Annotated in this window: 115 protein-coding genes, 2 pseudogenes and 1 riboswitch (1 of these 118 running past the window's edge); of the genes and pseudogenes, 56 read left to right on the forward strand and 61 right to left on the reverse strand. The window is 69.1% G+C overall.

What is annotated here, in order from left to right; all coding sequences use genetic code 11:
• Positions 1-3: 3 nt before the first annotated feature.
• The 8 genes from ACFWY5_RS23680 to ACFWY5_RS23715 form a co-directional block, all read right to left on the reverse strand.
• A complete protein-coding gene (locus ACFWY5_RS23680; protein ID WP_379634323.1) occupies positions 4-387 on the reverse strand; it encodes a recombinase family protein in 384 nt (127 codons plus the stop codon).
• A gap of 16 nt (positions 388-403) precedes the next feature.
• Positions 404-2,923 (reverse strand): excinuclease ABC subunit UvrA, encoded by a 2,520-nt coding sequence (locus ACFWY5_RS23685; protein ID WP_379634325.1) that lies wholly within the window; start codon positions 2,921-2,923, stop codon positions 404-406.
• Between the two features lie 125 nt (positions 2,924-3,048).
• Positions 3,049-3,573, reverse strand: a complete 525-nt coding sequence (locus tag ACFWY5_RS23690) for a pyridoxamine 5'-phosphate oxidase family protein (protein ID WP_379634327.1) — start codon at positions 3,571-3,573, stop codon at positions 3,049-3,051.
• Between the two features lie 356 nt (positions 3,574-3,929).
• Entirely contained in the window at positions 3,930-5,654 is a 1,725-nt protein-coding gene (locus tag ACFWY5_RS23695) for an ABC transporter ATP-binding protein (RefSeq protein WP_379634329.1), read from the reverse strand.
• Complete coding sequence (locus tag ACFWY5_RS23700; protein WP_379634331.1) at positions 5,651-6,958, reverse strand: lanthionine synthetase LanC family protein; 1,308 nt, start codon at positions 6,956-6,958, stop codon at positions 5,651-5,653. Before ACFWY5_RS23700 ends, ACFWY5_RS23695 begins: the two co-directional genes overlap by 4 nt.
• Complete coding sequence (locus ACFWY5_RS23705; RefSeq protein ID WP_379616175.1) at positions 6,955-7,929, reverse strand: T3SS effector HopA1 family protein; 975 nt, start codon at positions 7,927-7,929, stop codon at positions 6,955-6,957. Before ACFWY5_RS23705 ends, ACFWY5_RS23700 begins: the two co-directional genes overlap by 4 nt.
• Positions 7,922-9,067 carry a phosphotransferase family protein gene (locus ACFWY5_RS23710; RefSeq protein ID WP_379634333.1) on the reverse strand — a complete coding sequence of 382 codons (1,146 nt, stop codon included), beginning with the start codon at positions 9,065-9,067 and terminating at the stop codon, positions 7,922-7,924. Before ACFWY5_RS23710 ends, ACFWY5_RS23705 begins: the two co-directional genes overlap by 8 nt.
• A 3-nt stretch (positions 9,068-9,070) precedes the next feature.
• Positions 9,071-9,358 (reverse strand): hypothetical protein, encoded by a 288-nt coding sequence (locus ACFWY5_RS23715; RefSeq protein WP_379634335.1) that lies wholly within the window; start codon positions 9,356-9,358, stop codon positions 9,071-9,073.
• An 838-nt stretch (positions 9,359-10,196) separates the two neighbouring features.
• On the opposite strand from ACFWY5_RS23715, the gene ACFWY5_RS23720 reads away from it, so the two are divergent.
• From ACFWY5_RS23720 to ACFWY5_RS23730, 3 genes are read left to right on the forward strand one after another with little or no spacing between them, the layout of a single operon-like run.
• Positions 10,197-10,925 (forward strand): hypothetical protein, encoded by a 729-nt coding sequence (locus ACFWY5_RS23720; RefSeq protein WP_379634337.1) that lies wholly within the window; start codon positions 10,197-10,199, stop codon positions 10,923-10,925.
• Between the two features lie 16 nt (positions 10,926-10,941).
• Positions 10,942-11,895 (forward strand): hypothetical protein, encoded by a 954-nt coding sequence (locus ACFWY5_RS23725; protein WP_379634339.1) that lies wholly within the window; start codon positions 10,942-10,944, stop codon positions 11,893-11,895.
• The gene (locus ACFWY5_RS23730) at positions 11,892-12,416 is read left to right on the forward strand and encodes a hypothetical protein (protein ID WP_379634341.1); all 525 of its coding nucleotides are present in this window, start codon (positions 11,892-11,894) and stop codon (positions 12,414-12,416) included. Before ACFWY5_RS23725 ends, ACFWY5_RS23730 begins: the two co-directional genes overlap by 4 nt.
• Positions 12,417-12,598: 182 nt before the next feature.
• On the opposite strand, the gene ACFWY5_RS23735 is transcribed toward ACFWY5_RS23730, so the two are convergent.
• Positions 12,599-13,468 carry a LysR family transcriptional regulator gene (locus ACFWY5_RS23735; RefSeq protein ID WP_379634343.1) on the reverse strand — a complete coding sequence of 290 codons (870 nt, stop codon included), beginning with the start codon at positions 13,466-13,468 and terminating at the stop codon, positions 12,599-12,601.
• A gap of 69 nt (positions 13,469-13,537) precedes the next feature.
• Here ACFWY5_RS23735 and ACFWY5_RS23740 point away from each other — a divergent pair, with 69 nt between their 5' ends.
• From ACFWY5_RS23740 to ACFWY5_RS23765, 6 genes are all read left to right on the forward strand, one after another.
• Complete coding sequence (locus ACFWY5_RS23740) at positions 13,538-14,347, forward strand: SDR family NAD(P)-dependent oxidoreductase (RefSeq protein WP_379634345.1); 810 nt, start codon at positions 13,538-13,540, stop codon at positions 14,345-14,347.
• Between the two features lie 137 nt (positions 14,348-14,484).
• Positions 14,485-14,808 carry an ArsR/SmtB family transcription factor gene (locus ACFWY5_RS23745; RefSeq protein WP_379634347.1) on the forward strand — a complete coding sequence of 108 codons (324 nt, stop codon included), beginning with the start codon at positions 14,485-14,487 and terminating at the stop codon, positions 14,806-14,808.
• Positions 14,809-14,819: 11 nt separating this feature from the next.
• The gene (locus ACFWY5_RS23750) at positions 14,820-16,151 is read left to right on the forward strand and encodes an alpha/beta fold hydrolase (protein WP_379634350.1); all 1,332 of its coding nucleotides are present in this window, start codon (positions 14,820-14,822) and stop codon (positions 16,149-16,151) included.
• A gap of 327 nt (positions 16,152-16,478) precedes the next feature.
• On the forward strand, positions 16,479-17,315 hold the full coding sequence (locus tag ACFWY5_RS23755) for a class I SAM-dependent methyltransferase (RefSeq protein WP_379634352.1): 837 nt from the start codon (positions 16,479-16,481) through the stop codon (positions 17,313-17,315).
• A gap of 266 nt (positions 17,316-17,581) precedes the next feature.
• A complete protein-coding gene (locus ACFWY5_RS23760; protein ID WP_379634354.1) occupies positions 17,582-18,112 on the forward strand; it encodes an SDR family oxidoreductase in 531 nt (176 codons plus the stop codon).
• 106 nt (positions 18,113-18,218) lie between these two features.
• Entirely contained in the window at positions 18,219-18,518 is a 300-nt protein-coding gene (locus tag ACFWY5_RS23765; RefSeq protein WP_379634356.1) for a hypothetical protein, read from the forward strand.
• A 271-nt stretch (positions 18,519-18,789) separates the two neighbouring features.
• On the opposite strand, the gene ACFWY5_RS23770 is transcribed toward ACFWY5_RS23765, so the two are convergent.
• The 4 genes from ACFWY5_RS23770 to ACFWY5_RS23785 form a co-directional block, all read right to left on the reverse strand.
• Positions 18,790-19,071, reverse strand: coding sequence for a hypothetical protein (locus tag ACFWY5_RS23770; RefSeq protein WP_379634358.1), 282 nt, complete (start codon positions 19,069-19,071; stop codon positions 18,790-18,792).
• A 113-nt stretch (positions 19,072-19,184) separates the two neighbouring features.
• On the reverse strand, positions 19,185-20,228 hold the full coding sequence (locus tag ACFWY5_RS23775) for a CU044_5270 family protein (RefSeq protein ID WP_379634359.1): 1,044 nt from the start codon (positions 20,226-20,228) through the stop codon (positions 19,185-19,187).
• 2 nt (positions 20,229-20,230) lie between these two features.
• Positions 20,231-20,794, reverse strand: a complete 564-nt coding sequence (locus ACFWY5_RS23780; RefSeq protein ID WP_379616203.1) for an RNA polymerase sigma factor — start codon at positions 20,792-20,794, stop codon at positions 20,231-20,233.
• A gap of 384 nt (positions 20,795-21,178) precedes the next feature.
• A complete protein-coding gene (locus tag ACFWY5_RS23785; protein WP_379634361.1) occupies positions 21,179-22,621 on the reverse strand; it encodes a PucR family transcriptional regulator in 1,443 nt (480 codons plus the stop codon).
• A 103-nt stretch (positions 22,622-22,724) separates the two neighbouring features.
• Here ACFWY5_RS23785 and speB point away from each other — a divergent pair, with 103 nt between their 5' ends.
• Positions 22,725-23,666 carry an agmatinase gene (speB, locus tag ACFWY5_RS23790; protein ID WP_184973688.1) on the forward strand — a complete coding sequence of 314 codons (942 nt, stop codon included), beginning with the start codon at positions 22,725-22,727 and terminating at the stop codon, positions 23,664-23,666.
• Positions 23,663-25,162: a purine-cytosine permease family protein gene (locus tag ACFWY5_RS23795; RefSeq protein WP_379634363.1), complete on the forward strand. Its 1,500-nt coding sequence runs from the start codon at positions 23,663-23,665 to the stop codon at positions 25,160-25,162. The genes speB and ACFWY5_RS23795 overlap by 4 nt, the downstream gene beginning before the upstream one ends.
• A 497-nt stretch (positions 25,163-25,659) precedes the next feature.
• On the opposite strand, the gene ACFWY5_RS23800 is transcribed toward ACFWY5_RS23795, so the two are convergent.
• A complete protein-coding gene (locus ACFWY5_RS23800; protein WP_379616211.1) occupies positions 25,660-26,262 on the reverse strand; it encodes a TetR/AcrR family transcriptional regulator in 603 nt (200 codons plus the stop codon).
• Between the two features lie 65 nt (positions 26,263-26,327).
• On the opposite strand from ACFWY5_RS23800, the gene ACFWY5_RS23805 reads away from it, so the two are divergent.
• Both ACFWY5_RS23805 and ACFWY5_RS23810 read left to right on the forward strand, forming a co-directional pair.
• Positions 26,328-27,329 (forward strand): NAD-dependent epimerase/dehydratase family protein, encoded by a 1,002-nt coding sequence (locus tag ACFWY5_RS23805; protein ID WP_379634365.1) that lies wholly within the window; start codon positions 26,328-26,330, stop codon positions 27,327-27,329.
• A gap of 194 nt (positions 27,330-27,523) precedes the next feature.
• Positions 27,524-27,679, forward strand: a pseudogene (locus tag ACFWY5_RS23810) (hypothetical protein); the annotation flags it as partial.
• 119 nt (positions 27,680-27,798) lie between these two features.
• Here the strand turns inward: ACFWY5_RS23810 and ACFWY5_RS23815 are convergent.
• Positions 27,799-28,206 carry a hypothetical protein gene (locus ACFWY5_RS23815; protein WP_379634646.1) on the reverse strand — a complete coding sequence of 136 codons (408 nt, stop codon included), beginning with the start codon at positions 28,204-28,206 and terminating at the stop codon, positions 27,799-27,801.
• On the opposite strand from ACFWY5_RS23815, the gene ACFWY5_RS23820 reads away from it, so the two are divergent.
• Complete coding sequence (locus ACFWY5_RS23820) at positions 28,127-28,411, forward strand: ATP-binding protein (RefSeq protein ID WP_379634367.1); 285 nt, start codon at positions 28,127-28,129, stop codon at positions 28,409-28,411. The genes ACFWY5_RS23815 and ACFWY5_RS23820 overlap by 80 nt on opposite strands.
• Before the next feature lie 80 nt (positions 28,412-28,491).
• Here ACFWY5_RS23820 and ACFWY5_RS23825 read toward each other — a convergent pair whose 3' ends face one another.
• Entirely contained in the window at positions 28,492-29,133 is a 642-nt protein-coding gene (locus ACFWY5_RS23825) for a hypothetical protein (RefSeq protein WP_379634369.1), read from the reverse strand.
• 295 nt (positions 29,134-29,428) lie between these two features.
• The gene (locus ACFWY5_RS23830; RefSeq protein WP_379634371.1) at positions 29,429-30,730 is read right to left on the reverse strand and encodes an OmpA family protein; all 1,302 of its coding nucleotides are present in this window, start codon (positions 30,728-30,730) and stop codon (positions 29,429-29,431) included.
• A gap of 139 nt (positions 30,731-30,869) precedes the next feature.
• On the opposite strand from ACFWY5_RS23830, the gene ACFWY5_RS23835 reads away from it, so the two are divergent.
• Both ACFWY5_RS23835 and ACFWY5_RS23840 read left to right on the forward strand, forming a co-directional pair.
• The gene (locus ACFWY5_RS23835; protein WP_379634373.1) at positions 30,870-31,853 is read left to right on the forward strand and encodes a zinc-binding dehydrogenase; all 984 of its coding nucleotides are present in this window, start codon (positions 30,870-30,872) and stop codon (positions 31,851-31,853) included.
• A gap of 326 nt (positions 31,854-32,179) precedes the next feature.
• Positions 32,180-32,428, forward strand: coding sequence for a hypothetical protein (locus ACFWY5_RS23840; RefSeq protein WP_379634375.1), 249 nt, complete (start codon positions 32,180-32,182; stop codon positions 32,426-32,428).
• Between the two features lie 41 nt (positions 32,429-32,469).
• Here the strand turns inward: ACFWY5_RS23840 and ACFWY5_RS23845 are convergent, their stop codons facing one another.
• The 3 genes from ACFWY5_RS23845 to ACFWY5_RS23855 form a co-directional block, all read right to left on the reverse strand.
• A complete protein-coding gene (locus ACFWY5_RS23845) occupies positions 32,470-33,213 on the reverse strand; it encodes a carbonic anhydrase family protein (RefSeq protein ID WP_379634377.1) in 744 nt (247 codons plus the stop codon).
• 857 nt (positions 33,214-34,070) lie between these two features.
• Positions 34,071-34,451: a hypothetical protein gene (locus ACFWY5_RS23850; RefSeq protein ID WP_379634379.1), complete on the reverse strand. Its 381-nt coding sequence runs from the start codon at positions 34,449-34,451 to the stop codon at positions 34,071-34,073.
• A 13-nt stretch (positions 34,452-34,464) separates the two neighbouring features.
• Positions 34,465-34,839, reverse strand: a complete 375-nt coding sequence (locus ACFWY5_RS23855; protein ID WP_379634381.1) for a hypothetical protein — start codon at positions 34,837-34,839, stop codon at positions 34,465-34,467.
• Positions 34,840-35,126: 287 nt separating this feature from the next.
• Between ACFWY5_RS23855 and ACFWY5_RS23860 the strand changes: the two genes are divergently transcribed.
• Both ACFWY5_RS23860 and ACFWY5_RS23865 read left to right on the forward strand, forming a co-directional pair.
• A complete protein-coding gene (locus ACFWY5_RS23860) occupies positions 35,127-37,994 on the forward strand; it encodes a BTAD domain-containing putative transcriptional regulator (RefSeq protein WP_379634383.1) in 2,868 nt (955 codons plus the stop codon).
• Positions 37,991-39,286: an MFS transporter gene (locus tag ACFWY5_RS23865; RefSeq protein ID WP_379634385.1), complete on the forward strand. Its 1,296-nt coding sequence runs from the start codon at positions 37,991-37,993 to the stop codon at positions 39,284-39,286. Before ACFWY5_RS23860 ends, ACFWY5_RS23865 begins: the two co-directional genes overlap by 4 nt.
• Positions 39,287-39,420: 134 nt before the next feature.
• On the opposite strand, the gene ACFWY5_RS23870 is transcribed toward ACFWY5_RS23865, so the two are convergent.
• Positions 39,421-39,609 carry a hypothetical protein gene (locus ACFWY5_RS23870; protein ID WP_379634387.1) on the reverse strand — a complete coding sequence of 63 codons (189 nt, stop codon included), beginning with the start codon at positions 39,607-39,609 and terminating at the stop codon, positions 39,421-39,423.
• Positions 39,606-39,773: a hypothetical protein gene (locus ACFWY5_RS23875; protein WP_379616237.1), complete on the reverse strand. Its 168-nt coding sequence runs from the start codon at positions 39,771-39,773 to the stop codon at positions 39,606-39,608. The genes ACFWY5_RS23870 and ACFWY5_RS23875 overlap by 4 nt, the downstream gene beginning before the upstream one ends.
• 338 nt (positions 39,774-40,111) lie before the next feature.
• On the opposite strand from ACFWY5_RS23875, the gene ACFWY5_RS23880 reads away from it, so the two are divergent.
• The 3 genes from ACFWY5_RS23880 to ACFWY5_RS23890 all read left to right on the forward strand — a co-directional run bounded on the left by ACFWY5_RS23880 (position 40,112) and on the right by ACFWY5_RS23890 (position 41,410).
• On the forward strand, positions 40,112-40,696 hold the full coding sequence (locus tag ACFWY5_RS23880; protein WP_379634389.1) for a hypothetical protein: 585 nt from the start codon (positions 40,112-40,114) through the stop codon (positions 40,694-40,696).
• A complete protein-coding gene (locus ACFWY5_RS23885) occupies positions 40,678-40,923 on the forward strand; it encodes a hypothetical protein (RefSeq protein WP_379634391.1) in 246 nt (81 codons plus the stop codon). Before ACFWY5_RS23880 ends, ACFWY5_RS23885 begins: the two co-directional genes overlap by 19 nt.
• Positions 40,924-40,999: 76 nt before the next feature.
• Complete coding sequence (locus tag ACFWY5_RS23890; RefSeq protein WP_379634393.1) at positions 41,000-41,410, forward strand: VOC family protein; 411 nt, start codon at positions 41,000-41,002, stop codon at positions 41,408-41,410.
• A 4-nt stretch (positions 41,411-41,414) separates the two neighbouring features.
• Here ACFWY5_RS23890 and ACFWY5_RS23895 read toward each other — a convergent pair whose 3' ends face one another.
• The 6 genes from ACFWY5_RS23895 to ACFWY5_RS23920 form a co-directional block, all read right to left on the reverse strand.
• Positions 41,415-41,549 (reverse strand): hypothetical protein, encoded by a 135-nt coding sequence (locus ACFWY5_RS23895; RefSeq protein ID WP_379634396.1) that lies wholly within the window; start codon positions 41,547-41,549, stop codon positions 41,415-41,417.
• A 169-nt stretch (positions 41,550-41,718) separates the two neighbouring features.
• Complete coding sequence (locus ACFWY5_RS23900; RefSeq protein ID WP_379634398.1) at positions 41,719-42,489, reverse strand: DUF1295 domain-containing protein; 771 nt, start codon at positions 42,487-42,489, stop codon at positions 41,719-41,721.
• Positions 42,486-43,655, reverse strand: coding sequence for a class I SAM-dependent methyltransferase (locus tag ACFWY5_RS23905; RefSeq protein ID WP_379634400.1), 1,170 nt, complete (start codon positions 43,653-43,655; stop codon positions 42,486-42,488). The genes ACFWY5_RS23900 and ACFWY5_RS23905 overlap by 4 nt, the downstream gene beginning before the upstream one ends.
• Positions 43,652-44,788 carry a class I SAM-dependent methyltransferase gene (locus tag ACFWY5_RS23910; protein WP_379634402.1) on the reverse strand — a complete coding sequence of 379 codons (1,137 nt, stop codon included), beginning with the start codon at positions 44,786-44,788 and terminating at the stop codon, positions 43,652-43,654. The genes ACFWY5_RS23905 and ACFWY5_RS23910 overlap by 4 nt, the downstream gene beginning before the upstream one ends.
• Positions 44,785-45,402 (reverse strand): DUF1365 family protein, encoded by a 618-nt coding sequence (locus tag ACFWY5_RS23915; protein WP_379634404.1) that lies wholly within the window; start codon positions 45,400-45,402, stop codon positions 44,785-44,787. Before ACFWY5_RS23915 ends, ACFWY5_RS23910 begins: the two co-directional genes overlap by 4 nt.
• On the reverse strand, positions 45,399-46,604 hold the full coding sequence (locus ACFWY5_RS23920) for an NAD(P)/FAD-dependent oxidoreductase (RefSeq protein ID WP_379634406.1): 1,206 nt from the start codon (positions 46,602-46,604) through the stop codon (positions 45,399-45,401). Before ACFWY5_RS23920 ends, ACFWY5_RS23915 begins: the two co-directional genes overlap by 4 nt.
• Positions 46,605-46,907: 303 nt before the next feature.
• On the opposite strand from ACFWY5_RS23920, the gene ACFWY5_RS23925 reads away from it, so the two are divergent.
• From ACFWY5_RS23925 to ACFWY5_RS23935, 3 genes are all read left to right on the forward strand, one after another.
• A complete protein-coding gene (locus tag ACFWY5_RS23925) occupies positions 46,908-47,927 on the forward strand; it encodes a hypothetical protein (RefSeq protein ID WP_379634408.1) in 1,020 nt (339 codons plus the stop codon).
• Positions 47,928-47,931: 4 nt separating this feature from the next.
• Complete coding sequence (locus tag ACFWY5_RS23930; protein WP_379634410.1) at positions 47,932-48,342, forward strand: MarR family winged helix-turn-helix transcriptional regulator; 411 nt, start codon at positions 47,932-47,934, stop codon at positions 48,340-48,342.
• 453 nt (positions 48,343-48,795) lie between these two features.
• Positions 48,796-49,614: a methyltransferase domain-containing protein gene (locus ACFWY5_RS23935; protein WP_379616257.1), complete on the forward strand. Its 819-nt coding sequence runs from the start codon at positions 48,796-48,798 to the stop codon at positions 49,612-49,614.
• Positions 49,615-50,113: 499 nt separating this feature from the next.
• Here the strand turns inward: ACFWY5_RS23935 and ACFWY5_RS23940 are convergent, their stop codons facing one another.
• The 6 genes from ACFWY5_RS23940 to ACFWY5_RS23965 all read right to left on the reverse strand — a co-directional run bounded on the left by ACFWY5_RS23940 (position 50,114) and on the right by ACFWY5_RS23965 (position 54,353).
• On the reverse strand, positions 50,114-50,419 hold the full coding sequence (locus ACFWY5_RS23940) for a hypothetical protein (RefSeq protein ID WP_379634412.1): 306 nt from the start codon (positions 50,417-50,419) through the stop codon (positions 50,114-50,116).
• Positions 50,397-50,720 carry a histidine kinase gene (locus ACFWY5_RS23945; protein ID WP_379634414.1) on the reverse strand — a complete coding sequence of 108 codons (324 nt, stop codon included), beginning with the start codon at positions 50,718-50,720 and terminating at the stop codon, positions 50,397-50,399. Before ACFWY5_RS23945 ends, ACFWY5_RS23940 begins: the two co-directional genes overlap by 23 nt.
• Positions 50,717-50,944 (reverse strand): hypothetical protein, encoded by a 228-nt coding sequence (locus tag ACFWY5_RS23950; RefSeq protein ID WP_379634416.1) that lies wholly within the window; start codon positions 50,942-50,944, stop codon positions 50,717-50,719. Before ACFWY5_RS23950 ends, ACFWY5_RS23945 begins: the two co-directional genes overlap by 4 nt.
• 195 nt (positions 50,945-51,139) lie before the next feature.
• Positions 51,140-52,012: an SAM-dependent methyltransferase gene (locus ACFWY5_RS23955; protein WP_379634418.1), complete on the reverse strand. Its 873-nt coding sequence runs from the start codon at positions 52,010-52,012 to the stop codon at positions 51,140-51,142.
• Positions 52,009-53,661, reverse strand: coding sequence for an FAD-dependent monooxygenase (locus tag ACFWY5_RS23960; RefSeq protein ID WP_379634419.1), 1,653 nt, complete (start codon positions 53,659-53,661; stop codon positions 52,009-52,011). The genes ACFWY5_RS23955 and ACFWY5_RS23960 overlap by 4 nt, the downstream gene beginning before the upstream one ends.
• Positions 53,662-53,744: 83 nt before the next feature.
• Positions 53,745-54,353: a TetR/AcrR family transcriptional regulator gene (locus tag ACFWY5_RS23965; protein WP_379634421.1), complete on the reverse strand. Its 609-nt coding sequence runs from the start codon at positions 54,351-54,353 to the stop codon at positions 53,745-53,747.
• 96 nt (positions 54,354-54,449) lie between these two features.
• Between ACFWY5_RS23965 and ACFWY5_RS23970 the strand changes: the two genes are divergently transcribed.
• From ACFWY5_RS23970 to ACFWY5_RS23985, 4 genes are all read left to right on the forward strand, one after another.
• Positions 54,450-54,818, forward strand: a complete 369-nt coding sequence (locus ACFWY5_RS23970; RefSeq protein ID WP_379616269.1) for a DoxX family protein — start codon at positions 54,450-54,452, stop codon at positions 54,816-54,818.
• Between the two features lie 110 nt (positions 54,819-54,928).
• Positions 54,929-55,195, forward strand: coding sequence for a hypothetical protein (locus tag ACFWY5_RS23975; RefSeq protein ID WP_379634423.1), 267 nt, complete (start codon positions 54,929-54,931; stop codon positions 55,193-55,195).
• Positions 55,192-56,391 carry a DUF418 domain-containing protein gene (locus ACFWY5_RS23980; protein WP_379634424.1) on the forward strand — a complete coding sequence of 400 codons (1,200 nt, stop codon included), beginning with the start codon at positions 55,192-55,194 and terminating at the stop codon, positions 56,389-56,391. The genes ACFWY5_RS23975 and ACFWY5_RS23980 overlap by 4 nt, the downstream gene beginning before the upstream one ends.
• Before the next feature lie 493 nt (positions 56,392-56,884).
• Positions 56,885-57,310 carry a GyrI-like domain-containing protein gene (locus tag ACFWY5_RS23985; RefSeq protein ID WP_379634427.1) on the forward strand — a complete coding sequence of 142 codons (426 nt, stop codon included), beginning with the start codon at positions 56,885-56,887 and terminating at the stop codon, positions 57,308-57,310.
• A gap of 115 nt (positions 57,311-57,425) precedes the next feature.
• Here the strand turns inward: ACFWY5_RS23985 and ACFWY5_RS23990 are convergent, their stop codons facing one another.
• The 4 genes from ACFWY5_RS23990 to ACFWY5_RS24005 all read right to left on the reverse strand — a co-directional run bounded on the left by ACFWY5_RS23990 (position 57,426) and on the right by ACFWY5_RS24005 (position 61,564).
• On the reverse strand, positions 57,426-58,628 hold the full coding sequence (locus ACFWY5_RS23990) for a cytochrome P450 (RefSeq protein WP_379634429.1): 1,203 nt from the start codon (positions 58,626-58,628) through the stop codon (positions 57,426-57,428).
• Between the two features lie 246 nt (positions 58,629-58,874).
• The gene (locus ACFWY5_RS23995) at positions 58,875-59,414 is read right to left on the reverse strand and encodes a TetR/AcrR family transcriptional regulator (protein WP_379634431.1); all 540 of its coding nucleotides are present in this window, start codon (positions 59,412-59,414) and stop codon (positions 58,875-58,877) included.
• Between the two features lie 325 nt (positions 59,415-59,739).
• On the reverse strand, positions 59,740-60,654 hold the full coding sequence (locus tag ACFWY5_RS24000) for a D-alanyl-D-alanine carboxypeptidase family protein (protein WP_379634433.1): 915 nt from the start codon (positions 60,652-60,654) through the stop codon (positions 59,740-59,742).
• 12 nt (positions 60,655-60,666) lie between these two features.
• Positions 60,667-60,810, reverse strand: a riboswitch (cyclic di-AMP (ydaO/yuaA leader).
• Between the two features lie 142 nt (positions 60,811-60,952).
• Complete coding sequence (locus ACFWY5_RS24005) at positions 60,953-61,564, reverse strand: TetR/AcrR family transcriptional regulator (protein ID WP_379616283.1); 612 nt, start codon at positions 61,562-61,564, stop codon at positions 60,953-60,955.
• 104 nt (positions 61,565-61,668) lie between these two features.
• Between ACFWY5_RS24005 and ACFWY5_RS24010 the strand changes: the two genes are divergently transcribed.
• Together ACFWY5_RS24010 and ACFWY5_RS24015 are read left to right on the forward strand one after the other, a co-directional pair.
• Positions 61,669-63,192, forward strand: coding sequence for a tannase/feruloyl esterase family alpha/beta hydrolase (locus ACFWY5_RS24010; protein WP_379634636.1), 1,524 nt, complete (start codon positions 61,669-61,671; stop codon positions 63,190-63,192).
• Positions 63,193-63,361: 169 nt separating this feature from the next.
• The gene (locus tag ACFWY5_RS24015) at positions 63,362-63,712 is read left to right on the forward strand and encodes a hypothetical protein (RefSeq protein ID WP_379616285.1); all 351 of its coding nucleotides are present in this window, start codon (positions 63,362-63,364) and stop codon (positions 63,710-63,712) included.
• Positions 63,713-63,730: 18 nt separating this feature from the next.
• Here the strand turns inward: ACFWY5_RS24015 and ACFWY5_RS24020 are convergent, their stop codons facing one another.
• Positions 63,731-64,705 carry an SMP-30/gluconolactonase/LRE family protein gene (locus ACFWY5_RS24020; protein WP_379634435.1) on the reverse strand — a complete coding sequence of 325 codons (975 nt, stop codon included), beginning with the start codon at positions 64,703-64,705 and terminating at the stop codon, positions 63,731-63,733.
• A gap of 105 nt (positions 64,706-64,810) precedes the next feature.
• Between ACFWY5_RS24020 and ACFWY5_RS24025 the strand changes: the two genes are divergently transcribed.
• On the forward strand, positions 64,811-65,254 hold the full coding sequence (locus ACFWY5_RS24025; RefSeq protein ID WP_379616289.1) for a MarR family winged helix-turn-helix transcriptional regulator: 444 nt from the start codon (positions 64,811-64,813) through the stop codon (positions 65,252-65,254).
• Between the two features lie 64 nt (positions 65,255-65,318).
• Here ACFWY5_RS24025 and ACFWY5_RS24030 read toward each other — a convergent pair whose 3' ends face one another.
• Entirely contained in the window at positions 65,319-66,509 is a 1,191-nt protein-coding gene (locus tag ACFWY5_RS24030) for a hypothetical protein (RefSeq protein WP_379634437.1), read from the reverse strand.
• Between the two features lie 255 nt (positions 66,510-66,764).
• On the opposite strand from ACFWY5_RS24030, the gene ACFWY5_RS24035 reads away from it, so the two are divergent.
• Positions 66,765-67,100 (forward strand): hypothetical protein, encoded by a 336-nt coding sequence (locus ACFWY5_RS24035; protein WP_379634439.1) that lies wholly within the window; start codon positions 66,765-66,767, stop codon positions 67,098-67,100.
• Between the two features lie 291 nt (positions 67,101-67,391).
• Here ACFWY5_RS24035 and ACFWY5_RS24040 read toward each other — a convergent pair whose 3' ends face one another.
• From ACFWY5_RS24040 to ACFWY5_RS24050, 3 genes are all read right to left on the reverse strand, one after another.
• A complete protein-coding gene (locus ACFWY5_RS24040; RefSeq protein WP_379634441.1) occupies positions 67,392-68,825 on the reverse strand; it encodes a hypothetical protein in 1,434 nt (477 codons plus the stop codon).
• Between the two features lie 304 nt (positions 68,826-69,129).
• The gene (locus ACFWY5_RS24045; RefSeq protein ID WP_379634443.1) at positions 69,130-70,038 is read right to left on the reverse strand and encodes a hypothetical protein; all 909 of its coding nucleotides are present in this window, start codon (positions 70,036-70,038) and stop codon (positions 69,130-69,132) included.
• Positions 70,039-70,199: 161 nt separating this feature from the next.
• On the reverse strand, positions 70,200-70,550 hold the full coding sequence (locus ACFWY5_RS24050) for a VOC family protein (RefSeq protein WP_379616298.1): 351 nt from the start codon (positions 70,548-70,550) through the stop codon (positions 70,200-70,202).
• 57 nt (positions 70,551-70,607) lie between these two features.
• Between ACFWY5_RS24050 and ACFWY5_RS24055 the strand changes: the two genes are divergently transcribed.
• Both ACFWY5_RS24055 and ACFWY5_RS24060 read left to right on the forward strand, forming a co-directional pair.
• Positions 70,608-71,138 (forward strand): TetR/AcrR family transcriptional regulator, encoded by a 531-nt coding sequence (locus ACFWY5_RS24055; RefSeq protein ID WP_379634445.1) that lies wholly within the window; start codon positions 70,608-70,610, stop codon positions 71,136-71,138.
• A gap of 99 nt (positions 71,139-71,237) precedes the next feature.
• Positions 71,238-72,224 (forward strand): TAXI family TRAP transporter solute-binding subunit, encoded by a 987-nt coding sequence (locus ACFWY5_RS24060; RefSeq protein WP_379634447.1) that lies wholly within the window; start codon positions 71,238-71,240, stop codon positions 72,222-72,224.
• 11 nt (positions 72,225-72,235) lie between these two features.
• On the opposite strand, the gene ACFWY5_RS24065 is transcribed toward ACFWY5_RS24060, so the two are convergent.
• Both ACFWY5_RS24065 and ACFWY5_RS24070 read right to left on the reverse strand, forming a co-directional pair.
• Positions 72,236-73,651, reverse strand: a complete 1,416-nt coding sequence (locus tag ACFWY5_RS24065) for an ATP-binding protein (protein ID WP_379634449.1) — start codon at positions 73,649-73,651, stop codon at positions 72,236-72,238.
• A gap of 6 nt (positions 73,652-73,657) precedes the next feature.
• Positions 73,658-74,320: a response regulator transcription factor gene (locus ACFWY5_RS24070; RefSeq protein WP_379616306.1), complete on the reverse strand. Its 663-nt coding sequence runs from the start codon at positions 74,318-74,320 to the stop codon at positions 73,658-73,660.
• A gap of 168 nt (positions 74,321-74,488) precedes the next feature.
• Here ACFWY5_RS24070 and ACFWY5_RS24075 point away from each other — a divergent pair, with 168 nt between their 5' ends.
• From ACFWY5_RS24075 to ACFWY5_RS24090, 4 genes are all read left to right on the forward strand, one after another.
• Positions 74,489-75,466, forward strand: coding sequence for a tripartite tricarboxylate transporter substrate-binding protein (locus ACFWY5_RS24075; RefSeq protein ID WP_379634451.1), 978 nt, complete (start codon positions 74,489-74,491; stop codon positions 75,464-75,466).
• A gap of 1 nt (position 75,467) precedes the next feature.
• Positions 75,468-75,929: a tripartite tricarboxylate transporter TctB family protein gene (locus tag ACFWY5_RS24080; protein WP_379616311.1), complete on the forward strand. Its 462-nt coding sequence runs from the start codon at positions 75,468-75,470 to the stop codon at positions 75,927-75,929.
• A 1-nt stretch (position 75,930) separates the two neighbouring features.
• Positions 75,931-77,436 (forward strand): tripartite tricarboxylate transporter permease, encoded by a 1,506-nt coding sequence (locus ACFWY5_RS24085; protein WP_379634453.1) that lies wholly within the window; start codon positions 75,931-75,933, stop codon positions 77,434-77,436.
• 207 nt (positions 77,437-77,643) lie between these two features.
• Positions 77,644-78,465 (forward strand): hypothetical protein, encoded by an 822-nt coding sequence (locus ACFWY5_RS24090; RefSeq protein ID WP_379616315.1) that lies wholly within the window; start codon positions 77,644-77,646, stop codon positions 78,463-78,465.
• Between the two features lie 412 nt (positions 78,466-78,877).
• Here ACFWY5_RS24090 and ACFWY5_RS24095 read toward each other — a convergent pair whose 3' ends face one another.
• Together ACFWY5_RS24095 and ACFWY5_RS24100 are read right to left on the reverse strand one after the other, a co-directional pair.
• The gene (locus ACFWY5_RS24095; protein WP_379634455.1) at positions 78,878-79,447 is read right to left on the reverse strand and encodes a DUF6506 family protein; all 570 of its coding nucleotides are present in this window, start codon (positions 79,445-79,447) and stop codon (positions 78,878-78,880) included.
• A gap of 84 nt (positions 79,448-79,531) precedes the next feature.
• A complete protein-coding gene (locus ACFWY5_RS24100) occupies positions 79,532-79,921 on the reverse strand; it encodes a hypothetical protein (RefSeq protein WP_379616319.1) in 390 nt (129 codons plus the stop codon).
• Positions 79,922-80,034: 113 nt separating this feature from the next.
• Here ACFWY5_RS24100 and ACFWY5_RS24105 point away from each other — a divergent pair, with 113 nt between their 5' ends.
• Both ACFWY5_RS24105 and ACFWY5_RS24110 read left to right on the forward strand, forming a co-directional pair.
• Positions 80,035-80,553 (forward strand): SMI1/KNR4 family protein, encoded by a 519-nt coding sequence (locus ACFWY5_RS24105; protein ID WP_379616321.1) that lies wholly within the window; start codon positions 80,035-80,037, stop codon positions 80,551-80,553.
• A 2-nt stretch (positions 80,554-80,555) separates the two neighbouring features.
• Positions 80,556-81,167, forward strand: coding sequence for a transposase (locus ACFWY5_RS24110; protein WP_379634638.1), 612 nt, complete (start codon positions 80,556-80,558; stop codon positions 81,165-81,167).
• 99 nt (positions 81,168-81,266) lie between these two features.
• On the opposite strand, the gene ACFWY5_RS24115 is transcribed toward ACFWY5_RS24110, so the two are convergent.
• Both ACFWY5_RS24115 and ACFWY5_RS24120 read right to left on the reverse strand, forming a co-directional pair.
• Positions 81,267-81,890 (reverse strand): response regulator, encoded by a 624-nt coding sequence (locus ACFWY5_RS24115; RefSeq protein WP_379634457.1) that lies wholly within the window; start codon positions 81,888-81,890, stop codon positions 81,267-81,269.
• Positions 81,887-83,089: a sensor histidine kinase gene (locus tag ACFWY5_RS24120; RefSeq protein WP_379634459.1), complete on the reverse strand. Its 1,203-nt coding sequence runs from the start codon at positions 83,087-83,089 to the stop codon at positions 81,887-81,889. The genes ACFWY5_RS24115 and ACFWY5_RS24120 overlap by 4 nt, the downstream gene beginning before the upstream one ends.
• A 147-nt stretch (positions 83,090-83,236) precedes the next feature.
• Between ACFWY5_RS24120 and ACFWY5_RS24125 the strand changes: the two genes are divergently transcribed.
• On the forward strand, positions 83,237-84,304 hold the full coding sequence (locus tag ACFWY5_RS24125; protein ID WP_379634461.1) for an FtsX-like permease family protein: 1,068 nt from the start codon (positions 83,237-83,239) through the stop codon (positions 84,302-84,304).
• Positions 84,301-84,987, forward strand: a complete 687-nt coding sequence (locus ACFWY5_RS24130) for an ABC transporter ATP-binding protein (protein ID WP_379634463.1) — start codon at positions 84,301-84,303, stop codon at positions 84,985-84,987. Before ACFWY5_RS24125 ends, ACFWY5_RS24130 begins: the two co-directional genes overlap by 4 nt.
• A 72-nt stretch (positions 84,988-85,059) precedes the next feature.
• Here the strand turns inward: ACFWY5_RS24130 and ACFWY5_RS24135 are convergent, their stop codons facing one another.
• A complete protein-coding gene (locus tag ACFWY5_RS24135; RefSeq protein WP_379634465.1) occupies positions 85,060-85,206 on the reverse strand; it encodes a hypothetical protein in 147 nt (48 codons plus the stop codon).
• 100 nt (positions 85,207-85,306) lie between these two features.
• On the opposite strand from ACFWY5_RS24135, the gene ACFWY5_RS24140 reads away from it, so the two are divergent.
• From ACFWY5_RS24140 to ACFWY5_RS24155, 4 genes are all read left to right on the forward strand, one after another.
• Positions 85,307-85,948: a histidine phosphatase family protein gene (locus tag ACFWY5_RS24140; protein ID WP_379634467.1), complete on the forward strand. Its 642-nt coding sequence runs from the start codon at positions 85,307-85,309 to the stop codon at positions 85,946-85,948.
• A 93-nt stretch (positions 85,949-86,041) separates the two neighbouring features.
• Complete coding sequence (locus ACFWY5_RS24145) at positions 86,042-86,170, forward strand: hypothetical protein (protein WP_379634469.1); 129 nt, start codon at positions 86,042-86,044, stop codon at positions 86,168-86,170.
• A 471-nt stretch (positions 86,171-86,641) separates the two neighbouring features.
• Positions 86,642-87,472, forward strand: a complete 831-nt coding sequence (locus ACFWY5_RS24150) for a S1 family peptidase (protein ID WP_379634471.1) — start codon at positions 86,642-86,644, stop codon at positions 87,470-87,472.
• A 161-nt stretch (positions 87,473-87,633) separates the two neighbouring features.
• Entirely contained in the window at positions 87,634-88,659 is a 1,026-nt protein-coding gene (locus ACFWY5_RS24155) for an NAD(P)/FAD-dependent oxidoreductase (protein ID WP_379634473.1), read from the forward strand.
• 168 nt (positions 88,660-88,827) lie between these two features.
• Here ACFWY5_RS24155 and ACFWY5_RS24160 read toward each other — a convergent pair whose 3' ends face one another.
• Together ACFWY5_RS24160 and ACFWY5_RS24165 are read right to left on the reverse strand one after the other, a co-directional pair.
• The gene (locus tag ACFWY5_RS24160) at positions 88,828-89,490 is read right to left on the reverse strand and encodes a response regulator (protein ID WP_379634475.1); all 663 of its coding nucleotides are present in this window, start codon (positions 89,488-89,490) and stop codon (positions 88,828-88,830) included.
• On the reverse strand, positions 89,487-90,782 hold the full coding sequence (locus tag ACFWY5_RS24165; RefSeq protein WP_379634477.1) for a sensor histidine kinase: 1,296 nt from the start codon (positions 90,780-90,782) through the stop codon (positions 89,487-89,489). Before ACFWY5_RS24165 ends, ACFWY5_RS24160 begins: the two co-directional genes overlap by 4 nt.
• A gap of 113 nt (positions 90,783-90,895) precedes the next feature.
• On the opposite strand from ACFWY5_RS24165, the gene ACFWY5_RS24170 reads away from it, so the two are divergent.
• A complete protein-coding gene (locus ACFWY5_RS24170) occupies positions 90,896-92,296 on the forward strand; it encodes a S41 family peptidase (protein WP_379634479.1) in 1,401 nt (466 codons plus the stop codon).
• A gap of 120 nt (positions 92,297-92,416) precedes the next feature.
• Positions 92,417-93,094 carry a DUF998 domain-containing protein gene (locus ACFWY5_RS24175; RefSeq protein WP_379634481.1) on the forward strand — a complete coding sequence of 226 codons (678 nt, stop codon included), beginning with the start codon at positions 92,417-92,419 and terminating at the stop codon, positions 93,092-93,094.
• A gap of 114 nt (positions 93,095-93,208) precedes the next feature.
• On the opposite strand, the gene ACFWY5_RS24180 is transcribed toward ACFWY5_RS24175, so the two are convergent.
• The 5 genes from ACFWY5_RS24180 to ACFWY5_RS24200 form a co-directional block, all read right to left on the reverse strand.
• A complete protein-coding gene (locus tag ACFWY5_RS24180) occupies positions 93,209-95,017 on the reverse strand; it encodes an ABC transporter ATP-binding protein (protein WP_379634483.1) in 1,809 nt (602 codons plus the stop codon).
• A complete protein-coding gene (locus tag ACFWY5_RS24185) occupies positions 95,018-96,781 on the reverse strand; it encodes an ABC transporter ATP-binding protein (RefSeq protein ID WP_379634486.1) in 1,764 nt (587 codons plus the stop codon).
• A 312-nt stretch (positions 96,782-97,093) separates the two neighbouring features.
• Entirely contained in the window at positions 97,094-98,560 is a 1,467-nt protein-coding gene (locus ACFWY5_RS24190) for a protein kinase (RefSeq protein ID WP_379634488.1), read from the reverse strand.
• A gap of 188 nt (positions 98,561-98,748) precedes the next feature.
• Positions 98,749-99,564: a siderophore-interacting protein gene (locus ACFWY5_RS24195; RefSeq protein ID WP_379634490.1), complete on the reverse strand. Its 816-nt coding sequence runs from the start codon at positions 99,562-99,564 to the stop codon at positions 98,749-98,751.
• A gap of 73 nt (positions 99,565-99,637) precedes the next feature.
• A complete protein-coding gene (locus ACFWY5_RS24200; RefSeq protein ID WP_379634492.1) occupies positions 99,638-100,606 on the reverse strand; it encodes an alpha/beta hydrolase in 969 nt (322 codons plus the stop codon).
• A 204-nt stretch (positions 100,607-100,810) separates the two neighbouring features.
• On the opposite strand from ACFWY5_RS24200, the gene ACFWY5_RS24205 reads away from it, so the two are divergent.
• From ACFWY5_RS24205 to ACFWY5_RS24215, 3 genes and pseudogenes are all read left to right on the forward strand, one after another.
• Complete coding sequence (locus ACFWY5_RS24205; RefSeq protein ID WP_379634494.1) at positions 100,811-101,596, forward strand: ABC transporter permease; 786 nt, start codon at positions 100,811-100,813, stop codon at positions 101,594-101,596.
• Positions 101,589-102,377, forward strand: a complete 789-nt coding sequence (locus ACFWY5_RS24210; protein WP_379634496.1) for an ABC transporter permease — start codon at positions 101,589-101,591, stop codon at positions 102,375-102,377. Before ACFWY5_RS24205 ends, ACFWY5_RS24210 begins: the two co-directional genes overlap by 8 nt.
• A 2-nt stretch (positions 102,378-102,379) precedes the next feature.
• Positions 102,380-103,060, forward strand: a pseudogene (locus ACFWY5_RS24215) (ATP-binding cassette domain-containing protein); the annotation flags it as partial.
• Positions 103,061-103,110: 50 nt separating this feature from the next.
• Here ACFWY5_RS24215 and ACFWY5_RS24220 read toward each other — a convergent pair.
• On the reverse strand, positions 103,111-103,584 hold the full coding sequence (locus tag ACFWY5_RS24220; RefSeq protein ID WP_379616363.1) for a hypothetical protein: 474 nt from the start codon (positions 103,582-103,584) through the stop codon (positions 103,111-103,113).
• A gap of 121 nt (positions 103,585-103,705) precedes the next feature.
• On the opposite strand from ACFWY5_RS24220, the gene ACFWY5_RS24225 reads away from it, so the two are divergent.
• Both ACFWY5_RS24225 and ACFWY5_RS24230 read left to right on the forward strand, forming a co-directional pair.
• Positions 103,706-104,245: an MFS transporter gene (locus ACFWY5_RS24225; RefSeq protein ID WP_379634498.1), complete on the forward strand. Its 540-nt coding sequence runs from the start codon at positions 103,706-103,708 to the stop codon at positions 104,243-104,245.
• 54 nt (positions 104,246-104,299) lie between these two features.
• Positions 104,300-105,019, forward strand: coding sequence for a YcnI family protein (locus ACFWY5_RS24230; protein ID WP_379616367.1), 720 nt, complete (start codon positions 104,300-104,302; stop codon positions 105,017-105,019).
• 473 nt (positions 105,020-105,492) lie between these two features.
• On the opposite strand, the gene ACFWY5_RS24235 is transcribed toward ACFWY5_RS24230, so the two are convergent.
• The 3 genes from ACFWY5_RS24235 to ACFWY5_RS24245 are packed head-to-tail and all read right to left on the reverse strand — an operon-like array spanning position 105,493 to position 108,477.
• Positions 105,493-106,452: an ABC transporter permease gene (locus ACFWY5_RS24235; RefSeq protein ID WP_379634500.1), complete on the reverse strand. Its 960-nt coding sequence runs from the start codon at positions 106,450-106,452 to the stop codon at positions 105,493-105,495.
• Complete coding sequence (locus tag ACFWY5_RS24240; RefSeq protein WP_379634502.1) at positions 106,439-107,386, reverse strand: ABC transporter ATP-binding protein; 948 nt, start codon at positions 107,384-107,386, stop codon at positions 106,439-106,441. Before ACFWY5_RS24240 ends, ACFWY5_RS24235 begins: the two co-directional genes overlap by 14 nt.
• Positions 107,383-108,477 (reverse strand): outer membrane lipoprotein carrier protein LolA, encoded by a 1,095-nt coding sequence (locus ACFWY5_RS24245; RefSeq protein ID WP_379634504.1) that lies wholly within the window; start codon positions 108,475-108,477, stop codon positions 107,383-107,385. Before ACFWY5_RS24245 ends, ACFWY5_RS24240 begins: the two co-directional genes overlap by 4 nt.
• Positions 108,478-109,119: 642 nt before the next feature.
• Between ACFWY5_RS24245 and ACFWY5_RS24250 the strand changes: the two genes are divergently transcribed.
• The 3 genes from ACFWY5_RS24250 to ACFWY5_RS24260 all read left to right on the forward strand — a co-directional run.
• Complete coding sequence (locus tag ACFWY5_RS24250) at positions 109,120-109,794, forward strand: response regulator transcription factor (RefSeq protein ID WP_379634506.1); 675 nt, start codon at positions 109,120-109,122, stop codon at positions 109,792-109,794.
• Positions 109,787-111,172, forward strand: coding sequence for a sensor histidine kinase (locus ACFWY5_RS24255; protein ID WP_379634508.1), 1,386 nt, complete (start codon positions 109,787-109,789; stop codon positions 111,170-111,172). Before ACFWY5_RS24250 ends, ACFWY5_RS24255 begins: the two co-directional genes overlap by 8 nt.
• Before the next feature lie 67 nt (positions 111,173-111,239).
• A protein-coding gene (locus ACFWY5_RS24260) for a hypothetical protein (protein WP_379634510.1) crosses the window boundary here: on the forward strand, positions 111,240-111,257 show its start. 156 nt of this gene lie beyond the right edge of the window; 18 of the gene's 174 nt are visible here — the first part of the coding sequence; the start codon lies at positions 111,240-111,242; the stop codon falls past the right edge of the window.

The raw sequence follows: 111,257 nt of genomic DNA on the forward strand, positions 1-111,257 counted from the left end.
GCGTCAGGTGCTGAAGGCTGCCGGGCTGTGCGGAGTTCTTGGAGGTCGGGGATGTGGTTGTAGAGGGTGCCCACGCTGACGCCGAGCAGTTGGCGATCGAGGTGACCGACCTGCGAGATCGCGAGCCGCCTTTAGGAGTTCGGCGTCGACCACGGTGGGGCGGCCGCCAACGCGGCCGCCCGCCCGCGCGGCGGCCAGACCCTCATGCGTACCGGCGATGATGAGGTCGCGAATGAACTCAGCCAGTGCGGCGAAGACGTGGAAGACGAGGTGGCCGCCGGGGGTGGTGGTGTCGAGGCGCGCACACCGACAGCGAGACCAAACCAGCCCCGCAAACCCGGTGGGGCCGGCGGGTTCATCCCACGCATGCCCGGCTCCCTGCAGCACGACGCGCGCCGCCCTCTCAGCAGCGCGCGTCTTCCCGCACTTCCAGGAGCGGCAGGCCCGCCGCGTACCGCCGGAAGAAACCGGCGGTCGGAGTGTCCGTGGTGGCGACGGCGTCCGGAGTTCCCTCCGCGATCACCGCGCCCCCGTCCGGACCGGCCCCCGGCCCCAGGTCGATCACCCAGTCCGCGGACGCGGCGACGGGGATGTCATGTTCGGCCACGACGACGGTGTTGCCCGAGTCGAGCAACACATCGAGCGCATCCACCACACGCTGGATGTCGGACGGGTGCAGACCCGAAACGGGTTCGTCGAGAACGACAAGGCCGGCCTTGCGGCCCGCGGCACCGCGTTGGATCGCGGACGCCAGCTTCAGCCGCTGCGCCTCGCCGCCGGACAACTCTGTGGCGCTCTGGCCGAGTTGGAGATAGCCAAGCCCGACCTGGTTCAAGGTTGCCAGGATTTCCGCGAGTTGCCGGGGCTCGGCGAACCGCTCCACAGCCTCGGCGACGGTCAGCTCCAGCACCTGATCGATAGCCAGCCCCTGATGCCTGATCTCCAAAGCCTCAGGCTTGTAGCGCCGACCCTCGCACGCGTCGCAGACCACCCATACATCCGGTAGGAAGTGCATGTTGACGAGCTTGCGGCCATAACCGGTGCAGGTTTCGCATCGGCCACCACCCGCGGTGTTGAAGCTGAACCAGGAGGCATTGACCCCGCGCCCGCGCGCCACGTCAGTTTCGGCGAACAGCTTGCGGACAATGTCGAACGCCTTGCTGTAGGTGGCCGGGTTGGACCGCGGCGTGCGCCCGAGCGGTTCCTGATCGACGACGGCGACCCAATCGAACCCCTCCAGGCCGGTCACCTGTCGCACCGTGTTAGTCATCCGCCCGTTCAGGGCGGCCTCCACGCTCGCCGCGAGCGCGCCGAGCAGACTGCTCTTGCCGCTGCCGCTCACCCCGGTCAGGCATGTGAGCCGGCCAGCGGGAAATCGCACCAGGTTCGCGGTCACATTGTGCGCACGCAAGTCGTGCAGTTCCACCCAGCCGGTGTCCTCCCCTGCCGAACGGCGAATCCGGCGTAGCCGTGGCCCCTTGCCGGCCAGGTAGCGGCCGGTCAATGACGTCGGGTGGGCGGCCGCGTTGGCGGGAGGCCCCGACACCAGGACCTCACCGCCGAGGCGGCCCGCGCCGGGCCCCATGTCGATCACCCAGTCGGCCCGGGCGATCAGCTCAGGGTCGTGTTCGACCAGGAGCACCGTGTTGCCGGCCTTACGCAGCTCCAGGGCGATGTCGAGCAGGTGCGCCTTGTCGGCCGGATGCAGCCCGGTGCCGGGCTCGTCCAGGACGAAGACGATGCCGCTCAGCTCGGTGCTGAGCTGCGCGGCGAGCCGGGTTCGCTGTATTTCACCCCCGGACAGCGTCGTCGCGCTCCGGGACAGCTGGAGATGCGCGAGGCCGAGCCGGTCAAGGATCGCGAGCCTTCGGCCCAGGTCCTGCAGCAGCGGCTCGCCGACCTCGCGCTGCCGGGCGCCCAGGTCGCCGGCCACCCGCTTGGCCCAGCTGCGTACCTTTCGTACGTCCACCTCGAGCAGGTCGGGGAAGGTCAGCCCGCCGAGCCGCACCGACCGGGCCACCTTGTCGTACCCGCTGCCGCCGCAGGTGCCGCACGGCTGCTTGCGCATGTACGGCAGGTAGCGCTGCTTGGCGCTGGAGGTCTGGGCGTTCACGAACACCCGCTCCACCTCGGCGAGCGCGCCCCGTAGCGGCTGGCTGGAGGTGTAGGTCACCTGGGCCGTCTCGTTTTTGTTCGTCATGTTGACGGTCGCCTCGATCTTCTCCTCACCCGTGCCGTACAGCACACAGTGACGGAACTCCTCCGGCAGTGACTGCCATGGCCGGCCGAGGTCCACGCCGCGTTTCTCGGCGAGCGCCGGCACGAACACATGCTCCCCCGACCGCCATTTCGCGTACCAGGGCGAGGCCCCCTCGAAGAGCGGAAGCTCCGGGTGGGTGATGACCAGGTCCTCCTGCGCCTGCCATCGCCCGCCCACGCCGTGGCAGTCCGCACAGCTCCCTTCCGGCGTGTCGCGGTCGAAATGAGCGGTCGTCAGATGCCCGTCCCCGCTCTCCGCCGCCGTGTCCGCGCCGATTCCCGGCAGGCGCGAGTACAGCAGCCCCAGGTGCCCGTCGATACCGGTCATTGTCGCGACCGTGGAGCGGGGGTTGCGGTTCAGGCGGCGCTGGTCGACCGCGAGCGTCGCGCCGAGTCCCAGGATGCGGTCGACCTTCGGGCGGTTGCGCTGGGTGATGTACTGCCGCACGAACGGCGAAAGCCCTTCCAGATACCGCAACTGCGCCTCATTGTGCAGGGTATCGATGGCCAGCGAGGTCTTGCCGCTGCCGCTCACTCCGGTGAAGGCGACAAGCCGCCCTTTGGGGATGCTGACCGATACGTCCCGCAGATTGTTGGTACGGGCCCCCACCACCTCGATGGTCTCGCACTCGATACCCGCGACGTCCCGTACGAACGCAGTCAACCTTCGTCCATCCTCTCGCAAGACAACAGAACATGGGCAGGCAGACACCCATGCCGAACAAACCGATCACGCCACCACGCGGCCGCTTCAGCACGTGGCCGGTTTGATGCGGCCCGTGCCGCAGATCAGGACCGCGGCACCGAAGTGAGCTTGTTGACGCCGGGAGCGTAGGCGGTCATCCAGTGCGGATGCAGCCGGTAGTAGACGACGTCGTTGTCCCAGTCGGAGAAGTCGCCGTAGAAATCCTTGAAGTAGGCGAGCAGGTCCGGCCAGTCCTCGGCCGGCTCGCTGTCCTCAGGGCTGAGGATCTCCACCGTGCCGTGGGTGAACACGCCCAGGTCCTCACCGCGCATGTGCGCGACGCTGACAGCGGGGCGGGCGGCCAGGTGGCGGGCCTTGGCGGCACCGCGCGCCGTGCCGAAGTGCCACTTGCCGTGCAGGAAGTGCCCATCCACACCGCTGATCCGCGGCTCGCCCTTCGCCGTCACGGTGGACAGGGCGAGGGTGCACATTCCGGTCAGGATCCGGGTGAGCTGCTCCGCGGTCAGGGTGTTCTCGGTGACGATCGAGCGGAGGTGCGAGGTAGAGCGGGAAAGGGAGGCTTCGAGGAGAGCCTGAAGCTCCTTGAGCTCCTCGGGGGTTTCGCGCATCGAGGTCCTTGTCTATCTGTGAGCTGACCGGTGAACCGATGATCGCTCTAAAACCCGACGCCTTGTGTCATGTTTTTCGGACGTCCTGCGAAACCGCCGGGGCGCGCATCTCAAGACCGGTTCACTTGGCGAAGGCGGCCAGGCGATGCGACTGGTCCGCCGGTTCTGCTCGGAGCCTTTGGCGTCGGTGGAGCTAACCGACTAGTTAGGGCGTTCCATTTCGTTCCGTCGCGGAACCGGTACCGCCCGGGGCCGTAGCCGGGGTGCTCCCGCGGAGCGAGGGTGGCGCCGGGGGCCTGCGACGCGCCGAAGCCGGCCGGCGTGACCGCCCTGGCGACCCGAGCGGGCGGCGCCGGTTAGGTGACGAAGGCGGTGTATCGGCCGTTGTGGCCGAGGAGGCTGGCGTGCGTGCCGGTCTCCACGACGCGGCCGTGGTCCAGTACGACGATCTGGTCGGCGTTCCGGACCGTGGACAGCCGGTGTGCGATGGTGATCGTGGTCCGGCCTTGGGTGAGCAGGTCGAACGCCTCCTGTACCGCGCGCTCGGTCGCGGTGTCCAGCGCGCTGGTGGCCTCGTCCAGGACGAGCACGCGCGGGTCGCGCAGCAGCGTGCGGGCGATCGCGATCCGCTGCCGCTCGCCGCCGGAGAAGCGGTGCCCGCGGGACCCGACCACGGTGTCGTAGCCGTCCGGCAAGCCGGTGATCAGATCGTGGATCTGGGCGGCGGTGGCGGCCGCCTCGATCTCGGCGTCGGTCGCCGACGGCCGTGCGGACCGGAGGTTGTCGCGTACGGTGCCGTGCAGCAGGTAGGTCTCCTGGCTGACCATGCCGACGGTCGCGGCGAGGTCGGCGAGCGTGAGGTCGCGCAGGTCGATGCCGTCGAGGGTGACCCGGCCGCCGGTGGGGTCGCGCAGCCGCGGTACGAGTGATGCCAGTGTGCTCTTGCCGGCACCGGTCTCGCCGACCACGGCCAGCGTCGTCCCAGCGGGTACGTCAATGGTCACGCCGGCGACCGCGGCCGGGCCGCCACCGGGGTAAGCGACGGTGACGTCCTCGAAGCGTAGCCGGCCGGTGACGGTGGCCGGGTCGATCCGTACGGGGTCGGCTGGGTCGTCGATCTCGACCGGTAGGTCCAAGTACTCGAAGACGCGGCCGAAAAGGGCCAGCGAGCCGCTCACCATGGCGCCGGTGTTCAGCAGGCCCATCATCGGCTGGAGCAGCGCCGACTGCAGGCCGGTGAACGCGACCACCGTGCCGATGGTGGTCGTTTCGGCGTAGCCGGCGCCAACGTAGATCATGGCCGGGATCGCGGAGAACAGGACGTTCAGCGCCACCATCCGCCACCGGCCGGTGAGCTGGGCGCGGAGCTCGAGGTCGACCAGGCGGGTGGAGATCTCGGTGAACCGGGCGACCTGGCCGGGCCCGGTGCCGAGCGTCTTGATCAGCTGGATGCCGTTGACCGAAAGGCTCTCCTCAACCGTGACGGTGAGATCTTCGTACTCGAGCTGCCGCCGGCTGAGTATTCTCCGGCGCAGCGCGGCGACGTGCCGGGTGACCAGCACCGCCGGTGTCGTCACCACGAGTGAGATGAGCATGAGCCGCCAGGACAACGCGGCCATCGCCACGGCAACGGCGACGGCCGTCGTGAGCTGCGACGCGGCCGAGGAGACGGCCGAGATGATCACGTTCTGCAGGCCTCCGACATCGTTGGCGATCCGCGACTGCACCTCCCCGGCCCGGGTCCGGGTGAAGAACGCGAGCGACTGCCGCTGCAGATGGGCGAACACCTGAGTCCGCAGCCGGTGCATGATCCGCAAGCCGACCCGGGAACTGATCCAGCCCTGCACCATGCTCAGCACGGCGACCAGCGCCGCCACCGCGACGAGACCGGCACCGAGCTGGTAGAGCAGAGCGAGGTCGCGCCGTGGCAACGCGGTGTCGATGACCGCCCGCACCAGGAACGGTGACACCGTCCCCACCACGGACGTGGCAACGGTGACCGTCAGCATCAGGACCAGCGCCGGCCAGTGCGGCGCGAACAGCCCGCCCAGCCGGTGCAGCGGCACCCTGTGCTCGGTCACCGACCCCACCGCACGGGCAGCAGCAGGGACGGGATCTGCGGCGCCGCCAGCCGAAGGTAGAAGTAGCCGATCCCGGCCAGGCCGAGCATCAGGTTCGGGCTCTCCTCACTGTGGGTTCCGCACGGCCAGGTGCCGGTACTCGCGTTCCGCTCCAGCCCGTGGTCGGCGACGAGCGATGGGATATCGCGGCCACCGGCCTCGGCGCCGAGGATCACGCCCGCCTGCTGGAAGGACTCCGCGTTGCCGGGGAGCCCGTGACAGAGCGAGTAGTCGGCGCCGCCGCCTTCCAACAGCCGGCGCGTCACCCGCTCGGTGGTGGCGAGCGCCGTGATCGCGTCCTGCCGCCACCGCGGCTCGCCGAGCTGCTCGTAGGCGTGCAGGCGGGACAGCGCGATGCCCGGGGCTCCGGTACACCACAGCGGGGTGTACACGCGGGCCCGGCCGGCGTCGGTGTGGCTCCGGAAGTCCGGCCAGTCGCCTTCTTCGACGCTCAGCCAGCGGTTCTCATAGCGCATCGCGTTACGGGCGGCCGTCGCGAACAGTTCCTCCCCGGTCAGCCGGTACGCCTCGATCAGCGCGATGGCCACTCCCGCCGTGCCGTGCGAGAGTCCGGTGAGATCACGCTGAGCGGATATCCGGAATGAGTGCCAGGACCAGCCGGTGCGGGTCTTGCGGGCGGTTCGCAGCAGCCAGCCGGCGGCCGTTGCCGCCGCCTCTGCCAGCGCGTCCTCGCCGGTGTAGCGATGTCCCAGGACAAGCGCCAAGACGGTGCCGGCCATACCCGACATGAGATCGAACTCCGGCCGGCCCGGCGACTCGACGTCCTGCCCGTCGACCGCCTCGACGAGCCGGCAGACCTCACGCAGCAGGCCGGTCCCGGCGTCGACGAACTCCGCAGCGTCCAGCAGCAGCCCGGTGCGAAGCGCGGCCACCCCCATTCCGGACCAGCCGGTGTAGAAGGCCACGCGCATGTGGGGATCGAGCTCCTCGCGCCGGGAGAACGCATGCCGCATCGCCGCCAGCGCCGTCGGCCGGAACTCGTCCTGGCCAGTGGTTGTGCACAGCTGGGCGAGGAACAGTGCGACGCCGCTGCTGCCGGCGTACAGGTTCGGGCCGAGCGCTCGGTAGGTCAACGCGAGCCTCGCGCCGTTCCGGTTCCGCAGATCCAGCGGTTCGGCGCCGACCCAGTTGCAGCGGTCCCCCGACCAGATGGCTTCGGCCACCAGCCGGGCGCCGATTCCCACCGCAGCCGACAGCCGCCGGTCCGCGGTGCCGGCGGCGGGGCTGTAGCCGGGCGCGGTCATGAGACGCCAACCAGGTCGGGACTCAGGTGCGCGGCGTCCAGATCGATGCGGGCTTCGGCAAAGCGTTCTTCCACGGCGGCCAGTACGGTCGCGTCGTCTGCCCATCCCGATTCGTGCGACCGCACCAGCGCCTCGGCGAGCAGCCGGCAGCGGTGCTCCCCGAAGCTTCTCCCTGTTCCCGGGTCTTCGGCGAAACCCAGACCAGGGGCCAGCTGGGCGGTGAAGACTGGCGTACGCGGGGAGAGGAAGCCGGCGATCTCGGCGTGCAGGGCGAGCATCAGATCGGCCAGCGCGGGATAGTCGTCGCGGGGCAGGTAGATGACTCCCGCGTCGCACCGGATGAAGGTGCTCGGGTCGTTCGGCACCTTGAGGTTGAACGCCGCCGCCGCGGAGTTGAGCAGCCGAGTCGCGGCCGCGACGAACGGGGCGGCCCCGTCCGGGCGCAAATTCCAGTACAGGCGTACGGGCCGTCGGCTGTCCATCGGGCGGTCGCCGCAGGCCAGGTAGAAACCGGGAGAGACCCAGAAAAGCTCCTTGGGCAGCCGTAGTGCAGCCCATTCGCCGGCGGCCGGTGCCGTCAGGCTCAGCTCGTCCGCCATGACGGTCAGTTCCAGCCCGTTCTTGACGACCATCACTCCGTACTCGTCGGTTCCCCGCACCTGCCAGCCGCCGTCCAGATGTCCCTGCCCGCAGTTCGCCGCCGACAGCGCGGCCTCGAAATCGTGCCGGCTCGATGACAGCCTGTTGACATGCCATCGCGTACGCTCGGCTCGGCCTTGTCGGTAGAAGTCGGCGTACAACCGGCTGGACAACTGGTCCACGAGATAGTCCCGGGTCGCGCGCGAGCTGAGCGTACGGGCGGCGCGGGCCGCCGGTCGCGCAGACATCACGCCGAACCACGAGTAGCACGCCGGCGGGTAGATGCGGGTGGCGGCAATGGCCTCGGCCACGAGCGCGCGGGTGTCACTCATCACTTCCCTCTCGCGGGGACAGGCCAAGCAGATGCTCGGCCGCTTCTTCGGGCCGGGTCAGCACGTTCTCGGCCAGTTGGGTGAGGCAGACCACCACCGTGGACACGCGGGACAGGGGCTTGGTCCGCTCGCACGCGGTCTGCAACAGCCGTGCGCCCGCGTAACGGACGCTGCGGATCAGTGCCGCATCCGCCGTCGCGGCGTCCCACCCGCGGGCGCGCACGTAGGTCGCCCAGAACGCCCGCATCGCGTTGTGCATGCGCCCCAGCGGGAAGCGAGCCTGGTCGAGGTAGTGGCCGGGTTGCTCGCTGCCGGTCAGCGGGAACGAGATCAGCCAGTGGTGCAGGTAGGAGGAGAAGATCGAACCGGTGTCCCAGCAGGCATCGCCGAGGTTGCCGAGCTCCCAGTCGACGAGCGCCAGCCGGGTATGCCGGCCGGAGGTACCGGCCGCGAGGACCACACAGTTCTCCAGCTTGAGATCGTGGTGGATGAAGGCATCGGTCCGCCAGCCGGCGCGTAGCTGCGCGAGCGCCGCCCGCAGTTCCGGAGACGACTGCACGATCCGCACCAGCCCGATGCCCGCGTTGCTCATCTGGCGATAGAACGCCGTTCCCGGCCGGTCCAGCCGCAGCGCCCAGGGCAGGTAGCCGGGAAACTCCGACGGTCGTTCCCGCGCCGGGCCGGTGGCATGTTCGTGCAGATCGGCGAGTGCGGCCCCGAGCCGGGTTCCGAGGGTGACCGGAAAACGCCGCGTACGGGCATGGTGGGTGAGGAGGTCCGATGCGTCCGGGAACAGTTCCAGGACGAGCACGCCGTGGTCTGCGTCGAACCCCAGGCAGCGTGGCACCGGCACCGAAGCTCCGCTGGAAGGATGTCGCCGGGGAAGCGAGTCGAGCAGCGCATACACCGCTGCCTCGTGTGCGGTCGTTCCCGGCCCGGTCCAGCCGGTGACCGGCTGGACCGGATCGGACCTACCCTGCTTGATGAACAGCCCGACCGCCGGGTCGGCACGCACAATGACGTTGCTATGACGGCTGGACGCATCGACCATGCCGAGACCGCCGTCAACTACCGCGTCCGGGTGAACATGCTGCCGATCCAGCAGATAGCCGGTCAGCTCCGATAGGCCGAGGACCATGGGTTAGCAGCCGAAGGTATTGCTGCATACCTGGAGGTCGGTCGCGCAGCCGAAGTCGGTCGGAAGCGCGGTGGTGTGGCAACCGTCGGTCTCGATCCGGCAGGCCGGAACGTGCATGTTGTTTGTGCACGTGACGGCTTCCGAAAAGGCCGCTTGTAGAAGATATGGCCGGCCGTGCTCGACGAATGGGGTGACGTCAGCCGATTGAAGGTGCCTGGCGACAATACCGCCCTGCAGGAAAGACGCTTGTGGGTTCGAGGCGAACCCGTAACTGCCGAACTGACTACGCATGCCGCTCCTTCGATGACGGCGGCGATCGATTCACCGCCTCCTGTGCGTGGCCGGGCTCACTGGAGAAGGCCCTGAGCCTTTCACTGGTTAGGCGTTCCATTGCGTTCCATCGCGTTCCATCGCTGAACCGGTACTGCCTGAAACGCCTCTGATGTGGCGCTGAAACCTCGATTAACCGGTTGCGGGCGCCGCGCTGGCGCCACCGAACAAGCCGAAGTCGTCGACCGCATCTTCATCTAGCCCCGCACCGTTCTACGGCGCGCTGGCGATCACCGCCACACATTCCACGCTCTGCCCGGTTCCGTATTCCGGCCAGTGATCCTCTACGGCGATATTCCTCACGCATTGACCGTAACGGCCGCTCCCCCGCCCCTCGTCAGATGCTTCGCCGCCCTGCACACGCCGCGGCGGCGGAGCGGATTGCCTTCGCCGGGCGGGTGACGGCCGGGCCGGCGGCGATGCCGCCCAGGAGGCCGCTCGGCAGACGGCAGCCATGGGGCCCCATAGAGGGCATGTCCCTCTCAAGTGCGGATTGTAGAAGAAATGTATAAGAAATATAGAGGAGTACGGCCGGGGCGCCAGGTCCTCAAATTTTCAAAGGTCTTATCCAAACCCTTCCTGGCGAACGCGTACTCGCCGGCCGTCCAGCAGGCCGACACATAACGTCTCGATAACATCCATATCGCTTCGGCTTGACCGCAATCAAAGTCCGACGTGTACTCAAGCGCGGATTGCTCAAAGGTTAACTGCTCAATCTCATTCACTTCCAGCCCTCCGGACAGGCGGGAACATGATCAGATTATCGCCATCTCACTTAGGCGCGCCAGGACGAGGATGGGTGCTGGCCGCCCTGGCCGTTCTCACCATCCCTGTGGTTGCCACTGCTGCTCAGGCGCACGATGACGCTGACACGCCCATCCTTGGCATCGTGCGTGCGAACGACTACTTCAGTCCTTCCGGCCCCAACGATCAGCGATACAACGGCCACAAGGTGTTCCTTTCCTCGCCTCGGCACAATGACTCCGGCGACCGTGGAGAATGCCGAAATCCAGGCTACGAGGAAAACGTCAACGGGCGTCAGTTCAACTGGCGAGCGGCTAACGGAAACTTCATCGGAAGGGCCTATCGACCGACGTATTCCACGCGCAACCTGCACGGTCGCGGCTACCAAGTGGCCGTCAGCAAGAACACACGCGACAACGGGCATCTCAATAATCGGACCCGGTCGCGCAACTGGGGATCCGACGTTCACATCATCACCCACACCAACGCCACCACCGGCTGCAACGCCTCGGCGTCATATCTGCTGACGATGTACCAGCACACCAACGATCGCGGACTCGCGACCGCCCTTGGCCGGGCCCTGGACCCCGCCGTGCCCTCCAACTTCCGCCAGTCCAGGCGACCCGACCTGGCCGAGCTCAGGACCAACGCGCCCCGCGGCGACGCCTACGTCGAGCTGCAGTTCCACGACAATCAGACGACACAGAAGTGGATCCACAGCGAGAGCGTGTTCGCCGCCTGGCGCTACGGCATCGGGGTCGACCGCCACCTGAATTATCCTTGAGCCAGGGAGCCTTGAAATGATCAAGTTATCGGCAAAGCCGGCCTCGATCGTCGCAGGTGTCCTGCTCACGGTCACCGCGGTGCTCTCCTTCAGCATCGTGTCTCGAGGAGCAGCGAGCACCGTGCCTCAGGCGGGATCACCTCTCGACGACATTCCCGGCCTGGGAGTCTCCGACGCGGCAGCGCAGCGAGATGAGATCATCTCCTTCTGGGAGGCATGGAAGCGCGATACGAGCACCCAGAGATGCATGGCCGCAGCCGGGCTGGAGTGGCGCCCGGAAACCCTCTACATCGAAAAGTCCGTTCTCGGCGTGGCGAACGCGCTCGGCGTGCAGCCAACGCCCGGCTCGCTGCTCGGACAGGACCCCGAGCAGTACAACGAGGCGCTTGCCACCGGGCTGAAGGCCGAGAAAAAGGACACGTACTACCAGACTCTGTTCGGAGAGTCGGCGGAGGCGATCGCCTACTTCGAAGCCAACGACGGCGCAATCCCGCCGGGAAGCGATCCGGAAGCTTTCGCCCAGCACGGCTGCAAAGGCGACGCCGACAGGAGCGTCGGCAGCATCTGGAGTCTCAAGGCAGCACTGGCCGATCCGATCGACCGGCTCCGAGCCTCCGCGCGCGAAACGGATGCGTTCAAGCAGGGCGTGAGCGCCTACCAGCAGTGCCTGGCGAGCAAGGGCATCAACGCCACCGGCCCGGCCGACCTGGACATCCAGGCGGAGAACGCGACCACCGATACCGATGTACTCCACCAAGCCGCCACCACCTGCGACCCGCTCTGGCAGCAGGCCAACGATGCGGGCATCGCCACGCTGACCGACCAGTTCCGCAAGGAGCACGCAACCGCCATCGCATCCCAGCAAGCGAAATATGCCGGCACGCTTGACGCGATCCGCGCGGATAAGGCCTTCCACGTGTATCTCGCCGAGGCCGCCGGTCAGGCGCGCGCGAAACTGAGCGGTGGATGAGTCCTTTCCTGCTCACCCTTCGGCTCGTGCCGGCCGCGCTGATCCTTGCCGCCTGTGCGCCAAACGATGATCGCGGACAGGAGACGCGGACTCCGCCGACACGAGCCGTACCCAGCACGGCCAGCACCTCGCCACCGCCACCGCCCAGCGATGGCTACAACGAGTTCGAGGTTGCCCTCATGACGCTGCTACGCGATCTGGGCGTCCGTTCTCCCGGAGTCTTCGAGCACGGCTTCCAGGAGGCCTGGATCTCCGGCAACTGGAAGAACCGGCACATCCTCGTCCACCAATACACCAAGCCCGCCAAACGGGGCACGCCCGGCCCCGTCATCGACGAGGGCAAAATCGGCGGCGTGCCCATACAGATCGTCCACACCAAGCCATTCGGCCCTCTGATCCACTTCAGATGCAAGGGTCTCGGCTACGACGTCACCAGCCTGTCTGCCGACCTGAAACCAGGTTCCGGGCACCGAAGAGTCGCCGAATCGTTCGCCCGCACCCTCGTTCCCAAGGTCTGTTGAGCAGATCTCACCGGGCATGCGGCAGGTGGGGGTGCGGTCACAGCCATCGACGCCAAGACCCGCATGCCCGCCAGTCGCTCCAACCGCTACGCCATCAGTACGACTGCCTGGAAAGCAGGCCTGGACGTCCTGGCGCTCTACAAGCCGATCGGCCCATGAGCAGCAACCAATCCAGGGCTTTGTCAGCGGGTGCTTTCCAGGGCCGTCTTGACGAACCATGTGATCGAGGGTGATCGGCTGCCGACCGGCCAGAGAGCCAGGGTCCGGTACGGCGCCGCGTCGCGCACCGGCCGGTAGGTCACGTCGGGGCGGACATTCCGGGCGGCCAGCGAGGCGGGCACCAACGCGACGGCTTGTCCCAGGGCGATCACCTCCAGCAGCTGGGCAGTGTCCCGCACGGCGGGGCCGCCAGCCGGCCGATCCGGGTTTCCCAGCCAGTAATCGCGGTCGACGACCGTCGAGTCACTCCATTGGGGTGCCGGCTCGGTGACCAGGTCGGCGGTACTGAGGACCTCGCGCCCGGCGAGCTCGTGTCCGGAGGCGAGCGCCGCGACGCGTGGTTCGGTCCTCAGCAGCTCGGTGTCGAGGCCGTGGCCGTTGAAGCACCCGGCGATCGCCACGTCCGCGCGCCCATCGCGAACCATGTCGGCCTGCTCACCGAATCCGCTCACCACGACCCGCAGCTCCGGCGCGTCCGGCTCGGCACACGACCGTTCGCAGATCCAGTGCAGCAACTCCGTGGCCACCCCCGGTTTGGCGGTGACCAGGAGGCTGCGGCCAGGAAGGCCCGCACGCCGCGTCCGGCGTACCGCGGAATCGAGGACTTCGAGAACGACGGCCGCTTCCTTGACCAGAGTCCGACCAGCCTGGGTCAGCGCCAGCCGGTGCCGAGCGCGATCGAAGAGGGCGACACCGAGCCTGCGCTCCAGTTGACGTATCGCCCGAGACAACGGCGGCTGAGCGATACCGAGCCGCTCAGCCGCACGGGTGATGTTCAGCTCCTCGGCCACGGCACAGAAGTAGCGCAGTTCGCGGATGTCCGGCTCCGGCATACCAGCAGGGTATGGGGCAGCACCCACTCGGTCTTTGCCTCTCGGAGCTCCGGCGGCTGGAGTGGGGGCGTGAACGCGAATGAAGTAGTGCTTGTCACCGGCGGCAACAAAGGCATCGGCCGACAGATCGTCCACCGCCTCGCCCAGCAGGGCTTGACCGTCTTTCTCGGCGCCCGTAGTCCAGAGCGCGGCCACTCGGCCGTACAGGAGCTGAAGAAGGAATCGGCCACGGCAGGCAGCGGAAAGCCGGCCGGGACGGATGCCGATCCCAGCAGGACCGGCGCCCTGGATATCCGGTTTGTGCAGCTCGACGTGACCGATCCAGGATCCGTCGAGGCAGCCGTCAACAAGATCGAGACCGAGGCGGGACGGCTGGACGTGCTCATCAACAACGCCGGAATCATGGTTGAGTGGAGTGTCCGGACCGCCGACGTCACCGCCGCGCAACTCCGCGAGACCTACGAGGTCAACGTCTTCGGTGTCGTCACGGTCACAGCGGCCTGTGTTCCTCTGCTTCGCCGCTCCCCCAATCCGCGGATTGTCAACATGTCCAGCGGTCTTGGCTCGCTCACGCTCATGAGCGACCCGACGAGCCCTGTCCCGGCTCGCGCGTTCCTCGCCTATAGCTCGTCCAAAGCAGCGCTCAACGCCCTGACGCTGATCTATGCCAATACGCTCCGCGCCGAAGGCATCAAGGTCAACGCCGTCAGCCCGGGTCTGGTGCCCACCGACCAGAATGCCGCCGCGACCTTCCCCCGTGGCGACCGCACCACAGCCGACGGTGCCATCGTCCCGGCCCTGCTCGCGACGATCCCCGCCGACGGACCCACCGGCGCCTTCCGCGGCCCTGACTCACTGGACGACGTCATCGCCTGGTGAGTCTCCGGGCACAAGGACCCTGCAGATATCCACACGGCGACCAGTCGCTCCAGCCCTCCTGCGTTCGTCTGGCATGTACAGGATGGTGCACCTTACATACACTTGCACATATATACACTGATATGTATATTCGGGGTGTGGTCAACAGCGTGCAACTGCGAATGGCGGCGATCTCGGAGCCGAATCGGTTCCGGATCGTCGAGTTGCTCAGGGACGGCCCGCGCGCGGTGGGTGACATCGTCGAGGCGCTGAACCTGGGCCAACCGCAGGTGTCCCGGCATCTGCGACTGCTGTCCGAGGCGGGAGTGGTCGAGGCGACCAAGCAAGCACAGCAGCGGATCTACCGGCTCCACCCGGACGCGATGCGTGAGCTGAGTGACTGGGTGCTGGGGTTCGCCGTTCTGTGGTCGGGGCGGATGGATCGCCTCGGCGCCTTTCTCGATGACACGGCCGATCAGTGAGGAGCTTGAGCATGTCCCCAGACAACGCGGACGGGATCGTGGTCGACAGGTCGGCCAACACCCTGCGCATCAGCCGCACCTACGCGGCCGGGGTCGAGCGGGTGTGGTGGGCCTGGACGGACGCCGAGGCGATCACTCGCTGGTGGGGACCGCAGGGATGGGCCGCGACCGTGCACGAGATGGACGTGCGGCCGGGAGGCCGCTGGCGCTTCGAGATCGCGCCGGCGGACGGCTCGGCCGCGCCGGTGCGCATCATCGCCACCTACACCACCGTCATCGATCGTCGCGAGCTCGCCTATGACGACGTGTTCGCCGACACGGCGTGGCAGCCCGACGGCACCGGCACCTTCCCGACTTCGGTCACCTTCACCTCCACCGGCACCGGCTGCTTCGTCTCCGTCGCCGCGCAGTTCCCCGACGGCCCAGCACTGCAACGGGCCGTAGAACTTCAGATGGCCGACGGCTACGCCGAAGCGCTCGACCGGCTTGGCGGCCTGCTGGACGGCCCCTCAACCAACGAAGGAGAAACGATCATGTCCGACCTTTCCACCCTCACCTCCGCCGACGGCACCACGATCGCCTACAAGAAGACCGGTTCCGGCCCCGCGATCATCGTGGTCAGCAATGTCGCCGAAGACCACACCGGCGTCGCGGGCGTGGCCGAGGCGTTGTCCAAGGACTTCACGGTGATCAGCTTCGACCGACGCGGCCGCGGCGCCAGCGGCGACCCGCAGCCTTACGACCCTGCGCGCGAGATCGAGGACATTGCCGCGCTCATCGAGGTCGCGGGCGGCTCTGCGGCCCTGACCAGCGGTTCCGGTGGGTGCGGGCTGACCTTGGACGCGGCGAGCGCGCTGGGTGACAAGGTCACCGGACTCTACCTGTACGAGCCGCCGTTCATCGTCGACGGCTCCAAGCCGCCGGCGCCCGCCGGCTACGTCGAAAGCCAGAAGGCCCTGGTCGCGGCGGGCAAGCGCAGCGAAGCCGTCGAATACTTCATGACCGAGATGATCGGCGTCCCGGGCGAGTACATCCCGGCGATGAAGCAGGACCCCTCCTGGGAGGCCATGGCCAAGTACGCCCACACCTACGCCTACGACGGCCAGATCATGCGCGGCCTCCAGGACGGCAAGCCGCTGCCCACCGACCGCTGGTCGATCAAGGCGCCGATCGCGGTGGCCGTCGGTGGCAACGGCGAGGCCTTCATCCGCGCCGGCGCCCAGGCACTGGCCGCGATCCTGCCGAACGTGACCGTGCTGACCCTCGCCGACCAGGATCACTCCGCCTTCTGGATGGCCCCTGAGCCGGTCGCTGACCAGGCCCGCAAGTTCCTGCTCGGCTGAGGGCGTCCCGCTCCCGTGAACAGATCCGGGTGCGCTGCGCGAGTGAACATATCGGAGTACGCCGAGCTCGTCAGACGCGCAGACCGGACATGCCGCTGATGAACGCGCTCCCTCCAACTCCCGGCCTTTCGCGTACGCGGCGGCGAACTCCTGTTTGCCGAGTGCGGCCCGGCCCCGGCGGGTGCGCGCGGCGGCATTCACCGCCACCAGCGACATGGTCGGCAGCTCCCGGGTCGCCAGCGCGGCCACGTGCGCCTCCCGCAGCGCCTTGTCCGCGCCGGAGATGGGATCGATTCTCAACACCCATCGGCCTGCCACACTACGGACGTGAACGGAATCTTTCCCGCTGACGGGCTCGCAGCGAACCGCACCCTTTGGGATGCTCGGGCCCAGGCGCACGGCACAACGCCCAACGACGTGCTCTACGACGTCGACTCGTTCCTGGCGGGCCGGCAGACGCTCTTCGGGATCGAGCTGGAGCTGGCCGGTGATGTGGCCGGCAAGGATGTGCTGCATCTGCAGTGCCACTTCGGCATGGACACACTCAACTGGGCCCGTCTGGGTGCCAGGGTCACCGGTGTCGATTTCTCCTCGACGGCGATCGGCCGGGCACGCGAGCTGGCCGAGCTCGCCGGGCTGACCGCCGACTTCATCGAGGCGGACACGCAGAACCTGCCGTCCGGCCTGGCGGGCAGGTTCGACCTGGTGATCGCCACTTACGGGGTGCTGTGCTGGATCGGGGACCTTGAGGCGTGGATGCGTGGTGCGGCGATGGCGCTGCGGCCAGGTGGGACGCTGGTGCTGGTCGACCTGCATCCCGCCTACCAGATCCTGGCCAGCTATGAGCCGCTCGTGGCCGACCGGCCCTACGGCGGAGGCCAGCCCCAGCGTGAGGTCGTCAAGAGCACGTATGCGGACCCGGACCTGCCGATGACCGCGCAGGAGGTGGTCCAGTACCCGCACTCGGTGGGCGAGATCGTGACAGCGGCTGCCGGATCGGGACTGATCATCGATTGGCTCGGCGAGCACACCGAGGCCGACTTCCCCGGGAGTCGCATCCTGCCCGAAGAGCCCGACGGCACCCGTCGGTTCCCGTTCGGCGACACCTACCTGCCGATCCTCTACTCGCTGCGAGCGAGATCACCCCGGGCAACCACTGCGTAGCCGCCCGCGCGGGCTGGAGGTCGAGCACGGTGCTTGGACGGCGTCCGCACCGTCACCCAACCATCGGCCGGCGACGGCAGAGATTGCGTCACGGTTTGCTGTGGCCTGACCCCCGGCACGGAGGATGGCACGGCGAGGCCGCGCGTTGGGCCCCGGTTCATCAGCCCGGTGAGCGCGTCAACATCCTGGGGTTCTTCCCCGACCTTGCCGCGCCAGATGCGCCTTATGCGATCAGGGCGTTCACTGAGCAGGCAGTGAGTGCGCGGGTGGAGAAGCTGGTCCTGCTCTCCGGGCGCGGAGAGGAGGAGGCTCAGGTCGGCGAGCAGATCGTGGCTGGCTCGGGCGTGGAGTGGACAGTGCTGCGCGCGAGCTGGTTCAACCAGAACTACCTGCTGGAGCCGGTGCTCGAAGGCGAGGTCGTGCTTCCTGCCGGCGATATCCCCGAGCCGTTCGTCGACGCCGCTGTCGCCGTACTCACCCAGGATGGACATCACGGGAAGATCTATGAGCTGACCGGGCCCAGACTGCTCCTGACTACGCCTGTGCTTCCAAGGGGTGATGAGCCTGGTCAGGATGGTGATGACGGCGGCCAGGGCGGCGCTGGCAGCCCAGACCAACAAGGCGATGGTCAGCAGGTAGAGCACCAGCCGCACGATCATGCGCCAGTTCGGGCGGGCGGGGGTGCCGGTAAGAATCGTGTCATGAGCCTCAGCTGCGGCCGCCGGCTCGCCGTCGACCAGCACAGCGACCTCGAACGCCCCGTCACTGCGGCGATCGCCGCCGCCCGAGCGCAGTGAGATGCCTCTTGACGCCTACCTGTGGGCGCGGTATTTCCTGCTTAGGAAAGTTTCCTAAACAAAACCCGCACAAGTCGGCCTTCGAACCAAACCGGAGGAAGCGCACGTGAGACTCAGGGAGCGAGCCGCGGCCATCGCCGCCGCGATTCTCAGCGCCGGCCTGGTGCTGAGCACCACCACACCGGCTCACGCCGTCCCCGACAACTGCACCGTGAACACGTATGGCGTCTGGATGGTCACGAGTACGTGCACCACCGGCACCGGGGAACACCGCGTCTCAGCCATCTACACCAACTCCGGCGGCCACCCGCAGTCGGCGACGGGGAACTGGGCGCCGGTGGGCGGCCAGTCCGTCGCCTACACCAGTGGTTACGTCACCTACTCGTGGGTGGAGAAGCGCGGCTGACCGCCAACGGCGGCCTCGGCCTCCTGCACCCACGAGGCCGGTGCGGGTGTGGTGAAGGATTCTGACAGTGCTCACGACATGAAGTGCAAGTAGCGCTCCGTGACGGAGTCGAGCGGTTCCAGCTGCTGCTGGATGCTTCTGGCTCGCCCGGTACCGGCATCAGGAAAGGGGAGGTCATAGTGTCGCCGCATCCGAAACGAGGACAAGGCCCAGCCTGGTCCGCTCCGGCGATACTCACGAGCGTGTTGCCAAACCCCAGGTCGTCGTCACATCAAACGTCGTGATCAGAGCCGTGCCGCCGGAAGGTTTGCAGTAAGACCAGCGCCGCAGCGTATGCCACGCCGTACCATGCGGGGAGCCAGCCGCCTCCGATCATGGCGACGGCGAGGCTAATCGCCGAAACCGCGGCAAGCAGCAGCGCGCCGGCGGTCCGCTCCCGCGCGACGTGCGCTGCCGTCCCGGCCGCCCCCAGGGCGCCCGAGGCGGCGAGGAGATCCGCCACGAGCCACGCGTCGAGCAGTCCCGCCCGCGCCAGCAGGTCGAGCAGCGGCAACGGGAGCCAAGGCGTCCAGATCCAGGCGAGCCCACCGGCCAGATTGACGGCCGAGGGGAGCGTCAGCAGCAGCGACGCCGCGGCCAGCGCCCACCCGCGCCGGCGACCAGCGCTCAGGGCTTTACCCCGGGCCGATCGGTGACCCCGATGTCCAGACGGACAGCGAGCGTCATGATCGTTCCCTTCTTGATCGTGTAGGAGTGCCCCTCATAGATGATCTTTCGACCCTCTTCCATGCGAACGCCCGGTTGTGGAGCGGTGTAGTCGGCGCCGGCGATCGCGCGCTCGCCCAGGTAGGTGTAGGTGGAGCGGTCGAGCAGCAGTTCATGGCTCACCCAGCCGTCTTCGACACGGGCCACCGCTACCGCCGGACGCCCATCGACGTCGACCGCGTCCGGGTTCACCGTCACCCCCGGGATCTTGGCCATGGCCCGGTAGACGGCCGCCTCCTGTGCCGGGGGCACCAGGTTCTGGGCGAGCAAGGAGCCAAGCAGGCGGTAGGCGGAGTTGTGCCGGTCCTCCTCGGAATTGTGTAGGTCGCCCATGTTGGTATACATCCAGGCCAGCAGCGCTTCGGGATCCGTGGGGAGTGCCGCCACCGTGGCATAGTCCTGAGGGGGCATGGCGCCGCCGGTGGGCGAGCGAACCAGTTCGCCGTCCTCGAAGAGGGCTACCTCCTTGCCGTCGGCCCGGGTCCATGACCGGTCCACGCGGGTCTCCAGAGGGGTTCGCGGGGTCTGCACCTCGCCCGGGGCGGCCTTCCCGACGCCCCGCAAGCGCGTCTCGACGTAGACCCACTGGTCAGGACGGGGGGCGGTGAACGCGCGGTTCCCGGCGGCCTCGGCCGCCCGGCCGAGCAACGCCTGCGCGTTGGCGGCCGGCATCGCCAGGCCGGGCACGACAGGGCGCGGCGCCTCGACTCCCGCGGGGTCGGCCACCAGCGCGACCGCGGAGATCACGGCAGCGAGCATGCCGATCGTAACGGCCCGCCGGCCCGCCCTGGGCAGGTGAACGCGACGGGCCCGCCGAGGCGCCGTCGCCGCGGCCCGCTGAAGGAGCGCGTCCCTGGCGGCGGTATAGGCGTCAGGCGATGGCGGGGCGGGCTGAGGCCATGCCTGGCGCAGCGCCTCCAGATCGGCCTGCGAGTATTCGCTCATGATCAACGCTCCTTCCTGGTGAGCACCGGATCCAGCACGGCGCGGATCTTCGTACGGGCACGGTGCAGCCGTGAGCGGACCGTGCCCGCCGGTACGCCGAGCGCTCTGCCGACCTCGTCGGAGGTCAGCTCGGCCCAGGCGACCAGAAGCAGCACGTCCCGGTCCCCGGCCGGCAGCTCCGCCAGCGCCGCCGCCAGCCGGCCGCGCGCGGCGAAGGCGTCGAGCACCTCCGCAACTCGCTCGGCGTGGTCCTCGCCGAACTCCTTCGCCTCCGTCCTGGCCAGCGCCCGGTACTGCCGGATCTCGGTCCGGTGGTGGCGAGAGATCAGGTTCGAGGCGATCCCGTACAGCCAAGGCCGAGCATCCGGCCGCGACAGGTCATAGGTGCCGCGCCGGTCGAACGCGATCAGGAACACCTCTGCGGCGATGTCGTCGGCCAGCGGGCGAGACAGTCGCCGCTCGGCGTAGCCGTGAATCGGCGAATAGTGGCGGTGGAACAGCGCGGCGAAGCATTCCGGCTGTTGCAGGGAGCATTCGATGAGCTCGGCGTCAGTCGCCTGGGTCATGTCACGGCTCTCGCCGTCGCTCTGGGTGTCATCGGCCGCCTTCCCTTGCGCGAATCCATCGTCCTTTTTTCACCGATCGGCCCAAAGTGTTCGCGCCAGCTCCCGGACCGTCAGGGTTTGTTCGTTGGGTAGCACGCTGATCAGCGCCCGGTGGTGGTCGCGCGGACGTCCAGTTCTGCCTGCGCCTCGCCCGAGGCGATGAGGACTACCTTCAGGAGCCGCTGTACGGCGGGAGCGAAATCGAAGGGCGACCCGTGGGATCTTCGCGGCCGGACGTGGCGTGGCTCGGCGGTCGCCCGGCATGGCGTGCTTGGTCAGTGTCGCGGGGTGACAACGTAGGAGGATCCCGGCAAGGTGGGTCGCGCGGGACAACGCAATGGGCGGTCACATGTCCAGCTCCCGTGCCGCCCGGATCGCCATCCACACCTCGGTGAACGCGGCACTGGACGACAGGTCGCGCCCGGTCAGATCGGCGAAACGGCGCAGCCGGTAGGCCAGCGTGTTCGGATGGATGTGCAGCACCTGGGCCGCCTCCTCGGTACGCCTGTCCCGCTCCATCCACGTGCGTACCGAGGTGACCAGCTGCGAGCCGTGCGCCGCGTCGTAGGCAAGCGCCTGCCCCAGCACGTGCTCGACCAGGGCGTTCAGTGTCCAGGGATCGTCGGGCAGCCACCGGCCGGTGGTGTCCTCGCCATAGTGCACGAGCGGTTTGCCGGACTCGCCCGAGCGGGTGGCCGCCCAGCCCGCCTCCCGCTGCGCCACCCGGGTGGACTCCCCCGCCGGGAAGGGCCGGGAGGCTCCCGCGGACAGGCCCGGCAGCGCGGCCACCGCCGTACAGACCGCGGAGGGACCGAGCACGTGGTGGTCCTCTCCGCGGCGCAGCAGCAGGTGCGGGACCTCGTCCAGGGCGCGCAGCAGCGCCTCGCCCGGCACGCCGCGCACCACGAGCAGGACCATCTCGCCCGTCAGCCCCAGCCTGCCCAGGCGGCGGCGCGCGGTCGCCGGATCGAGAACGTCCTGCAGCAGCTCGGCCAGCGTCTCCGCGCCTTCGCGGCGCAGGGTCTCGCGGTCGTGGCGCTCCATCGCCACCCGCAGGGCCGCGACGGTGGCGATGTGCTGGGCGACGGCCAGCCCGGCGGGCCGCGCGCCCTCCCGCTCGAAGGCGACGATGAAGCCGGCGGGCCCACCGGGCGCGGGCACCGGCAGCACGAACCCGCCGGCGATCGTCGGCGGCGCGTCGGGCTCGGCGGGGATGACCGCCAGGTCGGGGACGGGCACGCCGTCCAGCAGCGGCCGTCCCTGCGGCGTGCAGGCGTACACGTCGTAGCCCGACAGGCGCTCCAGCCGCCGCACGAGGGTGGCGCTGTCGAGGTCTTCTGCCGCCAGCCAGCGCAGCGCGCCGAACACCTGCAACTGGGCGCCCAGCCGCTGGCGCGCGTCCTCCTGCACGGCCGCCGCCACTTCCTGCGCGATGGCGATGAACGGCACCGCCAGCGGCACCTCCAGCACCGGCATCCCGCGCTCCTCGGCCGCGGCCACGAATTCCGGATGCAGCGGCGGCACGTGCAGTTGGGCCGACAACGCCAGCGCCGACACCCCCGCGTCGTCCAGCCGCTCCAGGTAGGCCCCCTGCTCGGCGGCCCCGCGCGGCACGCCGATCCCGGTGGTCATGATGACCTCGGCCCCCAGCAGCCACGGCGTCGGGTCGTCGAGTTCGCTGACGTGTGCCCACGACACCGACCGCGACAGACCCGCCCGCCCGGCCAGCACCCGCAGCTGAAGTGCGGGCGAACGGACCAGATCCTCCACCGAGACTTTTGTGGTCACCCACAAAGCATAGGCAGCCATTCCATGGCAGCCACAATTGCCCGGTCCGGCGCAGGGCTTGCACACTCTCCGGAAAGGACCTGTCACGCGAAAGGACCACCACATGCCCCGGGGACCGCTCGACTCCTCGAAGATCCCGCGTTTCGCCGGGCCCGCCACCTTCGCCCGGCTGCCCCGCCTGGACGAGGTCGGCCGCGCCGACGTCGCCGTGGTCGGCGTGCCGTTCGACAGCGGCGTCTCCTACCGGCCCGGCGCGCGGTTCGGACCGGCCGCCGTCCGCGAGGCCTCGCGCCTGCTGCGGCCCTACCACCCGGCCCTGGACCTCTCCCCCTTCGAGACGGTCCAGGTCGCCGACGCCGGCGACATCGCCTGCAATCCCTTCGACATCGGCGAGGCCGTGGAGACCATCGCCGCCTCGGCCGCCGCCCTCGACGCCCGCCTGGTGACCATCGGCGGCGACCACACGATCGCGCTGCCACTGCTGCGCGCCGCCGCCGAACGGCACGGCCCGGTCGCGCTGCTGCACTTCGACGCCCACCTCGACACCTGGGACACCTACTTCGGCGCCGCCTACACCCACGGCACCCCCTTCCGCCGCGCCGTCGAGGAGGGCCTGCTCGACACCTCCGCCCTCAGCCACGTCGGCATCCGCGGCCCCCTGTACGGCAAGCGCGACCTGGAAGAGGACCGGCGCCTCGGCTTCGGCATCCTGACCTCCTCCGACGTCATGCGCCGCGGCGTCGACGAGGTCGTCGACATCCTGCGCCAGCGCGTAGGCGACCGCCCGCTGTACATCTCGGTCGACATCGACGTGCTCGACCCCGCCCACGCGCCCGGCACCGGCACCCCCGAGGCGGGCGGCCTGACCAGCAGGGAACTGCTGGAGATCCTGCGCGGCCTGGCCGACCGCGCGATCGTCGGCGCCGACGTCGTCGAGGTGGCCCCCGCCTACGACCACGCCGAGATCACCTCCGTGGCCGCGGCCCACGTCGCCTACGACCTGGTCAGCCTCCTCGCCCTGAACACCCCCCGGGAGTCGCCGTGAGCACCATCACCGAGATCGAGACCTACGGCGTCGACCGCATCCCCGACGCCGATCGCAGCGCGACACCCTTCGACCTGTTCCGCCTGGCCTTCGGCGGCGCGAACACCTTCTCCACCTGCGTGCTCGGCGCCTTCCCCATCCTGTTCGGCCTGTCGTTCTGGCACGGCCTGGCGGCGACGGTGCTCGGCCTGGTCGTCGGCTCGCTCATTCTGGCGCCGCTGTCGTTGTTCGGTCCGCTCAACGGCACCAACAACGCCGTCTCCTCCAGCGCCCACCTCGGCGTGCACGGCCGCGTCATCGGGTCGTTCCTGTCGCTGCTGACGGCCATCGCCTTCTTCTCGATCTCCGTGTGGTCCTCCGGCGACGCGCTCGTCGGCGGCGCCCACCGCCTGGCCGGACTGCCGGAGAACGACGCCATGCGCGGGCTGGCCTACGCGATCTTCGCCGGTCTCGTCCTGGTCGTCTGCGTGTACGGCTTCCGCTTCATGCTGTTCGTCAACAAGATCGCCGTGGTGGCCGCGTCCCTGCTGTTCGCCGTGGGAGCGGTCGCCTTCGCCGGGGACTTCGACCCCGGATACATCGGCCCCATCTCCTCCGGCGACCCCTTGTTCTGGCCCTCGTTCATCGGCGCGGCGCTGATCGTGCTGTCCAACCCGGTCTCGTTCGGCGCCTTCCTGGGCGACTGGTCACGCTACATCCCGGCCTCCGCCCCCAAGAGCCGCGTGATGGCCGCGGCGTTCCTGTCGCAGATCGCCACCATCCTGCCCTTCACCTTCGGCCTGGCCACCGCCTCGATCATCGCCGTCAAGGCCGCGCCGTACGTCGACCCCGCCGCCCCCAACTACGTCGGCGGACTGCTGGCCGTCTCCCCCGGCTGGTTCTTCGTCCCCGTCTGCCTCATCGCGCTCATCGGCGGCATGTCCACCGGCACGACCGCCCTGTACGGCACCGGCCTGGACTTCTCCAGCGTCTTCCCGCGCTTCTCCCGGGTGCGGGCGACGGTGTTCATCGGCACCCTGTCGATCGTCTTCATCTTCATCGGCCGCTTCGCCGCCAACCTGACCGCCAGCATCTCCACCTTCGCCACCCTGATCATCACCTGCACCGCCCCCTGGATGGTGATCATGACGATCGGCTACGTCACCCGCCGCGGCTGGTACGACCCCGAGGCGCTGCAGGTTTTCAACCGCCGCCAGCGGGGCGGGCGCTACTGGTTCACCCACGGCTGGAACTGGCGGGCCATGACCGCCTGGCTCGTCTCGGCCCTGGTGGCGCTGCTGTCGGTCAACCTGCCCGGCCAGTTCGTCGGCCCGCTCGGCGGCCTGGCCGGAGGTGTGGACGTCTCCCTGCCCATCGGCCTGGCCCTGGCCGCGCTGCTCTACCTGACGCTGCTGTCGCGGTTCCCCGAACCCCGCGAGGTGTTCGGGCCCGCCGGACCCCGCCTGGTCCGCTCGTCCGACACGCCCGTGCCCCCCATCGTGCCCGCCGCCAGATAGGTCACGCCCACCAGGTTCCCGTCGCGCGAAGCCGTTCCATAGACAGGAGGGGGACCGCCGCGCAGTAACCGCCTCGCCCCCACGCCCGTGGGCTGATCCGGGACGGACGTGGGACACCGTCCGTCTGGCCGCCTCGAAAATCGCTCCTCCGAGTATCTCGTGGCTTTCGATCCGGCCCTCCATCGACACCGCGGGTGGCCGTTGTCCATGACCTGATCCGGGAGGCGGTGTACACCTCGCTGCTCCCGGCGAAGCGGCGGCGCCGCGGCCGGCATCGCCTATCGCGCCGCCGCCTTGGATCTGTTCGACCCGGCGGTGGACCCGCGCCGGGTGGCCGTACTGCTCGGCCAGCGAGGTCGCATGCAGAACCGCACTGACCACCGAAAACGCGTCTGATGCCATCGGGAGACCTTAGAGCTCTCCCCGCTGGCGACCAGATAGTGAGCATGCTGATGGCCAGTTCGGCGTTCCCCACCGGGCTGCGCTCCTGGGCCGCATCACGGGTGAGTGGCGGACAGGCCGCGGACCAGTGTCTCGAAGGCATCGTCCCAGTGGCGGCTGCCTTGTGTGGGGTCTCCGAGGGCGCCGCGCAGTTCGAGGCTGCACAGCCCGTGGGCAAGGGCGTTGAGCCGGACGGCCAGGTCGTACGGCTCGGCGGGCGCGAACACGCCTGTTTCCACGCACCGTGTGACGGCGGTGACCAAGCTGTCGAAGGTGGGCTGGATCTGTGCGGCGGTCTCGGCATCGGGCTGGAACTCGGGGACCGGCCGGCCGAACATGAGCTCGTAGAGATGCGGGTTGGCCAGAGCATTGGCGCGGTAGGCGTGGCCTAGGGCCAGCAGGTCAGCGACGGGGTCGTCGGTGCGTGGTACTGCGGCGAAGGCCTCAGCGAGACGTTCGAACCCCGACAGGAACATCTCGCGAACCAGGCCGGCCTTGTCGCCGAAGAGGTTGTAGACCGCCGTGGTGGACACACCCGCCTGCCGGGCGACACGGCGGGTGCTCAACGCGGACGGGCCCTGCTCAGCCAATAGCAGGCCACCGGCGTCGACCAGGTCTCGGCGGAGCTCTGCGTAGTCACGAATTCTGGGTCTTGCCATGCCTCTCAGAGTATCATAACGTCGTTACATAACAGCGTTACTAAATCTGGAGACCGGAGGATCTCATGTCCCAACTGCATGTTGTACTCGGCGCCACCGGAGCCATCGGCAAAGCCGTCGTCGCCGAACTCACCGCCCGTGGCCGCCATGTCAGAGCCGTCACCCGCGGCGCGGCCACCGGCCCGGACGACCTCCGTGCCGACATCACCACGCTCGACGGTGCGATCGCCGCCTGTGACGGCGCCGCCGTCGTCTACCAATGCGCACAACCCGGCTACACGCGCTGGGTCACGGAATTCCCCGCCCTCACCCGTACCGTGCTCGCCGGAGTCGAGGCGGCCGGGGCCAAACTGGTGATGGCCGACAACCTCTACGTCTACGGGCCCGTCGAGGGCACGATGACCGAGGACCTGCCCCACGTCGCGGGCTCCAGAAAGGGCCGCGCCCGCGCTGAAGTGGACAAGCTCATCCTCGACGCTCATCAATCCGGCCGGGTCCGCGCCACCCTGGGCCGGGCATCGGACTACTACGGGCCCGGCGGTGTCAACACGGTCCTCGGCCCGACCATCTTCGCCGCCGCGCTGAACGGCAAGACCGCCCGCTGGATGGGCGACCTCGACCAGCCCCACACCCTCAATTACCTCCCCGACATCGCCGCCGCACTGGTCACCCTCGGGGAACACGAACAGGCCGACGGGCGCGCCTGGCACCTACCGGCCGCCGGGGCGATCACCGGACGCCAATTCCTCGACCACGTGTGGTCCGCTGCCGGCGGCAGTCCCAGGATCGCCGGACTCGGCCGGACCACCCAGCGCCTCATCGGGCTGTTCAACCCCATCGTCCGCGAACTCGGTGAGACGTGGTACCAGCGCGACCGACCATTCGTCTCCGACGACTCCGCCTTCCGCAATGCCTTCGGACCCGTCAACGTCACCCCTCACGACGAGGCTGTATCCGCAACACTGAACTGGTATCGGCACCACCACCCGGAAAGTCAGCGGCCAGGTGGAACGCCTGACGGGCGGCCAGCTGCTGGGAGCCAAGGCCGTGACGATCCGTCGGAATGACAGGCATCGGGGCGGCCTTCGACCATGGCGCACATGCCCAGGTGGACCATCGAGCCGGAGATCGGCGACGTGATGTGGCAGTACTTCACCGAGATCGCCCAGCTACGGAGGGCGAACAGCGGTGGGCGCTGGCGCGGGACCCCCACGACGAGCGGGTTCCTGGTGGCGCGTGACGAGGACGTGACCTCCTCGGCTGTGCCGGCGTGCGGCTACTGCCTGACCTTCCGGGGACGGCGGAGCTCAAGCGCATGTTCGTGCGGCCTGCCGGACGCGGTACAGGGCTCGGGCGGGCTTGCTCCTGGCCGCGGAGACCGCGGCGTACGCCAACGAGAGGGCGGTTCGAGAGTTGATGTTTCCTTTGATCGCTTGTGTTGCGTGAGGAGAGCTGGTCGTGGGGGTCCGTGGCCGGTCTATGGACGCGGTTGGGCGAACGAACCCGGCTCGGTCTCTTCGAGGATGCCCCGGCCGATCAGGTGTTTGAGCTTGGCGCGAGTGTTCTCGATGTTCTTGCGCGGCAGGGAAGGTCCAGAGCGGCACACAGGTCCCGCGCTCGTGCCGGCTGGCCGGTGGCCGCCAGGATGGCGAGAATCTGCCGGTAGGCAGGGTGGTCAGGGACCGTGGGAACGGGTGGCGGTGGGGGCGCCAGATCGGGCTCGGCGGCCAGGGCGAGCAGGGTCTTGCGGGTGATCCGCAGATGATCAAGGTCCTGGTCGAGTTCCCGCAGGCGGCCGGTCAGCTCCTCGATCCGGGCCTGGGTCTGCTCAATCTGGCTGCTCAGCGCCTTCTCGTGGGTGTCGATGCGGTCCAGCAGCCATGTACCGGGATCCGGGGCGCTCACATGGCCTCCCGCGGGAAGCGAGAAGAACAGCGTGGCCATCGCCTCCAACGAGTCCTTCTCCGGTTGGATCCGCACTTTCACCGACCCACGCCTCTGCGCCGCGATCGTCGACCGCCTCACCTTCGCCGGCAACATCCTCGAGACCGGCACCGAGCTCCTACCGCCTCGCCCAGACCCGAGCCAGAGCCGAACAAGCCAGCTGATATCGGCGTACTCCGTGGTGTGCAGAGGTAAGCACGAGTAAGCATGCGGAGCCGTTGTCATGCGCACATGGCCCGCCGTTCGGCGAGGTCTCAGAGCACCCGGGAAGGTACGGACCAGGCCTTAGCTGCGAACCAAGGCACTTACGACCTGAAGGTAACGCTCGACCCGGTCACAAACCGTGGCATGTCCCGCGATGCGTGAGAGCACCGTCATCAGGCCGTCGAGGGGATCCAGGTCAGGTGGCGCGCCCAGCATCGTGGTCATCGCGAGGGCAGCCTCGCCTTGCCCCCGAACGATGAACTTCGCTGCCAGAGGAAGCATCGCGAGGGCGAACAGCGCAGGATCCGGCGTGGGCCCAGGACGGCCGCGTCCGAGGCGATCAAGCGCTTCTCCCAGGCCGAGATTGCCCCGTGTGCCATGGCCGAGCAGCAACCGCGTATCGTCCGGCACCTCGATGCCGGGCGGCCACAGGTACCAGTCAACCCACAGCGTGAGCGGGCCTATGTCGTACATGGCTCCGACATACCCACCGCCAACCGGGCCGTTGCCCGGCTGCTCCAGGACGAGCAGGGCGTCGTCCAGAGCGGGGTGACCATCGACCACGATCAGATCGACATCGCTCCACGCATCGCCGCCGCCGCGTCCCAAGGAACCGGCCAGCCACAGCGCCTCTGCCTGCACCGTCGAAACCGTTTGGGTCAGCCAGCACTCACGGGCTGTGGGCAGATTCGCCACGACAGCGCGGGCCTCCTGTGGGGTCATGGCAGCTCAAGCTATCGGGCGACACTCGCTGGTGTCTGCACATCTACTCGTACCCGGCTCTGTACGAGAACCAGTAATCGGTTTCACCCTGCGGGCGATCTCGGCGTCGGACTCCACACCGGTCCAGACCGCGAAATTGGCGATCCACAATCAGATCAGGAAGACGACCACTCCGGCCGGCGTCGTGCAGGCCTTGCGCGCATACTCCGGGCGCTTCTGTCGGTGCCGACATCGTTCCGTACCGTGCCGTGGGTGGCGGGAGCCGCACGGCAGCACCGGTCAGGAAGCCCAACCGTCAATTCTCGATGGGGATGCCCTCCAGGAGTCCGAAACCGCCGCCGTTGAAGGTCAGTTCAGTGGTGTCCGAGGGTGGGGCGGGGATGTAGAAGTAGCCGTACTGCGTCGAGCCGGCGGCCAGGGCGGCGGGCCAGAGGCGTGAGCCCACGCGGTCCACGTGGGATTTGTTCTGGCCGTTGTACACCTGGGGATAGATGGTCCCGGTCTTCGGGTCGAAGGCGCTGAACTCGAAGGAGCCTTCAGTGCCGAAGGGGTTGATGCCCGGGAGGTCATCGCCTTGGTGGGTGGTCCGGAACCGTGCCACCAGGTATGCGCCGTCCCGGTAGAACGGGTAGACCTGCAGCTTCCAGGAGTGTTCCTGGTTTCCGCTGAAGAAGTATTTCTGGTCGAAGGTGGCTTCGGCGGCAGGTTTGGCGTTGGTGAAGGGGCGGAAGTTCGCGGGCGGCGCGGCGTCCGCGGGATCGACGGTGAGCGTCTTGGTCTGGGTCTCCGTTTCGCCGTGGGGCTCGGGTTCTGTCGCGATGTCCTGCTTGAAGGCGTAGGAGATCTCGACGCGACGGTTTTGGGAACGGGCCCAGTCGTCGTTGTCGCCGCCTTCGGACTCGACTGGATCGGTGGAGCCCTGGCCCCGGGTCTTGTACTGGTAGCCGGAGCCGAGTTCGGCTTCGAGCAGGTCGCGTACGGCGTCGGCGCGGTTGTGGGAGAGTGCCTGGTTGTAGCGGTCTGTGCCCACCCCGTCGGTGTGGCCCGTGATGGTGATGGGCGGTCTGTCCGGGTCGGCACGCTCGCGGGTCTCCTGAATGACGTCGCGAAGGACGTTCTTGGCGTGCGGGCCCAGGTCGGCCTTGTCGAAGGCGAAGAGCACGTCGGCGCGTAGCGCCACCGTCTCGCGGCCGGAGTCGCTCTCCCGTCGCGCGACCACGGTCTCCACCTGGGAGACGAGCCTGCTGACGACCGGGTCCTCGTCGGGTGGGCCGGTGGTCACCGGAACCGTGACGTTCTCGCCTTTCCGCGGCCATCCCTCGGCCCGCTTCTCCGGCAGGGCCGGCGGGTCGTTCCTGGGCTTTCCCCGGACCACGGGGACGCCGGCGAACTCTCCGATGCCGCCGGGTCCCTCGACGGTGACCCGCTGCGGAGATCCCTTCAGCGGCGGCAAGAACGCCACCAGTGTGTAGGTGACGCCTGGCTGCCAGAGCTCCTCTTCGTTGAAATCCCAAATGTCGGAGCCGATGCTCTCGTACGGCGTGTAGCGCAGTTGCTGAATCGGGTCCAGGACGCGGAAGAAATGCTGAACGCTCATCGCGTTGTCATTCTTGCCCAATGTCCTGAAGCCACACAATCACTCATCGACTCTCCCCGCGTATTGACCTCAACTTTGGTTGATGTTTTAGCTTGGCCACAGACCAGGCGCGAAGGCGAGCACAGCGAGGTGAGGGAGCATGCGGGCGGTCCAGGTAACGCGCTTCGGTGGCCCGGAGGTGTTGGTGACCACCGAACTGCCCGACCCGGTGGCCGGGGCCGGACAGGTCGTGGTGGACGTGTCCGCGGCGGAGGTCCTGTTCCTCGATACGCAGCTCCGGAGCGGATCGCTTCGCGAGTACTTCACCGTGCACCCCCCGTATGTCCCTGGTACCGGGGTAGCCGGCACGGTGAGCGCGGTAGGCGAGAAGGTGGATCCCGGCTGGCTCGGACGACGGGTCGTCGCCGGCACCGCCGAGGAGGGCGAATATGCCGGCGGGGGGTGCGCGGAGCGCGCCGCGGCACCGGTCAGTGAGGCGTACGCGATCCCGGACGAGCTGGACCTGCCGGAAGCTCTGGCGGGTTTGCACGACGGCCTGATGGCCTTGAGCCTGGCCGAGAAGGCCGTCCTGCGACCAGGAGAGCGGGTGCTGGTGAGCGCGGCGGCCGGCAGCCTCGGCGTGTGGCTGGTACAGCTGGCCCACGCCGCCGGCGCCCACGTGATCGGCGCTGCCCGCGGCGAGCGGAAGCTGCGCCATGTTCGTGAGATGGGCGCAGATGTGGCGGTCGACTATTCCGAACCTGACTGGGCTGAGCGGGTGCGTGAGGCGACCGGCGGCGCAGGCGTGGATGTGGTGTTCGACGGTGCGGGCGGGCAGCTCGGCCGGGCCGCTCTCGGCGTGACCACCGACGGCGGGCGGTTCTTCTCCTACGGAGCGGCCAGCGGGGCCGTCGCCGACCTCGATGCGCACGAAGTGGAGCGTCGCCGGGTCGTCTTGCGCGGTGTTGAGGATGAGATCGCCCCAGGCGATTGGCGGCGACTGGCCGACCAGGCGCTCTCCGACCTGGCGACAGGACGAATCAGGCCGGTCATCGGGCAGGCCTTGCCGCTGGAGCGCGCCGCCGACGCGCACGCCGCGATGGCCGCCCGCGACGTCATCGGTAAGACCTTGCTCCTGACCTGAAAGGGTAGCCCTGGCGTAGTCAAGCAAGGGAAGGTCCCGGGAGCTGGGAACCGGGGATCTTGTGGTTCGTTCGTCCGTCGAAGAACTGGATCTCGCCTGCCGCAGCCGTCGCGCCTCCTGTGCCGAGGGGCGTACGCCCTACCGCACGGTCTTCTTTGATGGCTGGAGCTTTCGGGCGCTCCCCCTGCCTTGCTCGGATGGATCGTACCGACCTGCGTCTCCAGCACCCGGTCGTGGGCAGTTAGTCGGTCGGCCAGAGCCGCGAGTTCGGGGGCCTCGCGGCTCTGGCCGCTTCATGTCCTTCACGGCCAGGAGCGTGTGCCTGGATGCGCATCACGGAGTTCTTCGCCGCCCCGTCCACGGACGAGGTGCCACGCCTGCTCAACCGGCTGCTCGTCGAGGCCGTCTGCCCGCCGCGCCTGACCCACCAGGGCGGCGCCCGGATCACGTGGTGCTACAGCTTCCGCGAAATCCGCGCCATCTCCGTCGGCGCGGCAAGTCCTTGCCAGTGTCGCGGGAGGAGTTGGCCCGGGCGACAGGCTGTTTCGGGTGGGGCGCACTTCTCGCAGGTGTGAGTGCGCTGATCGGCGGACGGTGCTGTCAGCGTACCTGTCCGTCAGGGGTTGCCGGGGTAGATCCTCGGTGCCACGTTCTGTCGGCTGCGGTTGTTTCCGGCTGCCCCGAAAGGTGCTTTCACCTGGGTGATGGTGCTGCTTGTGGCTTCGAGGTGGTCGTTAAAGACGACCCAGTGAACCGGTGTGTAGGGGGAGGAGGTGAGCGAGCCGGAGTAGCGGAAGCTCGCCTTGTTGGCGGGGAGCATTCCGGTGAGGTTGACCGAGCCGATGCTCCAGCTGTCGCCCAGCGTGGTCGGCACGCCGGTGAGGGGATGGTCGTGCGCGTCGGAAGCGGGGACGCTCACGCTGTCGATGAGGACGCCGAGTACCACGGTGGATCCGGATGCGCTGGCATGGACGAAGTGGGCCTCTGCCGGGGCCTGTGCCTGGCCCTGGAACTTGTGCTCGGCGTCGAAGTGGTAGTGGACCTCGGTGAGCTTGTATTTCGTGGTGCCGTACATGATGTGCGGGTCGCTGAACTGGTCGGGGACGAAGGAGACGTCGTCGTGGTTGTCGACGACCCCGTTGAGGTTCTTGTCGCGGAACTGCATGGTCCCGTCGGCGAAACCGTAGTTGATGGTGATCGCCGGGGTGGCGGAGCCGCAGTTCTGGGAGCGGTCGATCTCCACGGGGCTCTGGACGTGGCCCGGGGCTCCGGTGCAGACATGCCGGGCCTGCGCGGGTGCTGCGATGAGTGCTGCTGTCGTTGCGACGGCGATGAGTAACGTGGTTAAGCGAGAAAGCATGTAACACCCTTCGTTCGCGGATCATCCCGGACTTGGTGGTGGTACGCGTGCTGTGGCGCTTCACCGGCGAGACGAATCCGCCGGTGGGGGAGTTCTTACGATAAATCGTGATTCGCGATCATTCGAGGCTTGCATTTTCCGGCGAAACCGTCCCCCACGGGGTTGCGGCCGACCGAACTCGCGATTGTGGCCAGGTCAGGCTGTAAGCACGACCACATGGCTTGCACCATCGTGCCGGGTGTGAATCCCTGGTCCGGTGCGAGGCCAGAGCAAGATTTCCCGAGTCAATGTATGGCAGAGCGCCTCTCTGATGACTGGGCTTGATCCGGTTTGACGGACATCCGAGATCAGGGGCTTGTCCCCGGAAGGAATCTCAATGATGGAGAGCATGGGGAAGAAGAAATCGCGCCCTCGCCGCTCGTTCACCCGTCAGTTCAAAGCCGAGATCGTCGAGCTGTGCCAGCGAGGTGACCGGCCTATCGGCCAGGTGGCCAAGGACTTCGACCTGACCTCCGTCACCGTCCATGTGATCCAGGTCCTGACATCAGCGAGCAGACGCAGGTGGATACGGCGAGCGCCGAGACATGGATCCGTCCCACCAGCGTCGAGCGCGTCGGGTGGGGTGCCGCTCTGGCGACCTCGCGTAATCAACTGTCGCCTATTGGCAAGGCGACCAGTGACCACAAGCCCGGGACCCGTGTTCCGGGACGAGGAAGGGCGTCAGCGTCCCGTTCCGGCGGCGGGCCGTCTTCGGATCGTTCGGTCTTGTAGCCGAGGTTCCCGCCTTCCAGGGTGCGGGAGACCACATGCCAAGGCGCTTGCCCTGACTCTCGTCAGGACAAGCGCCTCAGGAAAGGTCAGCAGGAGATGTTGCGGTCGTTGCTGTGGTGGATGATCACACTCTTGTTGGATTCGGAGCGGACCCGGTAGTTGTAGTTGCCGCTGCCCCGGCAGTAGAACGCCAGAGTGTCGCTGCCGTTACCCCACCAGTCCGCTGTGTCGACGTTCTCCCAGCCGTACCAGTGCTGGCGCTGCAGCTTGTAGGTGAAGTGCTCGTCCCGCGCGCAACCGGCGGTAGCCACAGCGCTCTTGACATAGTTGCCCACCTTCGCTGGCGCGGCCCGCTCGATCCACCCGCAAGCCAGAGCCTGCGCCTGCGCCGCCGCCGGAGTGCTGGCGACCAGCGCGGGAGCAGCAGCGGCGACGGTCAGGACGATGATGGCCAGGCGCTTTTTCATGGTCATGTTCTCCTCAGGAAGTCGTGAGCTGACACGCGGGGGCGTTGCCCGTGACGATGCGGACCGTTGCGTTGTGCTGGAAGGAGGGTGGGATGAGGCCGCGGCCGACACACAGCGTCCATGTCCCGCCCACGGCGTTGCGGAGCTGCGCCTTGCAGCCGGGCAGTGGAGCGTTGTCGAAACTCGTCGCGGAGGAGTACCCGCGACCGACCGACGTCGTGCAGTGCGCGTAGGACATCCTGATCACGGCCGCACCGGACGCCGAGTAAAGAGCGAGCCGGCCATGGGGCGAGAAGCCCGCATCTGCCGTGGCCGACGCCGGCAGGGTGGCGACGCTCGCCGCGATGCCGGCCAAGACCAGCACTCGCAGGGCGCGCAGAGGGGACATAGGTAGATCACTTCCTTCTTGATCGACTCGAAAGAGCGTTCCGTCGAGGCAGCTCTACTCGCGTGGAGTGCCGGTTGATCTATCGGCGAAGATGTCATCCACCGCTAAGAAATCGCTATGAAAGAAGCCCTCCTGTCAGCGATCACGGTGTTAACCGGCCCTGACGCATCAGGGACGACCAGGACGGAGACGCACGTCGATGTCAGCCGTGGGCGTCGAAGAGGGTTGACGCCGTGGATATCCCGATGTCAGATACGCGCGATGGGATCCACGGGGAAAGGTGCCCGATGCCGCCAGAGGAGCTGTACTTTCGCGTCCTGGGCCCGGTCGTCGTCGAGCACGCAGGCGTCGTGGCGCCCATCCGAGGCAGCCAGCAGCGCACCCTGCTCAGCCTGCTGATCCTGCGCGCGGGCTTCGCGGTGTCCATCGAGGACCTGGTCGATGCGCTCTGGGGGTACGAACCTCCCCGCTCGTGCCGAGTGCAGATCCAGGGCCTGGTGTCCGGCCTGAGGCGCGCGCTGCCGCCGTCGGTCATCGAGACGTCCCCGCCGGGCTACCGGCTCAAGGCAGACTGCGAGTGCATCGACCTCAAACAGTTCGAAAGCGACGTGGCCGGTGCCCGCCTGCGCCGCTCCGAGGGCCACCCGCGGCAGGCGCTGGTACTGCTCAGGAGCGCGCTGGCCAGGTGGCGCGGTCACGCCTTCGCGGATGTCCCGAGCCAGCGTGTGCGGCAGGCCGCGACGGGGATCGAAGCGATGCGGCTCACCGCGCTGGCCGACAGGATCGATCTGGACCTCGCCCTGGGTGAGGGTGGCGACCTCGTCCCCGAGCTCAACCGGATCGTGGACGACCACCCGTTGGACGAGCGTTTCGCCCGGCACCTCATGCTGGCACTCAGCAAGGCGGACAGACGGCTCGACGCGCTCGCGGCCTTCCGTACGTTACGCGGGCAACTGGCCGAGGAGATGGGCATCGAGCCTTCCGCCGACCTCCAAACCCTCCATCGTGACCTGCTGTTAGGCCATACAGCAGCCGAGCGGTCCATCAGGATGATCCCGCAGCAACTGCCCTGGGCCTTCTCCAAGCTCGTCGGCCGCGACTGGTTGATCAAGGAGCTGGCCCGGTTCCTCAGGTCCGGTGCCGCCTGCCCCGCCGCTGCCATCACCGGGCCTGGCGGCATCGGCAAGACCGCGCTTGCCGTACGGCTGGCCAATCAGGTGCGAACGGCGTTTCCGGACGGGCAGCTCTACGCCAGGCTGGGGCCGGAGACAGCGGTGGAATCGGTGCTGGCCCGCTTCCTGCACGCTATCGGCATGCCGCCCAGCCCGGCCGCTCGAGGGCTGGAGGAGCTGCAGGATCAGTACCGCGATTCCCTCGCCGGCCGTAAGGTGCTGGTGCTGCTCGATGACGTGGCCGATGAGAGCCAGCTCCGCGTCCTGCTGCCCCAGCATCCAGGGTGCGGAGCGATCGTCACCAGCCGCCGGCGGCTGACCGGTGTTCAAGGACTGCGGCCCGTTCCGCTTCGGGTGCTCTCTGCCGATGACGGCATCCGGCTTTTGGGGGCCACCGCAGGTGCGGCGAGCACGGATCGGGCGGCGAGTGAGATCGTACGGCTCTGCGGCGGGCTCCCCCTGGCCATTCACATCGTGGGTGCCCGCCTGGCGTCCAGGTCCAATGCGGCGCTGGAGGACATGGCCCGGCGGCTGAGCGAGGCCCGCGGCCGACTCGACTGGCTCGAACTGGGTGATGTGAGCGTGCGGGCCGGCATCGGGGAGAGCTATGCCGGGCCGTCTGCCGAACACCAGCGGCTCTTTCGCCGCCTGGCGCTGCAGGCGAGCCACCGTTTCCCGTGGTGGACGGCCTGCGCGCTCGTACCCTCCGATGGAGAAAGGCTTCTGGAGGACCTGGTGGAGGTGCACCTGGTGGAGCCGGCCGGACGTGACATCACCGGTCCCGTCTATCACATGCACGATCTCGTCCGGCTGGTCGCGCGCGAGCTGGCCACCGCAGAAGACCAGCAGGTGCTCCCCCGGGTGACGAACGGGTGGTTCGCTCTGGCCGTGGCGGCTGACTCCACCTTCGGCCACTGGGTGGGGCTGGATCCGGAACCGGAAGCGCGATGGCACCCGCCGGATGAGGTGCTCACCGCCGTGCGGCGGGACGCGACGATCTGGTTCGAGGAGGTCTGCGCTGATCTGTTCCACGTGCTGGACCAGGCCGGCGAGCTCGCCTGGCCGCTGGCTCAGCGCATGTCGACCTACCTTGAGCTGCGAGGACGCTACGGGCAGTTGGTAGACACGCTGTCGGCCGGGTTGAGAGCGGCCGAACGGTGCGCGGACCAGCAGGGCATCGCGACCATGCTGGGCCTGCTGATGGACGCCGAAGCGGGACGCGACGACTACGCCGCGAGCATCGACTACGCCGCCAGAACGTTCGCCGCCTATCAGAAGGTGAGATCACCGGAAACCGCCGTCCGAGACCCCGTGGACGAGCCCGGTGGAGACCCACTGACGGTGGGACTCGCGGCTGCTCGAGAGGCGGCTGTCCGCCGGATGGCCGGGGAGGAAGGCGACTATCTGTCCCTGTTCGAGACGGCGCGGCGTGGCTTTCACCGCAGCGGGGCGGTACTGCTAGAGATATGGGCGCTGAAATACGTCGGCTTGATCTACTGCAGGCAGGGTCGTTTCAAGGACGCCGAGGGGTGCCTGCATCGTGCCGGTCTGCTCCTGAATCAGCTGGGCGATCTGGCCAGTGTCGCTCACGGTGGAGGCGACATGGCAGGGGCCGCCGCGGCGCGGGGCAGGTTGGAGGAGGCCGAGGGGATCGCCAGGCTGTTTCTCGAACGCGCCAGGCTCGGCTCCGACCCGTGGGGGATGGCCAGGGCGCTGACCACGCTGGCCGCCGTGTCCCGGAGCCGAGGCGATCTGAAGGCCGCCCGCGACTTCTACGCCGAGGCTCTGGATCTGTGGCGCCTGCTGGACATACCGGTACGGGTGGTCCACGTTCTGCACGAGCTCGCTGAGCTGTGGGCTCTCTTCGACGATGAGGACGCCGCTGCGCCGTACCGGACAGAACGTGACCTGCTGATGGGCCAGGTGGGTCTGAGCGAGAGCGATCTTCGTCGCATCAGCGGCGGAGGGGTTCACCGGCCTTGAGAGCGCTTGACGACGAGGTCACCCGCTGGAGCTTCTACTCCTGGGCCAACCACGGCTGGGTCGGCCCGGTCGTCACCGTCCTCATCGGGCCCTGGCTTCTGGCGCTGGCTGTGGAAGCCGCCGGTTCGGGGCGCGCGACCCTGTTCTCGATCGGCGCGTGGCAGGTCTCGGCGGAAGCCTTTCCCGCACTGACCATGGCGGCGGCCTCCGCCATCCAGGTCGTCAGCCTGCCGCTGCTCGGGGCGGTCGCGGACACGCGCCGGCTGCGGCGGCGCCTGCTGGGCTGGACGTGCGCGCTCGGCTCCGTGATCACCCTCATGCTGGCGACGACGGGCGGGACGGCCTGGGCCTACGCGGGCACGCTGTTCGTGATCGGCAACCTCGTCTTCGGCGCCACCGACGTCGTCTGCAACGCCTTCCTGCCGGACCTCGCACCGCCCGAGGCCAGAGACCAGACTTCCGGCAGAGGGTTCGCCCTCGGCTATCTGGGCTCCGGCCTGATCATGGCCGTCAATCTGGCAGTGCTTCAGTTCGACGCCGCGCTCGGCATCGACAGGGCCACCGCGGTGCGCCTGTGCTTTCTCGCCGCCGGGCTGTGGTGGGCCGGATTCGGCTGGTATGCCATTCGAGGGCTACGCGACCACGACCGAGGACGGACCGCGGTGCGGGGCGGGCTGCGCGACTCGCTGCGCACCCTGCGCCGCATGCCCCACGCGCGGCGCTATCTCATCTCCTACCTGCTGATCGCCGACGCGATCTCCGGCGTGACCGGCCTGGCGTCGGTTTACCTGACCCACGAGCTGTTCGTCGGCGACGCGGGGCGGGCGGCGCCGTTCCTGTTCATGTTGATCCTCGCCATCCAGTTCGTCGCGATGGGCGGCTCGGTCCTGTGGACCGTCGTCGCCGTGCGCCTCGGCGCCAAGGCGACATTGCTCATCACGCTGCTGCTGTGGTGCGGCATAGTGATCTACGCGTTCTGGGCCCTGCGCGAGCTGTGGGAGGCCATTGTTCTCGGCGTGGTGATCGGCATCGTCGTCGGCGGGTCGCAGTCCCTCGCTCGGTCCATCTACTCCCGGATGATCCCCTGGGGTCACGAGACGACGTTCTTCAGCCTGTACGCGGTGTGCGACAAGGGCACCGCCTGGATCGCACCCTTGACCTTCTCGGTGATCGTCAGCCTGACGGGCTCCTACCGGCAGGCGATCCTGTCTCTGATCGTCATATTCGTCGGCGGGATCGTACTCCTGGTCTGTACGGACGTCCGCCACGCTCAGAGCGAAGCCCTAGGGTGAACCCCCGATCGGGGTCAACGCGGCAAAACGGGCCCAGGCCGCAGCGCCTACACCTACGCCGCGCTCCGAGCGGCCCGGAGGGCCGGACAGCGGTGACCTGGTCGAGAGGAGTACGAGCAGGACGAATCTGAGCCCTATTCGGAGTCGGTGGGTGGCTGTTCGACCGGGAAGAAGATCGGGCTGAGCAGATGTTGTGTGCGGTCCGGCGTTGGCTGGTTGGTCATCAGGGGCAGGATCACGCGACGGAGCTCGCTGATCATCGTTTCCAGTTCGCCACGGGTGAGCCAGACAGCGTGCTGCCGGTAGCCGATGAGGTCCGTCACCGGGTCGGCATCCTTGCGGTCGAGGTAGGCGTTGAATTCGTGACCAGGACGGCCATCGCGGTGGCGAAGGTGCGCCGGTGGTCGTCGGGTGTCATGGCCGTGAGTGCATCGGCGTCGAGGACGGCTCGGTCGTGGCGTAGCAGGTCGACGTGCCGATAGACCATGGCCTTGGAGGTGTCGGGGATCCGTTCGCATAGCTGGCCTGCAACGCGCGCCTCCGCTCGCCGGGCCGTGGACGCCGCCGTCATACGCCCGCCGCAAGAGATTCAACGAGCATGAGGTCATCCTGGACTCCGGGCCCGTCGCTTCGCGCGCTCGACGGTCTCGGGCTGGCCGATCAGTGCCTCGCCACCGGATACGGCATGCGGGTCATCACCAACGTCGACGCGGACGGGGTCGCGAACCCGATCGAGCTCCCGCGCCTGATCGGCCGGGATCGCGCGCTCAGAACTGCACCGGATCCTGCGCACCGAGGCGCTCCGGCTCGGCGCGCGGATCCGCCATGGCGCTCAGCGTTTCCCGCCTGGACCAGGGCGGCGGTCAGGTGGTCGCGGAACTGACCGACGCGACGGCGCGTACCGTCGACCTGCTCGTGGGCGCCGACGGCATCCGTTCCGCCGTCCGTGACCTCATCGGCCGTCCTACCCCGATTCGCTATCACGGCCAGATGGTCTGGCGGGCCCTCGTGCCGCGTCCCGGCTGGGCCACCGGCATCCACACCTTCGCCGGTCCCGTCCACCAGGCGGGAGTGGTGCCGATCTCCGCGGGCCAGGCCTACGGCTTCCTCACCGAGAACGGGGTACGGCCCGACGTGCTTCCTGAGGCCGGCCTCGCCCCGCGGGTGGGAGAACTGCTGGCGCCGCTCACCGGCCGGGTCGCCGAGATCCGCCCCCAGGTCGCACGGTCAACGGAAAGGACGACCAGCAGAACGCCGCCGCGGACATCCACCTCGCCCTTGAGCACGGTGACCCGAAGAACGCCCGGCTCTTTCCCGGCGAGCACATGGGAACCGGCCCCATCCTGCCATCGCCGACCGGCTCGGCCCACCATCCACGGAAAGGAACTGACATGTCCGCCACCGGGCTGATCGCACACCTGCGGCACGTCGACATCGCGATGCCGAACTTCGCCGATCAACGCACGTTCTACCGGGAGACGTGGGGGCTGACGGAGACGGCCAATGACTCGGGGGTCTCCTTTCTCGCCGCCGAGGGCTCACCGGAGCTGCATGTCGTCCGTCTGCGCGAGGACGACCAGAAGCGCACGGACCTCATCGCGTTCGGCTCCGCGAGCCCTGCCGACGTGGACACCTGACCGAGCGGCTGATCGGTCAAGGAGTGCGGCTCGTCCACGAACCCGCGTACCGGACACACCGGGCGGCGGCTATGGCGTGCGGTTCTTCGACAACGAGGGGCGGGTCGTCGCGGTCCGCGCGCACCGCAGGATCGAAGAGCGCGAGTCCATTCCGGTACGGCTCTCGCACGTGCTGATGAACACGCCCACCCCGGAAAAGACCGTCCGCTGGTATGTCGAGCACCTCGGGTTCCGGCTGTCGGACACGATGCGCATCGGCGACCGCGAGATCATGTGGTTCCTGCGGTGCAATTCCTTCCACCACAGCTTCGGCTTCGTACGCGACCTCGAGGATCTTCGTATTCTCGCCTACACGGCGTTGGACCGTGTGCTCAATGAGGACTGTGGGATGTCGGCTGGCTGGGTTGAACAGGACGACGCCATGGCGTGGCGGACGGAACCGTATTCTGCTGGTCCCGCGTTAGCTGGTGCGGCCCCAAGCGCTTAGGCACTCATCCGGACAGAAGCGTCATGGTGCCAATCAGAGCAGCACCGCCGGCGGCGAAACCCACGCCCAGCGTGCTGGTGAACTGCTCGGTGAGCCCGCGGCCGATGCCGCGGGTACCGCCCGTCACGACGATGACCATGTCAGCATCCCCTGGGATCGCGGCGACCGTGATATGGCCGGCGCCGGCATCGCGCCCGTACCCCATGAGGTGGGTTGCCGCGCGTGAAAACCCCGCTTGCGTCTTCCCACCTGCGTGTAGGGCAGGCTCCCGCGAGTTGCTCTCCGACAGGGAGCGGAGAGTTCCTCGATCATCCGCGCTTGGGCGGCAGGGGGATGAAGCCGCTGGTGCGGCGGACGTAGTCGGCGTACCCCGGCCGGGTGGCCGACAGCCGCCGCTCCAGCAGGGGCTTGCCGGTCTTGGCGAGCAGGAAGTAGGTCATGACGAGCGGAGACAGGAGGGTCAGGACGCCGGGCCAGCGTTCGGCGGCGATGAGGAAGAGTCCCCACCAGATGACGGCGTCGCCGAAGTAGTTGGGGTGGCGTGTGTAACGCCACAGGCCGGTGTCCAGCACGCGTTGCTTGCTCGTGGGGTCGGCGCGGAAGCGGGCCAGTTGCCAGTCGCCCACGGTTTCGAAGACGAACCCGACCAGCCACAGCGCCACGCCCGCCCACCCCAGCCAGCCGACGGGCCCGGTCGTGGTCATGCCGACCTGGACGGGCAGCGAGACGAACAACATGATCAGGCCTTGCGTCACGTAGATCATCCGGAAGGCGTAGGCGTTGCGGCTGCCCGGGGCCTTGGCCAGGAGCGCCTCATAGCGGGGATCTTCGCCGCTGCCGGCGACCCGCCGGCCGAGGTGCAGGGCCAGCCGCAGCCCCCACAGGCAGGTCAGAACGAGCAGCAGGACACGGCGCAGCGGGTCACCACCACCCTGCACGAAAGCCGCCAGCGCGATGACGGCGAAGCCGAGGCCCCAGGCCACATCGATCACGGCGTGCTTGCCCGCCTTGATCGCCACTTCAAAGGTGATGACCATGAGGAGAGCCACCAAGGCCGAACAGGACAGGAATACGCTCATCGGCCTCTCCTGAGCACGATCTGATGGACGTCCATGCGGCCCTGCTCGAAGGCGAGCATGCCGCCGGCCAGGTACAGCTGCCACACGCGGGTGCGTTCGGCGCCGATCAGCGCCCTTGCCTCCCGCAGGTTCGCCTGGAGGCGGTCTTGCCAGGCTTGGATGGTCCGCACGTAGTGGTGGCCGAGCGAGCGGGTGCTCTCCACCGCGAACCCGGCTGCCGCCAGCATCGTCGTGGTCTGCGTCAGTGGTCTCATGTGCATGTCGGGGGCGATGTAGCGTTCGATGAACGGCCCGCCGCCGGGCCGGTGCTCGCGCGACATCTGCTGGATGAGCGCCCTGCCGCCGGGACGCAGCAGCCGGTACAGCGCGGCCGCGTAGCCCGGATAGCCTGCCTGGCCGACGTGCTCGCCCATCTCGATGGAGCAGATCGCGTCGTAGGGGCCGTCGGCGAGGTCGCGGTAGTCCTGCGCCCTGATGTCCACCGGTAGTCCGGCGGCCCGGTCGAGGGCGAACTTCCGCTGGGCAGCCGAGAGCGTGACGCCGACGACCGCCACCCCGCGCTCGCGCGCCGCGTGCAGGGCCAGTGATCCCCAGCCGCAGCCGACGTCGAGGATACGCATACCGGGCCGCAGGTTCAGGTCGTCGCAGACGCGGTCGAGCTTACGGCGTTGCGCCCGCTCCAGATCGTCGCCGGGTTCGAAGACGGCGCACGAGTAGGCCATCGAATCATCCAGGATGAGCTGGTAGAACGCGTTGGACAGGTCGTAGTGGTGGGCGATGGCGGCGCGGTCGCGCCCGCGAGTGTGCGACCGGCCGCGCAACCGTGCCTCCGCGGCCGGGGCAGCGGGCCGGGGGCCGAGCACGCCAGGCAACCGGATCAGCGCCAGCAGGTCGCGCGGGCGGGGGCGGAAGGCGGGAGCGGCGCGTACCTGGCGCAGGGTCTGGGTGAGGTCACCGTGAAAGCGGAGGTGGCCGCTGATGTAGGCCCTGGCCAGGCCGAGCTCGCCCGGAACCCACAGCAGATACCGGGCGGCGAGGGGGCTGCGCAATTCGAGCGCCGGGCCGTCGCCGTGCGTGCTGCCGTCCCAGAACCGGATCGTCACCGGCGGCTTTCCGCCGAAGAGCGCGTCGATGGAGTGTCCCGCCCGGGCCGCGATCGTCGTCAAGGATGTCCCCTTTCCATGGTGAGCTGCCAGACGTCGAGGTAGCCGGAGCGGAATCCGGCTTCGGAATAGGCGAGATAGAACCCCCACATGCGGTGGAAGGTCTCATCGAAGCCGAACTTGGTGATGAGGTCGCGCTGCCGCGTGTACCGCTCGCGCCACAGCCTCAGGGTGTGGGCGTAGTGCTCGCGCAGCGACAGCCGCTCCACGATGTGCAACGGCCCGAGCAGGCTCTCGATCGCGGGGATGGAGGGCAGCATGCCGCCGGGGAAGATGTGCTTCTGCACCCAGGTGTGGGTGCCGAGGGTGGCCAGCATACGGTCGTGCGGCATCGTGATGGCCTGCAGCGCGATCCGGCCGCCCGGGGCCAGGCGCCGTTGGAGCACCGCGAAGTACTCCGGCCAATGCCGGGCGCCGACGGCTTCGATCATCTCGGCGCTGACGATCGCGTCGTACCTGCCGTCGATTTCGCGGTAGTCGCACAGCCGGAAGTCCAGCTTTCCCGGGAATCGGGTGGCGCTCGCTCGTTCGCGGGCCAGTTGCGCCTGCTCCTTCGACAGGGTGATCGAGACCACCTCGGCGCCCCGCCGGGCGGCGCGGATGGCCAGTTCGCCCCAACCGCTGCCGATCTCCAGCAGGCGTGTGCCCGGCCCGACCCTTGCCTGCGTCAGCAGCCGATCGATCTTGCGGTGCTGCGCGGGCGCCAGGTCGGCCCACGTCGCGGCGGCCGGGTCGGCGAACCAGGCCGCGGAGTAGGTCATGCTCTCATCGAGGAAGGCGGCGAACAGCTCGTTGGACAGGTCGTAGTGCCGCGCGATGTTGCGGCGCGCCCCGTCCGGGGTGCCGCGCACGGCCAGCGGAACCCTCGGCAGGGCCAGCCGCCGCAGCCGCTGCAGAGACGGCGGCACGAGCGTGTCGACCTCGCCGGCCAGCGCGGTCAGTACGCCGACGAGGTCGGCGGCGTCCCAGTCTCCTGCCGTGTAGGACTCGCCGAACCCGATCAGCCCATCAGCGCCCACCCGGCGGAAGAACTCGTCGGGCCGATGGAGTCGAAATCCGGCCAGGGCGGGGCCCATGCGGCGGGCGACGTGCAGAAAAAGCTGCCGGGCCACTTGAGCGCGCAACCAGGCGGTCATCGGTTCACTCCTGGTGGCTGGATCGTGAGCCCACGCAGATACAGGCCGATCCCCTGGCGGCGGATGCGAACGCTGGTGAAGACCGGGGCCAGGATGTGCCGCGCCTTCATGGCCGCCACCCTGCGTCCGCGCACACTGGCTGCGAAAGGCGGCCTGCCCTGCCGGTGCAGTGTGACCGTCAAACAGAGCCGCTCATCGGGGATCGGCAGATCGATGCGGTAGAAGCCGTCCACCCCGTTGAAAGGCGAGACACGAAAGTCCTTGGCGACCTCGCGTGCGCCGGGCCGCAGAAGGTAGCGGTGGCACCCGCCGTCGGTGTTGCGCACCTCGGCGACCGTGGCCGCGAGCCGTCCGCCGAAAAAGCACCAATGCACCCGCAAGGGGTCGAAGGCCCAGCCCAGCAGCCGGTGGTGGGCCAGGGTCAGCACCCGGTCGGCGGCCAGCTCGTGGCCGGCCAGGAACGCGTCGAGGTCACCGCGGCCCGCGGGCGGCGCGACCGGCGACCTGCGCGGCCGATCATCAGCGTCCGCCAGGCACAACACGCTGCGGTAGCGGAAGGTGTTGCGCACCGGCTCGGCCCTGGCGTGAGTGATCACGCACTCGTAGAGGATCACCAGTCACCGCCCAGCGCCTGAGCGGCCAGCAGCCCGGAGCGGCAGCCGTCCTCGTGGAAGCCCCAGCCGTGATACGCGCCGGCGAAGGCGATCCGAGCGTCGTTGAGCGAGGGCAGCCGCCGCTGCGCGGCGACCGACTCGGGGGTGTAGGCGGGGTGTTCATAGACCATGCGCGCGATCTGGTGGTGTTCGGCGATGGGTTCACCCAGGCTGACCAGGTACGGCTGGCCCTGCAGGCGGTTCATGTCATAACTCACCCGCACGCCTGGCGTAGCGCCGGATCGGCAGTCCATGCGCAGGTTCCAGGAAGCCCGGGCGTTCACGGTCGTGGGAAGGACCGTGGTGTCGGTGTGCAGGACGGCTTCATTGCGCGAGTAGGTGAAGGCGCCGAGCACCTCGCGCTCGGCGGGCGTCGGCTCGGCCAGCAGGCGCAGCGCCTGGTCGGGATGGGTGGCCACGACCGCGGCCGCGAAGGTGTGCCTGCCGTCGGCGACCAATTCCACGCCCTCGCCCGAACGGCGCAGCCCACGCACCAGGCAGTTCGTCCGCACGGCCGACAACTGCTTGGCAATGTGCTCGACATAAGTGCGCGAACCACCGGCAACGGTGCGCCAGCGCGGAGAGCCGCCCACCGACAGCATGCCGTGGTTACGGAGGAAGGCGAACAAGTAGCGGGCGGGATAGTGCCGGGCCGTGGCCGGTGCACACGACCAGACCGCCGAGATGAGCGGCGTCAGGTAGTGCGCGTCGAAGTAGGGAGAAAAGCCTGCGGCGAACGCGGCGACCGTTCGCTCGTTTCTCGCCGCCAGCTCCCGGCGCGCCGCACGGTGGAAACGCGGCACTTCGCTCAGCATGCGCAAGTACGGCAGCCGGAGGCGGCGCTGGGCGAGCAAACCTGTCAACCCCTTGCCGCCCGCGTACTCCAGTCCGCACCCGGCGCACGTAACGGACAGGCTCATCTCCGATTCGCGAGTCTGCACGCCGAGCTCGCTGAGCAGCCGCGTCAGCAGCGGATAGGTCCGGCGGTTGTGCACGATGAAGCCGCTGTCCACGGCGCCGGTCGGCACGTCGTGGGTATGGGCGTGGCCGCCGAGCCGCTCGTCGGCTTCGAACAGGGTCACGTCGTGCTCGCGTTGCAGCACGTAGGCCGCAGTGAGACCGGCGATGCCGCTGCCGATCACCGCGATCCTGCGTCGTTCCATGATCACTTCCTCAGAAGTCAGTGCGAGGGCGGACGTTGACCTGGGATGGCCGGCTGGGGGGACGAAGGCGGCCCCAACATCGGCCCGTCCGGGAATGCGGGCGCGGGCGGACCCCGATCTCTGCTGACATCCGCGTTTCCTGCTCCGGGGCCGAGCAGCCCCACCCTGCGTGAGCGGACGCGCAGGTCCTGGTCGAACGGCACGACAAAGGCCTTCACATACGCCTATTCGGAGCCAACAGGCCCGCGGTTGCCTTCCAGGAGGAATTTGTTCAGCAGGCTGAGCATCCGCATAATACTCAGCATGCTGAACAATTGGGGTGTGGGCCGGATTCTCGCCGTCGGCGTGCTGGCCGGCGCGGTCATCACCGCCCTGGTCTGGCTGCTCGGCCAGCGCCTGCACGGCGTCACGCTCCTGCCCGACCAGGGTGTGTCCTGGTACTACTGGAAGCTGCCCGAGCCGACCCTGTGGACCCGGCTGTCGGCGTGGCTCCCCTACGCGGCCCACCAGCTCGCCCTGTGGGCCCTCATCTACTACGCGCAAACCAGGGTGCGCCGCTACACGCGCGGCCTGCATCCAGTGAACGTGGTGGCACTCGGCGTCAACGCCGCCTTCATCGCCCTGCACATGGCCCAGACGCAACTGTTCTACGACGGCCTGGCCCAGGACGTGTCCATCTTCAGTTCCCAGGGATCGGTGATCTTGCTGCTGGTGGTCGTCCTGCTCATGGAGAACCACCGACGCGGCATGTTCTTCGGCAAACCGGCCCCGATCGGCGCCCAGGTGGTGCGGTTCGCTCGCCGCTACCACGGCTACCTGTTCAGCTGGGCAGCCGTCTACACCTTCTGGTACCACCCCATGGAGGCCACCAGCGGCCATCTGATCGGCTTCTTCTACATGTTCCTGTTGCTCCTTCAGGGCAGCCTGTTCCTCACCCGCGCCCACACCAACCGGTGGTGGACCCTCACCCTGGAACTGGCCGTCGCCGTCCACGGCACACTCGTCGCCGTCATGACCAGCGGACCGGACGGGGCATGGCCGATGTTCCTGTTCGGTTTCCTCGGCGTCTTCGTCATCACCCAGATGCACGGCGTGGGTCTGACGCGCGGGCTGCGCTGGTCGCTGGGGCTGGCCTACGCCTTCGGCTCCCTCCTGGTGTACGGCTTGCGCCACGACCTGTCCGGCGTGCTGGCCGTGGGCCGGATCCCAGCGATCGAATACCTCGTAGTGGCCGTGCTCGCCGGGATGATCTGGCTCGGAGTGTCGATCGCGAAGAGGCTGCGATCCCCTGAGCCGGTTCACGATCGCGAGGTGGGACAATGAGCGGGTGGCCGACATCGACTCCTGGCCCACCGGCCGGCTGCTGTCGGTGGCCGCACGCCTGGTGGAGGGGCGCTTCCATGAGTTCCTCGCCGCCCACGGACTGACGCACGCCGGCCTGATCGCCCTGCATCACCTGGCCGAAGGGCCGCTCACCCAGCGTGAACTGGCGGGGCTGTGCCGCGTGACCGACCAGACGATGAGCCGGACGATCGAGCACCTGCGGCGCACCGGCTACGTCGCCAAGCAGGCAGACCAGCGCGACCGGCGGCGCGTCTCGGTAACCATCACCGAGGCAGGCACCGCGACCCTGGCACTCGCCCACGAGGCCGAACGCACCTCGGATCAGCTGCTCGGCGCCGTAGACGACTACGAGCAGTTCAGACGGCAGTTGATCAAACTAATCGCCATCGCCTGAGCAGACAGCACCGGTCCGCATTCACCTCTGGTGACTTGCCACAACCTGGAGGCTGGCACGCTGGACGCCTACATCGCCGTGCGGCCGCTGGTGCTGCACTGGCTCATTGACCTGCACAACCGCGAAGACGAACACGGCGCCACCAGCCCCCCGCCATCTCTGGCACCGACCACCTGCTGCACACGTACTAGGGGCCACACACAGCCACTGTGCAGGATCGGACGATCCATCTGGGCAGAGGGCGAGTGCGCACGGTGGCGACGAGAAATAGGGCACCCAGGCTTTGGAAGCTTGAGGGCAGTGGCCGGGGAGGGCGGTGGAGGTTTCATTGCAAGTTGGCGAGGTTGGCGGGCAAGGTGAAACTCGCCCGCCCTGGACTGCGATCAACGGTACGAGAGTGTGTCCCGGCTCAGCATCCGTCGCTGCGCCGACCGTGATCTCAGGAGGCGTGCCATGACTTTGGTCGACAATCCGTTCAGCCCGTCGGCGATGCGCGACAGACTGTCCTGCGTTCGCCGGCCCCCCGTGACGCTGGGGGCGCCGCTGCTGCTCGGGCTTCTCGCGACGAGCGCACCGCTCACGGCCTACGAAAGCGCCGTCGTCGCCGAAGAGGCCATGATGATGAGCGGTGGCTTCCTGGTACGGCTGCGCGGATGGCGTCGCTGGCTGGCACGGATGCTGTACGACTGGCGCTTTGGTGTCAGCACCACCGAGTTCGTCGACCTTGGCGATTTCGGGCTTGAGCATCCTGAACGCGTCTACTATTCCCCCGCCCACTGGGGCACCCTGCGCCGAGCCCTGCCCATCCGAGACATCGATGAGCGCGACGTTTTCCTCGACCTGGGCTCAGGCAAAGGCAGAATGGTTCTGGAGGCCGCCAGCCGATACGCCTTCAAGCGGGTGATCGGCGTCGAGCTCTCACCCGACCTCACCGACATCGCTCGCACCAACCTGGACACGACCACCCTCACGCTGCAGGCTCATGAGATCGAACTGGTGCACTCGGACGTCCTGGACTACGCCATCCCCGACGACGTCAGCGTGGTATTCCTCAACAACCCGTTCACAGGCGAGATCTTCGCCTCCGTCATGAAACAACTGATCGCCTCCGCCGACAGGCACCCACGCCCCATCACCCTGATCTACTTCAACCCCGTTGAGGAGCCCTACCTTCTGGCGACCGGCAGATTCCACCACGTCCGCACAACCATCCCCCGGTGGCGATCACCCGACGGCATTTTCGGCACCACCCGCGTATACACATTGACCTAAAGACGCAAGCCCTTCCGAAGCCTGCACAAGCTCAATCGAGCTCGACGGACGGGACGTGCCAGGCAGGAAGGCAGACCTGGCCCGGATGACTACCGACCGCGTCCCCCACGCGGTGTGGCAAGGGCTGTTCGGCCAGGCTGATGCGCGAGCCAGGCTCAGAGCTTGCAGAAAATCATCTTGTTCGGAGTGGCGCCTGTGCTCGTGGCATAGGTGGTGAGGTCGGCGGCGGTGTCAAGGAGCGGACAGATCGCCCCCCACCACGCGCAGCACCGACTCCGCGGCGAACCAGAGATCGTGCACCGAATCGGCGGACCGTACGTCATCAGAGGCGACCCCTGGTCCCACCCGCCACAACGCGATCCGCCCGCCCGGATGGGCCAGCGCGAAGGAGCGCCCGTCCGGGCTCACGTTGCGGTCGCCGGCACCACGAGTCTGCGTGCGTGATGTCACCGAATACGGCCCGAAAGTCTGGCGAGCCGTCCGACTTGAGGGTGGCGGGTCAAATGCCCCGACGCAGACCTATGGCCTGCAGAACGGCGTCGGCTCCAGCGTCCCCGCCCAGACAGCGGCCAACCTGCCCACGACCAGCACGCCGTTGACGGTCACCACCGCCATCACGGCCCAAGCAGTCGAGCATGTCAAGGTCGCCGACGAGCTCGCCCGGCCACCACGGAAGCAATCCGTTGAGAGCGGTGATGGCCGCGTCGGCTGCGAGGGAGCGTTTGAGCAAGCGTGTCCGGATGGTGTCGGCGTCGGCGTGCTTGAGCGCGTTGGTGACCGCCTCACAGACCACCAGGTACGCCACGGTCTCGACCTATGGCGGGCACGTTGAGCGTGACGGGCACCGGCATGCGGCCGGTCAGCTCGGCCAGCGCCGCCCGCAGGCCGTGCCTGCTCAGCACTTCGGGCGTGTTGCCCTTGGCCAGCGCGCGTAGCTCGTCGATCGCAGCCGACAGCCCGGCTGCCGCATCGGTGAGGACTAGTTGCGCCTCAGGGTCGCCCAGGTCCCGCTGCGCCATCCGCAGGTCGAGGGCGAGCGCGAGCAGCCGTCCCTGGACGCCGTCGTGCAGATCGCGTTCGAGACGCAGGATGTCCTGGGCCCTCACCCCGGGCCTGCTCTTGTCCACACTCTGGCCAGCGAGGCGCGCGGCATGGCTCTGACCGGATCTATGCGCAGCACCAAGGCACGCCGCTTCAGCGGGGCCACCACCAGGCTGGCGAGCACCATGGGCAGGACGGCCCCACCCGCCAGCTCCGCGCCGAGCACCGCACTGGCGGCCACGACGACCAGCCCGAACAACACACCGACGACCCCGCCCAGGACGGCCACCAGCCGCGGGGCCGCCGCGGCGGCCCCCGGGTCGAAGCGCCACGACCGCGAAGGACGGGCCCAGCGGGAACGGCCCGCAGAACGCCACCACCAGCATCGCCTCCCCGGCCGTCACCGACATGATCCCGAACGCGGCGGTTGGTGTTGAGGCAAGGGTCGGACTCGGTCTCGATGGCTGGCCTGTCGAGGTCCTCTTCAGCGACGTTTCGGGAGGTGTGCCGTGGCCAGCCAGCCGCGGCCGGCGTCGGCGCGGGCGGGATCGAACGCGGGTGGAATCGGGCGTTCGCAGGCCGCCGCGGCCTCGGCGATGTCGGTCACGGTGGGTTGCCAGCCGCGGCGGGTAAGCCAGGCATTGAGGTTCTCGGTGGGGCCGCCGCGCCACAGGTCGACGAGCTCGGCGGAGATGTTCGCGCGGGCGCCGCGGAGCAGTTCGGAGTCCTTCATGTGGTCCAGGGCGAGCATGCTTGCCGGGGCGGAGAGGGTGGTGATCTGGTCGAGGAGCAGGTCGGCGGCTTCGGGCGGGAGCGCGTACAGGATGCCCTCGGCCAGCCAGGCGGCCGGCCGCCCCGGATCGAAGCCGGACTCCGTCAGCGCGCGCGGCCAATCCTGGCGCAGGTCGGTGGCGACCTCGACGCGATGGCACGCGGCGGTGGCGCCGCGGCCGTCGAGTACGGCTGCCTTGAATGCGAGTACGTCGGCGAAGTCCAGCTCGAAGACCTTGGTGCCGGGCGGCCAGGTGAGCCGGAACGCGCGGGTATCCATGCCGCACGCCAGCAGGACCACCTGCTCGCATCCTCGTCCGGCGGCATCCAGTAGCGCGCGATCGAGGAACTGGGTGCGAATGGCGACCTGCTCGGCCATGATCTGCAGGAAACGTGCGGTCGCCGGAGAAGGCCCGGCGGCCCAAGGGGTGAACGCCGGATCGACGGCCTGGAGGAAGTGCCGCGCGTAGGGGTCGTCGAACAGCCGGTCCGGTCGGCTGCTTTCCTGGGCGCGCAGGAGTGCCACGCCCAAGGCGGTCGCGCCGATTCCGGCCAGGCTTTTAGGGGCGGTCGGTTCTTGTGTCACGGGGTGTCCAGCTCCTCGTCTTGTCGGCAGGCGGCGCCCAGGGCACGGAAGTAGTCGTTCACGGGTGTGAGGTCGACGTTGTCGCCGCGGAAGCCGACGTACTTGTCCGGGCGGATCAGGTACAGGCTGGGGCGGCGCACGCCGTAACGGTTGTGCGCCTCGCTGCGCAGGTCGGCGAAGACTCCGTCCAGGGGGTCGTGCGGCAGGTGGCCGCGGGTGATGACATGGACCTCGCCGTGCCCGTCCATCACCTCGCGTGCGGGGGCCTGCCAGGCGGCCAGGGTGGCGGAGTCCGTCTCGTCGGCCGCGAACAAGATGAGGTGGTGGCCCGGCGTCCGCAGGATGTGGCGGAGCGCCACCGGTCCCTCATGGTTCTCGACGTAGGCGTCCCGTACCAGCTCGCCGGCTTCGGGTCCGGTGCCGGCGACGTCGCTCCACGCTCTGGCTGGTGATTCGTGCCAGCGTTCGAAGACGAGGGGGCTGTCGCGGTAGTGGACGAGGTGTTCGCCGAAGGCGTTCGACAGCCGTTGCTGCACGGGATTGAGCCGGCCGAACAGGCGCAGCGCGTGCCGCCTGGCCCTGCGGGCGACCAGCGTGCTGCCGGTGGCGATCTTCGTGGTGGTCGAGGTCGCCTCGACCACGGCCTTGATCACGGGCCGGCGTTCGGCCTGATAGCTGTCCAGAAGGGACTCCTCGGCGCGCCCGGCGACGACGAGCGCGAGTTTCCAGCCCAGGTTGTAGGCGTCCTGCATGCCCGTGTTCATGCCCTGACCGCCCACCGGGCTGTGGCTGTGCGCGGCGTCGCCGGCCAGGAGGATCCGGCCCTGGCGAAGCCGGTCGGCCAGGCTTTCGCGGGCCACGAACGACGAACTCCACTGCAGATCGTGTACGCGGGGGTCCAGGGGTGTGCGTTCGGCGACATAGGCGGCGAAGTCGTCCAGTCCTGGAGTTGGTGGCGGCCGGTCGTCCGGCGTGCTGGCCAGGATGCGCCAGTAGCCCCCGATCATGGGGAAGACGGCCACGAGGCCGGACTTGTCGAAGTAGACATGGAAGCGGTCGCGCGTGAGCGGCCAGTCCACGGCGACGTCGCCCAGGATGAACCCCCGCTTCAGGTCGGCCGTCTGCCGGGTGATTCCCGCCGTCTCGCGCACGGTGCTGTGGGCCCCGTCGGCGCCGATCAGCCACCCGGTTTCGCACCGTTCGCCGCGTCCGTCCTCGTGGGTGAGTTCCACGCCGACGCACTTTTCGCCGGCCCGCAGCCCGACCAGGCGGGTGCCCCATTCGACGGTGACTCCTAGCTCCTGCGCGCGCTCGCGCAGCAGCGCGACCGTCTGCCACTGCGGGATGCACAGGTCCAGCGGGAACGGGGAGTCGACGGCTGTCACGTCCATCTCGGCCAGAGCCGTCGTGCCCTGGTAGAAGTTCAGCGTGTGCAGGGGAACGCCTCGTTCGATGGCGGCCTGGGCCAGCCCGAGATCGTCCAGCATCTCCAGCGATCTGGCCACGATCGACACCGCCCGGCTCTCCCGGTGGTCCGCCCGCCCGGCGTCGATGATCCGTGGGATCACTCCCCGCCGTGCCAGGTCGATGGCCAGCACCAGGCCGGTCGGCCCCGCGCCGACGATGAGAACGTCCGCTTTCGTGGTCACAAACCCACCCTCTTAGAACGAATGATCGTTCTTTTTAGAAGAGCACGATTGTGCTGCGACCGTCAAGAGCGAATGTTCGTTCTCTATTGAACGGCTTGCGCGGGCGCCGACATCAGGGCTCGCATGCCGTTCCTGAAGGCCACCGAATCCGCGTAGCCGTACACCGCGCGGCGTACCAGGAACCCGTCGACCAGAGCCATCAGCACATCGGCCACGTGCTCGGCAGGGACGTCAGCGGGAAGCAGCCCGCCCTGCTGATGCCGCGCCACGAGGCCGCCGACCACACCGCGGGCCTCCGCCATGACCTCCTTCAACTTCGTGCCCAGCGACGGCGATCGCAGCGCCTCCGACCAGACCTGAACCAGCAGCTGGGCCGACTCCTGCGATCCGGACAGCGGCGGGCGCTCGACCCCCAGCACCAGATCGACGATGTTGTCCAGATCCGGCGGCCGCGCGCCGTCGTCCGCCTCGAACGCCGAGGCGACCTCGGCCAGCGCCTCGGCCGCGGTCGCCGCGATGATGTCATCCTTGCTCTTGAAATAGCGATAGACGGCCCCGGCCGACAACTCGGCCTCGGTCAGCACGTCCTGCATGGACGTGGCGTGGAAGCCGTTGCGGATGAAGCAGTGCCGGGCGGCGTCCAGGATCTGGCGGCGGCGGGCTTCGAGGTGCTCCTTGGGCATGCGTGCCATGGGATCCAACGTAGAACGAACGTTCGCCCTTGACAAACTCGCTCTTCCAAGAATAGAGAAGGAACGTTCGCTTTCTTTGCCATGAAGGGTTGTGCCATGTCGTTTGCCGCCAACACCTTGAGCGCGCTGGTCGCTCTCGTCTTCCTGCTTGCCGGTGCACAAAAGGTCCGGCTCCAGCCTTCGGTGACAGCCAACCTGGTGAGACTAGGGGTCGGCCCGACGATGACCCGATCGATCGGCACCCTGGAAATCGCCGGCGCGCTCGGGCTCGCCGCCGGCCTCTGGTTCAAGCCGCTCGCCGTCGCGGCTGCGGCCGGTCTCACGCTGCTGTTGATCGGCGCCGTGGGATTCCACCTCCGCGCCCGCGACTTCGCGCACCGGCGCCACCGCTCCCACGCCGTGGCGCCCGTGGTACTGGCCGTGGTCACCACAACAACCATGGCCTTGTTGCTCACGACTTCATGAGCGAAGAGCGCGGTGACAGCGCCTGTGCCCGCTGTGATCCTTCTCCCATCCACTTGACTGTAGCGGCACTACAAAAACATTCTTGTAGTCGGACTACAAAATGAGGTGCGATGGACAGACGCGAAAGCATCAAGGTGCGCGCCCTAGTCGCCGCAGGCAAGGAGGCGCTTTCCGCGCCTGCGAGGCTCCGGTTCGGCGGCGACGGGTTCGCCGTGACCGTCACCTCGGGCGCCGCCGCACTGCCCGTCCGCGACCTGCCCGCACTACCACCCGGCGTCCGGCACATCGAACGCCTGGTGAACCAGGTCGCGTCCCTGACCGAACTCGCCATCGGCAGGTTCGATCTCCCCCTAGACGATGTAAGAGAAGGCCGTTGACGCCCACCAGCCTGCCGGTCCGGCCATTCGCGCGGGTGCCGGCTCCCGACCTCGCCAGAGGAGCCATGCTCCTGCTCATCGCCATCGCCAACACCCCCTGGTACCTGTGGGGCAGGCAACTACGCCCCAGCACCATCCATCCGCCGGGCGGCTCGACGCTGGATCGGGGTGTCCAGGTGGCGAGCATCGTCGCGGTGGATTTCCGCGTCTACCCGATGTTCGCCTTCCTTTTCGGGTACGGCATGGTGCAGCTCCTGACCCGTCAGCAGGCGGCCGGGCAGGATCGGCTGAGCGTGCTGGCACAGTTGCGACGCCGCGGCTTGTGGCTCCTGGTGTTCGGGTTCGTCCATGCCGCGTTGTTGTGGCAGGGCGACATCCTGGGCGCATACGGCCTGGCAGGCATCCTTCTCGCCAGGCTCTTCCTCCACCGCGCAAACCGCACGCTTCTGACCTGGGCGGTGATCGGCGCCGCGCTGCTGGTACTGGCGACCGTCGCCGCAATCGCGGCGGCATACGCGGCACCCGTGGCGCCTGAGATCATCACGTACCTGCCCCTCGGCGCCGCCCCAGCCGGTCAGAGCGACCCGTTCGCCGCAGTCGCGGACCGTCTTGCCTTCTGGCCGGTCGTCACCCTCGGCCAGGGACTCTTCGCTCTGGCCCTGCCCATCTCCATCGTGCTCGGCTTCTGGGCCGCCCGGCTACGGATTCTGGAAGAGCCGGCCCGGCACCTTCCGTTGCTCCGGCGGGTCGCGGTCATCGGCGTGGCAACGGGCTTGCTGGGCGGACTCCCCCACGCCGCGGCGGTCATGGGATGGCTGACGGTCCCGCACGGGTCGATGTTCGTCTTCGAGGTCACCCAGATGACCACAGGACTTCCCGCCGGGCTCGGGTACGCGGCGCTCTTCGGCTTGCTCGGGCACCGGATCACCGGGCGGAGTCCTGGGCTGGTCGCCACAGTCGTCACCGCTGTTGGGAAGCGATCGCTGTCCGCCTATCTCGCCCAGTCGCTCCTCTGCGCTCCCGTGCTCGCCGCATGGGGGCTCGGCCTCGGTGCCCACCTGCACAGTGCCGCCATGGCCGGCTACGCCGTAGGCGTATGGCTGATCACGGCAGCGGGAGCGTGGGCCCTGGAGCGGCGCAAGCTCCCAGGGCCAGCCGAGATCGTACTGCGCCGGCTCACCGCCCCCCGAACATGATCTCCGTATCACCGGAGCTCTCGTACAACAGAAGGTCATCTACAGCCTGACAGAACAGGCGATCCAGCTTGTGCTCGGCGCCCGGGAAACCCGAAACCTCCCGGTGACCGAGCAGTACGCCGCCCGCGGACGGCTGGACTCTCCCACATGGGGAGGCCCCACGCTGGGGGCATGGACGAGGAGCTGTTGCCGATCGGGTCTCACCGTCAGCGCGCGGGCGCTGCTGTCCTGGCGCGCTGAGCGTCGCTCTCTTGTCGGCGAGTTCGATCCGCGAGGTGCAGGTGTCCGACCCGGCAACCACCCCGTCCGACTGATGATTCCTTTGGAGGAGCCATGACACCGCAATTGGTCCACCGCGACCCCGTCACCTGCCTCAACGTCACCGGCATGGGCGAGCCCGGCGGCGCCGAGCACGTCTCGGCCATCGGCGCCCTGTACGCCGTGGCCTCCGTCATGGGCGGCCCCGCAGGCCCGCTGGAGGGCCCGTTGGTGGGTGGAGGACACCTCTCGGCCGCCACTGGAGGTGCCGCGCGATCAGTGGCGGTGGCATCTGCTGCTGCCGCTGCCCGACGTACCCAAGCCGGGGGTGGCCGAAGCGGCCCGTGAGCAGGCACGCGCATCCGGCGCAGCCGTCGACCGCGTCCAGGTTGTCACCTTCGCCGAGGGCGAGTGCGTGGAACTGCTCCACGAAGGGCCCTACAGCGAAGAGAAGGCGTCACTCGACGTGATGGACGCCTACATGGACGAGCACGGTCTGGTGCGCAACGGCCTGCACCACGAGATCTACCTGACCGATTTCACCGACCCTGAGCCCAAGACGATGCTCAGGCAGCCGGTGGCACGCCCTCCAAAGGGTCAGCACCGCCCGTATGGGCAGGTCCGCTGTCCGGTCAACCCCGTGGCGCAACACGTGACCTGATCAACGCTCCTGATCTTGATGTCCTCTGGCACGGGAGTGAGGTCTTGCTGCGGAGCGGGGCTCAGATACTCCTGGACCCAAAGGACACGCGCCATGCCCTCAGGGTTATGTCCTGCTACCAGGTGACCGGGAGTTCGTGGACACCGTAGACGACGGCGTCGGTCTTGAAGGCAATCTCCTCTGTCGGTACGGCCAGCCGCAGCGTGGGGATGCGGCGGAACAGCGAGTCGAAGACGATCTGCAGTTCCATCCGGGCCAGGTTCTGGCCGAGACACTGGTGGGGACCGAATCCGAAGGCGAGGTGGTGGCGGGCGCCGCGCTCGATGTCCAGTTTGGCCGGGTCCTTGAACGCCACCGGGTCCCATCCGGCAGACAGGGTCGAGACGACGACGCCCTCGCCGGCCTTGATGCTCACTCCGCCGATCCGCACGTCCTCGGTGGCCACCCGGGCAGTGACCCCGTCGACGATGCTGAAATAGCGCAGCAGTTCCTCCACGGCTGTGGGTGTCTTGTCCGGATCGGCGGTGATCAGGGCTAGTTGCTCCGGATGGGTGAGCAGCGCGAGCACGCCGAGCGAGATCATGTTCGCGGTGGTCTCGTGTCCGGCGGTCAGCAGCAGGAAGGCCAGGCTGACCAGGCTCGTGTGGTCGACGGCGCCGCCTTCCTGGCGTTGCCGGGCGATCTGCCGGCTGAGCAGGTCGTCGCCGGGTTCGGACTCTTTGCGGGTGACCAGGTCGTCGAAGTAGGCACGCAGGTCGGCGAAGGCTTGCGGGCGGTCTTCCAGCGCGGTCGCGCTCACCATCGCGGCGGTGCGGTTCTGGAAGAAGTCATGGTCGGTGTAGGGGACGCCGAGCAGTTCGCAGATCACCAGGGAGGGCACCGGCAGGGACAGCGCCTGGACCAGGTCGATCGGGTGCCGGTCGGCGGTGAGCATGTTGTCGATGAAGTGGTCGACGATGTCCTGGATGTGCGGGCGCAGCGCGGCCAGTCGTTTCGCGGTGAACTCGCTGATCACCGGGCGGCGGGCCGCGGAGTGTTCTGCGCCGTCCATGCCGAGCATCACCGGCGGCTGGATGCGCACCATTTGCAGGGTCGCCGCGTCGAGGGCGTAGAGCGGGTAGCCGTCGGTACGCCGATCGGCGGAGAAGCGGGGGTCGGCGAGAACGGCACGGGCCGCCTCCTGACCGGCCACCCACCACGCCTCGCCGCCGCTGGTCAGGCGGACCTTGCTGATCGGGCCTTGTTCGCGCAGCCGTTCGTAGGCGGCCGGCGGGGCGAACGGGCACCCACGCTCAACCGGCACAGCGCTGTTCGTCATAAGGACCTCCTGGCTAACTATTTGGCTGAGCATGTTCGGGGACAGCCGGCGTTCATCGCAGGGGGAGGGGGGTGATGCGGGCCACCTTGTCGGCGCCGACGATCGGCCGCGGCGAGGTCCCTGGACGTCCCTGGGCATGTCCATGGTGGCCAGCAGGAGGCTCGGTGAAGGGCATGGTCGCCCTCATGCGGTCCTTCCGGGGTGTGTGGCTGACCCCGGCCGGTACGGCTCATGCGAGCAGTGGGATCAGTTCTCCGGTTCGACCAGTGCGTTCAGCCGGTTCCGCAGGGCTTTCGCGACCGGTGTGGGCAAAGGGGTGCCGCTCATGGCCTGTTGCAGCCACAGCCCGTCGACGGCCAGCCGAGCCAGGAGCAGGTCGATGTCGTGGGGTTCGGCCGAGGTGGGCAGCGGGGCCCAGCGGCGGATGAGCTCGTTCCACACCGTGGCGAGGTCGGGAACGGAGGCCGACTCGAGCATGAACGCCAGGTCCGCCTTGCCCGACTGGCTGTCCGCGCCCACCCGCACATAGGCCGCCACGACCTCTCGCACCGACGCCTCCGCCGGCGGTTTGCCCAGCTCGGTGGCGAGCCACGTCTCCCAGGCGTCGGTCAGTTGCTTCTGGATCGCCAGCAGTAGCTCGTGCCGCGTCCGGAAGTGGTACATCAGCCCGCCCTTGGTGACGCCCGCCTCCTCGGCCGCCGACTCCAGCGTCAGGCCGGTGATGCCGTCGCGTTCCGCCACGCGGATCGCGGCGTTCAGGATCTGGTTCCGCTGGCTTGGTCGCACCCCGTAACTCTACCGTCCAGAAGGCACAGTTATGGGGACATGCCCGAGTCGCCGTGCGCGTGCTCTGAGCACCCATGTCTCTCATGGGACTGGGGGAATCGGGTTGGTGAACATGAACGTCCCTTCGCCATTCTGCGTGGCACACCCGGCGGGAAGGCAGCTCGCCTCGAATGAGGAAACTATACCATCCAGAAGGTATAGTAACTCATCGCTGGGGTCCGTGCCGGGGCGCGAGCTCCGGAAGTTCACGAGGGCCCGTCGGCGGCGACGCTCAGCGCGGCGTGTACGGCAATGCCGTCGGAGCCGACCGTGTTGACGGGCCTGGTCAGGGTTGTCCGCCGACCGCCCAGTCGAGCAGCCTCTGAGCGGTCTGGAAGCGGCGGGTGGAGCTGGTCTCCCCGAGAATGACGCCGGCCAGTTGCCGGCCTTCACGGTCCGCGGCGAAGGAGAGCGTGTACCCGGCGGCCCGGGTGTAGCCGGTCTTCAGACCGACGGCGCCCGGCTTGCCGAGAAGCCGATTCGTGTTCCGCCAGGAGTAGGCGCGGTGCTCCGCCGTCGCGGCCACCGAGCGATACCGGCTGGAGGCGACCTTCTTGAGCGCCTGGACGCCCAGCGCGGCCTGGGCCAGCCGCGCCTGGTCGCGTGCGGTGGAGTAGCCGCCTCCGTTGGTGGGCATCCCGTCGGCGTTGACGTAGCGCGTGTCCCGCATACCGAGCTCGCGAGCAGTGAGGTTCATCTTCGCGGTGAACGCGTCGACGCCCGGACCGTACACGCGGGCGAGCGTGTGGGCGGCGTCCGCGCCGGAAGGCAGCATCAGGGCGTACAGCAGGTTCTCCACGGTCAGCCGGTCTCCGGCGCGCAGGCCGGCCACCGAGGCACCGCCCTTCGAGGCGTAGCGAACATCCCCAGAGGTGACCTTGACGACGTCACCCGGCTTGGCCTCCTTCAGCACGGTGTAGGCGGTCATCACCTTGGTGAGGCTGGCCACGGGCATCCGAAGATCGGCCTTCTTGCTGAAGTAGACCTTGCCGGTCTTGGTGTCGATCACGTGAGCCGCACGGCCGAGCACCGTGGGGGCGTGCGCCGCGACGTCTTGAACGTGGGAGCGGGACTCCGGCGAGTCGTCGGGCCCGACCGGAGGGATGGCCTGCGCGGCGGTGGCGCAGGCGGTCATGGCAACGGCGGTGGCGGCGAGGCCGAGCAGCGCGCGGTTCAGCCGGTTCTTGAGATCGGTGGGCATGAAGGACTTTGCTCCTTGCTTCCATGCCGCCTACCGGGTTAGCTGACGGGTTCGGGCTGGGAAGTGCCCTACGGTCGCGGCTGAGCGAGCGTCCGATTCACCCCGATGAAGATTGGGTCCCCGGCTCCGTGGAAACGGATTCGGCGGCCGGACGTCGTCCTGCGGGTTCCCCAGGAGACGCACGGTCCGGGCAATGAAACGGCAACGAACCCGTCTAGGGCCCGTCACGCAATGCCCGAGACCCTACCAAAAAGCACATATCGTGCAAACAGTACATTTCCGGCTGCTGTTGGAGGACTCACGACGGGCGGGACAGACCAAGCACGATCAGGTCGAACAGCTCCTGGAACGCCTCCGCGTTCGTCCGGCCGAGATGCTCGAGCACCTCGGGATCCTGCAGCCGGTCCAGGGCGGCGTAGATCACCTCCGCCACGAGGCGCGCGTCCGTTTCGCGGAACGCACCGCTGTCTATGCCCTCCTGGATGAGCGCGGCGGCGATGGACGTGGCGAACCGGTAGTGCTCCTCGAACAGCCGGCGGATTCCCGGCTGCCCGGCGACATCGACCGAGAACGCCCGAGCCGCGCGGGTCAGCGCCGTGCTCGCCGCGGACATGTAGGCGTGAACTCGCCCGAGCGGCTCGTCCATCGCCCTCGCCTGGGCCATCGCCTGCCGGCCGACGCGCTGCAGAAGCCGGTCGACGACGAGCGCGACGAGTTCGTCCTTGCTGGGCGCCAGCTCGTAGAGGGTACGCCGCGAGCAGTGCAGCCGGGCGGCGAGCTCCTGAATCGTCAGCCGGCGAAAGCCCTCCCGAAGGAAGATCTCCTCCAGCTCGGCGAGCACGTTCTCCTGCCGGCTGGTGAAGGAACGCCCGAGCGAGAGGGCGACGGGCGGTCGAGGATATCCGGTCATGCCTGCACTTTCAGGGTACTGTCTAGGGTACCAGGTACTCGAAGATAGTACCCTCTGTGTGTGGAGGCGGAATGCGCCGACCCAGCCGAACCCAAGTGAGCATCATGTCGTGCCTGCCGCTGGCCGCCGCGCTCGTCGCGGTCAGCGATCCCGTACGGGCGGACGCCGACCGATGCGCGGCCCTGACGAACGCGACCGTGACCGACACGACGATCACGCGAGCCAGGACGGTGACCGCGACGACATCGGTACCGGAGCACTGCCTGGTCGACGCCTATGTCACCACGCCAGGTGACGCGACGGTGCCCAGCAACCAGGTGAACTTCCGCTTGGGCCTGCCGACCGCGTGGAACTCGGACTTCTACTTCCAGGGTGTGGGCGGGCTCGCCGGGCACATCGTTCCGTTCGACGAGGGACTGAGACGCGGCTACGCCTCGGCCGCCACGGACACCGGACATCAAGGCGCGAGCCCGTTAGGCCACCCCGAACTCGACGGCAGGTGGGCGCTCGGCAACCGGCCCAAGCAGATCGACTACGCCTACCGGGGCGTCCACGTCAGCACGGTCGCGGCCAAGGCGATCACCGCGATCCACTACGGGCGCGACACGCGCAAAGCCATCTTCAACGGGTGCTCCAACGGGGGACGGCAAGGCCTCATGGAGGTCCAGCGCTACCCCGCGGACTATGACGGGGTGATCGCCGAAGGCCCGGCGTTCGCCGCGGGCGACACGTTCCTGCGCTGGATCTCGCAGGCACAGGCACAACTGGCCACATCCGGGTCCTGGCTGTCGCCCGAGACGCTGCCGATCCTCTCGGCGGAATCGCTGAAGCGGGGCGATGCCCGGGACGGGCTGACCGACGGCCTGGTCGCCGATCCGCGCAAGGCGGCCGTCAACCCCGGCCGGCTCGTCGGCCCCGGCAAGCTGACCCGGGCCCAGGCCGCCGCCGCACGGACCATCTATCGCGGACCCGGGCCGCTCCGGGGACATCCCGCCGGACACGAGGAGATGTGGCGTTCCTACATCACCGGCTCGGCGGCCCCTCAGATGGGACCCGACGGCAAGCTCGTCTTCCCTTTCAGCCTGGCCGCACCGTTGTCGTACACGTTCACCAACGAGTTCCTGCGGTACTTCCTGTTCAGCGATCCGAGCTATGACCTCACCAGGTTCGACCTCGCCAAAGATCGGCGGGCCGTCGAGCGGATACGCGCGCTGCTCGACGCGACCGACCCCGACCTCACGGCCTACGAGGCCCGGGGCGGCAAGCTGCTCATGGTGCACGGCTGGTCCGACCCCGCCCTGAGCGGTGCGGCCCCGGTCGCCTACCACAAGGAGGTCGTCGCCGAGATGGGTGCGGCGCGTACCGCCGGCTTCTTCCGCCTGTTCATGGCGCCGGGGATGGGGCATTGCGCGGGCGGGCCAGGACCGAACACGTTCGACGCGCTCACGGCGATGGAACAGTGGATCAACCGGGGCACGGCGCCCACCTCCATCATCGCGACCAACCCGACGAGCGGCCGCAGCCGGCCCCTGTGCCCGCACCCTGCCGTCGCGCGCTACAAGGGCTCGGGCAGCATCGAGGACGCCGCGAACTTCACCTGCGGATCCCCGCCACGGGCCTCCGTGTAGTCGAGCGGCATCGCCTGCGGCTCGCAGGTGCGCACTCCAGCGCGAGGGCACAACCCACCACCTTCCCTTCAAGGTCATTTACACGGACGGTGTCGACGTGAGAGCGTTCAGTGATGAAAGGGCTGGTGTTCAGCCCATCATGTGCCCGCCTTCCGAAAGGTCGTCTGTCGTGCGTCTGCGCCAGAGCGCTGTTGCCCTCGCCGGAGTACTCGCCCTCTCAACCATCACCGCCGGTCCTGCCGGCGCCGCCACCGGACAGTTCCAGTACACCTTCGTCGGCTTGGACGGGACACCGCAGAGGGCGGTGCTCGACGATCCGCGGGGCGGCGAGTGCATCACCCTGCCCGAGGTCGCCGATCCCGGCGCGAGCGAGCCCGCGCATTCGCCACGCAACCGGACCGACGCCGCCGCCACGGTATTCACCGAGCCCGGTTGCGAGGGTGACTACTTCACCCTGCGGCCGTACACGGGCAGGGGCTCGGAGAGGTTGAAGCTGCGTTCAGTGGTGTTCTCCCGCTGAGTGCAACCACAGGTTCCGTCAGAGACCGTGAACCGAGGCGATGGTGAAGGGGCGTTGTGGCACGCCAGGTCCGAGTGGGCCGCCCTTGTCGAACTGGGATCGGACCACGTGGAGGCTGCCGCGCAGCCGTACCAGAGTCGTGGGAAGTTGAAGGGCGGCATCGGCCACCCGGCGCTCCATCCGCGCCTGCGTGCCGTCCTCCCGCAGCCGCCATCTGCTGATGGCGTTGCTGACGTTGTGCACGACCCAGAGCGTGCCCGACCGCAACTCCAGGCCGTCGGCGTGCGTCATGTCGGCGCCTTTCAACGAGACCCTGCGGATGGCACCCGTTTCAGGGTCGAGCCGGTAGAGGTCGCCACCGGTCATGTCGGCGGTCAGCAGGTATCGGCCTGCGGGGTCCGCGGCGATGCCGTTGAGCGTGTAGGCGTTCGGCGCGTGCGGGTCGAGGACCCCGCTCAGGTCGAAGTGCGGCCGCAGAGCCGATGGCCGCTCCCCCGCGTCGTCCACCTGCTCGCGGGTGACGCGGTAGACGACGGCACGCACGCTGTCGGTGAGATAGGCCGTGCCGTCCCGGGTTATCGCCAGATCGTTGACGAACCTGCCGCCCGTGCCGGACACCTCGAAGCGGGCCAGTAGCGCGCGGCTCCGCGTGTCGTAGACCATCACCCCGGAGGTCGAGTCGATGACCCACAGCCGGCCGAACCGGTCGACCTCCAGGCCGTTGGCGGTACGGCGGCCGTCGGCGCCGGCGGGTATGAACGTTCGCGCCACCCGTCGCCCGGGCGTCATCTGGAAGATCGTCCCGTCCGCGAAGGACCCGGCGTAGAGGTGTCCCGTGCGGGGGTCGGCGGTGATGCCCTCCGGATAGACGGACCGGCCGGGCAACTCGTAGGCCGCGGCGATGCGTACCTTCGGCGCGAGGGCTTCCGCGGGCGCCGCGGAACCCAGGAAGGCGACCGCCACCGCGGCGAACACGATGCTGGTGGCTCTCACAGGCCATCTCCTTACTAGAGATCTACCTTAAATTAGAGCTCTAATCATAATTAGAGCTCTAATGAGAGTCAATGTTCTCATCATGCCGCCCCTAGCATGGGGCCCATGACCTCCATGCCCGTCTCCGATCGCCTGGGCTCCTACCTGAAGCGGGCCGAGCAGGAGCTCAACGGAGCCAAGCACGCCGCGCTGAAACCCGTTGGGCTGACCGTGCCGCAGTACGCCGCTCTGTTGTTCCTGTCCGAGAGTCCCGGCATGTCGGCCGCGGCCCTGGCGAGAGCGTGTGCCGTAACGCCTCCCACGATGAACACCGTGCTGAAGAACCTTCAGGACAACGGCCTCATCCTGCGTACGCCACACCCGTGGCACAAGAACATCCTCGAGACCCGGCTCACCGACAAGGGGCAAGACGTGCTGGCCCAGGCTGACGCACGGGCCATCCGCGTCGAGCGCGGCCTGGCGGATCAGTTCACGGAGGCGGAAAGGGAAACGCTGACGGCCCTCCTGGAGCGGTGTATCGGCTTCCTGCAGTCCGCACGCACGATGTAGTGGCCCGGTCGGCTGCCCGCTTGGCCCGTGGGTTGGTGACCCGCGCACCGCACGGGCTGGGGTGTCATGAGGTCCGCGTGAGCTCTTTCACCACGGTTTCGGCGATGGCGCGGCTGTAGCGGATGACGCCGGGCGAGCGTCCCAGACAGGCTCCGGTGGCGGTGGTTTCCAGGCAGAGGGAGATCGGGTCGTAGTCCGGGTGGAACTTGGCCAGCCCGCCCATGAGCTTGGGGTTGGTGCACAGGTCGTGGCGGCGTTCCTCGTCGTTGCAGATCATCCAGGCCAGCCACTCATAGCGGCCGTTCGGTTTCTGCTCGAAGGGGTGTACGGCCCAGCTCACCTGCCGGCCGGCGTCCGCGGTCACGCCGCCGGTGCGGTCGGCCACCTGCTGGTAGATCTGCTCGTTCAGCCTCTGCGCGCGCCCGGGGTCGTCCCTGTCCGGTCCCTGAAGGACCCAGACGACCTTTGGGGGTACGGCGGAGCCTGCGATGACCTCGGCCACCCGGGTGGCGCAGTCCTTCGAGCTCGTCCAGAACTGCAGGACGACCAGCCGGGGGCGAGCCTGCTTCAGCAGCCGGGGCAGGTCCTTCAGGATGTCGCAGGGCTGGGCGTTCTTTGTGGTCACGGTGGTCACCGCGCCCTTGCCTGTGGCGTGGATGAAGTAGGTGAGCGCGGCCGCGGTCTCGGTGGCGATCGAGTCGCCGACGTACAGGACGGCGGCAGCGCCGGAGGCCGGGTCAGGAGGGTTGCGTAATTGGGCGTCGGTGGGCGGGTCCAGGACCGACACCGGGTTGGGGGCAGGAGTGGCGGCCCGGGTGAGGGTGGGCGACGGAACGTTCGGGTCGATGTCCCCGCCGGCTCGCAGGATCAGCCAACCGACCACCAGGGCCAGGAACATGGCCGTGACCAGCGCTCTACGCTCGATGACGCGTCGGGCCGCGGTGTGATCCGGATCGGGTGCCTCGACGCTCGCGGCGGCGATGGCGCGCCGTACCGCGAGCCAGTCGGCCAGCGTGTCGCCGGCGCCGCAGGCCCGGACGAACGCGGCCAGCAGATGCTCGGCGGGCAGGCGGCCCTGATCAAGCGCGGAGGCGATGCTGGTGCGCGGCAGGGAGTCTCCGGCGGCGGCCGCGCGCTTCTCCAGTTGCCGGTAGCTCAGCCCTGACCAGGCCTTCAGGCGCAACATCGCCAACGCGAACTCGGCCGGCGTGGCCGCATCGTCCGGGCCGGGTGGAGTGTGCGTCCCCACAGTCACGGGAGCATTGTGCCAAGTGCCGCGCGGCCCCGACAGCATGGTCCGCGCTCTCGCGTGAGCTCCGTCTGGCCGATGGCGGCGGCTTCCCGGCCCACGCCGTGAAGCCATGGCAGGCCGTTCAGAGCACAGGGGTGTCCTGGACTGTCCCGACCACCGCGACCACTCGTTTTGCCCTCTGCGGCGGTGCTTGGCTGGCCATCACGCACCCCCTCAACGTGTGGGGACATCACTCTCGGAGGAGCAATGCGCACATCAATGCTCATCGTTGCCGGCGCCATAGCCGCGCCCCTGCTGGCCACGGGTCCCGGCATCGCACACGCCGCATCTGTCGCCCCGGCCACGTCCAACGCGGCCATCCTCTTCCCGCTGCACCGGACCGCCAACGTCCCGCGGTGTATTGCCGCATGGTCAAGCCACAGCGCCTTGTCGAGATCGATCCACGTCAAGAACAACTGCGGCCGCGCGTACAAGATCAAGATCGACTGGAGGGGTGTTTCCGACAGCGGCTGCTGGCACCTGTCCCGGGGAGAACAAGAAAAGAGTTCCAAGTCCAAGTTCCTCGCCACGTCTGCGTTGGTCAAGCGCTGTTGATCAGCTTCCCCACCTCGTCGCCGCCTCCAGTGGCTGGCTATGGTGCGTATCCACCTGGCCAGCCACGGCGACGGCCCAGCCGTGCGGACGCCGGCCGCGCTCGCAGTCTCGGCGCCGAGCCCGACTCACTGGCGGCGGCGACCCGCGCTGGTCCGCCGAGCAGATGGATCGCCGCCACGGTCCCCTCCGTGTGCTCGTCCACCCGGCGGTCGTGGGCCGCTCCGGCGCCGAGCTTCGACCTGCCGTCGTCCATGAAGGCCGTCGAGGCCCTTCGAAACGGGCGTCTCCATGTCAGAGGAGGAATGGATCCACCCGCCACGCGTAGTGCTCGGGCAGGTGGAAGTCGGCCAAGGGGATCACTTGGCTGGTAGGGGATGTGCTGCGCGACGTGACCTGTCCCAGCCGCTTCTGGCACAGCGCGGTCGGGGGCTGCTGGAAGGCGAGGGTGGTGTAGCCCTGTTTGCTCAGCTCGAAGCAGAGCGCCTTGATCACTCGGTCGGACAGTTGCGAATGGTGGCGGGGTTCGACCAGGTGGATGTAGCGGAGCTCGCAGGTGTCGGGGGTGGGATGGCCGAGAACGGCGCCGATGATGCCGAACAGTTCACGCCGGTGGTCCTGATCGAGGACCAGCAGGAGGCGCTGCTTGCCGGCGCCGGTGTCCTGGAAGATCTGCCGGCGTAGCTCTTCGACGCTGTGCGCGCCGGTCAGCTCGGTCACCAGCGGTTCGTCGTAGTCCTCGTAGTCGCGGACGCGATCAGCCCAGCGCAGGTGGAGGTCCAGGTACTCCTCGTGTACGCACGGCATCATCCACCAGTGCCTACGGGTGCAGCCGGGGTCCCAGTGGTAGGCGTAGTGGATGAGCGAGGCGGCGAGGTCGGGGTGGGCGCCGGCCCAGACATCGTCGAAGACGTAACAGGACCGGTAGCCGATGGAGTCCGTGTGCAGGGCCATCTGCGCGAGATGCTCGCCGACCTGGATGAGGGTCAGCTCGGGCCGGCGACCCTCGTTGAGGGTAAGGGCGCTCAGGTCTTCGAGCGCCGCCTGGTGGGCCTGGTCGTGCGGCTCGGGGAAGTCTCTGGCGTCGCCCGCGAAACGGTTGAGGCGTTCAAGGGCAGGTGCGATGCCGTTTTCGTCCGGGGCTACCAAGGCTCTGAGGTCGAGGAGGTGGCCGGGCCAGACGTCCCGATCGTCAACGGGCCGGCGCAGTGCCGCGCCGAACTCGGGCAGCCGCACACCGGGGAAGACGTAAGTCCGATCCCAGCCCATGGTGTCATGCCTGGCCTCCAGGGATGTGAACAGGACGTAGGTGGCGCCAACATCGCCGGCTGCCGGAGTGGCAAGCTCCACGCAGGGGAAGGGCGCGACGAACGGTACCGGGCCCGGAGCGGCGGCGTCAGGCAACGGCCAGGACGCGTGGAGGGGGTAGGCCCACCGGTCCGGCCGCTCATCGACGTGGGTGTCGTCGACGAAGTAGAACGCCTCCTCCAGAATCATGCCCATGCTGCTGATGCGGATGCTGTGGGCGTCGATGTGCAGTTCGCTGTCGGCCCACAGCTGCATCCGAATCCGGCGGCGTAGTTCGACGATGTCCTCGGGAGGGGCGTCGCCGCATTCCCTCAGCCATTCCAACTTGTGGGGTGCGTCGTTCAGGTCCGCATGTGCGAGGTCGAGGCCATTCGGCTCCCACAAGCGACGAAACCACTCAAAGACCGTGATGCCGGGCACATGCTGGACTCTCTTACACAGCGGCCCGGCTTCCCAGTCGCGATGAACGAAGTACATCAGGCTCCATCGGGTCGTCGACGGCGGACATGCGGACCAGTTCGGCTGGTCGGCGGGCGCCTCGCCGAGCAGCGGCCGTCCAGGGCCGGCGGGTCTTCGCCCACCTCGATCGCCTCCTAGATTGCCAGCCACACTCGAACCGAGCTGATCGTTGATCCTCTCAGCCCCCAAGGGGCCAGAAGTCGAAGGTGAACGCCTCGAGTTCCTCGCGGTGACGGGCGCGCCCGGCTTCCACGAGTTCAAGGGCTCACCTCCTCTCCGTCCAGGATTCGTAGGCGTTGTCGCCAGGGAGTACCCAGACCGCCGCATCGGGCCGCTCGATCTCCTTCAGCAGTTTTACCGCGCCCGTCTTCGGCCAGACCTGGTGGACCGTCACTCCCGTCGCGGTCTTCGATCGCACGACCAGCCGCCCCGCTCGGTCGAAGTCGATGTCGTCGACGTACTGCCCGCGCGGCAGTTTCACACTCACCACGGCACCCGCGCGGCCCGTGCCCAGGTTCAGCATGCGTACCTTGCGGTACTTGCTCCCCTTGCCGACCAGGACGGCAGAGGTGGTGTAATCCCCCGCCAGCGCGCTCGGCGCCAGCCGCGTCTTCAGCCGCAGGCGGGACCGCAGCGCCCGGTCGAACACGACCACGCGCTCCCCGCCCAGCAGCATCCGCTTGCTGTCCGGGCTGAACCCGGCCAGGCCCCACACGTCGGTCTTCCCCGGCAGCCACATGACCTTGCGCTTGCGCAGGTCCGCGAAGACGCCCAGGCCTGGTCCCGAGGTTCCGGTGACCACATAGCTGCCGTCATAGGACACGAACGGCCACTCCTCACCGATGGCGTACGCCATGATGTCCTTGGCGACCACCCGCTCCTTGCCGCGCACGGTCCGCTCCACGAACAGGCCGTCCTTCTTCCGGTAGTAGAAGATGTGCCGCCCGTCCCCGCTGATCAGGAACGGCGCGCGGGACCCCTCGTTGACCGCGTCCTTGGGCGCTACGGCGAGCGCCTCCGGCACCTCCACCACGTTCCCACTGGTCAGCACCACTTCCCAGGTCTGCGTCCACTGCGCGTAGGCGATGGTGGCCGGTGTTTCAGCGGCAGCGGGCTGGGCGGTCGCCGTTAATCCGGTGAGGGTAAGCGCCGCGAGGGACGTACGAAATCGCATGGTTCATGAGATGCCGGCAGCGCGGGAGAAGTTGCGTACGCGGACCAGATCCTGAAGAAGCGCCAACTACGAAGGGTGCCCGTCCAGAGATGGCCGAGGGCTCCGCGCGCGACGGTCAGGCCAGCCCGGCCTCGCGGCGACGGGCTGGCCATCCGGTCGGCTTACGGGGCGCCCTGCTCGGCCGACTGGTCCATGACGAGGATGGTCGCGCCGCCCGGGTCCTTGTAGGTGGCCTGGAAGCCGCCGGGGATCTCCGCGGGCGGCTCGACGACCGCCAGCGTCTCCGAGCGGGCGGCGTGGAAGGCCTGGACGCTGTCGACGACGAACACCGGCGAGACCGGGGCGTTCGGGTCGTGGGTGTCGAGCATGATCTGCGTTCCGCCGTCCGGCAGCGCCAGGGCGACGGTCGAGTCGCCCTCGCGCCACTGCTCGGTGAAACCGAGGCTGTCGCGGTACAGGGCGAGCGAGGCCTTCAGATCAGAGGTCGGGACGAACAGGAACTCGAGCTTCATCGTGAATCCTTCTGATCGTAACTGGATTTGTTCTCAGCATAACGACATTATGGCGGTGTGCGCGAATGGATCCCGGTATCAACCTCCCCCAAGGGCCGACTCGTCCTCGCTGCGGTCAAGGAGTTCGGAGCGCGGCCTTTCGACGAGGTCACGGTCCAGGATCTGGCGGCCGCGGCGAAGGTGACGACAGGCACCATCTACCACCACTTCGGCAACAAGCTCGGGCTTTACACATTCGTGCGGCAGGACGTCGAACGGCGCCTGCTGGATCGGATGGAAGGCGCCATGGCGGCCACGGGAGCGACCTCGGATCACTCAGCGGCGGTGACGTCCGCGATGCTGATCGGGCTGGACTTCGCCGTCGGTGCGAACTTTCTCCGCATCCTGGCGGCCCCTCCCCCAGAAGCAGGCGACGACCGGCTCGCCGAACTGCTCAGCCACGGCACCGCCCCGCCGGCGCCCCTTCTCGGCCGTGTACTCGCGGCAGCCTGGCGCGCCGCCCTGACGGCGATCGCCGAAGGCGCGCAACCGGAGCAAGCCCGCGCCGCCCTCGCCACCATCAGGGTGCACAGACCCGGCAGCGCATGAGGCCCGGCACAGCATCGACCTGGACGCCGCCGAGCGCGAGGCCGACGAGATGAACGCCTACCTATCGCCTGTCGTCATAGACGTCCCTATCATCTCGCCATGGTGTCGAATGCGGTGCCCCGGCTCAGCCGGCGGGCGGTGCTCGTGGCCGCGGGCGGGCTGCTGGCCGGATGCGCCGGGTGCGCCGGGTGCGCCGGGTGCGCCGCGGGTACGGAGGCCGACGAGGTACGGCTGCGCCTGGCGACGGGCCCGGCCGGGGCGGTGTACCGGCGGATCGGCGGCGCGCTGGCCGAGCACGTCTCGCAGCAGGTGCCGGGCGTGACCATGAGCACGGTGCCGAGCGGTGCGTCCACCGACAACATCCGGATGTTGCGCACCGGGGAGGTCCACCTCGGGTTGTCCAGCCTCGACGCGCTCATCACCACCGACGGCGGCGCGCCCCCGGGGCTGTCGGCGGTCTGCCGGCTCTACGACAGTCATCTGCATCTCGTGGTCATGGCCGGATCGCCGATCAGGGCGCTGCGCGACCTCGTGGGCAAGCGGGTCTCCCTGGGTGCGCGTGACTCGGGCACGGAGTTCACCTCGCGGCGGGTGCTGGAGCTGAGCCGGGTCGCGGCGGAGGCGCGGCTCCTGAGCCAGGCGGAGTCGGCGGCGGCCCTGCGGGACGGGGCGATCGACGCGATGTTCTCGCTGACCGGGGTCCCGACTCCGGCGATCACGGAGCTGGCGCTGCAGCACCGGGTGCGGCTGATCCCTCTCGACTCGCAGGTGGACGCGCTCTTCACCGCCTATCCCGGCCCATACAGCCCGGGGACGATCCCGGCGACCGCCTACGCGGGGGTCCCGGCGACGCCCGCTATCGCCGTGCCGAACGTGTTGCTCGTGCGCGACGACGTGGCCGCCGATCTGGTGTACGCCATCGCCGACACGATCTTCACGCACACCCGGGCGATCACCGGGGGCGGGGGCTCCGGTCCCGAGGCGGTGCCGGAGGCGTGGCACATCAACGTGCGTACCGGGATCTCCACCGGCCCGGTGCCCCTGCACCCGGGCGGGGCCGCGTGGTTCCGCGACCGTAAGCACTGACCGGTTGCCGTCTATCCGGCCTCGTCCGGTACGGCGGGCAGCGTGATCACCGTCGCGAAGCCGTACCCCCGGCCGTGGGTGGAACCGTCGGGACGCGGCAGCCCGTCCTCGATGCGCAGCCCGCCCCCGGCCGCGACGACCAGGTCGGCGCAGATCGCCAGGCCCAGCCCGGTTCCCGGGATGTTCTGGTGCCGGGGTGAGCGCCAGAAGCGCCGCAACGCCTGGGACCGTTCGGGCTCGTCCATGCCCTGGCCGTCGTCGCGGACGGCGATCGTGATCACCTCGTCGCGGGCGCGGGCGGAGACTTCCACGAGGCCCGCGTCCGACAGCCGCAGCGCGTTGCTGACCAGCTCGTCCAGGATGCTGCCCAGCCCGCCGGAGGGTTCCAGGACCCGCAGGCCCGGCGGCACGTCGACCGACAGCCGTTGCCCCGCCGTACCCGTCAGTGCCCGCCAGCGCTCCACCCGGGTGGCCAGGACCTCGTCGAGGTCGACGGGCGAAGCCGTACGGATGCTCTCCATGCGGGCGCTGGCCTGCAGCGAGTTGAGCAGGTCCTGTATCGCCTTGGCCTCGTCGACGGCCATGTCGTAGACCAGCCGCCCCTCCGCCCGGAGATACGGCTCGATGCTCTCCACCGCCAGGCGCAGGCTGGTCAGGGGGTTGCGCAGCTGGTGGGAGGCGTCGGAGACGAACGCCCGTTGCCGCCTGACCGCGTTCTCGACCGCGTCCATCATCGTGTTGAACGAGCCGGCGAGGCGCCGCAGCTCCATCGGGCCCGCCTCGGCGTCCGCCCGGATCGTGAGATCGCCCTGGGAGATGCGCGAGCTGGCCGCGTCCAGCTCGCGCACGGGCCGCAGCACCCACGCCGACACCGGCCAGGCGACGGCCACCAGGCCGATGAGCGGCAGCAGTCCGAGTCCGGCCAGCTGGGCCCAGCGGACGAGGATGCGGTGCCTGGTTTTCGACAGGTCCGAAATGGTGACGACCGCGCCGACGACCTCGCTGTCGCGGCCCACCGGCTCGGCGACGACCAGGGCGGCGTCGTCCCACGGCGCCCACTCGCCCGACGGCTCCGAGCGTGTGCCCGCCAGCGCCGCCGTCACGATCCCGGGCAGGGCCGGCTGGGCCCGCGCCGCCTCCAGGTAGGCGCCCGACGGCCCCAGCAGCACCGCGCCCGAGGTGTCGATCACGGCGGCCCGGATGCCGTAGAGCTCGTGGTAGGTGGCGAGTTCCTGCTGCAGCGCCTGCGTCCGGCCCGTCGACAGCGCGGCGTCGGCCAGCGAGGCGAAGCGGCCCGCGTCGTTGAGCCGGTCGACGTAGGTCTCCTGCATCTCCCGCTCGGCCACCGTGACGCTGAGCGGCGCCCCGAGCGCCACGACGAGCAGTACCGCGAGGGGTACCAGGACGACCAGCAGGCGGCGGTGCACGGCGGGTCAGGCCTGGACCCGGTAGCCGACCCCGTGGACCGTCCGGATGGGGACCGCCGGACCGAGTTTGTGGCGGACCGCGGCGATGTGGGTGTCCAGGGTACGGCTGGAGGCCTCCCAGGCCGCGCCCCAGACCTGGTCGAGGATGGTCTCGCGGCTGACCACGTTCGGCGCCCGGCGGGCCAGCAGCAGGAGTAACTCGAACTCCTTGCGGGTCAGCGCCATGGGCACGCCGTCGACGCTCACCTCCCTGGTGCCCAGGACGATCCGCAGCGGGCCCAGTACCAGCGGCTCGTCCGGGTGGCTCAGCGACCGGGCGACCCTGGTGCGCCGCAGGACGGCGTCGATCCTGGCCAGCAGCTCGGGGACCCCGAACGGCTTGACGATGTAGTCGTCCGCGCCTGCGCGCAGCCCGCGTACCCGCTCATGCTCCTCGGAGCGTGCCGTCACCGCGATGACCGCGGTCTCCGGACGGTCGCGCAGCTTGCGGATCACGTCGAGCCCGTCGCCGTCGGGCAGCCCCAGGTCGACGAGGACCACATCGGCCGGATCAGCCTGTACGGCTTCCGCCGCGGTGGCGATCCGGCTGACGTCGAACCCCGACTGAGTCAGTACGGTCACCAGCGCCCGAGCCACGCGGTCGTCATCCTCGATGATGGTGATCCGCATGAAGGCGGATTGTAGGCGTATGTCCGATGCTTGTGTCACCCCCGAATTTCTTGGGATTCTTTTGACACCATCCGCGCTCTCGCCATCCCAGACTTAGGCCGCGCACTACGACACCTGCGCCTGCCCTGCCGAGGAGGCCGCGATATGCCTACGACCAGCACAATACGGATGATCGCCGCGATCTGCGTCCTGTCCCTCACCGCCGCCTGTGGCGCAGGCGGGAGCGCGGGCGGCGGCGGAGGCTACCCGGAGCAGAACATCACCATCGTGGTCCCGTTCAGCGCGGGCGGCCCCACCGACACCGTCACCCGCATGATCGCCGAGCCGATGGCCGCCAAGCTCGGCGCCAAGATCGTCGTCCAGAACGTCGAGGGCGCGGGCGGCACCGTCGGCGCGGACGAGGTCGCCAACGCCAACCCCGACGGCTACACCGTGCTGATGCACCACATCGGCATGTCCACGGCCCCGGCCCTCTACGCCAACCTCGGCTTCAAGCCGCTGGAGAGCTTCGAGATGATCGGCCTGGTCACCGAGGTGCCCATGACGATCGTCGCGAGCAAGAACTTCGCGCCCAAGACGCTGCAGGAACTGGTGACCTACGTGAAGGCGAACGCCGCCAAGGTCACCCTGGCCAACGCCGGCGTCGGGGCCGCCTCCCACCTGTGTGGCCTGCTGTTCCAGACGGCCGCCGGGGTCAAGCTGCAGGAGGTCCCGTACAAGGGCACGGGGCCCGCGCTGACCGACCTGGTCGGGGGCCAGGTCGACTTCATGTGCGACCAGACGACCAACACCAGCGGCCAGATCAAGGCCGGCGAGGTCAAGGCCTACGCGGTCACCACGCCCGAGCGGGTCAAGAGCCTGCCCGACCTGCCCACCACCGCCGAGGCGGGCCTGCCCGGCCTCAAGGTGAGCGTCTGGCACGGCCTGTACGCGCCCAAGGGCACACCACAGGACGTCGTGCAGAAGCTGACGGAGGCGTTGAAGATCGCACTGGCCGACCAGAAGGTCATCGACCAGATGGCCAAGCTCGGCACAGAGCCGGTCAAGGCCGCGGACGCCACCCCGCAGGCGCACCGCGCCAAGCTGCAGGAGCAGCTCGGCATCTGGGCCAAGGTCATCGCCGACGCAGGGGTCAAGGCCTCCTGAGGTGAAGCGCAGCCGATCCTTTCCCGACGTCCTCGCCGGGGGAATCTTCGTCCTGATCGGCGGCGCGTTCGCCGCGGGGTCGCTCGGCTACGAGCTGGGCACCCCGCTGCGGATGGGCCCCGGCGCCTTCCCGCTGCTGGCGGGGTTGATCGTCGCCGCCTTGGGCCTGGCGATCGTCGTCAAGGGCCTGGTGGCGGGCGAGGTGATCGCGTTCGGGCCGATCCCGTGGCGGGCCGTCGCCGCTATCACCGCCGCGCTCGTCTTCTTCGGGCTCACGGTCCGCGGCCTCGGCTTCGTCCCGGCCTCGGCCGTGACCGTCCTGCTGACGACGCTGGCCAGCACCCGCGTACGCCCGCTCACGGCCGTGGCGGTGACGGCCGGGCTGACCGCGGCGGCCACCCTCATCTTCGTCGTCGGACTGCGGCTGCGGATCCCTCTGATCGGCCCGTGGCTGGGAATGTGACATGGACCTCCTCGACAATCTCGCCCTGGGCTTCTCGACCGCCCTGCTGATCCAGAACGTCGTCTACTGCTTCGTCGGCGTCCTGCTCGGCACCGCGGTCGGCGTCCTGCCCGGCATCGGGCCGACGGCGACGGTGGCGATGCTGCTGCCGATCACCTTCAGCTTCGAGCCGGTCACGGCGCTGATCATGCTGGCGGGCATCTACTACGGCGCGCAGTACGGCGGCTCGACCACGGCCATCCTGATCAACCTGCCCGGCGAGTCATCGGCGGCGGTTACCGCCCTCGACGGCCACGAGATGGCCCGCCAGGGCCGGGCGGGCGCGGCGCTGGCGGCGGCCGCGGTCGGCTCCTTCATCGCCGGGACCGTGGCGACCGTGGCGCTGGCCGTCGCAGCCCCTCCCCTGGCCCGCGTCGCGTTGCAGTTCGGGCCCGCCGAGTACTTCTCGCTCGTGCTCCTCGGCCTCGTCGTCTCGATCTCGCTGGCACGCGGCTCGGCGCTGAAGGCCCTGGCGATGATCGCGCTGGGCGTGCTGCTCGGCACGGTCGGGCAGGACATCTACACCGGCACCCCGCGTTTCACCTTCGACCAGCGTGAGCTGTTCGGCGGCATCGACTTCGTATCGGTCGCGGTGGGCATGTTCGGCGTCGCGGAGATCCTGCGCAACCTGGAGAACGAGCACGCCCGCACCGCCATCGCCGCCCGGGTGCGCAACCTCTGGCCCACCCGAGAGGACCGCCGCCGGATCATCGGCCCGATCCTGCGCGGCACCGGGCTCGGCGCCGCGCTCGGCGTGCTCCCCGGCGGCGGTCACGTACTGGCCTCGTTCACCTCATACGCCGTCGAGAAGCGCGTCTCGAAGCGTAGGGAGGAGTTCGGCCACGGCGCGATCGAGGGGGTCGCCGGTCCCGAGTCGGCGAACAACGCCGCGGCCCAGACCTCCTTCATCCCGCTCCTCACCCTCGGCCTGCCCGCGCACCCGGTGATGGCGCTGATGGTCGGCGCGTTCATCGTCCACGGCATCACCCCCGGACCGAACGTCATCACCGACGAGCCGGCGCTGTTCTGGGGCCTGATCGCCTCGATGTGGATCGGCAACGTGCTGCTGGTGCTGCTCAACCTGCCGTTGATCGGCATCTGGGTACGCATGTTGCGCATCCCCTACCAGGTGCTCTTCCCGATGATCATCCTGTTCGCGGCGATCGGGACCTACTCCCTGGGGTTCAACGCCTACGACGTCTACGCGATCGTCTTCTTCGGGCTCCTGGGGTACGTCCTGATCAAGTGCGGCTGCGAGCCGGCGCCGCTGCTGCTCGGGTTCGTGCTCGGCCCGCTGATCGAGGAGAACCTGCGGCGGGCGCTGATCATCTCGCGTGGCGACGCGACCGTCTTCCTGACCCGGCCGATCTCGGCGGTGCTGCTGGGGCTGGCCGTGGCGGCCCTGGTCATCGCGGCGCTCCCGGCGATCCGGCGGCGTCGCGAGATCGTGTTCACCGAGGAGGACTGACCCCATCGCCGGTCCCGCGCGGGCAGGCGCGCGCGACCGCCCAGCCGTCCAGGGCTCAAAGGCCGCCGGATCTCAGGGCTGGACCGGTTGCGCAAGAGCCCGACGGATGTGCCCGTCATCGCGACGGACAGGCCAAGAACGCTCCCGTACCCGCTTGCCTCGTGGACACCCGCCCACCAGAATGTCGTTCTAGAAAGGGGGTCGGACATGAAGGCAGCACGCGTCGCCTGGCGCCGCCTCGAACCGGTGCACGGCATGATCTACTTCGTCCCCGAGGCCCATGACCGCTATGCCGCGCTGGGCCTGAAGGACCGGGCCGGCTACTTCGCCTCCCGCTCGGCGCCGTTCGGGCGGGCCTCCGCCGAGCTGGTCATCGCCACCTTCTACAACTTCAACCCCGACCTGGTACGACGCGCCGTACCGGCAGCATGGGACATCACCACCCCGGACAAGATCCTCGACGCCCGCCGCGAAGCCGCGGCCGCGGCCCTGCACAGGGCCGGAATCCACGAGCAGCCGACCATGCCGGAAACGCTCGCCCTGGCCAAAAGAGCGGCCGAGGCGGCGTGCGAGCATCCGCACGGCCGCCCGCTGTTCGCCGCGCACGCCACGCTGCCCTGGCCGGACGAACCGATCGAGCAGCTCTGGCACGCCCAGACGTTGCTGCGCGAATTCCGCGGCGACGGCCACGTGGCGACCCTGCTCACCGAAGGCATCGGCCCGCTGGAGGCACTGGTCCTGCACGCCGCCAGCGGCACGGTCCCGCCGGTGTTCCTCAAGGTCAGCCGCGCCTGGCCGGAGCAGGAGTGGGCGGCGGCCGAGCAGCGGCTGCGTGAGCGCGGCCTGGTCGAGGGCGAGGAGCTCAGCGAGCAGGGCAGGGCGTTGCGCAAGCACATCGAAGACCGCACAGACGAACTCGCGCTGCCCGCCTACGCCGCGCTGGGCGAGCACGGCTGCGAACGGCTAGCGGAGATCTCCCGGCCCTTGGGCAGAGCCGTGGTGGATCAAGGCCTGCTGAACCTCGGCTGACCGCCGACTCCCGAGCACCCTGTTCCTCCCCTGATCACCTCGGGCAACGGGCCGGACGAACCACCACGGCAGCAGGCCGCCGCGCTGACGGGTCCAGGCGTGCGCGGCCCGCTGCCGACCGGGACAGGGCTGCCCACCAGAGCCGGAGACGCACTGGCCGAACAAGCCCTGCCGGCCTTCTCCGGCGTGCTGATCGCCGCTGCGGCATTCATGTGGCGGCGCGCCCGGCGCCGCCGGTCCGTGGCCGCCGGAAGCTGCGGCTGCGAGGACTTCCGCCGGGACCGGCGAGCCCACCAAGCTGTGGGCCCGCGGCGGAACCAACCTGGCGAACCTCGCCTACCAACCGGCCGTGAACGCGGAACGAGGCGCCCCGCCAAGCGGGTGGTCTACCACTGGCCACGCAGACCCTTTCTCAGAACGCGCTCATGCCCACGGGAACCCCGGCCTCGACGGCCGCACGGATGACCGGCTCGGCGTCGTCCGGACGGCGCCCGCCGTACACCTCGATGAGCTGCAGCTCACCGGCCATGGCGGCGGCCGCCGCGGCGGCGCCGGCGAGGTCGGGGACCCCCAGAAACGTCGTGCGCCCGCCCTCGTCCCGATGCCGCACCACACGGTCGGACTCGGGATCGGCGCCCGGGTGCACGATGAGGAACGCCTCCGCCAGTACCTCGCCCGCCTCGAACCGCGCCTTGTAGTCGGCGACGGACGCCAGCGACTCGAACCCGTAATAGATCGCCCCGACCGGGACACGCTCCCCCAGAACCCGGCGCGCCTCGGCATGCCACACGGCCCCGAACCCGCCGCACAGCTCGAACCGGTCCACACCCTCATCGGCCAGCCGCTTCACCAGACCGGCCAGTTGCCCGGGCTCCGGTACGGCGCGGACTCTGGTCCGGCCGTGCTCGTTCTCGATCACCAGGACGTCGGCCAGCGGGTCGGCGCCCACCTCTTCATAAATGATCACTCGGTTTTCGCTCATGAGTTTAGTCTGCAACCTCAACCAATATCGAGGTCAACCACTCCGACTGGCGGCCTTCGCCGCACGTCACCCCCTTGGGCGGCCTCAAGAACCGCCAGCGCCCGGAGCCGTGCCATGTCTGTCGGTGGCAGCGGCACGTTCGCTCACCGCTGACGGCCCTAGACTCGCAACGGCTTTCTCGGCGATCGCCGCCACGGCACGCTCCTTGGCGAGGCGGGCAAGGGCTTTCGTCGCGATCACGTGGCGCGGGTCGGCTTGGCCCCGGTAGGGATTCGGAAGTTCGCACGACACGATGGCGATCAGCGGGTCGATGATCAACGGATCGTCGAGGTTCGCGAGAGTCGTGACCGCCGCGAGCGCGACTGCACGGTCCTCGTCAAAGGCGAGTGAGGCCAGCCGCACAATCCCGGCGGTCGTGGCGCATCGCGACAGCCGGACAAGTACGGTCGAACCAATCTCAAGAGAATGCAGCAAGGGGCTGGCCCATGGGTCCGGGGACCTCCATGATATGCCCCAGACGGAGGACGGACCGATTACCGAGGAGACGCACTCGATGCACTTCAGGAACCATAATCAACTGCACTGGAATGACGAGCGGCAGGGCTGAGTTGATGATGAACGCTGTCGAAGCGAGTGAGCGATTGATCGAGTTGGTTCGCGGGAACGATGACATAGTGAATCACGCCGACGGTTGTGACGCAGGGGTGATTGCCGCCGCCGAGAGTGCCCTGGATGTGGCTTTTCCTCCCTCGTACCGCCGCCTGGTCGAAGAGTTCGGGACCTGGGACATCGCTGGCGAGGAATTCCTCGGCGTATACCAGACGCCCGCACTAGGGGTAAAACTGTTGGGGTCAGTGGCTGAAACCATAGATACTCGCAGTCAATATGGACTGCCATCTGATCTGATCGTTGTGATGTTCGATGGAATGGGTGGCCTGGTCGTCCTCGACTCCTCTCATGCGAATCAGGAAGGCGAGTTCCCCGTCCTCGTCTGGAATCCCGGAGTTGTAGACCGCAAAAATATGGAGAAGCTCGGGGATGATTTCGGATCCTTTGCGCTCTCTCTGTGTCAGCGGGCCGTAGAGCGCTGGCGGGAGTCTGACTGAATCTGAAGCCGTACGCGAGCGACTTATCCGATGAGCGGTGGGCATTGATCGAGCCGATGCTCACGGCGTGGAGGACCGCCCATCCCTCGGTCAGCGGCCACCAGGGCAGATACGGGTTGTGCGAGATCGTTAACGCGCTGCTGCAACAGAGCAGGACCGGGTGTCAGCGGAACTTGCTGCCCCATGACCTGCCTCCTCGGAGGGCGGTGTTCTACCGCTACGCAGGTGGCGTGAGGATGGCACGGACAAGACCATCCACGACCTGCCGCGCTTTCAGGTGCGGGAGGAAGAAGGGGAGATCAGCCGACCCGAGCCTGGTGGTGCTCGACACCCAAAGCGTGCGTACCGCGACCACGACCGGCAGGGACGCGGCCAAGCAGATGCCCGGCCGCAAGCGCGGGCCGGCCATGGGCATCCTGCGGCACCTTTTGCGCCTCCCAGGTCTATCTGGCCGGGAAGGACCTGCTCGCGGTCCACGCCGTCCCCGGGCACCCATCAAGGAGGCCTGGATCGTGGGCCAGCAACGCGTCGCCTGGAGGGACTTCGGCGATGAAGTGGAATCTGCGGCTGGCCGTGCCAACCGCGGCAGCTGCAGGGCTCTCTCCTGGTGGTAGGCCACGATCACGCGCTGCTGTTGCTATAGCGGTGCGCGGAATGGCGAGCTCAGCTGCTCGGTATGGGGGATCTGGCCGGGGCTTGCAGGTGGCTTCCGCTTATGGCGGGCGGATGAGGCCTCGCTTGGAGGCGGCGGCGACGGCGGCGGTGCGGGAGTCGACGCCGAGTTTGGTGTAGATGCGCACCAGGTGGGTCTTGACGGTGGTCTCGCTGAGGAACATGGCCTTGCTGATCTGCCGGTTGGACAGGCCCGTCGCGACATGGCCGAGAACCTCCAGTTCGCGGGGGGAGAGTGTGGTGTCGGGGGTGCGGACCCGGCCCAGCAGGCGTGAGGCGACGCTCGGTGCCAGGGCGCTGGCTCCGGCGGCCGCCGAGCGGATGGCGGCATGCAGGGCGTCCGATGGGGCGTCTTTCAGCAGGTAGCCGGTCGCGCCCGCCTCGATGGCGGCCACGATGTCGGCGTCGGTGTCGAAGGTGGTCAGCACCAGGACCCGGGGGCCGTTCAGCGCGACGATCTGCCGGGTCGCCTCGCTGCCGTGCATGCCTGGCCCGAGTTGGAGGTCCATCAGCACGACGTCGGGCGCGAGCGTGCGGGCGAGCTCGACGCCTTCTTCCGCGGTGGCGGCCTCGCCGATGAGTTGGAAGTCGGGCTGTCCGGTGAGCATGGCGCGGATGCCGGAGCGGACGACGGGGTGGTCGTCGACCAGGATGAGCCGGATCATGCTCCCTCCCCGCGGGGCAGAGGCAGGGTGGCGACGACGGCTGTGCCGTCCCCGGGAGACGACTCCACGGTCAGGGTGCCCCCGAGGGTGCTCACGCGCTCGCGCATGGCCCGCAGGCCGTATCCGGTGCCCGTCGCCTGTCCGGCGGGATCGCTCGGGTCGAAGCCGTGGCCGTCGTCGTAGACGTCCAGCATGACCATGTCGTCCAGGTAGGTGAGGGTCACGGCGGCATGTTCGGCTCCGGCGTGGCGGCTGACGTTGCCCAGCGCGCCCTGGGCGACGCGCAGCAGCGTGACGTCGTAGTCGGCGGGCAGCGGGAGTGGGGTGCCCGAGACCTCGAAGCGCACCGTGGTGCGGGTGCCGGCCACGGCCGTGTCGCTGATCCTGCGCAGCGCCGCGACCAGCGAGGAGTGTTGAAGGGCGGGCGGGGCCAGGGCCCGCACGAAGTTGCGCGCCTCCTCCAGGTTCTCCTTCGCCGCCGCCTCCGCCTCGATGATGCGGTGCTCCGCCTCCTCCGGATCGTTGGCGAGGTCGCGGCGGGCGGCGCGCAGCAGCAGGATGATGCTGGACATGCCCTGCGCGAGGGTGTCGTGGATGTCGCGGGCCAGGCGTTCGCGTTCGGCCAGGCGGGCGGCGTCGCTCTCCGCCTCGACCAGTTTGCCGCGGGTACGGACCAGGTCGTCGATGAGCAGGCGGCGTTCCTCACTCTCGGCGTAGAGCGCCTTGTAGACCATCGCCATGAGGGTGGCCACGGCGGCGCCGATCGTCGGCCCGATGATCTGCGCGGGACTCAGCCGGCCCGCATGCCAGGCGGCCGCCACGATGGCGGCGATGGTCAGCACCGCCACCCCGGGCAACGCCACGCTCAGTGGTAGAAGGTGGAGGTAGGCGAAGAAGAGCGGGAAGGCCAGCCAGACGAACTGCGGCGCGGCAACGGCCAGCGCCGCCCACCCGAGTGTGATCACCCCCAGCCAAAGGCGTCCCAGCCGCAGGTGCGTCCGCCCGCCGTAGTGCGGCAACCGCCCTTCGATGAGGATGCCGGCCGCGTACAGGACGCCGAGCAGTGTCCCCCCGATCGCCGGCAGGGCCTGACCCTGCCGAGCGACGCCGAGCACCGCGATCACCAGGAGAATCGCGAAGGTGCCGTGGATCGCCCAGCGAAGCAGCCGCAGAGCGGGCGGGAACAGATAGTCAGACATTTCTCACTCAGCGTACGCAGTGGCGATCGCCTGCCGCGTCGTTCAAAAGAAGTATTCCGGACCGACCGAGTGCACGATGTGCGGGAACCCCGGTGACCAGCAGGCTGCGGCAGTCAGATTCCACTTCGTCCGCAATGGGGGCGCGCCGTGTTCGTGGCGCTCAGAGACCTGCGCTTCGCCAAGGGACGGTTCGCCCTGATGGGCACCGTTGTCTTTCTCATCACCCTCCTGGTCACCATGCTGTCCGGCCTGACCGCCGGGCTGGCGCAGGAGAACATCTCGGCGGTGGAGAACCTGCCCGCCGATCACCTCGTCTTCGACAGCGGTGAGGAGCCCGCCTTCGCCGACAGCGGCATCACCGACGCCACGTGGCGGGACTGGCAGCACGTGCCGGGCGTCACCGCCGAGCGGCTCGGCGTCTCCATGTCGAGGCTCGCCTACGGCGACGATCAGAGCGCGGGGGTGGCCCTGTTCGGCGTCAAGCCCGGCGGCGAACTCGCCGCCGGGCGTCCGGTGGACACCGGCAAGGTCGTCCTGTCCGCAGCGCTCGCAGCAGACAGCGGGCTGAAGGCCGGCGACATCGTACAGATCTCCGGCAAGGACTTCGCCGTCGCCGCGACCGGGGGCGAGGCCTCCTACAGCCACGCCCCGCTCGCCTGGATCAGCATCGGCGACTGGGAACGGATGGGCCGCCAGACCGGCGCCGACACGGTGGCCACCGTCCTGGCTCTTCGTACCAGCGGCGCCCCTGACCTGGCCGCGGCCGACACCAAGCTCGCCACCACGACGGTCGCGCTGGCACAGGCGCCCGCCGCGATCGGCTCCTTCTCCTCCGAGAACGGCTCGCTCCAGCTCATGCGCGGCTTCCTGTTCGCGATCTCGGCCCTGGTCATCGGCGCGTTCTTCACCGTGTGGACGATCCAGCGGCGCGGCGACGTCGCCGTCCTGAAGGCGCTCGGCGCGAGCTCCGGCTACCTGCTGCGCGACGCGCTCGCCCAGGCCGTCATCGTACTGCTGGCCGGGGCGGGCATCGGCGGCGCGCTCGGCGCGGCCCTCGGCGCGCTCGCCGAGGGCACCGTCCCGTTCGTGCTGTCGGTGACCACCACCGTCGTACCGGTGGCGGCGATGATCCTGCTCGGCGCCGCCGGCGCCGCGCTGGCCATCCGCAAGATCACCTCCGTCGACCCGCTGATCGCCCTGGGAGCCTCCCGATGACCCTCGAACTCACCGACATCGTCCTGACCTACCCCGACGGGGACCACACACTGACCGCGCTCGACCACGTCAGCCTGACCGTCGGACCCGGCGAGTTCGCCGCCGTCGTGGGCCCGTCCGGATCGGGCAAGTCCAGCCTGCTCGCCGTCGCCGCCACCCTCATCACCCCCGCCTCCGGCACCGTCACCATCGCCGGCCAGGACCTCTCCCAAGCCGGACAGGCCCAACGCACCAAGGTGCGCCGCGACCACATCGGAATCGTGTTCCAGCAGCCGAACCTGCTGCCCTCCCTCACCGCGCTCGATCAACTCCTGGTCATGGCGCACCTGGCCGGACAATCCCCCCGCGCTGCCGGCGTACGGGCCCGGGAACTGCTCCTGGCCATGCACCTCACGGGCAAGGAGCACAAGCGCCCGCACCAGCTCTCCGGCGGCGAACGGCAGCGCGTCAACATCGCCCGCGCGCTGATGAACGCGCCCGATGTCCTCCTGGTCGACGAGCCCACCAGCGCGCTCGACCACCACCGCGGCGAGCAGATCGTCTCGCTGCTGGCCGAGCTCACCAAGCGCAACAACCTCGCCACCATCATGGTCACGCACGACCTGGCCACTCTGGCGATGGTCGACACCGCCTTGACCATGACCGACGGCAAACTCACCGAGGAAGCAGTACCGGTCCCCTGACCGCGGCCCATCCGGCGGCGAGCTTCCCAAGCCCTGGTAGTACCCGCAACGAGTCGCCGGGTGCGGCGGCGTCTACCGTGCCGACCGCCGGAGCCCACGGCGGACGGCCAGCTCGTATGCGGACATCGGCAGGTCGGGGCGCGGCTCGGCCTCCACCAGCTCGCGCATGACGACGGACACCAGCATCCAGTCGTTGCGAACTATCGACTTCGCCCTCACCGCACCAAGCAAACGCCTTCCCCTTCATCCAACGGGGTTTCACCCCTGGCCCGATGAGGCGTGTGCGTCGCGCTTGTGAATCGCTCTTAAGATCACTCGCATGCGCACCATTTACGTTGTCACTCATCCGGAGGCGACGCACCACGTCGAAGGGGTCGTCGGCGGCTGGCATGATTCGGAGCTGACGCCAGCGGGCCTCCGCGCGGCGGCCTCCATTGCCCAGGTGCTGCGGGCCGAGGTTCCGGACGGCGTCGATGTGGAGCTGTTCTCCTCGGATCTGCGGCGCACCCGGCAAACGGCCGAGAAGGTTGCCGAACTGTTCGGCGTGAAACCGATCCTGGATCGCAGGCTGCGGGAGAAGTCCTACGGAGAGGCGGGGGGAAGGCCACAGGAGTGGCTGGACCAGCGATTCGTCCCGCCGCCGGCTGTCGGGGAGCGGTTGGAACATGACGAGGGTGTGGAGGGCGCCGAGACCAAGGCGGCGTGGGCGCAGCGCATCTACGCGGCCATGGACGAGGTCGTGCAGCGCCCCTGCGAACACCAGATCATCGTGACGCACGGTGGCTCCCTGACACTCGTCGTGGCTTCGTGGATCAAGATGCCGATCAAGGCGGTCGGCCATGCCAGTTTCCGGGCGCCATCCGGCAGCATCACCACGCTGCGCGAAGACGACTTCTTCCATAACCGCCAGGTCGTCAGCCTCGGTGACACCCGCCATCTCGACCCCGCCAAAGATGGCTGACCTCAACCAGGCCCCCTTCGACGGCCAGTGATGGGCTCCCGCTGAGCACAAGCTTTCTTGGTTCAGGCGCCTGTATCCGTTGCCCCAGACGAGATGCCCCGCCTGGCCAACTTCCGGGATCGCCTGGCAGAAGCCAAGGAGCATGGGCGGCTCGGCGAAGTCGTCGCGAGCGAGGCCAGCCCCATCGCCGCCGACCAGAAACTGGCCAGATGCAGCACCTGATGTTCGTCCGGAGCCTTCGCGCGAGGAGTTCATGCGGGCCAGCCCCCGCCGGCCCAAGCATGGCGGGCCGTTCGACTTGTCCGACCCGGCCACTTGGTCCGCGACCGCGGTCACCACCGTGACCGACATCAGCCACTACGGCAAAGCCGCCCGGCTGGGCGGGCAGCCCCTACGGCCGGCGCGGCACCCACACCTACGCCCAAGTCCAACCTGAGCTGGTAGCGCAGGCTCTTGTCGAGGTCACCAAACAGGGGGTGGTCACGAGTCTCGATGAGGGAGGTGGGCCACTCATCCTCATTCTCGCCCGGTCACAAGCATGATCGCTTACGTCGGTTCCAACGGAAATCGCAGGTAGCCTGGCACGGCGGGCACGTTGACCTGGCAGAACGCCGCGCGAAGCGTCAGGCCCCCCGCCCCCACCTCTCGACCGACTGGAGACCTGTGTTCAAGGCAACCGGCAGACGATCAGTGGTGCTCGCCACCCTCATGGCCACCGGGCTCGCACTGACCACCGCGACCACGGCCGCGGCGAGCACCGGCCGCCCCGCGATCATCGGTGGAAAGGCCGCGACGGAGACCTACTCGTTCATGGTCTCGTTCCAGCTGCGGAAACTACCCGAGCACCACTGCGGCGGTTCCCTCATCGCCCCGGACTGGGTCGTCACCGCCGCCCACTGCAAGGGACTCATGAAGCCCGGCAGGACGCAGGTGCGGATCGGCTCACTCGAGCGTGACACAGGCGGAACTCGCACCAGCGTCAAGCGCGTCATCAACCATCCCAACCAGGACAAGCCTGGCATGCGCGGGGAACCCAAGGACGACATCCTGCTGGTCCAGCTGGATCGGCCGGTAGACCTCGAGCCCATCCGCATCGCCGACGGCCCAGGCCGGGTAGGCGAGCCGAGCCGCGTCATCGGCTGGGGCATGACCTGCGACGACTCCGACGATCCGACCTGCTCGAACGGTGCACGGCAGTTGCAGGAACTCGACACCGTACGCGTACCCGACACCCGGTGCTCTTCCCTCAACCGAGGCGAGGAGCTGTGCACCGGTGAGCTCAACGGGCGTGCTGCCAGCGCCTGCAACGGCGACTCAGGTGGTCCACAGATCCGCAAGGTCGGCGGCCGGTGGGAGCTGGTCGGAGCCACCTCGCGCGACGGCGACGACCTGGCGGACCGCACGAACGGCGACGCCGGCTGCTCCACCAACCCCAGAGGCGGGCCAGGAGTCGGCATCTGGACCGACGTGACCCACTACCGTTCCTGGATCACCGACACCATCAGGGCACACAGCGCCTCCTGACCATTGCGGTCAGGCGCCGATGGCGTAGGGGCTGGTAGTGGAAAGCCCTCCGCCCAGCCACGCCCCATACCCCAAAGAAACCGCCTGACCGCTGGCCATCCGGGTGGCATGGTGGCCGATATCCGGTGTCGCGGCAGTGCCTCACCTGCTAGAACCCTGGCATGGATGATCGTGGCATCGTCGTGGCTGGCGCCGGCATCATCGGGGCGTCATTGGCGTACCACCTGGCCGGGCGCGGCCGACCCGTCACGTTGATCGATGCAGGCCTGCCGGGTTCGGGCGTCACCCGCGCTTCTTTCGCCTGGATCGGACGATCGGTCGCCGGCGACTCGCCCTCGGCGCCGCTGCGCTCCCTCGCGCTGGAGGAGTACCGGCGGCTGGAGACGGAGCTTCCCGAACTGTCGGTCCGCTGGTCGGGTTCACTCAGCTGGGACGGCTTCGACGAGACCCCGGGACCGCGCACGGAGGATGTCGCAGCGCTGGAACCGCACCTGCTCGATCCCCCGGCCGTGGCCGTTCACCGCCCGGAAGATGCGGCGTTCGACCCCGTCGCGGTGACCGATCTCCTGGTCGCCGCCGCACGCGACCGGGGCGCGCGGTTGCTGACGGGGGTACTGGCGACTGCCCTCGACCACCAGGCGGGCACGGTGAGCGGTATCCGGACGACCGCCGGAGACATTCCCGCTGAGACCGTCGTCTTGGCCGCCGGTACCGGCACGGTTGCCCTGTGCTCCGGGATCGGCATCACCCTGCCCATCGAGCCGTCGCCCGCCGTCCTCGTCCGGTTGCGCGCAGCACCGGGCCTGGTCCGAACGATCGTCGCGACGCCGTCGCTGGAGGTCCGGCAGCTCGACGACGGTACGGTCCTGGCCCCCATGGCCTACAGCGGCGAGACGGACCAGGCCGCGCTGCTCGAGACCGCCGAGCGTGTCCGCGACCGGTTCGCCGCTTCCTTCGCCGGAGCCGCCGGCACGAAGGTTGCCTCCGTCGAGATCGGCTGGCGCCCGATGCCTGCCGACGGGGAACCGGTCATCGGCCGGCCTGGCGGCACCCGGGGTCTGTACGTCACCGTGATGCACTCGGCGATCACCCTGGCCGCCGCCACCGGCCGCCTCGCCGCTACCGAAATCCTCACCGGCTCACCAGCCCCCGAGCTCGCCGGCCGCCGGCCAGACCGGTTCCACTGACTCCCTCAGCGACAACCTGGCCGTGCGAATATTGCGCCCTGGCGGCCACCTGGCACCTCATCGGCTCCCTCGCCTTACCCCATGAGCGGCAAACCGACTGGCGAGAGACCCTGGCGACCTAGAAAGGGCCGCGGACCCACGCACACAGCCCTGCGATTTCGGACCTCCCTACCAGGTTCCCGCTCTGACCAGGCCGCACTCATAGGCGAACACCACCGCCTGGACACGATCGCGCAACCCCAGCTTGGCCAGAATGCGGCTCACATGCCCCTTGACCGTTCCCTCGGTGAGGAAGAGCCGGCCGGCGATCTCGGCGTTGGACAGCCCGCGGGCGATCAGTTCGAGCACCTCCCGTTCCCGCTCGGTCAAGCTGCGCAGTTCAAGGTCGGAACGAGGCAGAGGGTCCGCGTTCGTGCCGATGTGGCGTTCGATGAGGCGCTTGGTCACGGCGGGCGCCACGATGGCGTCGCCTCGCGCGACCGCACGTATCGCCGAGAGCAGGTCGGGGGCGAGGGTGTCCTTGAGGATGAAGCCGCTGGCGCCGGCCCGCAGCGCCGCGTAGACGTACTCGTCGAGGTCGAAGGTGGTCAGGATGAGGATGCGCGGCTGATCGAAGCGGGCGCGGACCAGGTTTGTGGCTTCGACGCCGTCGACGTCGGGCATCCGGATGTCCATCAGCACCACGTCCGGCCTGGTCTCGGCGACCAGTGGCACCACGTGGCCGCCGTCGGCCGCCTCGCCGACGACGGACATGTCCTCGGCGTTGTCCAGGATCATCCGCAGGCCGGCGCGGAGCAGCGCCTGATCGTCGACGAGGAGCACTCTTATCATGCCGGGCCTCCGTCAAAAGGCAGTCGAGCGTGTACGGCGAAGCCGTCCGGGCCGGGTCCGGCGCTGATCGAGCCGCCCAGCACCCACACGCGCTCGCGCATCCCGCGCAGCCCGTTGCCCGCGTTCCCCGGCTGCCGGGCGGTCAGGCCGTCGTCGCTCACCACGACGATCAGTTCGCGTTCGCCGTAGGTGAGGTCCACGCGCGCCCGCGCGCCGTGCCCGGCATGCTTCATCGTGTTGGTCAGCGCCTCCTGGACGATCCGATATCCCGCGAGGTCGACCGCGGTCGGCAGCGGCTTCGGCGAGCCGCTGACGTGCAGTTCGACGGGGGTGCCGGACGCGCGTACCTTGTCGACGAGGTGAGGTAGCCGGACAAGTCCTGCGACGGGGTGCGTCGAGGGCGGTCCGGTGGCGGCCAGGACATGCCGCATGTCGGCCAGCGAGGCGCGGCCCGTCTCGACGATCGTGTCAAGGGCGGCGATCGTGTCCTGCGGGCGCCTGGCGAACGCGGCCGCGCCGCCTTGCGCCTGCATGACGATCACCGACAGGCCGTGGGCGACCACGTCGTGCAGTTCACGGGTGATCCGGCCGCGCTCGGCGGCCGCGGACAGGGCCGCCTGCTGGTCGCGCTCGCGTTCGAGGTCATGGGCGCGCGCGGTGAGCTCGTCCAGGTAGTCGCGGCGGTGGCGGGCTCCCGCTCCCATCGCCCATGCGGCCACCAGCACGGGGAGAAGGATGGGGAACCCGCCCCAGTCCGTCGGCCCGATCGGCGGCCGGTCCTGCTCGTCGGGAGCCGGCACGGCCTGCGGCTTGCCGAGTGGCAGCCGCACGACGAGTTCGGCCTCGGCTCCGGGCGACTCGCCGACGGACCAGCCGTCCAGCCGGCCATCCAGCGCCACGTACGCCGACCATCCCGTCGCCACGAGCAACGTGGCGCCGGACAGGGCGAGCGACAACGTGCGGCGACGAAGCTGCGCGACGGCGTGGAGCGTGATCGGGACGGCCAGGTCCGCCGGCGTCGGCCCGGCGATCACGGCCATGTGCGCCACGGTCGCGAGGCAGGCGGCGGCAAGCGCGGTGACCGGCCATCGGCGGCGGACCGCCACGGCCACCACGCAGACCGCGGTCGCGGTCCACCAGATCGTCAGCGCGGCGGGCCACTCCCCGTCCACCGGCAAGCCGGCGCCTCTGCGCACGCTGGTGCCCGCATCGTTCAGCACGATCGTGGCGATCAGCAGGGCAACGGCCAGGCCGCCATCCTGGATCGCCGGCTTGCGCAGAAGAGTGTCCATACCGTCGCGAGCCTAGGAGCTGAGACGTAGGGCGCCCATATGCCGCAAGTCAGGGTTCAGATCATGACCGTGGTCAGATGCGCGACCGGCGCGGCTCCTTCCAGCCTTGGCGCATGAACCTACGCTCACTCCTCGCGGCGGCCCTCGTGCCCCTGGTCACCCTTGGCTGCGCGGGAACGCCGGCCCCGGCCGTAGCGGCGCCGTGCGCGCCCGCCCCCATGGGCGAGTCACCACCGCTCAGCCCGACCACCACCGGCACGCTCGCCCAGGCCTACCACTGCATCCTCGCCAAGTACGCCGGCGGCCCCGTCCTGAACCATCAGGTGCTGCTGACCGCGGCCTTCGCCGGGCTCACCCAGGAGCTCCAGCGCCGGGGCAAGGACCAGCCGGACGCCATGCTGCCCCCGCTGGCCGGCGACCGTACCGCCGACTGGACGGCCTTCAGCACCGTCTACCAGCGGATCGCCGACAGGCTGCCCAGCGACCCCGACCTGCGCCAAGCCCTCGCGGCGGCCACGATGAGGGCCATGGTCTCCGCCCTCCACGACAACCACGCCGCCTGGGTACGCGAGGAACCCGGCCCGGCTCCGGTAAAGGAGAAGGGTGGGATGATCGAGTTCGGCACGGGCATCGCCGGCCACTCACCAGCCGAGGACGATCCGGCCGGCGCGCCACCGCTGTTCATCACCATGGTGCGAACCGGGAGTCCTGCCGCCCGGCTCGGCGTGCGGCCCGGCGACGTCATCCGCACCGTCAACGGAACCCCGGCGCTGACGGACGGGATCCTGCCGCGTCAGACGGTGAACGTCCTCATCGGCGATCCGGCCACGAAGGCCCCGGTACGGCTGACGCTGCACCGGCCCGCCACCGGCCGCACCTGGTCCGTGACGATCAAGCCCGCCGCCTACGAGGGATCGCCGCTGGGCTTCTCCAAGCGGCTGAAGGACGGCGTCGCCTACGTCAAACTGGCCGGCTTCCTCCCCGGCGGCGAGAAAAGGGTCTTCGACGACATCGCACGCATGCGCGACGAAGGCCCGCTGCGCGGCGTCGTCCTCGACCTGCGCGGGAACGGCGGCGGCTTCCCCGGCACAGCCGTCAAACTGGTGAGCGCCTTCGCCCACGGCAAGACCATCGGCTACCTGTGCGACGCGAGGAACACCTGTCAGCCCAAGGTCACCGACGACACGGTCCCCTTGCTGAACCTGCCGCTCGTCGTCCTGACCGACCGGGGCTGCGCGTCGGCATGCGACGCCTTCAGCGCCGCGGTCAAGGACCTCGGCCTGGGCACGCTCGTCGGCACCCGCACGGCGGGAATCGTCTCCGGTCCTGCCGGCGGCTTCCTCCTCGACGACGGCAGCGTTCTGGAACTGCCCATGCGGTACGGCCTCGGCCCGAACAAGGAGATCATCAACACGATCGGCGTCCCACCGGACCACCACGCCCCTCTCACCGCAAGGGACCTCTCCAACGGCCGCGACCCCGGCCTCACCAAGGCGCTCAGCTTGCTGCCCTGACAGCGACCTGATCCCGTGGCCGATGCCGGCCGGCACCACGTTGATCCCGTACTAAAGTAGGGCCGCTCCAGCTCTTAGTGCGCTGTCCGCCGATGCCCCGCTCCGGGTCGAATCAGTGGCATGGCCCTTTCCACTCGCGCTCTCCTGCGCTGCGGCAGTCTCGGAGTACCCGCCTTCCTCGTCCTGTTTCACGCCGACATGCTGACCCGTAGCGGTTTCGACATCCTCGTGCACGGCCCGAGCCAGTTGATGACCGGAGACCGGGGATGGCTGCAGATCGGCAACTTCGTCGTCACCGGGCTGCTGCTGATCGCCTTCGCCGCCGGGGTCCGCCGCACGCTGCCCGCCTCCCGCTGGGCTCCCGGGCTCATCGCCGCGTACGGCGTCGCCATGATCTGCACCGGTGTCTTCGTCACCGATCCCCAGAAGGGCTACCCGCCCGGAACACCACAGGACGCCCTTCCCGACGTCACCTTTCCGGCGAGCTGGCACGAACAGTTGCACACGGTGTCGGTCTTCACGCTGTACCTCGCGGCGACCGCCGCCTGCTGCGTGCTGGCCCGCACCTTCGCCCAGAGACCTGGAGGACGGCCCTGGGCGCTGGCCATGCTCGGCTTCGCCGTGGCCGCACCCGGCGTCCTGGTGACCGGCACACTGATCATGCCGCACTCCTCGATCGACTGGGTGTTCTCCCGCCTGGTCATCCCGCTCGGCTGGTGCTGGGCGTGGCTGGCGGCGCTGTACCTGCTCCGCCAGGCCGCACGCAGCGCCGCACCCGAGCCGACGCCAACCCGCTAACCCATGGTGATCGTCCTGCATCACCGCCGCACCAAAGAGGCGCACCACGGGACGACACAGGCCGCGCTCGGATGACCGCGAGCTGGTCCTTGTCGTCGTCAGTGCGGTGGCCGGCTAGTTGACGGTGACGAAGCCGGTGCCGGGGCGGTAGTTGGGCGACTGGTGCCTGAAGTAGGTGTTGTACACCTCGCAGTAGCGCCCGCCCTTGGCCAGCAGTGTGGAGTGATCGCCCTGCTCCACGATCCGGCCGTGGTCGAGCACGATGATCCTGTCCACGTGCTCGATCGTCGACAACCGGTGCGCGATCACGATGGAGGTCCGGCCGGCCAGCACGGTGTCGAGCCCGTCCTGGATCTGCGCCTCGGTCAGCGGGTCGACGCTGGCCGTCGCCTCGTCCAGGACGACGATCGCGGGGTTCTGGATGAGGAGCCTGGCCAGGGCCACGAGCTGGCGCTGGCCCATGGACAGGGATCTGCCGTGTTCGCCGACGTCGCTGGCCAGGCCGTCGGGCAGCGTCTCGATCCAGTCGCCGCCTCCCACACCGATGGCCGCCTCCAGCACCTCCTCGTCCGTGGCCTCTGGGCGCGGATAGCGGATGTTGTCGGCGACCGTACCGCTGAACAGGAACGGCAGTTGCGGCACCGCCCCGATCTGCCGGCGGTAGGCCGGGAGGTCGAGCGTCCTGATGTCGCGGCCGTCGATGAGGAGGGTGCCGTCCTGGAACTCGTAGAAGCGGGTGATGAGCTTGCTCAGCGTGGACTTGCCCGCCCCCGTGTGGCCGACCAGCGCCACGGTCTGCCCGGCCTCGATCGTGAGGCTGAAGTCCTGAAGGACCGGGACCTCGGCGGAGTAGCCGAAGCTCACGTCACTGAACTCGATCCGCCCCGCCAGCCTGCCGACCGGCTGCGCGTCGGTCTGTACCACTCGCGGGGGCGCGTCGATCAGTGCGAACACCCGCTCGGCCGCCGTCAGGCCCTGCTGGAACTGTGACCAGAAGGCGGCGATCGAGGTCAGCGGGAACCAGAAGAACGCGATGGCCTGCAGGAACAGATACCAGTCACCGGCCGACAACCCGCCGTCCACCACCGACCTGCCGCCGACCAGGACCAGCCCCACCTCTGCCAGTCCGGCGATGAGGAACAGCAGCGGAAAGATGCTGGAGAAGACGAAGCCCTGCCGCAGGTTCACCGCGTAGCTCTGCTCGTTGATCGGGCGGAACTCGTCGTAGACCCGCTGCTCCTGGCGGAAGTTCTTGGCGACGGCGATCCCGCCCATGGTCTCGTTGAGGTTGGCGTTGACCCGGCTCATCGAGCGCTGGGCCCGGCGCGTGGTGGTGCGCGCGATCCGCCGGAACTGCAGCGCGCACAGGATCACGATCGGCGCGATGACCAGCGTCAGCAGGGCGAGCGGAGCGCTGCGCGTGAACAGCAGCGCGGTGACGAAGCCGACGACCAGCACCTGGCTGAGCAGGTCCATGCTGAGGCCGACGACGTTGGCGAAGTCGTCGGTGTCGGAGGTGACCCGGCTGACGATCCGCCCGGACGGGTTCTCGTCGTAGAACGACATGTCCCGCTCCAGGACCGCGTCGAAGGCGTCCTCGCGCAGGTTGAGCACCACGTCGCCGGTGGCCTTGGCGTTGAACCACTGCCGGACGAAGCTGAACGCCCAGCCGAGGGCGCCCGCGAGCAGGATGCCTCCGGCCAGTGCCCAGATGTTGCCGCCCGCGACGATCCTGTCGATGCCCGAACTGATCATCAGAGGTACGGCCGCCTGTGCCGCGGAGCCGAGCACGACCATCAGGGCGACCAGGAGCATCGCCCATCGTTTGGGCCAGAAGTAGCGCAGGATACGGCGGAGCAGGTCGCGGTCGCTGTAGGCGCGGTCGTAGTCTTCGGCCTCCAGGCCGTCCATCAGGAAACCCATCTAGACGGGCACCTCCACCTCGTCGTAGTGGGAGAAGATCCGGCGATAGAGCGGGCTTCGGCCGAGCAGCTCGTGGTGGGTGCCGAAGTCGACCGCCTCGCCCCGCCGGAGCAGCAGGACCTTGTCGGCCCAGCGGATCTGGGCGAGCCGGTGCGTGATCAGCAGCGTGGTCCGGCCGGACTGGATGCGTTCGATCGCCTGCTGGATCAGGTCCTCGGTGCCGGAGTCGATGGCGCTGGTCGAGTCGTCGAGGATCAGGATGGCCGGGTCGGTGAGCAGGGCGCGGGCGATGGCCAGGCGCTGGCGCTGGCCGCCGGACAGCGTGACGCCGCGCTCGCCGATCACGGTGTCGTAGCCGTCCTCGAGCTCGGCGATGAACTCCGCGGCCTGCGCGTCGGCCGCCGCGGCCTCGATGGCCTCGCGGCTGGCCTGCTGGCCCAGGCCGAAGGCGATGTTCTCGGCCACCGGACGGGAGAACAGCACGATGTCCTGCTCGATGGTGGAGATCTGCGAGCGCAGCGAGTCGAGGTTCCAGTCGCGCACGTCGACGCCGTCGACCTGGATCCTCCCGGAGTCGACGTCGAAGGTCCTGGAGACGAGCTTGGTCAGCGTGCTCTTGCCCGAGCCGGTTTCGCCGACGATGGCCACCGTTTCGCCGGGCCGTACCGTGAAGGACAGGTTTTTCAGGACCTGTGCGCCCGCGTAACCGAACGAGACGTCCTCGAACACGACCTCGCCGCGCATCGCAGCCGTGTGGCCGTCGGCGTGCTGGTCGAGCTCCGTCTCGGCGTTCATGATCTCCAGGATGCGGCGCGCGCCCACCAAGCCCAGCTGGACCAGTGAGAACGTGAACGTCGACACGTTCGTCGGGAAGTGCAGCAGGCCCATCAGGCCCATGAACGCGATCAGCTGGCCGAGGGTGAGGTCACCTGTGGAGTGCAGGTGGACGCCGTGCCACAGGGCCCCCGCCATGGCCACGGCGAGCAGCAGGGTCGGCAGGTAGCGGGCGCGGACCAGGCCCTCGCGGACGAACAGGTCGCGGTAGGTCCGGGCGTTGCGCCGGAACCTGAGCCGCTCGCCGCCTTCCTGCGCGGTCACCTTGATGACCTCCATGCCGCGCACGGCCTCGCTCAGCCCGGCGTTCAGCGTGCCGAACCTCTCGCGCATCCCGGTCGCGACCGGGTTGAGCTGCCGCATGTAGTGCCACAGCGCGAAGCCGAAGGCGACCATGAAGATCGCGGGCACGAGCAGCAGCCGCGGGTCGATGAACGCGATGAACACCAGCGGGATGACGGCCTGGGCACCGGAGTCGACGATCATGTCGAGGCCGGGCGCGACCAGCATGCGCAGTTGCCTGATGTCGTTGGCCGCGCGGGCCATCAGATCGCCGACGCGCTGGCGGTTGTGGAAGGTCTGACTCTTGCCGAGCAGGCTCACGTACAGCTCGTCGCGGGTGTCGCGGTTGAGCCGGTTGGCGAGCAGTTCGCTGCTCAGGCGGGCGCAGAAGTCGAGCAGGCCGCGCACCGCGACGACGCCCAGCAGCACCAGGGCGATCGGGAGCACGTCCTGCCGGGCGAGGACGGCGTCGAAGGCGTCACCGACCAGGCCGGGGATGGCCGCGTTGAGCACCACCATCGCGACCGCTCCGACCAGGGACCCGGTCAGGTACAGCGGCTGGCGGCGCAGGTGCGACCAGATCCAGCGGGCCGGGCCCCGCCGATCATGGCGCGCCCCTGGGACCGTGAACTCCGCCCGTGTTGTCACGCTGTTCCCTTCGCCAAGCACGCCGGCGACTGTTGTATCAAATTCGACCGACAGTTCGGAATCGGTTATCCGGGCACCGGATCGGGATTCGGCCCGCACGGGAACGGCCGACGCCCACTGTTCCCGGCCGCGGCGCAGGGCGCTCGAGATCAGCCCGGTGCCGATGTGCCCGGTCAGGGACAGCCTCCGCTGCTCAGAGCCGGGGCAACACCTGCCGGAGCGGGCCGGTCTCCCCGACGAGACACCGGTGCACGAGCGCCGGGCGGCCTGTGGCTGCGCCGCCTGTACGGAGAACTGAGCAGGGGCGCGGGATCAGGTGGTGGTCGGAGTGGAGGTGAGAGTGGGAGTCAGGGGCGGGGAGGTGGTGGGGGATTCCTCGCCCGGCCCCTCCTGGGGGATCGTGGTGATGCTGGTCGAGGGCACCGGGCAGTCCCGCTTGGCCGCGTTCCCCCGCTTGCGGCCCGCCGGGTTCACGCAGTCGTCGTCCTCCGACGGCTCAGGGAGGAACGTTCCCGGGGGTGGGCTGCCCGAGGAGTGGCGGTGGGACGACGGGGTCGGGACGGCGCTGGGGCTGAGGGTGCGGGTCAGCGTGACGGCCGGGCTGGACGGGGGTGTGGTGATCGGGGCCGGTACTCCGGAGGCCGGGCCGGTGGAGGGGCGCACGGTGGAGCCCGCCGACCCGTGCGGCTGCACGATCGGGAGGTCGGGAATGACGGAACTGCCGGAGAAGCCGAGGCTGCCCTGGTTCCCCGCGGCCACGACGGTGATCGCCGCGATCGAGACCGTGGCCAGTGCCGCGAAGCTGGCGTGGGACAAGTGGGCCCCGGCCCGGGCCCGGCGGCGTTTGGGGGTCTCGCCGGTGGGGGGCGGCGCGAGCCGTACCCTGCCTGCTCCCGGAGGGTAGGGCACGGGCGTCCAGAGCTCGTCCAGGACGTCACCCACGGCGGCGCGCAGGTCCCAGGGGTCGCCGACGCCGCCCGCGGCGAGCAGCGCGCGCAGCAGGTCGGCGGCGCGGGGGCGGTCGGCGGGCTCCTTGGCCAGGGCCGCCTCCACCGCGGGCCGCAGCATGGCGGGGACGGCGTCCAGGCGGGGCGGTTCCAGCAGGATGCGGCGGGTGAGCACGTCGGTCTCGCCGCGGCCGAACGGGTGGTGGGCGGTCGCGGCGAAGGCGACCAGGCAACCCCATGAGAAGACGTCCGACGCCGGTACGGCCGCGCCCCCCGTCAGCCGTTCGGGCGCCACCCACCCGGGACTGCCCATGACCTGCCCGGCCTGCGTGTGGGCGGCGAGGGTGTCGACGTCGCGGGCGATGCCGAAGTCGATGACGCGCGGCCCCTTCGTGGACAGCAGCACGTTGCCCGGCTTCAGGTCCCGGTGGACGAAACCGGCGTCGTGCACCGCGACGAGCGCGGCGGCCACGCCGAGGGCGACGCCGTACGCCAGATCGGGGGTGAGCGGCCCGCGGGCCACGACGACCTGCGAGAGCGCGGGCCCCGGGATGTACTCGGTGACGAGGTAGGGCCGGTCGCGGTCGGTGCCGTCCTCGACGACGGCGGCGGTGCAGAACGGCACCACCCGCCGCGAGAACGCGACCTCCTCGGCGAACCGCGCCCGCAGCGTCTGGTCGCCCAGGTGCGTCGCGTGCGGGGTCTTGAGCGCGACGAGCCCGCCGCGGGGGTGTTCGGCGAGGTAGACGACGCCCATGCCGCCCGTGCCAAGCCGGCCCAGGAGAAGGTATCGGCCGATGATGACCGGGTCGCCCACCGTCAGCGGTCGCACGCCTGGAGGCATGTCGCTCGCACCACGCGCCATCCGGATCTCGCCTCTCCTGTCTGGGACCTGGCAAGCACACTGTGGCCCCATCGGGCGGAGGGTTTCCGCATGGTTTTCCCAAGGGGTATCGCGCGTAAGGCGGGTGTTACCTTTCGGTTAGTAAGGGGTGTGACTGGACGGCCTGAAGTGGCGTTTTACGACGACAGCTCCTTGGCCTCCTCGGCCTCGACCGCCTGGTTCCAGTCTCGCTTGACCGCCCGCCAGCCCTCGTCGTCGACGCCGAGCCGCCAGTAGCCGGAGATCGACAACCGCTCCAGGGGTACGCCGCGCTCGACCCGCAGGTGGCGCCGGAGCTCCTTGACGAAACCGGCCTCGCCGTGGACGAACGCGTGCACGTCGCCCTCGGGGAACTCCAGCCCCCGCACCGCCTCGACCAGCAGTTGCCCGACCGGCCGCCCGCCGCGGTAGAGCCAGGTGACCGGGCGCTCCATCTTCTGCTCCTCGACCGGCCCGTCGATCTCGACGAACACGTGCGCCACGGCGTCCTCCGGCAACGCCTCCAGGGCGGCGGCGATCGCGGGCAGCGCGCTCTCGTCGCCGACGAGCAGGTGCCAGGCGGCGGCCGGGTCGGGGGTGTAGCCGCCGCCGGGGCCGAGCATGTAGAGGGTGTCGCCGGGCTTGGCGCCGGCCGCCCAGGGACCGGCCAGTCCCTCGTCGCCGTGGTGCACGAAGTCGATCGTCAGCTCCAGCGTGTCGGGGTCCCAGGCGCGCACGGTGTAGGTGCGCAGCCTCGGCCAGTGCTCGCGGGGCATCTCCTCACGACAGGTCTGCACGCTGAACGGCTCCGGATACTCCACGCCCTCATGGCGGAAGACGAGCTTCACGTAGTGGTCGGTCAGCCCGGAGGTGGCGAAGCCGCGCAGGCTCTCCCCGCCCACCACCACGCGGATCATGTGCGGCGTCAGCTGCTCGGTCCGCAGCACGGTCGCCTTGTGCTCGCTCTTCGACATCCGGGCCCCATTCCCCCTCGGGAGCTTAGTTAGGTATACCTAACCTACACCCCGCGCCAGGAGCGATGGGCCGTCAGGCGGCATCTTCGAGGAAAGTCCGCCCCCGCACGTCGGCCAGGAACGCCGCCATGTGGCGGAACGCCAGCCGGGCCTCCGGCAGCACGTCGGCCAGGATGGGGAAGACGTGCGGCATCCGGGGCCACTCCTCGTAGCGCACCGGCACGCCCGCCCGGCGGGCCCTGACCGCGACCCGGCGGGCCTCGTCGCGCAGCACTTCGGTGGAGCCGGTGACGATCATCAGCGGGGGCAGGCCGGTGTAGTCGCCGTTCACCGGGGAGACGAGCGGATCGCGCGGGTCGAGCCCGGCCGTCCAGTACCGGGCCAGCCAGCGCACCCGCCCGGCGGGCAGCATCGGGTCCTGCCAGCGGTTGGCGCGGCGCGGCACGTCGGTCAGGTCGGCCCACGGCGACAGGCACAGGGCCGCCTCGGGCAGGGGCAGGCCGCGGTCGCGCAGGGCCAGCAGGGTGGCCAGGCAGAGGTGGCCGCCGGCGGAGTCCCCCGCCAGCAGGATGTCGGACGGCGCGTGGCCGCGGGCCAGCAGGCAGGAGTACGCGTCCAGGGCGTCGGCCAGCGACTCCGCCAGCCGGTGCACCGGCCCCTGCCGGTAGTCGAGGGCGAGCACCGGGCGGCGCGCCACGACCGACAGCCGCCAGGTGAGAGGCCGGTGGGTACGCGGCGAGCAGGAGAAGTAGCCGCCGCCGTGGAAGTAGAGCAGCACCTTGCGCTCGTCCAGGCCCTCACCGGCGCGGATCCACTCGCCGCCGCAGTCGCTGAACCGGGCGGGGACGATGCCGACATGGCCCGGCGGGGCCATCGGCAGCAGGCGCGACAGCGTGCCCAGCCGGGCGGCGGCGTCGAGCGCGAGCGGGTGGCGCAGCAGCAGGCTGGACGCGGGCTTCAGCGTGCCGCGCAGCAGGCCGTTGAGCGTGCGGGCCTGCCAGCTCATGGGGTAATCGGGATAGACGTCCCTGTCGATGCGCATACAAGGCCTCCGATATATCCCCTTCCCTTCTGGAACATCGCTCTACCCACCAGTAAGTATCAACTCGCTTACGCGGATATTTCGGGGCGCCCGCTCAAAAACCCGTTGCCACCACAGGCCCGGCGGCGCATAATGCATGGCTTGCCCGGCATACCCGTGCGCACCCCCGCGCACGGGCCGTTGTCGTGCCCTCACTCTCCGGAGGTGCACACCATTCTCCTCTACGCCCGGCTCGTCCGGTACGGCTTCCGCAAACACGCCACCTATGTAGCGGCAGCACTGGCCGGCGCCTTCACCAACAGCGTCTTCGGCATCCTGCGCGCCTACGTCCTCATCGCCCTGTGGCAGGCCAGGCCCGGTCTGGCCGGCTACGACGTGCTCGACGCCGTCACGTTCTGCTTCATCACGCAGGCCTTCATCGGCCCGATGCAGCTGTTCGGCGGCGGCCTGACCATCCCCGAACGCATCCGCAGCGGCGACATCGCCCTCGACCTGGTCCGGCCCGCCTCCCTGCAACTGTGCTCGCTGGCGGAGGACCTGGGGCGGGCGGGCTACCTGTTCGTCGTGCGGGGCCTGCCGCCGACGATCCTCGGCGCCCTGTTGTTCGGCATCACCGCGCCGGACAACGCGGGCGCCTTCCTGGTCAGCTTCACGCTCGGCGTGGTGGTCAGCTTCGGCTGGCGCTACCTGGTGGCGCTGTCGGTGTGCTGGCTGCTCGACGACCGCGGCACCCTGGCCGTCTCCCTGGTGCTGACCACGTTCTTCAGCGGCATGATGCTGCCGCTGGGCATCTTCCCCGGCTTCCTCGGCGACCTGGCCGCGGCGCTGCCGTGGGCGGCCATGGTCCAGATTCCCATGGACGTCTACCTGGGCAAGACCGACGTCTGGCAGGCGCTCGGCGTCCAGGTGCTCTGGGTCGCGGTGATGCTCGGGCTGGGCGCGCTCGGCACCCGCCTGATCCGCCACCGGGTGGTGATCCAGGGTGGTTAGAACCTACGTGCTGCTGGCCTGGACCTGGACGCGCGCCGCGGCCGCGTACCCGGTCTCCTTCACGATCATGACGGCGCTCGGCTTCCTGGTCGCCGGGCTCGACGTGGCCGCCATCCTGGTGATCTTCTCCAACACCACCACGCTGGCCGGCTTCACCCGCGACCAGGTTCTCTTCCTGTACGGCACCTCCAACGTGGCCTTCGCGCTCTGCGACATGCTGGTCAGCAACCTCGACCGGATCAGCATGCACGTGAAGGCCGGCACGTTCGACACCATGCTGATCCGCCCGGTCAGCACCTGGATCCAGACGGCCACCGACCGCTTCCTGATCACCCGGATCGGCCGGGTGCTCCAGGCGCTGCTCGTGCTCGGCTACGCCGTGACCGCGCTCGACCTGCCCTGGTCGCGGCTGTGGATGGTGCCGATCATGATCGGGTGCGGGTTCGTCATCTTCTCCGCGCTCTGGACCCTGGCCGGGGCACTGCAGTTCGTGCTGACCGACGCGCCGGAGGTGTCCAGCGCGTTCACCTACGGCAGCGGGCAGCTCACCCAGTACCCGTTCGCGATCTACGGCAGGGAACTGGTGCGCGGGGTGACGTACGTACTGCCGCTGGCCTTCGTCAACTGGCAGCCCGGCCTGTACGTCCTCGGCCTGCCCGATCCCTTCGGCACGCCGGAGTTCATGCGCTTCCTGGGACCCGTCGCGGCCCTCGTCCTCGCCCTGCTGGCCGGGCTGGCCTGGCGCCAGGGCATCCGAAGCTACCGATCCACCGGGAGTTGACCATGATCGAGCTGGACCGGGCCGGGCGTTCCTTCAAGGTGAAGAGGAACGTCGTGCATGCCGTACACGATCTGTCCTTCACCGTGGCGCCGGGTGAGTTCGTCGGCTACCTCGGCCCCAACGGCGCGGGCAAGTCCACCACCATCAAGATGCTCTGCGGCATCCTCACCCCCACCTCGGGCACGGTACGCGTGGCCGGGCTCGACCCCTCGCGCAGGCGCACGGCCGTGGCCCGGCGCATCGGCGTGGTCTTCGGCCAGCGCACGACGCTGTGGTGGGATCTGCCGCTCAAGGACAGTTTTGAACTGATCCGGCTCCTTTACAAAGTAGATCGCAAGGACTTCCGGGTCCGGCTGGACGAGCTCGTCGAGACGCTCGACCTGAGCGGGTTCATGAAGACTCCGGTGCGCCAGCTCAGCCTGGGCCAGCGCATGCGCGGCGACCTGACCGCCGCGCTCCTGCACGCGCCCGAGGTGCTGGTGCTCGACGAGCCCACCATCGGCCTGGACGTCGTCAGCAAGAACAGCATCCGCGCCTTCCTCCAGCGCGTGAACGCCGAGCGGGGCACCACCGTGCTGCTCACCACCCACGACCTCGGCGACATCGAACGGCTGTGCAAGCGGGTCATGGTGATCGACCACGGCAGGATGCAGTTCGACGGCACGCTGGACGAGCTGATGGCGGGCGAGAACTCCCTGGAGGAGGTCGTCACCCGCCTCTACACCGCGGGCGCTCAGTAGTAGGAGCTCTCCTGCGTCTGCTCGTACTCCTCGTCCATGTCGTCGTAGCGGCGGGCCCAGCGGGAGGGGATCAGCACGGGGATGAACATCGCGACGCCGAGCAGGGCGTAGAAGCCCGAGGTCAGCATCGCCTTGTTGCCCGCGCCCGCCTCGGTGAGCAGCCAGTGCATGGTGGGCTGGTCGGGGATGAGCGACAGCGCGCGTACCGCGTCGAGGGCGTAGACCACCGTCCACGCCAGAAGCACCAGGGACGGGACGAACGTGGCCAGGGGCGAGACCCGCCCCGCCACCACCAGCCCGACCACCAGCCCGACGGCCGCCATGGCCCCGAGCGCGATCCACAACCGCTGCCCGCTCACCGGCGTGCCCATGCCGGCGACGAACGCCTGCTGGACTGCCCATCCTCCGCCTACGAGCACGGCGGCTGTCACCACCAGGCCGAGAAGTAAGCCAGCAAAGTGCCGCAACGTCATCACCTCATGTCAACGCGATCGGCACAGACCCTAGCGACAAAAGCCACAAATCAGCCAGGCATTGGTCACCTTGGGACTACCACAACCACTGCCCCGTGAGAGCATGAGGCAACCCATGCGCGCCCAACTCCCGCTCCGGCTCACCCGCTCGGCCGCCTTCGCCGCGGTCGGCGTGGGACTCGCTGCGCTCGCCCACACCATGGCCGGCGGCGCCGCCCCCACCCCGGGTTTCTTCTGCCTGAGCCTCGCGGCGGTCATGGCGCTGGGCACGGTCCTGTCCGGCCGCGAACGCACCCCGGCCACCATCAACACCGTCCTGATCGCCACCCAGCTCGCCCTGCACACCGCCTTCGGCTACGCGTCCGGCCCCGCGGTCCTCTCCCCGCTGACCGACCCCGAGCACGGCCTCGGCCAGAACACCGGCATGCTCCTCACGCACCTCATCGCCACCCTGCTCACGGGCTGGTGGCTGGCGCGCGGCGAGGGCGCGCTGTGGTCGCTCCTGCGCCGCCTGGGCCGCCGCCTGGTGCTGCTGCTCGTGTGCGTCGTTCCTGCCCGGGTACGGCAGGCCGCCTTCTTCACCTCCCGCCGCGTACCGGTCTGCCCGGCCGTCACGCTCACCGTCAGCAGGCGCGGTCCTCCACTTCCCGCCTGACCATCTGACACCCCTTTCATCCCCTTTCCCTGACAGCGAAGTGGAGACTTCCGCATGTCCTTCCTCCGACGTGCCGCGACCGTGCTCGCCGCCGCCTCAGCCCTCACCCTCGGCCTGGCCGCCCCGGCCCTGGCCCACGTCACCATCAACCCGGGCACCGCCGAGCAGGGCGGGTTCACCAAGGTCGCCTTCCGCGTACCGAACGAGCGCGACGACGCCGGCACCACCAAGATCGAGGTCGCCTTCCCGACCGACCACCCGCTCGCCTTCGTCAGCGTCAAGCCCGTGCCCGGCTGGACCGTCAAGGTCACGGAGAGCAAGCTGCCCCAGCCGGTGAAGACGGAGTTCGGCGACCTGGAAGAGGCCGTCACCAAGGTCGAGTGGTCAGGCGGCAAGATCAACCCGGGCGAGTTCCAGGAGTTCGAGGTCTCGATGGGCCAGCTCCCGAAGGACGTCGACCAGCTGATCTTCCCCACCACCCAGACCTACTCGGGCGGTGAGGTGGTCAAGTGGTCCGACGCCCCCAAGTCCGACGGCACCGAGGCAGAGCACCCGGCCCCCGTCCTGAAGCTGACCCCCGCGACAGCCGACGCCCACGGCACCCCCTCAGCCCCGGCCACCACCGCCCCGGCCGCCAAGCCGTCACTGACCCCGGTAGCGGCCTCGTCCTCTGCCTCCGACAACACCGCCCGCCTGCTGGGCGGCGCCGGCCTGGCAGTAGGCGTCATCGGCCTGGTAGTAGCCGCCCTGGCCCTCCGCCGCCGCCCCTCCTAACCCACCCCGGAAAACCCGGAAAACCCGGAAAACCAGACCCCCGGAACCCACCCTCCAGAGCCCACCACCCCTGGGCCCGACCCCCAAGGCCCGGGCCCAGGACCGAACCCCCAAGCGTTGGGACCCCAACACCCCAAAGACCCCCTGCCTGAACACCTCCCGGTAGCGCACCCCCGGAACGCCCGCCGAAGTCGGGGCACCGCCGCCGCACCCACACCCACACCCACGCTTGTCAGCGCCGCAACGGCGAGACGCGTCACGGTCGAGCCCGGCGCAACACGAACGGCGCCCAGCCCGGCCCCACCCCGTGCGGACCCGCACGCGTGGTTACGGCGGATGGCCACGCCACGGTCCCCGGTCAGCGAAGGGCCGTGACGGTGGGTGCCACGTCCGACGTGAGAAGCGATCCCCCCGACCTGCGCGAGCCCACGTCGGCGGGTGGCGCCCACCTGGCCCGCCGTAAAGGAAAAAAGCTATGAAGATATATCCTTGCCAGAAAACCTCGCCCAGGCGATGGAGAGGAACAGGGCGATGTACGCGGTGAAGGCCAGCAGCCCGCCCGACATGTCGCCGATGGGATCGCGCAACGCCCCGTCGAACCCCGACCAATGCGTCGGCAGCAGGTACGGCGCCAGCCAGTCCAGCTGCGGAAACGCCCGCAGCACCTGCGTGACGATGATCAGCACCAGCGTGGCCGCGATGGCCCCGATCGACACCTCCGTCAGCGTCGACAGCGCCAGCGCGACGGCGGCCAGCGCCGCCATCCCCGCGCTCACGTACCCGACGGTGACGAGGATGCGCAGCAACCCGTCCGCGAAGCTCACGGTCGTCCCCGACAGCAGCGTCACCGGCCCGACAGGGAACAACGCCACCCCCACCACCAGCGCCGACACCGCCACGGCGGCGGTCACGGCGACGGCGAAGATGACCGCGTTGAGGTATTTGACCGCCAGCAGCCGTCCCCGCCCGGCCGGCGCGGCCAGCAGGTAGCGCAGGGTCCCGGCCCCGGCCTCGCCCGCGATCGAGTCACCGGCGACGACCGCGACCGCGATCGGCATCAGCAACGGCACCAGCGCCGACAACGCCACGAACGTCAGCATGAGGCTGTTCCCCGCCGTGGCCGCCAGCAGCGCGCCCATGCCGCCGTCGGCGTCCTCGGTGCCGATGCTCTTCAGCACGATGCCGATGATCACCGGCACCAGCGCGAGCACGCCGAGCATGATGAGGTTGCGCGGACGCCGGAACGTCAGCCCGAGCTCAGAACGCAGCAACCGCCAGAACGCCACCACCCCGCCGGACGGCGCGGGCTCGGACAGCACGGACGGCTCGGGCTCCGGCGGCGCGGCGGCGCGTTCGGCGCTGCGCCGTGTCTCGCTCACCGGCACCAGTCCCGGCGTCCGGCGAGCGCCGGTCTGGGTGTCAGCCGTCGACATCGAACCCCTCCCCCGTCAGTCCCACGAACACGTCCTCCAGGCTCGTGCGCACCACCGACAGCCCGCGTACGGCCACGCCCGCCACGACCAGTTCCGCGTTGATCCGCTCCGGCGCCTGCCCGCCGAGTTCCGCGGTCACGTCGGAGCCCACGCGCACGTCGGGCAGGTCGAGCGCGGTCAGCACCCGTGCGGCCGTTTCCAGGTCGGGGGTGTCGATCCTGATCCGGGCGGCGCGCCCGCCGCTGAGCGAGGCGATGGTGCCCTGGGCGACGAGCCGCCCGGCGCTCATGATCCCGGCGTGGGTGCACATCTGCTCGACCTCGGCCAGCAGGTGCGAGGAGACGAACACGGTCGTGCCCTCGGCGGCGACGTCCTTGACCAGGGCGCGTACCTCGCGGGTGCCCTGCGGGTCGAGTCCGTTCGTGGGCTCGTCGAGCACCAGCAGCAGCCGGGGCCGCAGCAGCGCGGCGGCGATGGCCAGGCGCTGGCGCATGCCCAGCGAGTACGCCCGGTAGCGCTTGCCCGCGGCCGCGGCGAGACCGACCCGCTCCAGGGCCTGCGCGGCCCGCGTCCTGGCGGTCCTGGGCGGCGCGCTCGGGTCGGCGGCGTCGAAGCGCAGCAGATTCGCCTCGCCCGACAGGTACGGATAGAAGGCCGGCCCCTCCACCAACGCCCCCACCGTGGTCAGGGGCGGCATCGTGAAGGTGCCCTCCGTGGGCGCGATCAGCCCGAGCAGCATGCGGATCGTGGTCGTCTTGCCCGAGCCGTTCGGCCCGAGGAAGCCGTAGACGGACCCGCGCGGCACGTCCAGGTCGATCGCGTCCACCGCGACCTGGCCGCCGCGAAAGCGCTTGGTCAGGCCACTGGTGGTGATGGCGGCGGGCGGGGCCGCCCCGGAGGGCGCCCCCGCTTCCAACATGACCTCGGATGTCACTGGCCTGCGACCTTGACGAGCTCGTCAGGGGTGACCGCGCCGGCCAGCAGGCGGCCGTCGTCGGTCAGCAGGGCGGTGACCAGCTTGGTCTTGATCATCTTGCCGGAGCCCCATGCGCCGCTCACCGGGGTCGCCTGGTCGAGGATGAGCTTCGCGGTCTGGGCCTCGCGCGAGTTCGCGTCCTGCCCGTCCTGCTTGAACGGCAGCACCGCCACGCTCGTCCAGCCCTTGCCGATCACCTTGAGCTGCTCGGCGGCCTTCTCGGCCTCCTTGTCGTGGCCGGCCGGCGGCTCGCTCAGCTGGCCGAAATCCTTCTCCTCCACCTTGGCGCCCGCGGGCGGGGTGAAGGCGAAGTTCTCCTCGGCCGGCGGGCTGAACGTCACCTGCGTGAACCCGACCTGGAAAGCCGGTTCCGCCGAGCCCTTGGCGAACACCTGCACCTGCAGCGGCTGGTAGTTCTCGCCGTCCAGGGCCAGGCGCACCTCCTTCACCAGCGAGCTCTGCGCCTTGGGCGTCAGCACCAGCTGGTAGACGGAACGGCCGGCGACCTCGGCGGTGTTCGTCACCGAGACGCCCGTGTCCTCGTTGACCCGGTCCAGGAACGTCTCGGCGACCTGCTGCGGCGTCAGGTCCGTCGGGCTCGGCGTCGCAAGCGGCTCCTTCCGCTGCTCGGACTTGGCGGGCAGCTTCACCTTGGTCGCGGTGTTCGTGCCGCTGTCCCAGTACCAGGTCTGGTCGCCGTTGACGATCAGGTTGGTCTCACTCATCTGGCCGGGCAGGGCGATCCTCAGCCGGTCCTGCGCGCCGTACCAGACCTTGACCTCGTGCGAACCGGACAACAACGCCAGCGGCGAGGCCGCACCACCCTGGGCGGGCAGCGCGGGCAGGCCGAGCGAAGCCGTCTGCTGGACCGTGCCCGACATCGGCGGCGGCCCACCCGCCTTCTTGACCGCCGCGGCGGCATCGGCCAGCAACTGCTCGGCCGTACGTTCGGGCAGGACGGGCTCGCCGCTGACGGCGGCGATCACGGGACCGGCGCCGACCGCCGCCCCGATCACGGCGGCGGCCGCGATCGGGACCCCCCACCTCACGATCGTTCCTCTGCGCATCTCACTCCTTCACGGTATGCGGATGTTCCCACCGTGGTGCATCGGTCCTTAGGTGATCCTGAGAGCGTCTGAGAGCCCTCTCAGCTCCCCCCGGCCCGTTGTTGCGGTCTCCCGCCCTATCCGTTACGGCGAAGCCGCCGCCCACGCCACCCGCCGACGTGTGTCGGCGCAGGTCGGGGGGATCGCTTCTCACGTCGGACAACTCCCCGCCACAACGGCCCCCTTACCCAGCCACCCCGGCCCAGGCCGGCCTCCGCACACCTTGCGCCGACCTCCACCGCACCCCGTCCCGCCGCACCGGCGCCCATAAGCGTCGGGGTGCGCGGGAGCGTCGAGACCGCCCAAAGCGCTCGCCGACCATCCCGGAACGCCGCGCCCTCGGACGCCGCGCCCCCAAGCACCGCGTGCCCCGGACACCGCGTGCCCAGGCCGGGCGCCGCGCGTCTTGCGCCGGGCTGCGCCGTGCCCCGTCCCTCCGTACCGGCGCTCTTCAAGCGTTGGGGGTGTCCGTGGCGCGGGGCACCGCTTCAGGGGGCTGGCTGCGTGCGGAGACGGCTTGACCGGGGGTGCGTGGGGTGGGTGGGCTGAGAGGGTTCTCAGGCGGGGGTGCCTACACTCCAGGGCATGAGGGTTCTGGTCGTCGAGGATGAGCGGCGTATGGCGGCGGCGCTGCAGCGTGGTCTGCAGGCGGAGGGGTTCGCCGTGGATCTGGCCCACGACGGCGAGGAAGGGCTGCACCTGGCCCGCAACGGCGAGTACGACGTGGTCGTCCTGGACATCATGCTGCCCCGCCTGTCCGGCTACAACGTCTGCAAGCACCTGCGCGCCGAGGAGAACTGGGTGCCGATCCTGATGTTGTCGGCCAAGGACGGCGAGTACGACATGGCCGACGGTCTCGATCTCGGGGCCGATGACTATCTGACCAAGCCGTTCTCCTACGTGGTGCTGGTCGCGCGGCTCAGGGCGCTGCTCAGGCGGGACGCGGGCCGGCGGCCGGCCGTTCTGACCGCCGGGGATCTGTCGCTGGACCCGGCCCGGCGGCGGGTGGAGCGTGGCGAGTCGCAGGTCGAGCTGACGCCGCGGGAGTTCGCGCTGCTGGAGTACCTGCTGCGGCGGCGGGACGAGGTCGTGTCGAAGTCGGAGATCCTGGAGCACGTCTGGGACACCTTCGACACCGACCCGAACGTCGTCGAGGTCTATGTCGGCTATCTCCGCCGCAAGATCGACGCCCCGTTCGGCAGGAACGCGCTGCAGACCGTGCGCGGCGCGGGCTACCGCCTGGCCGGCGACGGTGGCTGACTCGCCGCTGGCCTGGTGGCGGCGGCAGGGGCTGCGGTTCCGGCTGACCATGGTGGCCGCCGCGGTGCTGGCGCTGGCGCTGGCGATCTCGGCGTCGGTGCTGCTCAGCGTGCTGCAGCGGGCGCTGCTCGGCACGGTGGAGGACTCGTTGCGCCAGCAGGCGCAGACGGTGCGGGTCAAGGCCGACAACGAGACGCTGACCAGCCCGATCGTCACCCATGACGGGACGATCGTGCAGGTTCTGGAGCGCGACGGCCGGATCGCGAACGTCACCTACGGCGCCGACCGGCTGGTCCCGCTGCTGGACGCTCCGGCCAGGCAGCGTGCGCTCAAGGGCGAGGCGCTCTATCTGGACGGCCGGCCGTACGCGATCCCCGGGCCTCTGCACGTCGTGGCGGTGAGCGCGGACCGGGGCCGCACGGTGCTGGCGGCGCGCCCGATCGGCGAGATCGTCCAGAGCCTGGGTGTGGCCGGGAAGGTGCTGTTCGTGGGCACGCCCGCGCTGGTGGTGCTGCTGGCCGCGGCGAGCTGGCTGATCATCGGCAGGACGCTTCGGCCGATCGCCGCGCTGCGCAGGGGCGCCGCCGACATCACCCACACCGCCCGCTCGCGCCGCCTGCCGGTGCCGCAGGCCCGCGACGAGGTGCACGCGCTGGCGCTCACGCTCAACGACATGCTGGCCCGCCTGGAGGAGGCGGAGAAGCGCCAGCGCTCGCTGGTCTCCGACGCCTCCCACGAGCTGCGCAGCCCACTGGCCAGCATCCGCCTGCAGCTGGAGGTGGCGCTGGGCCATCCGGAGGGCGCCGACTGGCAGGAGACGGCCGAGGGCGTGCTGGAGGACACGTTGCGCCTGTCGCGCCTGGCCGAGGACCTGCTCGCGCTGGCCCGCCTCGACGAGCGCGGCGGCCGTCCGGCCCGCCGCGAGCCGGTCGGCCTCGACGAGGTGGTACGGCGCTGCGTCGAGCGCTACGGCGAGGCCCACCTGGTGGCCTGCGACCCGGTCCTGGTGACCGGCGACGCCCTCGACCTGACCAGGGTGCTGACGAACCTGCTGGACAACGCCGTCCGCCATGCCGCATCCAAGGTGGAGGTGGCGCTGACGGCCGACGGCGTGCTGACCGTGACCGACGACGGCCCCGGCATCCCGCCGGAGGACCGCGAGCGCGTCTTCGACCGCTTCACCCGGCTGGACTCGGGCCGGGGCCGCGACGAGGGCGGTGCGGGGCTGGGACTGGCCATCGTGCGGGAGACGGTGCACGCGCACGACGGCCGCGTGTACCTGGAGGACGCGCTGCCCGGCCTGCGCGTGGTGGTGGAGCTCCCCGCCGCCCGCAAAAACCCGGAGAAGCCTGCAAAAGCGCATAAAGCGGATCGATAGCGCCTTCCCCTACGCTCCCCCGGACGGACGCGCGCCGTCCGCGATCAACGAACGTGAAGGAAACACCATGCGCAACATCCTTATC

The organism is Nonomuraea sp. NPDC059007 (assembly GCF_042740555.1).
GTDB lineage: Bacteria > Actinomycetota > Actinomycetes > Streptosporangiales > Streptosporangiaceae > Nonomuraea.

Excerpts from the sequence above, each read along its gene's own strand:
- ACFWY5_RS23690 (WP_379634327.1), bottom strand. The coding sequence starts at position 3,573 with ATGCGCGAAACCCCCGAGGAGCTCAAGGAGCTTCAGGCTCTCCTCGAA.
- ACFWY5_RS23700 (WP_379634331.1), bottom strand. The coding sequence starts at position 6,958 with ATGACCGCGCCCGGCTACAGCCCCGCCGCCGGCACCGCGGACCGGCGG.
- ACFWY5_RS23705 (WP_379616175.1), bottom strand. The coding sequence starts at position 7,929 with ATGAGTGACACCCGCGCGCTCGTGGCCGAGGCCATTGCCGCCACCCGC.
- ACFWY5_RS23710 (WP_379634333.1), bottom strand. The coding sequence starts at position 9,067 with ATGGTCCTCGGCCTATCGGAGCTGACCGGCTATCTGCTGGATCGGCAG.
- ACFWY5_RS23715 (WP_379634335.1), bottom strand. The coding sequence starts at position 9,358 with ATGCGTAGTCAGTTCGGCAGTTACGGGTTCGCCTCGAACCCACAAGCG.
- ACFWY5_RS23725 (WP_379634339.1), top strand. The coding sequence starts at position 10,942 with ATGATCAAGTTATCGGCAAAGCCGGCCTCGATCGTCGCAGGTGTCCTG.
- ACFWY5_RS23730 (WP_379634341.1), top strand. The coding sequence starts at position 11,892 with ATGAGTCCTTTCCTGCTCACCCTTCGGCTCGTGCCGGCCGCGCTGATC.
- ACFWY5_RS23735 (WP_379634343.1), bottom strand. The coding sequence starts at position 13,468 with ATGCCGGAGCCGGACATCCGCGAACTGCGCTACTTCTGTGCCGTGGCC.
- ACFWY5_RS23750 (WP_379634350.1), top strand. The coding sequence starts at position 14,820 with ATGTCCCCAGACAACGCGGACGGGATCGTGGTCGACAGGTCGGCCAAC.
- ACFWY5_RS23775 (WP_379634359.1), bottom strand. The coding sequence starts at position 20,228 with ATGAGCGAATACTCGCAGGCCGATCTGGAGGCGCTGCGCCAGGCATGG.
- ACFWY5_RS23780 (WP_379616203.1), bottom strand. The coding sequence starts at position 20,794 with ATGACCCAGGCGACTGACGCCGAGCTCATCGAATGCTCCCTGCAACAG.
- speB (WP_184973688.1), top strand. The coding sequence starts at position 22,725 with ATGCCCCGGGGACCGCTCGACTCCTCGAAGATCCCGCGTTTCGCCGGG.
- ACFWY5_RS23800 (WP_379616211.1), bottom strand. The coding sequence starts at position 26,262 with ATGGCAAGACCCAGAATTCGTGACTACGCAGAGCTCCGCCGAGACCTG.
- ACFWY5_RS23805 (WP_379634365.1), top strand. The coding sequence starts at position 26,328 with ATGTCCCAACTGCATGTTGTACTCGGCGCCACCGGAGCCATCGGCAAA.
- ACFWY5_RS23820 (WP_379634367.1), top strand. The coding sequence starts at position 28,127 with ATGCGGTCCAGCAGCCATGTACCGGGATCCGGGGCGCTCACATGGCCT.
- ACFWY5_RS23815 (WP_379634646.1), bottom strand. The coding sequence starts at position 28,206 with ATGGCCACGCTGTTCTTCTCGCTTCCCGCGGGAGGCCATGTGAGCGCC.
- ACFWY5_RS23825 (WP_379634369.1), bottom strand. The coding sequence starts at position 29,133 with ATGACCCCACAGGAGGCCCGCGCTGTCGTGGCGAATCTGCCCACAGCC.
- ACFWY5_RS23830 (WP_379634371.1), bottom strand. The coding sequence starts at position 30,730 with ATGAGCGTTCAGCATTTCTTCCGCGTCCTGGACCCGATTCAGCAACTG.
- ACFWY5_RS23835 (WP_379634373.1), top strand. The coding sequence starts at position 30,870 with ATGCGGGCGGTCCAGGTAACGCGCTTCGGTGGCCCGGAGGTGTTGGTG.
- ACFWY5_RS23840 (WP_379634375.1), top strand. The coding sequence starts at position 32,180 with ATGCGCATCACGGAGTTCTTCGCCGCCCCGTCCACGGACGAGGTGCCA.
- ACFWY5_RS23845 (WP_379634377.1), bottom strand. The coding sequence starts at position 33,213 with ATGCTTTCTCGCTTAACCACGTTACTCATCGCCGTCGCAACGACAGCA.
- ACFWY5_RS23850 (WP_379634379.1), bottom strand. The coding sequence starts at position 34,451 with ATGAAAAAGCGCCTGGCCATCATCGTCCTGACCGTCGCCGCTGCTGCT.
- ACFWY5_RS23855 (WP_379634381.1), bottom strand. The coding sequence starts at position 34,839 with ATGTCCCCTCTGCGCGCCCTGCGAGTGCTGGTCTTGGCCGGCATCGCG.
- ACFWY5_RS23860 (WP_379634383.1), top strand. The coding sequence starts at position 35,127 with ATGCCGCCAGAGGAGCTGTACTTTCGCGTCCTGGGCCCGGTCGTCGTC.
- ACFWY5_RS23875 (WP_379616237.1), bottom strand. The coding sequence starts at position 39,773 with ATGGTCTATCGGCACGTCGACCTGCTACGCCACGACCGAGCCGTCCTC.
- ACFWY5_RS23880 (WP_379634389.1), top strand. The coding sequence starts at position 40,112 with ATGGCGCTCAGCGTTTCCCGCCTGGACCAGGGCGGCGGTCAGGTGGTC.
- ACFWY5_RS23885 (WP_379634391.1), top strand. The coding sequence starts at position 40,678 with ATGTCCGCCACCGGGCTGATCGCACACCTGCGGCACGTCGACATCGCG.
- ACFWY5_RS23895 (WP_379634396.1), bottom strand. The coding sequence starts at position 41,549 with ATGGTCATCGTCGTGACGGGCGGTACCCGCGGCATCGGCCGCGGGCTC.
- ACFWY5_RS23900 (WP_379634398.1), bottom strand. The coding sequence starts at position 42,489 with ATGAGCGTATTCCTGTCCTGTTCGGCCTTGGTGGCTCTCCTCATGGTC.
- ACFWY5_RS23910 (WP_379634402.1), bottom strand. The coding sequence starts at position 44,788 with ATGACCGCCTGGTTGCGCGCTCAAGTGGCCCGGCAGCTTTTTCTGCAC.
- ACFWY5_RS23920 (WP_379634406.1), bottom strand. The coding sequence starts at position 46,604 with ATGGAACGACGCAGGATCGCGGTGATCGGCAGCGGCATCGCCGGTCTC.
- ACFWY5_RS23925 (WP_379634408.1), top strand. The coding sequence starts at position 46,908 with ATGCTGAACAATTGGGGTGTGGGCCGGATTCTCGCCGTCGGCGTGCTG.
- ACFWY5_RS23935 (WP_379616257.1), top strand. The coding sequence starts at position 48,796 with ATGACTTTGGTCGACAATCCGTTCAGCCCGTCGGCGATGCGCGACAGA.
- ACFWY5_RS23965 (WP_379634421.1), bottom strand. The coding sequence starts at position 54,353 with ATGGCACGCATGCCCAAGGAGCACCTCGAAGCCCGCCGCCGCCAGATC.
- ACFWY5_RS23970 (WP_379616269.1), top strand. The coding sequence starts at position 54,450 with ATGTCGTTTGCCGCCAACACCTTGAGCGCGCTGGTCGCTCTCGTCTTC.
- ACFWY5_RS23975 (WP_379634423.1), top strand. The coding sequence starts at position 54,929 with ATGGACAGACGCGAAAGCATCAAGGTGCGCGCCCTAGTCGCCGCAGGC.
- ACFWY5_RS23990 (WP_379634429.1), bottom strand. The coding sequence starts at position 58,628 with ATGACGAACAGCGCTGTGCCGGTTGAGCGTGGGTGCCCGTTCGCCCCG.
- ACFWY5_RS24000 (WP_379634433.1), bottom strand. The coding sequence starts at position 60,654 with ATGCCCACCGATCTCAAGAACCGGCTGAACCGCGCGCTGCTCGGCCTC.
- ACFWY5_RS24005 (WP_379616283.1), bottom strand. The coding sequence starts at position 61,564 with ATGACCGGATATCCTCGACCGCCCGTCGCCCTCTCGCTCGGGCGTTCC.
- ACFWY5_RS24010 (WP_379634636.1), top strand. The coding sequence starts at position 61,669 with ATGTCGTGCCTGCCGCTGGCCGCCGCGCTCGTCGCGGTCAGCGATCCC.
- ACFWY5_RS24025 (WP_379616289.1), top strand. The coding sequence starts at position 64,811 with ATGACCTCCATGCCCGTCTCCGATCGCCTGGGCTCCTACCTGAAGCGG.
- ACFWY5_RS24035 (WP_379634439.1), top strand. The coding sequence starts at position 66,765 with ATGCTCATCGTTGCCGGCGCCATAGCCGCGCCCCTGCTGGCCACGGGT.
- ACFWY5_RS24045 (WP_379634443.1), bottom strand. The coding sequence starts at position 70,038 with ATGCGATTTCGTACGTCCCTCGCGGCGCTTACCCTCACCGGATTAACG.
- ACFWY5_RS24050 (WP_379616298.1), bottom strand. The coding sequence starts at position 70,550 with ATGAAGCTCGAGTTCCTGTTCGTCCCGACCTCTGATCTGAAGGCCTCG.
- ACFWY5_RS24060 (WP_379634447.1), top strand. The coding sequence starts at position 71,238 with ATGGTGTCGAATGCGGTGCCCCGGCTCAGCCGGCGGGCGGTGCTCGTG.
- ACFWY5_RS24070 (WP_379616306.1), bottom strand. The coding sequence starts at position 74,320 with ATGCGGATCACCATCATCGAGGATGACGACCGCGTGGCTCGGGCGCTG.
- ACFWY5_RS24075 (WP_379634451.1), top strand. The coding sequence starts at position 74,489 with ATGATCGCCGCGATCTGCGTCCTGTCCCTCACCGCCGCCTGTGGCGCA.
- ACFWY5_RS24085 (WP_379634453.1), top strand. The coding sequence starts at position 75,931 with ATGGACCTCCTCGACAATCTCGCCCTGGGCTTCTCGACCGCCCTGCTG.
- ACFWY5_RS24090 (WP_379616315.1), top strand. The coding sequence starts at position 77,644 with ATGAAGGCAGCACGCGTCGCCTGGCGCCGCCTCGAACCGGTGCACGGC.
- ACFWY5_RS24095 (WP_379634455.1), bottom strand. The coding sequence starts at position 79,447 with ATGAGCGAAAACCGAGTGATCATTTATGAAGAGGTGGGCGCCGACCCG.
- ACFWY5_RS24105 (WP_379616321.1), top strand. The coding sequence starts at position 80,035 with ATGACGAGCGGCAGGGCTGAGTTGATGATGAACGCTGTCGAAGCGAGT.
- ACFWY5_RS24115 (WP_379634457.1), bottom strand. The coding sequence starts at position 81,890 with ATGATCCGGCTCATCCTGGTCGACGACCACCCCGTCGTCCGCTCCGGC.
- ACFWY5_RS24120 (WP_379634459.1), bottom strand. The coding sequence starts at position 83,089 with ATGTCTGACTATCTGTTCCCGCCCGCTCTGCGGCTGCTTCGCTGGGCG.
- ACFWY5_RS24130 (WP_379634463.1), top strand. The coding sequence starts at position 84,301 with ATGACCCTCGAACTCACCGACATCGTCCTGACCTACCCCGACGGGGAC.
- ACFWY5_RS24140 (WP_379634467.1), top strand. The coding sequence starts at position 85,307 with ATGCGCACCATTTACGTTGTCACTCATCCGGAGGCGACGCACCACGTC.
- ACFWY5_RS24145 (WP_379634469.1), top strand. The coding sequence starts at position 86,042 with ATGCCCCGCCTGGCCAACTTCCGGGATCGCCTGGCAGAAGCCAAGGAG.
- ACFWY5_RS24155 (WP_379634473.1), top strand. The coding sequence starts at position 87,634 with ATGGATGATCGTGGCATCGTCGTGGCTGGCGCCGGCATCATCGGGGCG.
- ACFWY5_RS24160 (WP_379634475.1), bottom strand. The coding sequence starts at position 89,490 with ATGATAAGAGTGCTCCTCGTCGACGATCAGGCGCTGCTCCGCGCCGGC.
- ACFWY5_RS24165 (WP_379634477.1), bottom strand. The coding sequence starts at position 90,782 with ATGGACACTCTTCTGCGCAAGCCGGCGATCCAGGATGGCGGCCTGGCC.
- ACFWY5_RS24170 (WP_379634479.1), top strand. The coding sequence starts at position 90,896 with ATGAACCTACGCTCACTCCTCGCGGCGGCCCTCGTGCCCCTGGTCACC.
- ACFWY5_RS24175 (WP_379634481.1), top strand. The coding sequence starts at position 92,417 with ATGGCCCTTTCCACTCGCGCTCTCCTGCGCTGCGGCAGTCTCGGAGTA.
- ACFWY5_RS24180 (WP_379634483.1), bottom strand. The coding sequence starts at position 95,017 with ATGGGTTTCCTGATGGACGGCCTGGAGGCCGAAGACTACGACCGCGCC.
- ACFWY5_RS24195 (WP_379634490.1), bottom strand. The coding sequence starts at position 99,564 with ATGTCGAAGAGCGAGCACAAGGCGACCGTGCTGCGGACCGAGCAGCTG.
- ACFWY5_RS24200 (WP_379634492.1), bottom strand. The coding sequence starts at position 100,606 with ATGCGCATCGACAGGGACGTCTATCCCGATTACCCCATGAGCTGGCAG.
- ACFWY5_RS24225 (WP_379634498.1), top strand. The coding sequence starts at position 103,706 with ATGCGCGCCCAACTCCCGCTCCGGCTCACCCGCTCGGCCGCCTTCGCC.
- ACFWY5_RS24230 (WP_379616367.1), top strand. The coding sequence starts at position 104,300 with ATGTCCTTCCTCCGACGTGCCGCGACCGTGCTCGCCGCCGCCTCAGCC.
- ACFWY5_RS24235 (WP_379634500.1), bottom strand. The coding sequence starts at position 106,452 with ATGTCGACGGCTGACACCCAGACCGGCGCTCGCCGGACGCCGGGACTG.
- ACFWY5_RS24250 (WP_379634506.1), top strand. The coding sequence starts at position 109,120 with ATGAGGGTTCTGGTCGTCGAGGATGAGCGGCGTATGGCGGCGGCGCTG.